115 protein-coding genes and 1 tRNA gene (2 of these 116 cut by a window edge) are annotated in these 112,401 nt (G+C 74.2%); 59 read left to right on the top strand and 57 right to left on the bottom strand.

The window, feature by feature from the left end:
* Positions 1–586, bottom strand: the 5' portion of a protein-coding gene (locus ASG36_RS12385) for a sugar ABC transporter substrate-binding protein (RefSeq protein ID WP_055764146.1). Its footprint begins 380 nt before the window's first position; 586 of the gene's 966 nt are visible here — the first part of the coding sequence; the start codon lies at positions 584–586; the stop codon falls past the left edge of the window.
* A gap of 194 nt (positions 587–780) precedes the next feature.
* Here ASG36_RS12385 and ASG36_RS12380 point away from each other — a divergent pair, with 194 nt between their 5' ends.
* Positions 781–1,842: a Glu/Leu/Phe/Val dehydrogenase gene (locus tag ASG36_RS12380; protein ID WP_055764144.1), complete on the top strand. Its 1,062-nt coding sequence runs from the start codon at positions 781–783 to the stop codon at positions 1,840–1,842.
* 195 nt (positions 1,843–2,037) lie between these two features.
* Complete coding sequence (locus ASG36_RS12375) at positions 2,038–2,256, top strand: DUF3073 domain-containing protein (protein ID WP_055764142.1); 219 nt, start codon at positions 2,038–2,040, stop codon at positions 2,254–2,256.
* A gap of 124 nt (positions 2,257–2,380) precedes the next feature.
* Here ASG36_RS12375 and purM read toward each other — a convergent pair whose 3' ends face one another.
* The 4 genes from purM to ASG36_RS12355 form a co-directional block, all read right to left on the bottom strand.
* Positions 2,381–3,442, bottom strand: coding sequence for a phosphoribosylformylglycinamidine cyclo-ligase (gene purM, locus ASG36_RS12370; RefSeq protein ID WP_055764140.1), 1,062 nt, complete (start codon positions 3,440–3,442; stop codon positions 2,381–2,383).
* Complete coding sequence (gene purF / locus ASG36_RS12365) at positions 3,439–5,019, bottom strand: amidophosphoribosyltransferase (protein ID WP_055764138.1); 1,581 nt, start codon at positions 5,017–5,019, stop codon at positions 3,439–3,441. The genes purM and purF overlap by 4 nt, the downstream gene beginning before the upstream one ends.
* Positions 5,020–5,098: 79 nt before the next feature.
* Positions 5,099–5,707 carry an MBL fold metallo-hydrolase gene (locus tag ASG36_RS12360; protein WP_055764136.1) on the bottom strand — a complete coding sequence of 203 codons (609 nt, stop codon included), beginning with the start codon at positions 5,705–5,707 and terminating at the stop codon, positions 5,099–5,101.
* Positions 5,707–6,792, bottom strand: a complete 1,086-nt coding sequence (locus ASG36_RS12355) for an S-(hydroxymethyl)mycothiol dehydrogenase (RefSeq protein ID WP_055764134.1) — start codon at positions 6,790–6,792, stop codon at positions 5,707–5,709. Before ASG36_RS12355 ends, ASG36_RS12360 begins: the two co-directional genes overlap by 1 nt.
* A gap of 210 nt (positions 6,793–7,002) precedes the next feature.
* On the opposite strand from ASG36_RS12355, the gene ASG36_RS12350 reads away from it, so the two are divergent.
* Together ASG36_RS12350 and ASG36_RS22330 are read left to right on the top strand one after the other, a co-directional pair.
* Positions 7,003–8,409 (top strand): OFA family MFS transporter, encoded by a 1,407-nt coding sequence (locus ASG36_RS12350; protein ID WP_055764131.1) that lies wholly within the window; start codon positions 7,003–7,005, stop codon positions 8,407–8,409.
* Entirely contained in the window at positions 8,406–8,543 is a 138-nt protein-coding gene (locus ASG36_RS22330; protein WP_200944454.1) for a hypothetical protein, read from the top strand. The genes ASG36_RS12350 and ASG36_RS22330 overlap by 4 nt, the downstream gene beginning before the upstream one ends.
* 146 nt (positions 8,544–8,689) lie before the next feature.
* Here the strand turns inward: ASG36_RS22330 and ASG36_RS12345 are convergent, their stop codons facing one another.
* From ASG36_RS12345 to purS, 4 genes are read right to left on the bottom strand one after another with little or no spacing between them, the layout of a single operon-like run.
* Positions 8,690–9,088 carry a sterol carrier family protein gene (locus ASG36_RS12345; RefSeq protein WP_055764129.1) on the bottom strand — a complete coding sequence of 133 codons (399 nt, stop codon included), beginning with the start codon at positions 9,086–9,088 and terminating at the stop codon, positions 8,690–8,692.
* The gene (purL, locus tag ASG36_RS12340) at positions 9,088–11,358 is read right to left on the bottom strand and encodes a phosphoribosylformylglycinamidine synthase subunit PurL (protein WP_055764127.1); all 2,271 of its coding nucleotides are present in this window, start codon (positions 11,356–11,358) and stop codon (positions 9,088–9,090) included. Before purL ends, ASG36_RS12345 begins: the two co-directional genes overlap by 1 nt.
* A complete protein-coding gene (purQ, locus tag ASG36_RS12335) occupies positions 11,355–12,026 on the bottom strand; it encodes a phosphoribosylformylglycinamidine synthase subunit PurQ (RefSeq protein ID WP_200944453.1) in 672 nt (223 codons plus the stop codon). The genes purL and purQ overlap by 4 nt, the downstream gene beginning before the upstream one ends.
* Positions 12,027–12,028: 2 nt before the next feature.
* Entirely contained in the window at positions 12,029–12,277 is a 249-nt protein-coding gene (gene purS / locus ASG36_RS12330) for a phosphoribosylformylglycinamidine synthase subunit PurS (protein ID WP_055764123.1), read from the bottom strand.
* Positions 12,278–12,442: 165 nt separating this feature from the next.
* Between purS and ASG36_RS12325 the strand changes: the two genes are divergently transcribed.
* The 5 genes from ASG36_RS12325 (at position 12,443) to ASG36_RS12305 (ending at position 15,370) form a co-directional block, all read left to right on the top strand.
* Entirely contained in the window at positions 12,443–12,910 is a 468-nt protein-coding gene (locus ASG36_RS12325; RefSeq protein WP_055764121.1) for a hypothetical protein, read from the top strand.
* Positions 12,910–13,431 carry a hypothetical protein gene (locus ASG36_RS12320; RefSeq protein ID WP_055764119.1) on the top strand — a complete coding sequence of 174 codons (522 nt, stop codon included), beginning with the start codon at positions 12,910–12,912 and terminating at the stop codon, positions 13,429–13,431. The genes ASG36_RS12325 and ASG36_RS12320 overlap by 1 nt, the downstream gene beginning before the upstream one ends.
* A gap of 4 nt (positions 13,432–13,435) precedes the next feature.
* The gene (locus ASG36_RS22210; RefSeq protein WP_055764117.1) at positions 13,436–13,870 is read left to right on the top strand and encodes a hypothetical protein; all 435 of its coding nucleotides are present in this window, start codon (positions 13,436–13,438) and stop codon (positions 13,868–13,870) included.
* Between the two features lie 98 nt (positions 13,871–13,968).
* Entirely contained in the window at positions 13,969–14,640 is a 672-nt protein-coding gene (locus tag ASG36_RS22205) for a PilZ domain-containing protein (protein WP_055764115.1), read from the top strand.
* 91 nt (positions 14,641–14,731) lie between these two features.
* Entirely contained in the window at positions 14,732–15,370 is a 639-nt protein-coding gene (locus ASG36_RS12305) for a PilZ domain-containing protein (protein ID WP_055764113.1), read from the top strand.
* On the opposite strand, the gene ASG36_RS12300 is transcribed toward ASG36_RS12305, so the two are convergent.
* Together ASG36_RS12300 and purB are read right to left on the bottom strand one after the other, a co-directional pair.
* On the bottom strand, positions 15,363–16,217 hold the full coding sequence (locus tag ASG36_RS12300; RefSeq protein ID WP_055764110.1) for a phosphoribosylaminoimidazolesuccinocarboxamide synthase: 855 nt from the start codon (positions 16,215–16,217) through the stop codon (positions 15,363–15,365). The genes ASG36_RS12305 and ASG36_RS12300 overlap by 8 nt on opposite strands.
* The gene (purB, locus tag ASG36_RS12295; protein WP_055764108.1) at positions 16,214–17,521 is read right to left on the bottom strand and encodes an adenylosuccinate lyase; all 1,308 of its coding nucleotides are present in this window, start codon (positions 17,519–17,521) and stop codon (positions 16,214–16,216) included. The genes ASG36_RS12300 and purB overlap by 4 nt, the downstream gene beginning before the upstream one ends.
* Before the next feature lie 172 nt (positions 17,522–17,693).
* On the opposite strand from purB, the gene ASG36_RS12290 reads away from it, so the two are divergent.
* Positions 17,694–19,157: an AI-2E family transporter gene (locus tag ASG36_RS12290; RefSeq protein WP_055764106.1), complete on the top strand. Its 1,464-nt coding sequence runs from the start codon at positions 17,694–17,696 to the stop codon at positions 19,155–19,157.
* Position 19,158: 1 nt separating this feature from the next.
* On the opposite strand, the gene purD is transcribed toward ASG36_RS12290, so the two are convergent.
* A complete protein-coding gene (gene purD, locus ASG36_RS12285; protein ID WP_055765051.1) occupies positions 19,159–20,430 on the bottom strand; it encodes a phosphoribosylamine--glycine ligase in 1,272 nt (423 codons plus the stop codon).
* A gap of 150 nt (positions 20,431–20,580) precedes the next feature.
* Between purD and ASG36_RS12280 the strand changes: the two genes are divergently transcribed.
* Positions 20,581–21,615, top strand: coding sequence for a glycerophosphodiester phosphodiesterase family protein (locus ASG36_RS12280; protein ID WP_055764104.1), 1,035 nt, complete (start codon positions 20,581–20,583; stop codon positions 21,613–21,615).
* A 111-nt stretch (positions 21,616–21,726) separates the two neighbouring features.
* On the opposite strand, the gene ASG36_RS12275 is transcribed toward ASG36_RS12280, so the two are convergent.
* Positions 21,727–23,016, bottom strand: a complete 1,290-nt coding sequence (locus ASG36_RS12275) for an adenylosuccinate synthase (RefSeq protein ID WP_055764102.1) — start codon at positions 23,014–23,016, stop codon at positions 21,727–21,729.
* A 65-nt stretch (positions 23,017–23,081) separates the two neighbouring features.
* Here ASG36_RS12275 and ASG36_RS12270 point away from each other — a divergent pair, with 65 nt between their 5' ends.
* Positions 23,082–23,714, top strand: coding sequence for a hypothetical protein (locus tag ASG36_RS12270; protein ID WP_055764100.1), 633 nt, complete (start codon positions 23,082–23,084; stop codon positions 23,712–23,714).
* On the opposite strand, the gene ASG36_RS12265 is transcribed toward ASG36_RS12270, so the two are convergent.
* Positions 23,711–24,946, bottom strand: coding sequence for an MFS transporter (locus tag ASG36_RS12265; RefSeq protein WP_055764098.1), 1,236 nt, complete (start codon positions 24,944–24,946; stop codon positions 23,711–23,713). The genes ASG36_RS12270 and ASG36_RS12265 overlap by 4 nt on opposite strands.
* Positions 24,947–25,057: 111 nt before the next feature.
* Here ASG36_RS12265 and ASG36_RS12260 point away from each other — a divergent pair, with 111 nt between their 5' ends.
* Together ASG36_RS12260 and ASG36_RS12255 are read left to right on the top strand one after the other, a co-directional pair.
* Positions 25,058–26,119 (top strand): ABC transporter permease, encoded by a 1,062-nt coding sequence (locus tag ASG36_RS12260; protein ID WP_200944452.1) that lies wholly within the window; start codon positions 25,058–25,060, stop codon positions 26,117–26,119.
* The gene (locus tag ASG36_RS12255; RefSeq protein ID WP_082523043.1) at positions 26,116–27,000 is read left to right on the top strand and encodes an ATP-binding cassette domain-containing protein; all 885 of its coding nucleotides are present in this window, start codon (positions 26,116–26,118) and stop codon (positions 26,998–27,000) included. The genes ASG36_RS12260 and ASG36_RS12255 overlap by 4 nt, the downstream gene beginning before the upstream one ends.
* A 74-nt stretch (positions 27,001–27,074) precedes the next feature.
* Here the strand turns inward: ASG36_RS12255 and ASG36_RS12250 are convergent, their stop codons facing one another.
* From ASG36_RS12250 to fbaA, 3 genes are all read right to left on the bottom strand, one after another.
* Positions 27,075–28,073, bottom strand: coding sequence for a type IV toxin-antitoxin system AbiEi family antitoxin domain-containing protein (locus tag ASG36_RS12250; RefSeq protein ID WP_055764097.1), 999 nt, complete (start codon positions 28,071–28,073; stop codon positions 27,075–27,077).
* A 149-nt stretch (positions 28,074–28,222) separates the two neighbouring features.
* Positions 28,223–28,630, bottom strand: coding sequence for a DUF3151 domain-containing protein (locus ASG36_RS12245; RefSeq protein ID WP_055764095.1), 408 nt, complete (start codon positions 28,628–28,630; stop codon positions 28,223–28,225).
* Entirely contained in the window at positions 28,627–29,658 is a 1,032-nt protein-coding gene (fbaA, locus tag ASG36_RS12240; RefSeq protein WP_055764093.1) for a class II fructose-bisphosphate aldolase, read from the bottom strand. The genes ASG36_RS12245 and fbaA overlap by 4 nt, the downstream gene beginning before the upstream one ends.
* A 105-nt stretch (positions 29,659–29,763) precedes the next feature.
* On the opposite strand from fbaA, the gene ASG36_RS12235 reads away from it, so the two are divergent.
* Positions 29,764–30,354: a hypothetical protein gene (locus ASG36_RS12235; RefSeq protein ID WP_055764091.1), complete on the top strand. Its 591-nt coding sequence runs from the start codon at positions 29,764–29,766 to the stop codon at positions 30,352–30,354.
* On the opposite strand, the gene ASG36_RS12230 is transcribed toward ASG36_RS12235, so the two are convergent.
* Together ASG36_RS12230 and ASG36_RS12225 are read right to left on the bottom strand one after the other, a co-directional pair.
* Positions 30,344–31,711, bottom strand: a complete 1,368-nt coding sequence (locus ASG36_RS12230; RefSeq protein ID WP_055764089.1) for an FAD-dependent oxidoreductase — start codon at positions 31,709–31,711, stop codon at positions 30,344–30,346. The two genes, ASG36_RS12235 and ASG36_RS12230, sit on opposite strands and share 11 nt — an antisense overlap.
* Before the next feature lie 28 nt (positions 31,712–31,739).
* Positions 31,740–33,197, bottom strand: a complete 1,458-nt coding sequence (locus ASG36_RS12225) for an FAD-binding oxidoreductase (RefSeq protein ID WP_235494916.1) — start codon at positions 33,195–33,197, stop codon at positions 31,740–31,742.
* A 68-nt stretch (positions 33,198–33,265) separates the two neighbouring features.
* On the opposite strand from ASG36_RS12225, the gene ASG36_RS12220 reads away from it, so the two are divergent.
* Positions 33,266–33,868, top strand: coding sequence for a DedA family protein (locus tag ASG36_RS12220; RefSeq protein WP_055764087.1), 603 nt, complete (start codon positions 33,266–33,268; stop codon positions 33,866–33,868).
* Here the strand turns inward: ASG36_RS12220 and pyrE are convergent.
* The gene (pyrE, locus tag ASG36_RS12215) at positions 33,865–34,419 is read right to left on the bottom strand and encodes an orotate phosphoribosyltransferase (RefSeq protein WP_055764086.1); all 555 of its coding nucleotides are present in this window, start codon (positions 34,417–34,419) and stop codon (positions 33,865–33,867) included. The genes ASG36_RS12220 and pyrE overlap by 4 nt on opposite strands.
* Before the next feature lie 33 nt (positions 34,420–34,452).
* Here pyrE and ASG36_RS12210 point away from each other — a divergent pair, with 33 nt between their 5' ends.
* Entirely contained in the window at positions 34,453–34,917 is a 465-nt protein-coding gene (locus ASG36_RS12210; protein WP_055764084.1) for a TspO/MBR family protein, read from the top strand.
* A 69-nt stretch (positions 34,918–34,986) separates the two neighbouring features.
* On the opposite strand, the gene ASG36_RS12205 is transcribed toward ASG36_RS12210, so the two are convergent.
* Entirely contained in the window at positions 34,987–35,670 is a 684-nt protein-coding gene (locus ASG36_RS12205) for a fasciclin domain-containing protein (protein ID WP_055764081.1), read from the bottom strand.
* A 150-nt stretch (positions 35,671–35,820) separates the two neighbouring features.
* Complete coding sequence (locus ASG36_RS12200; RefSeq protein WP_200944451.1) at positions 35,821–37,527, bottom strand: molybdopterin-dependent oxidoreductase; 1,707 nt, start codon at positions 37,525–37,527, stop codon at positions 35,821–35,823.
* Between the two features lie 103 nt (positions 37,528–37,630).
* Here ASG36_RS12200 and ASG36_RS12195 point away from each other — a divergent pair, with 103 nt between their 5' ends.
* Positions 37,631–38,122 carry a hypothetical protein gene (locus ASG36_RS12195; RefSeq protein WP_157498782.1) on the top strand — a complete coding sequence of 164 codons (492 nt, stop codon included), beginning with the start codon at positions 37,631–37,633 and terminating at the stop codon, positions 38,120–38,122.
* 7 nt (positions 38,123–38,129) lie between these two features.
* On the opposite strand, the gene ASG36_RS21960 is transcribed toward ASG36_RS12195, so the two are convergent.
* The 3 genes from ASG36_RS21960 to clpB all read right to left on the bottom strand — a co-directional run bounded on the left by ASG36_RS21960 (position 38,130) and on the right by clpB (position 42,105).
* On the bottom strand, positions 38,130–38,906 hold the full coding sequence (locus ASG36_RS21960) for a hypothetical protein (RefSeq protein WP_055764077.1): 777 nt from the start codon (positions 38,904–38,906) through the stop codon (positions 38,130–38,132).
* A gap of 37 nt (positions 38,907–38,943) precedes the next feature.
* The gene (locus ASG36_RS12185; RefSeq protein ID WP_157498781.1) at positions 38,944–39,381 is read right to left on the bottom strand and encodes a hypothetical protein; all 438 of its coding nucleotides are present in this window, start codon (positions 39,379–39,381) and stop codon (positions 38,944–38,946) included.
* A gap of 120 nt (positions 39,382–39,501) precedes the next feature.
* On the bottom strand, positions 39,502–42,105 hold the full coding sequence (gene clpB, locus ASG36_RS12180; RefSeq protein WP_055764073.1) for an ATP-dependent chaperone ClpB: 2,604 nt from the start codon (positions 42,103–42,105) through the stop codon (positions 39,502–39,504).
* Between the two features lie 177 nt (positions 42,106–42,282).
* Here clpB and ASG36_RS12175 point away from each other — a divergent pair, with 177 nt between their 5' ends.
* The 3 genes from ASG36_RS12175 (at position 42,283) to ASG36_RS12165 (ending at position 43,658) form a co-directional block, all read left to right on the top strand.
* Positions 42,283–42,744 carry a MarR family winged helix-turn-helix transcriptional regulator gene (locus ASG36_RS12175; protein WP_055764070.1) on the top strand — a complete coding sequence of 154 codons (462 nt, stop codon included), beginning with the start codon at positions 42,283–42,285 and terminating at the stop codon, positions 42,742–42,744.
* A 62-nt stretch (positions 42,745–42,806) separates the two neighbouring features.
* Positions 42,807–43,250 (top strand): OsmC family protein, encoded by a 444-nt coding sequence (locus tag ASG36_RS12170; RefSeq protein ID WP_055764068.1) that lies wholly within the window; start codon positions 42,807–42,809, stop codon positions 43,248–43,250.
* 117 nt (positions 43,251–43,367) lie between these two features.
* Positions 43,368–43,658: a hypothetical protein gene (locus ASG36_RS12165; RefSeq protein WP_055764066.1), complete on the top strand. Its 291-nt coding sequence runs from the start codon at positions 43,368–43,370 to the stop codon at positions 43,656–43,658.
* A gap of 4 nt (positions 43,659–43,662) precedes the next feature.
* Here ASG36_RS12165 and ASG36_RS12160 read toward each other — a convergent pair whose 3' ends face one another.
* Entirely contained in the window at positions 43,663–44,343 is a 681-nt protein-coding gene (locus tag ASG36_RS12160; RefSeq protein ID WP_082523041.1) for a response regulator, read from the bottom strand.
* Positions 44,340–45,962 (bottom strand): ATP-binding protein, encoded by a 1,623-nt coding sequence (locus ASG36_RS12155; protein ID WP_055764064.1) that lies wholly within the window; start codon positions 45,960–45,962, stop codon positions 44,340–44,342. The genes ASG36_RS12160 and ASG36_RS12155 overlap by 4 nt, the downstream gene beginning before the upstream one ends.
* 44 nt (positions 45,963–46,006) lie before the next feature.
* On the opposite strand from ASG36_RS12155, the gene ASG36_RS12150 reads away from it, so the two are divergent.
* Positions 46,007–46,951 (top strand): tripartite tricarboxylate transporter substrate binding protein, encoded by a 945-nt coding sequence (locus ASG36_RS12150; RefSeq protein WP_055764062.1) that lies wholly within the window; start codon positions 46,007–46,009, stop codon positions 46,949–46,951.
* Here ASG36_RS12150 and ASG36_RS12145 read toward each other — a convergent pair.
* The 10 genes from ASG36_RS12145 to ASG36_RS12100 all read right to left on the bottom strand — a co-directional run bounded on the left by ASG36_RS12145 (position 46,948) and on the right by ASG36_RS12100 (position 58,521).
* Positions 46,948–48,123 (bottom strand): glycerate kinase, encoded by a 1,176-nt coding sequence (locus tag ASG36_RS12145; protein ID WP_082523040.1) that lies wholly within the window; start codon positions 48,121–48,123, stop codon positions 46,948–46,950. The genes ASG36_RS12150 and ASG36_RS12145 overlap by 4 nt on opposite strands.
* Before the next feature lie 32 nt (positions 48,124–48,155).
* Entirely contained in the window at positions 48,156–49,688 is a 1,533-nt protein-coding gene (locus ASG36_RS12140; protein ID WP_200944450.1) for an SLC13 family permease, read from the bottom strand.
* Positions 49,689–49,810: 122 nt separating this feature from the next.
* On the bottom strand, positions 49,811–51,568 hold the full coding sequence (locus tag ASG36_RS12135; protein WP_082523039.1) for an MFS transporter: 1,758 nt from the start codon (positions 51,566–51,568) through the stop codon (positions 49,811–49,813).
* Positions 51,569–51,633: 65 nt separating this feature from the next.
* Complete coding sequence (locus ASG36_RS12130) at positions 51,634–52,110, bottom strand: MarR family winged helix-turn-helix transcriptional regulator (protein WP_055764060.1); 477 nt, start codon at positions 52,108–52,110, stop codon at positions 51,634–51,636.
* A gap of 106 nt (positions 52,111–52,216) precedes the next feature.
* The gene (locus ASG36_RS12125) at positions 52,217–52,756 is read right to left on the bottom strand and encodes a MarR family winged helix-turn-helix transcriptional regulator (protein ID WP_082523136.1); all 540 of its coding nucleotides are present in this window, start codon (positions 52,754–52,756) and stop codon (positions 52,217–52,219) included.
* Positions 52,757–52,812: 56 nt separating this feature from the next.
* A complete protein-coding gene (locus tag ASG36_RS12120; protein WP_157498814.1) occupies positions 52,813–53,172 on the bottom strand; it encodes a heat shock protein transcriptional repressor HspR in 360 nt (119 codons plus the stop codon).
* Between the two features lie 85 nt (positions 53,173–53,257).
* Positions 53,258–54,490 carry a molecular chaperone DnaJ gene (gene dnaJ / locus ASG36_RS12115; RefSeq protein WP_055764058.1) on the bottom strand — a complete coding sequence of 411 codons (1,233 nt, stop codon included), beginning with the start codon at positions 54,488–54,490 and terminating at the stop codon, positions 53,258–53,260.
* Between the two features lie 118 nt (positions 54,491–54,608).
* On the bottom strand, positions 54,609–55,316 hold the full coding sequence (grpE, locus tag ASG36_RS12110) for a nucleotide exchange factor GrpE (protein ID WP_235494914.1): 708 nt from the start codon (positions 55,314–55,316) through the stop codon (positions 54,609–54,611).
* Positions 55,313–57,187 (bottom strand): molecular chaperone DnaK, encoded by a 1,875-nt coding sequence (dnaK, locus tag ASG36_RS12105; RefSeq protein ID WP_055764057.1) that lies wholly within the window; start codon positions 57,185–57,187, stop codon positions 55,313–55,315. Before dnaK ends, grpE begins: the two co-directional genes overlap by 4 nt.
* A 158-nt stretch (positions 57,188–57,345) precedes the next feature.
* Positions 57,346–58,521, bottom strand: coding sequence for a diguanylate cyclase (locus tag ASG36_RS12100; RefSeq protein ID WP_055764055.1), 1,176 nt, complete (start codon positions 58,519–58,521; stop codon positions 57,346–57,348).
* A 144-nt stretch (positions 58,522–58,665) separates the two neighbouring features.
* Between ASG36_RS12100 and ASG36_RS12095 the strand changes: the two genes are divergently transcribed.
* The 10 genes from ASG36_RS12095 (at position 58,666) to ASG36_RS12050 (ending at position 71,388) form a co-directional block, all read left to right on the top strand.
* A complete protein-coding gene (locus tag ASG36_RS12095; RefSeq protein ID WP_055764053.1) occupies positions 58,666–61,020 on the top strand; it encodes a (Fe-S)-binding protein in 2,355 nt (784 codons plus the stop codon).
* 72 nt (positions 61,021–61,092) lie between these two features.
* On the top strand, positions 61,093–61,653 hold the full coding sequence (locus tag ASG36_RS12090) for a hypothetical protein (protein WP_055764051.1): 561 nt from the start codon (positions 61,093–61,095) through the stop codon (positions 61,651–61,653).
* Positions 61,654–61,679: 26 nt separating this feature from the next.
* Complete coding sequence (locus tag ASG36_RS12085) at positions 61,680–62,636, top strand: DUF389 domain-containing protein (RefSeq protein ID WP_055764049.1); 957 nt, start codon at positions 61,680–61,682, stop codon at positions 62,634–62,636.
* 50 nt (positions 62,637–62,686) lie between these two features.
* On the top strand, positions 62,687–63,862 hold the full coding sequence (locus tag ASG36_RS12080; RefSeq protein WP_200944449.1) for an ROK family protein: 1,176 nt from the start codon (positions 62,687–62,689) through the stop codon (positions 63,860–63,862).
* A 131-nt stretch (positions 63,863–63,993) separates the two neighbouring features.
* On the top strand, positions 63,994–65,559 hold the full coding sequence (locus tag ASG36_RS12075) for a sugar ABC transporter ATP-binding protein (protein ID WP_055764045.1): 1,566 nt from the start codon (positions 63,994–63,996) through the stop codon (positions 65,557–65,559).
* On the top strand, positions 65,556–66,671 hold the full coding sequence (locus tag ASG36_RS12070) for an ABC transporter permease (protein WP_082523038.1): 1,116 nt from the start codon (positions 65,556–65,558) through the stop codon (positions 66,669–66,671). Before ASG36_RS12075 ends, ASG36_RS12070 begins: the two co-directional genes overlap by 4 nt.
* A 53-nt stretch (positions 66,672–66,724) precedes the next feature.
* Positions 66,725–67,768 carry a substrate-binding domain-containing protein gene (locus ASG36_RS12065; RefSeq protein WP_055764043.1) on the top strand — a complete coding sequence of 348 codons (1,044 nt, stop codon included), beginning with the start codon at positions 66,725–66,727 and terminating at the stop codon, positions 67,766–67,768.
* 64 nt (positions 67,769–67,832) lie between these two features.
* A complete protein-coding gene (locus ASG36_RS12060) occupies positions 67,833–69,017 on the top strand; it encodes a Gfo/Idh/MocA family protein (RefSeq protein WP_055764041.1) in 1,185 nt (394 codons plus the stop codon).
* Positions 69,017–70,021, top strand: coding sequence for a sugar phosphate isomerase/epimerase (locus ASG36_RS12055; RefSeq protein ID WP_055764039.1), 1,005 nt, complete (start codon positions 69,017–69,019; stop codon positions 70,019–70,021). The genes ASG36_RS12060 and ASG36_RS12055 overlap by 1 nt, the downstream gene beginning before the upstream one ends.
* Positions 70,022–70,125: 104 nt before the next feature.
* Complete coding sequence (locus tag ASG36_RS12050; RefSeq protein ID WP_235494912.1) at positions 70,126–71,388, top strand: MFS transporter; 1,263 nt, start codon at positions 70,126–70,128, stop codon at positions 71,386–71,388.
* Here ASG36_RS12050 and dcd read toward each other — a convergent pair.
* Positions 71,363–71,950, bottom strand: coding sequence for a dCTP deaminase (gene dcd, locus ASG36_RS12045; protein ID WP_055764035.1), 588 nt, complete (start codon positions 71,948–71,950; stop codon positions 71,363–71,365). The two genes, ASG36_RS12050 and dcd, sit on opposite strands and share 26 nt — an antisense overlap.
* A gap of 88 nt (positions 71,951–72,038) precedes the next feature.
* Between dcd and ASG36_RS12040 the strand changes: the two genes are divergently transcribed.
* Together ASG36_RS12040 and ASG36_RS12035 are read left to right on the top strand one after the other, a co-directional pair.
* Positions 72,039–73,232, top strand: coding sequence for a phosphotransferase (locus ASG36_RS12040; RefSeq protein WP_055764033.1), 1,194 nt, complete (start codon positions 72,039–72,041; stop codon positions 73,230–73,232).
* Positions 73,233–73,323: 91 nt separating this feature from the next.
* On the top strand, positions 73,324–73,632 hold the full coding sequence (locus tag ASG36_RS12035) for a hypothetical protein (protein WP_055764031.1): 309 nt from the start codon (positions 73,324–73,326) through the stop codon (positions 73,630–73,632).
* Between the two features lie 89 nt (positions 73,633–73,721).
* Here ASG36_RS12035 and ASG36_RS12030 read toward each other — a convergent pair whose 3' ends face one another.
* The 3 genes from ASG36_RS12030 to ASG36_RS22325 are packed head-to-tail and all read right to left on the bottom strand — an operon-like array spanning position 73,722 to position 76,211.
* Complete coding sequence (locus tag ASG36_RS12030; RefSeq protein WP_055764029.1) at positions 73,722–74,384, bottom strand: response regulator transcription factor; 663 nt, start codon at positions 74,382–74,384, stop codon at positions 73,722–73,724.
* On the bottom strand, positions 74,381–75,898 hold the full coding sequence (locus ASG36_RS12025) for a cell wall metabolism sensor histidine kinase WalK (protein ID WP_055764027.1): 1,518 nt from the start codon (positions 75,896–75,898) through the stop codon (positions 74,381–74,383). The genes ASG36_RS12030 and ASG36_RS12025 overlap by 4 nt, the downstream gene beginning before the upstream one ends.
* The gene (locus ASG36_RS22325; RefSeq protein WP_055764025.1) at positions 75,888–76,211 is read right to left on the bottom strand and encodes a hypothetical protein; all 324 of its coding nucleotides are present in this window, start codon (positions 76,209–76,211) and stop codon (positions 75,888–75,890) included. Before ASG36_RS22325 ends, ASG36_RS12025 begins: the two co-directional genes overlap by 11 nt.
* Positions 76,212–76,269: 58 nt before the next feature.
* Between ASG36_RS22325 and ASG36_RS12015 the strand changes: the two genes are divergently transcribed.
* Positions 76,270–77,007 carry a dienelactone hydrolase family protein gene (locus tag ASG36_RS12015; RefSeq protein WP_055764024.1) on the top strand — a complete coding sequence of 246 codons (738 nt, stop codon included), beginning with the start codon at positions 76,270–76,272 and terminating at the stop codon, positions 77,005–77,007.
* Here the strand turns inward: ASG36_RS12015 and ASG36_RS12010 are convergent.
* Positions 76,997–77,623, bottom strand: a complete 627-nt coding sequence (locus tag ASG36_RS12010) for a class I SAM-dependent methyltransferase (RefSeq protein ID WP_055764021.1) — start codon at positions 77,621–77,623, stop codon at positions 76,997–76,999. The two genes, ASG36_RS12015 and ASG36_RS12010, sit on opposite strands and share 11 nt — an antisense overlap.
* Positions 77,624–77,659: 36 nt before the next feature.
* Here ASG36_RS12010 and ASG36_RS12005 point away from each other — a divergent pair.
* The 4 genes from ASG36_RS12005 to ASG36_RS11990 all read left to right on the top strand — a co-directional run bounded on the left by ASG36_RS12005 (position 77,660) and on the right by ASG36_RS11990 (position 79,532).
* A tRNA-Gly gene (locus ASG36_RS12005) sits at positions 77,660–77,730 on the top strand.
* Between the two features lie 101 nt (positions 77,731–77,831).
* The gene (locus ASG36_RS12000; RefSeq protein ID WP_055764020.1) at positions 77,832–78,401 is read left to right on the top strand and encodes an NADPH-dependent FMN reductase; all 570 of its coding nucleotides are present in this window, start codon (positions 77,832–77,834) and stop codon (positions 78,399–78,401) included.
* Positions 78,402–78,415: 14 nt separating this feature from the next.
* Positions 78,416–78,973, top strand: a complete 558-nt coding sequence (locus ASG36_RS11995; RefSeq protein WP_055764017.1) for a GNAT family N-acetyltransferase — start codon at positions 78,416–78,418, stop codon at positions 78,971–78,973.
* A 127-nt stretch (positions 78,974–79,100) separates the two neighbouring features.
* The gene (locus ASG36_RS11990; RefSeq protein ID WP_082523036.1) at positions 79,101–79,532 is read left to right on the top strand and encodes a universal stress protein; all 432 of its coding nucleotides are present in this window, start codon (positions 79,101–79,103) and stop codon (positions 79,530–79,532) included.
* 70 nt (positions 79,533–79,602) lie between these two features.
* Here ASG36_RS11990 and ASG36_RS11985 read toward each other — a convergent pair whose 3' ends face one another.
* On the bottom strand, positions 79,603–80,631 hold the full coding sequence (locus tag ASG36_RS11985) for a type III polyketide synthase (RefSeq protein ID WP_055764014.1): 1,029 nt from the start codon (positions 80,629–80,631) through the stop codon (positions 79,603–79,605).
* Positions 80,632–80,653: 22 nt separating this feature from the next.
* Complete coding sequence (locus tag ASG36_RS11980; RefSeq protein ID WP_055764011.1) at positions 80,654–81,391, bottom strand: methyltransferase domain-containing protein; 738 nt, start codon at positions 81,389–81,391, stop codon at positions 80,654–80,656.
* 191 nt (positions 81,392–81,582) lie between these two features.
* Here ASG36_RS11980 and ASG36_RS11975 point away from each other — a divergent pair, with 191 nt between their 5' ends.
* The 4 genes from ASG36_RS11975 to ASG36_RS21950 are packed head-to-tail and all read left to right on the top strand — an operon-like array spanning position 81,583 to position 84,640.
* Entirely contained in the window at positions 81,583–82,839 is a 1,257-nt protein-coding gene (locus ASG36_RS11975) for a SpaA isopeptide-forming pilin-related protein (RefSeq protein ID WP_055764009.1), read from the top strand.
* A 10-nt stretch (positions 82,840–82,849) separates the two neighbouring features.
* A complete protein-coding gene (locus ASG36_RS11970; protein WP_157498779.1) occupies positions 82,850–83,494 on the top strand; it encodes a GNAT family N-acetyltransferase in 645 nt (214 codons plus the stop codon).
* 21 nt (positions 83,495–83,515) lie between these two features.
* Positions 83,516–84,430: a ribokinase gene (locus ASG36_RS11965; RefSeq protein WP_055764005.1), complete on the top strand. Its 915-nt coding sequence runs from the start codon at positions 83,516–83,518 to the stop codon at positions 84,428–84,430.
* A gap of 36 nt (positions 84,431–84,466) precedes the next feature.
* The gene (locus tag ASG36_RS21950; RefSeq protein WP_157498778.1) at positions 84,467–84,640 is read left to right on the top strand and encodes a hypothetical protein; all 174 of its coding nucleotides are present in this window, start codon (positions 84,467–84,469) and stop codon (positions 84,638–84,640) included.
* Here the strand turns inward: ASG36_RS21950 and ASG36_RS11960 are convergent.
* Positions 84,627–85,493: a TIGR03084 family metal-binding protein gene (locus ASG36_RS11960; RefSeq protein ID WP_055764003.1), complete on the bottom strand. Its 867-nt coding sequence runs from the start codon at positions 85,491–85,493 to the stop codon at positions 84,627–84,629. The genes ASG36_RS21950 and ASG36_RS11960 overlap by 14 nt on opposite strands.
* Before the next feature lie 66 nt (positions 85,494–85,559).
* Between ASG36_RS11960 and ASG36_RS11955 the strand changes: the two genes are divergently transcribed.
* From ASG36_RS11955 to ASG36_RS21940, 8 genes are all read left to right on the top strand, one after another.
* Positions 85,560–86,579: a TIGR03617 family F420-dependent LLM class oxidoreductase gene (locus ASG36_RS11955; RefSeq protein ID WP_055764001.1), complete on the top strand. Its 1,020-nt coding sequence runs from the start codon at positions 85,560–85,562 to the stop codon at positions 86,577–86,579.
* Positions 86,580–86,632: 53 nt separating this feature from the next.
* On the top strand, positions 86,633–87,613 hold the full coding sequence (locus ASG36_RS11950; RefSeq protein ID WP_082523035.1) for a metal ABC transporter solute-binding protein, Zn/Mn family: 981 nt from the start codon (positions 86,633–86,635) through the stop codon (positions 87,611–87,613).
* On the top strand, positions 87,610–88,410 hold the full coding sequence (locus ASG36_RS11945) for a metal ABC transporter ATP-binding protein (protein ID WP_055763997.1): 801 nt from the start codon (positions 87,610–87,612) through the stop codon (positions 88,408–88,410). Before ASG36_RS11950 ends, ASG36_RS11945 begins: the two co-directional genes overlap by 4 nt.
* A 9-nt stretch (positions 88,411–88,419) precedes the next feature.
* Positions 88,420–89,301, top strand: coding sequence for a metal ABC transporter permease (locus ASG36_RS11940; RefSeq protein ID WP_055763995.1), 882 nt, complete (start codon positions 88,420–88,422; stop codon positions 89,299–89,301).
* Between the two features lie 65 nt (positions 89,302–89,366).
* Complete coding sequence (locus ASG36_RS21945; RefSeq protein ID WP_157498777.1) at positions 89,367–89,507, top strand: hypothetical protein; 141 nt, start codon at positions 89,367–89,369, stop codon at positions 89,505–89,507.
* Between the two features lie 175 nt (positions 89,508–89,682).
* Positions 89,683–90,354, top strand: a complete 672-nt coding sequence (locus tag ASG36_RS11935) for a TetR/AcrR family transcriptional regulator (RefSeq protein WP_235494910.1) — start codon at positions 89,683–89,685, stop codon at positions 90,352–90,354.
* 26 nt (positions 90,355–90,380) lie between these two features.
* Entirely contained in the window at positions 90,381–90,650 is a 270-nt protein-coding gene (locus ASG36_RS11930; protein ID WP_235494908.1) for a lipopolysaccharide assembly protein LapA domain-containing protein, read from the top strand.
* A 37-nt stretch (positions 90,651–90,687) separates the two neighbouring features.
* The gene (locus ASG36_RS21940) at positions 90,688–90,855 is read left to right on the top strand and encodes a hypothetical protein (RefSeq protein WP_157498776.1); all 168 of its coding nucleotides are present in this window, start codon (positions 90,688–90,690) and stop codon (positions 90,853–90,855) included.
* Positions 90,856–90,859: 4 nt separating this feature from the next.
* Here ASG36_RS21940 and ASG36_RS11925 read toward each other — a convergent pair whose 3' ends face one another.
* The 5 genes from ASG36_RS11925 to ASG36_RS11905 form a co-directional block, all read right to left on the bottom strand.
* A complete protein-coding gene (locus ASG36_RS11925; RefSeq protein WP_055763990.1) occupies positions 90,860–91,468 on the bottom strand; it encodes a response regulator transcription factor in 609 nt (202 codons plus the stop codon).
* Complete coding sequence (locus ASG36_RS11920; protein WP_157498775.1) at positions 91,465–92,658, bottom strand: sensor histidine kinase; 1,194 nt, start codon at positions 92,656–92,658, stop codon at positions 91,465–91,467. Before ASG36_RS11920 ends, ASG36_RS11925 begins: the two co-directional genes overlap by 4 nt.
* 41 nt (positions 92,659–92,699) lie before the next feature.
* Positions 92,700–93,515: an ABC transporter permease gene (locus ASG36_RS11915; RefSeq protein ID WP_055763986.1), complete on the bottom strand. Its 816-nt coding sequence runs from the start codon at positions 93,513–93,515 to the stop codon at positions 92,700–92,702.
* Positions 93,512–94,492, bottom strand: a complete 981-nt coding sequence (locus ASG36_RS11910; RefSeq protein ID WP_055763984.1) for an ABC transporter ATP-binding protein — start codon at positions 94,490–94,492, stop codon at positions 93,512–93,514. The genes ASG36_RS11915 and ASG36_RS11910 overlap by 4 nt, the downstream gene beginning before the upstream one ends.
* Positions 94,493–94,729: 237 nt before the next feature.
* Complete coding sequence (locus ASG36_RS11905) at positions 94,730–96,076, bottom strand: MFS transporter (protein WP_235494906.1); 1,347 nt, start codon at positions 96,074–96,076, stop codon at positions 94,730–94,732.
* Positions 96,077–96,200: 124 nt separating this feature from the next.
* On the opposite strand from ASG36_RS11905, the gene ASG36_RS11900 reads away from it, so the two are divergent.
* Positions 96,201–97,025 (top strand): tyrosine-protein phosphatase, encoded by an 825-nt coding sequence (locus tag ASG36_RS11900; RefSeq protein ID WP_055763982.1) that lies wholly within the window; start codon positions 96,201–96,203, stop codon positions 97,023–97,025.
* A gap of 108 nt (positions 97,026–97,133) precedes the next feature.
* On the opposite strand, the gene ASG36_RS21935 is transcribed toward ASG36_RS11900, so the two are convergent.
* Both ASG36_RS21935 and ASG36_RS11895 read right to left on the bottom strand, forming a co-directional pair.
* Positions 97,134–97,286: a hypothetical protein gene (locus ASG36_RS21935; RefSeq protein ID WP_157498774.1), complete on the bottom strand. Its 153-nt coding sequence runs from the start codon at positions 97,284–97,286 to the stop codon at positions 97,134–97,136.
* Between the two features lie 226 nt (positions 97,287–97,512).
* Complete coding sequence (locus ASG36_RS11895; protein ID WP_055763980.1) at positions 97,513–99,234, bottom strand: phosphoenolpyruvate--protein phosphotransferase; 1,722 nt, start codon at positions 99,232–99,234, stop codon at positions 97,513–97,515.
* 211 nt (positions 99,235–99,445) lie between these two features.
* Here ASG36_RS11895 and ASG36_RS11890 point away from each other — a divergent pair, with 211 nt between their 5' ends.
* The 4 genes from ASG36_RS11890 to ASG36_RS11875 are packed head-to-tail and all read left to right on the top strand — an operon-like array spanning position 99,446 to position 103,682.
* A complete protein-coding gene (locus ASG36_RS11890; RefSeq protein ID WP_055763977.1) occupies positions 99,446–100,213 on the top strand; it encodes a DeoR/GlpR family DNA-binding transcription regulator in 768 nt (255 codons plus the stop codon).
* Positions 100,210–101,235 (top strand): 1-phosphofructokinase family hexose kinase, encoded by a 1,026-nt coding sequence (locus tag ASG36_RS11885; protein ID WP_055763975.1) that lies wholly within the window; start codon positions 100,210–100,212, stop codon positions 101,233–101,235. Before ASG36_RS11890 ends, ASG36_RS11885 begins: the two co-directional genes overlap by 4 nt.
* A gap of 16 nt (positions 101,236–101,251) precedes the next feature.
* Positions 101,252–103,381 carry a fructose-specific PTS transporter subunit EIIC gene (locus ASG36_RS11880; RefSeq protein WP_200944448.1) on the top strand — a complete coding sequence of 710 codons (2,130 nt, stop codon included), beginning with the start codon at positions 101,252–101,254 and terminating at the stop codon, positions 103,379–103,381.
* Positions 103,382–103,421: 40 nt separating this feature from the next.
* Positions 103,422–103,682 (top strand): HPr family phosphocarrier protein, encoded by a 261-nt coding sequence (locus ASG36_RS11875; RefSeq protein WP_055763972.1) that lies wholly within the window; start codon positions 103,422–103,424, stop codon positions 103,680–103,682.
* 103 nt (positions 103,683–103,785) lie between these two features.
* On the opposite strand, the gene ASG36_RS11870 is transcribed toward ASG36_RS11875, so the two are convergent.
* The 4 genes from ASG36_RS11870 to pdhA are packed head-to-tail and all read right to left on the bottom strand — an operon-like array spanning position 103,786 to position 108,592.
* Positions 103,786–104,961, bottom strand: a complete 1,176-nt coding sequence (locus tag ASG36_RS11870; RefSeq protein ID WP_055763970.1) for an AGE family epimerase/isomerase — start codon at positions 104,959–104,961, stop codon at positions 103,786–103,788.
* A 10-nt stretch (positions 104,962–104,971) separates the two neighbouring features.
* On the bottom strand, positions 104,972–106,489 hold the full coding sequence (locus ASG36_RS11865; RefSeq protein ID WP_055763968.1) for a dihydrolipoamide acetyltransferase family protein: 1,518 nt from the start codon (positions 106,487–106,489) through the stop codon (positions 104,972–104,974).
* A gap of 1 nt (position 106,490) precedes the next feature.
* The gene (locus ASG36_RS11860) at positions 106,491–107,465 is read right to left on the bottom strand and encodes an alpha-ketoacid dehydrogenase subunit beta (RefSeq protein WP_200944447.1); all 975 of its coding nucleotides are present in this window, start codon (positions 107,463–107,465) and stop codon (positions 106,491–106,493) included.
* Positions 107,462–108,592 carry a pyruvate dehydrogenase (acetyl-transferring) E1 component subunit alpha gene (gene pdhA, locus ASG36_RS11855; protein WP_235494905.1) on the bottom strand — a complete coding sequence of 377 codons (1,131 nt, stop codon included), beginning with the start codon at positions 108,590–108,592 and terminating at the stop codon, positions 107,462–107,464. Before pdhA ends, ASG36_RS11860 begins: the two co-directional genes overlap by 4 nt.
* A 181-nt stretch (positions 108,593–108,773) precedes the next feature.
* Here pdhA and ASG36_RS11850 point away from each other — a divergent pair, with 181 nt between their 5' ends.
* Genes ASG36_RS11850 through ASG36_RS11840 form a run of 3 tightly spaced genes read left to right on the top strand, consistent with a single transcriptional unit; the run spans position 108,774 to position 111,322 of the window.
* Positions 108,774–109,250 carry an Lrp/AsnC family transcriptional regulator gene (locus ASG36_RS11850; RefSeq protein WP_200944446.1) on the top strand — a complete coding sequence of 159 codons (477 nt, stop codon included), beginning with the start codon at positions 108,774–108,776 and terminating at the stop codon, positions 109,248–109,250.
* A gap of 21 nt (positions 109,251–109,271) precedes the next feature.
* The gene (locus ASG36_RS11845; protein WP_055763964.1) at positions 109,272–110,765 is read left to right on the top strand and encodes an alpha/beta fold hydrolase; all 1,494 of its coding nucleotides are present in this window, start codon (positions 109,272–109,274) and stop codon (positions 110,763–110,765) included.
* 38 nt (positions 110,766–110,803) lie between these two features.
* Entirely contained in the window at positions 110,804–111,322 is a 519-nt protein-coding gene (locus ASG36_RS11840) for a hypothetical protein (protein WP_082523033.1), read from the top strand.
* Here the strand turns inward: ASG36_RS11840 and ASG36_RS11835 are convergent.
* On the bottom strand, positions 111,274–112,401 hold the 3' portion of the coding sequence (locus tag ASG36_RS11835; RefSeq protein ID WP_082523032.1) for a serine hydrolase. The gene runs 315 nt beyond the window's last position; only the last 1,128 of its 1,443 coding nucleotides appear in the window; its start codon lies beyond the right edge, outside the window; it ends in the stop codon at positions 111,274–111,276. The genes ASG36_RS11840 and ASG36_RS11835 overlap by 49 nt on opposite strands.

Below are 112,401 nucleotides of genomic sequence, written 5' to 3'. Positions count from 1 at the left end.
CCACCTGCAGCGTGGTGACGTCGGTGCCCAGGCCCTGCGAGGCACCGTCGCAGCGCTGCTCGAGACCGATGTTGCCGGCCTCGTGCACCACGCACAGCACGTTCGTCCGGCCGTCGGCGGCCAGTCGCTGGCCGGCGCCGAGCCCGGCGATGGTCTCGTCCTGCCCGACGTGCCCGATCGCACCGAACTCCACGGACTCGGCCGCACCGGAGTTGATCGTCACGACCGGGATCCCGGCGGCCACGGCGTCCTCGACGGCGCTCTGCAGCGCGTCCGGGTTGGCCATGGAGACCACGATGCCGTCGACGTCCTGGTTGACGGCGGCCTCGATGAGCTGGGACTGACGCTGCGGGTCGCCGTCGGACTGGTAGTCCACGTCGATGCCGAGGTCCTCCCCGGCCTGCACGGCGCCGTTCTGCACGACGTCCCAGAAGGCGTCCCCGGCCGAGCCGTGGGTGACGACGGCGAAGCTCAGGCTGTCGCCGTCCGCGCCGGTGGCCGCGGCGTCGTCGTCGCCGCCGGAGCAGGCGGAGAGCAGCAGGGGTGCTGCCAGGGCGAGGGCGAGCAGCCGCTGGGGTCGAGCCATGGGAGTCCTCCGGGTGCGTGTGCGTGCCGCGGTCGCACCATCGCTCCCGCGGGGGTCCTGCGTCCCGGTCTCGTCCTGGTCGGACGGACGTCGGTGGACGGGGCCCCGCACGGAGTGTGCGGCACGCGGGGCCCGAGCGGGACGCCCGACCCCCCGGGCGGGTGCCCGTTCCCTACGCTCGGCCCGTGGACGTCATGGGCTCCGGGCACGAACAGGTCGTCTTCTGCTCCGACGAGGAGTCCGGACTGAGAGCGGTGATCGCGGTCTACTCGACCGCCCTGGGTCCGGCCCTGGGTGGCACCCGCTTCTTCCCGTACGCCTCCGAGGAGGCCGCGGTGACCGACGCGCTGGCCCTGTCGAAGGCGATGGCCTACAAGAACAGCCTGGCCGGCCTCGACCTCGGCGGCGGCAAGGGCGTGATCATCGGCGACCCGAGGACGCAGAAGACCGAGGCGCTGCTGCGGGCCTACGGCCGGTTCGTCGAGGCCCTCGGTGGCCGCTACCTCACCGCGTGCGACGTCGGCACCCACAACGCCGACCTCGACGTCGTCGCCCGGGAGACCCGCTTCGCCCACGGGCGCTCCCTGGCGTACGGCGGGTGCGGTGACTCCTCGGTGCTCACCGCGTTCGGCGTGTTCCAGGGCATGCGGGCGGCCGCCCAGCACCGGTGGGGCTCCCCCACCCTCGCCGGGAAGACCGTCGCGGTCGCCGGCGTCGGCAAGGTGGGCTCCTGGCTCGTCGACTCCCTGGTCGAGGACGGCGCGTCGGTGGTCGTCACCGACGTCGACGCCGCAGCCGTGGACCGGCTGCAGGCCAGGCACCCCGGCGTCCGGGCCGTCGGCGACACCGCCGAGCTCGTCCGCACCCAGCACGACGTCTACGCACCGTGCGCCCTGGGCGGGGCCCTGGACGACGAGACCGTGGCCGTGCTGCCCGCCGAGGTGGTCTGCGGCGGGGCGAACAACCAGCTCGCCCACGACGGCACGGCCGCCCTGCTCGCCGACCGCGGGGTCCTCTACGCCCCCGACTACCTCGTCAACGCCGGCGGGGTGATCCAGGTCGAGGACGAGCGGCACGGGTTCTCCTTCGCCCGCGCCGAGGCCAAGGCCACCACCATCTTCGACGTCGCCCTGCGGGTGTTCGCCGCCGCCGACGCCGACGGGGTCTCCCCGGCCGTCGCCGCCGACCGGCTCGCCGAGGAGCGGATCGCCTCGGTGGGCCGGCTCAGCAGCATCCGTTTGCCCCACCACGGCTGAGACACGCACCACCATCGCGCCCGTGACACCCCGCCCGACCTGCCCGTCCGGGTGGCGGAGGACGGGGACGCGTGCCGACGCCCGATCCGTGTCGTAAGCTCGGCCCAGGACACAGTCAACTCAGTCGGGGTCTCCACACGGGCCGTCCAAGCCCGGAGCTGGACGCCCGCACTCCGGTTACGAGGGGGTCGAGCCATGGGGCGCGGCCGAGCGAAGGCCAAGCAGACACGCGTGGCCCGTGAGCTCAAGTACAGCTCACCGTCCACCGATCTCACTGCTCTGCAGCGAGAGCTCGGTGGCCAGCCGTCGACCTACGTCACTCCGGTGGCCGCGGACGACGACGACGGCGACGAGCTCGCCGGCCGGTGGGCCACCGACGACGACACGGACGACGACTGGGTAGCCAGTCGCTGATCCGCTGCGCCGTCACGGCCAGCAGGACCGGACCACAGCACTCTCACGACACCGTCGCCCCTCGGGACGACGGTGTCGTCGTGTTGTCCACCGTCCGATCCCGGGGACCGCGGTCCCCGGGAGATCAGCGGTAGGAACCGACCAGCCGGGCGGCGGGGGCCGCGTCGTCGGCCCGGGTGCCGATCGTCCCGGCCACCCACGTGGGCACCCCACGGGCGGCGAGCAGCTCCAGGGCGCGGTCGGCGACGTCGGGCGCGACCGCGGCGACCATGCCGACGCCGCAGTTGAACGCCCGCTCGGACTCCGTGCGCGGCACGCCGTGGGACTCCATGAGGTGCACCGGCGCCGGGAGCGCCCACGTGGAGCGGTCCAGCACGGCCTCCAGGCCGGCGGGGACGACGCGGGCGGCGTTGCCGGCCAGGCCACCACCGGTGATGTGGGCGAAGGCGTGCACCGCGTCCACCCCGAGCTCGGCGACCAGCGCCAGGCAGTCCAGCGCGTAGACGCGGGTGGGCTCCAGCAGGGTGGCGCCCAGCTCCCGGTCCAGTCCGGCGGGGGTGCTCAGCAGGTCCAGTCCGGCCGAGGCCACCACCCGACGCACCAGCGAGTAGCCGTTGGAGTGGAACCCCGAGGACGCCATCGCGAGGACGACGTCGCCGTCCCGGACCCGCTCCGGGCCGAGCACCGCGTCGGCCTCGACGACGCCGACGGCGGTGGCGGCCAGGTCGTAGTCGTCGGCGCCCATCAGGTCCCCGTGCTCGGCGGTCTCCCCGCCGACCAGCGAGGCCCCGGCGAGGGTGCACCCGGTGGCGATGCCGGTGACGATCGCGGCGATCCGCTCGGGCACGACCTTCCCGCAAGCCACGTAGTCCTGCAGGAACAGCGGCTCGGCGCCGCAGGCCACCAGGTCGTCGACGCACATGGCGACCAGGTCGATGCCCACGGTGTCGTGCCGGTCCAGCTGCCGCGCCAGGGCGATCTTGGTGCCCACGCCGTCGGTGGAGGAGGCCAGCAGCGGCTTGCGGTACTTCTGGGTGTCCAGGGCGAACAACCCCGCGAACCCGCCGAGGCCACCCACGACCTCGGGCCGGTTGGTGGCGTGCACGGCGCTCTTCATCAGCGTGACGGCGCGCTCGCCGGCGTCGATGTCGACGCCGGACCCGGCGTAGGTGAAGCCCCCGGTCACGGGCGGGACAACGCGTCGTCGGCGCCGCCGGCGGTGCTCGGGCTGCCGGCCTGCTGGCCGGTCCACCCGCTCACCGCCCGTGCAGCCGCACGGTCGACGTCGTCGAGCACCGGCAGCGTGCGCCGGGAGATGCCCTCCAGCACGTGCTTGCCGAGCACCTCGGGCTCCCCCAGCGGGATCGGGTACTCCCCGGTGAAGCAGGCCGAGCAGAGCCGATTGGCCGGCTGCTCGGTCGCAGCGATCATGCCGGCCTCGCTGACGTAGCCCAGCGAGTCGGCGTTGATCGAGGCACGCACGCCGTCGACGTCCAGCCCGTTGGCGACCAGCTCGGCCCGGCTGGCGAAGTCGATGCCGTAGAAGCAGGGCCACTTCACCGGCGGCGAGGCGATCCGGACGTGCACCTCGACCGCGCCGGCCTCGCGCAGCATGCGGATGAGCGCGCGCTGGGTGTTGCCGCGCACGATGGAGTCGTCGACGACGACCAGGCGCTTGCCGCGGATGACGTCACGCAGCGGGTTGAGCTTGAGCCGGATCCCGAGCTGGCGGATGGTCTGGCTGGGCTGGATGAACGTGCGCCCCACGTAGGAGTTCTTGACCAGGCCCAGCCCGTACGGGATGCCCGAGGCCTCCGCGTAGCCGACGGCGGCGGGGGTGCCCGACTCGGGCACCGGGATGACCAGGTCGGCCTCGACCGGGTGCTCCTTGGCCAGCCGCCGACCGATCTCGACCCGGGCGGCGTGCACGCCGCGGCCGGAGATCGTGGTGTCGGGGCGGGCGAGGTACACGTACTCGAAGACGCAGCCCTTGGGCTCGGCGACCGCGAAGTGCTGGGAGCGCAGGCCGTCCTCGTCGATGGCGATCAGCTCGCCGGGCTCCACCTCACGCACGTAGGAGGCGCCGACGATGTCCAGCGCCGCGGTCTCGCTGGCCACGACCCAGCCCCGGTCGAGCCGGCCGAGCACCAGCGGCCGCACGCCCTGGGCGTCGCGGGCGGCGTACAGCGTGGTCTCGTCCATGAAGGTGAAGCTGAACGCCCCGCGCAGCAGCGGGAGCACCTGCATCGCCGCGGCCTCGACCGACAGGTCCTGCTTGGCCGCGATCAGCGCGGTGACGATGTCGGAGTCGGTGGTGGAGGAGAACGCACCGGAGACGCCCTCGTCGGCGGCCCGGCTGGCCAGCTCGGCGGTGTTGACCAGGTTGCCGTTGTGGCACAACGCGATGCCCGTGCCCGAGCCCGAGGTGCGGAACGTCGGCTGGGCGTTCTCCCAGGTCGATGCCCCGGTCGTGGAGTACCGGGTGTGCCCGACGGCGAGGAACCCGCGCAGGCTGGACAACGTCGACTCGTCGAAGACCTGGCTCACCAGCCCGAGGTCCTTGTAGACCACCACCGAGGCGCCGTCGGAGACCGCGATCCCGGCGGCCTCCTGGCCTCGGTGCTGCAGGGCGTAGAGACCGAAGTAGGTGAGCTTCGCGACCTCTTCACCGGGCGCCCAGACACCGAAGACGCCGCAGGCGTCCTGGGGTCCGGCGTCCTGGGGATCGAGGTCGTGCGTCAGCCGTCCATCACCGCGAGGCACGACGACGAGGGTACCGGCGCCCGGCGACCTGACCAGCCCCGGTCGGGTGGCTCGCGCCACTGCCGACCGGGACCGCCGGTCAGTGGATGTTGTCGGTCTCCGCCGACACCGTGGTGTCGTCCCCGTGCCCGGTGCGGACGACGGTGTCGCCCGGCAGCGTCAGCAACCGCTCGCGGATGCTCGCCACGATGGTCGGGTGGTCGCTGAAGGACCGCCCGGTCGCGCCCGGGCCGCCGCAGAACAGGGTGTCGCCGGTGAAGACGGTGCCCAGCTCGGCGGCGTGCAGGCAGGTGCTGCCCGGGGAGTGCCCGGGGGTGTGCAGCGCGGTCAGCGTCGTCCCGGCGACGGTGAACGAGGTGCCCTCGACCAGGTCGTGGTCCGGGGTGTCCTCGGCGTGCACGACGTCCCACAGCATCCGGTCCTGGGGGTTGAACCAGATGTCGGCCCCGGTGGCCTCGCGCAGGGCCACCGCGGCGGTGATGTGGTCGTTGTGCCCGTGGGTGAGCACGATCGCGGTGACCGTGCGGCCGCCGATCGCCTCGAGGATCGGCACCGCGTCGTGCGGGGCGTCGACGACCAGCACCTCGCTGTCGTCACCGACCAGCCAGACGTTGTTCTCGACGTCGAAGTCCTGCCCGTCGAGGCTGAACACGCCGGGGACGACGGCCTTGTCGATCCGCGCCGGCATCAGAACACCACGACCGAACGCAGCACGTCGCCGTGGTGCATCTTCTCGAACGCGGCCTCGACGTCGCCGATCGCGATCGTCTCGGACACGAACGCGTCGAGGTCGAAGCGGCCCTGCAGGTACAGGTCGATGAGCATCGGGAAGTCGCGGCTGGGCAGGCAGTCGCCGTACCAGGAGGACTTCAGCGCACCGCCGCGGCCGAAGAGCTCGATCAGCGGGAAGGTGATCTCCATCGTCGGGTTGGGCACACCGACCAGGACGACGGTGCCGGCGAGGTCGCGGGCATCGAAGGCCTGCTGGTAGACCGCCGGGTGCCCGACCGCGTCGATGGCGACGTCGACGCCGAACCCGCCGGTGAGCTCCTTGATGGCGGCGACCGGGTCGGTCTCCTTCGAGTTGACCGTGTGGGTGGCGCCCATGCCCGTGGCCCACTCCAGCTTGCGGTCGTCGAGGTCGACGGCGATGACCTTCGCTGCGCCGGCGAGCCGGGCGCCGGCGATCGCGGCGTCACCGACACCGCCGCAACCGAACACGGCCACGGTGTCGCCGCGGCCCACGCCGCCGGTGTTGATGGCGGCACCGACACCGGCCATCACGCCGCAGCCGAGCAGGCCGGCCGCGGTCGGGGAGGCGGCCGGGTCGACCTTGGTGCACTGCCCGGAGTGGACGAGGGTCTTCTCGGCGAACGCGCCGATGCCCAGCGCCGGGGACAGCGGGGTGCCGTCGGCCAGCGTCATCTTCTGCGTGGCGTTGTGGGTGTCGAAGCAGTACCAGGGCTTGCCCTTGGCACACGCCCGGCACTTCCCGCAGACCGCCCGCCAGTTCAGGATCACGAAGTCGCCCACGGCGACGTTCTCCACGCCCTCACCGACCGCGGAGACCACGCCGGCGGCCTCGTGGCCGAGCAGGAACGGGAACTCGTCGTTGATCCCGCCCTCGCGGTAGTGCAGGTCGGTGTGGCAGACCCCGCACGCCTGCACGTCCACGATCGCCTCACCCGGACCCGGGTCGGGGATCAGGATCGTCTCCAGCGAGACGGGGGCACCCTTGCTGAGGGCGACGACGCCCTGGACCTCGTACGGCATGCACCGGAGCCTATGGGTGGGGTACGACAGGCGCTCCAGGGACGCCCCAGGTCACGATCCGGCGTCGACTTCGGCCCACACCCCTCCAGAGGGGCCTCCGGGCGCGCGATCGGTTGCACACCGCACTACCGTCAGCGACCGCATGGCCCGCGTCACACAGCGGGCCCCCAGCAGACCCAGGGGCACCGCCCCGGCACAGGAGGACCCTCGGTGGCTGTTCCCAGCTTCCTGGCGCGCGAGAAGACCGTCGCCAAGCCCGGTTTCAACCGGTGGCTCATCCCACCGGCAGCTCTCGCCGTGCACCTGTGCATCGGCCAGGCGTACGCGACGAGCGTCTACAAGACCGCCCTGGTCGAGCACTTCGACGCGAGCCTGACCTCGATCGGCGTCGTCTTCTCGATCGCCATCGTGATGCTCGGCCTCTCCGCGGCCGTCTTCGGCACGTGGGTGGACCGCAACGGCCCCCGCGCCGCCATGTTCACCGCGGCCTGCTTCTGGTCCGTCGGCTTCCTGGTCGGCGCCGCCGGCATCGCCACGAACCAGCTCTGGCTGCTCTACCTGGGCTACGGCGTCCTGGGCGGCATCGGCCTGGGCATCGGGTACATCTCCCCGGTCTCCACGCTGATCAAGTGGTTCCCCGACCGCCCGGGCCTGGCCACCGGCATGGCGATCATGGGCTTCGGTGGAGGTGCGCTCATCGCCACCCCGCTCTCCCGCCAGCTGATGAGCCTGTACGACCCCGCCTACGACGGCACCGCGGCCACCGTGCCCAGTGGTGGCGCCGTGGCCGGGCTGTTCGTCACCCTCGGCCTGGTCTACCTCGTCTACATGATGGCCGGGGCGTTCATCGTGCGGGTGCCGGCCGAGGGCTGGAAGCCCGACGGCTTCGACCCCTCCACGGTCAAGCAGAAGTCGCTGGTCACCACCGACAGCGTGTCCGCGGCCAACGCCATCAAGACACGGCAGTTCTGGCTCCTGTGGGTGGTGCTCTTCTGCAACGTCACCGCGGGCATCGGCATCCTCGAGCAGGCCAGCCCGATGATCCAGGACTTCTTCCGCGAGGGAGACGCCTCCACGGTCGCCGCGGCTGCCGGCGCCGGCTTCGTCGGCCTGCTGTCGCTGTTCAACATGGCCGGCCGGTTCGTCTGGTCCTCGACCTCGGACAAGATCGGTCGCAAGCCGATCTACATGGTCTACCTCGGTGTTGGGCTGCTGCTCTACGTCGCCCTGGCCACCGTCGGCAGCTCGGCCACCTGGCTCTTCGTCGTCCTGGCCGCCGTCATCATCAGCTTCTACGGCGGTGGGTTCGCCACGATCCCGGCCTACCTGCGTGACCTGTTCGGCACCTACCAGGTCGGCGCCATCCACGGCCGACTGCTCACCGCCTGGGCTGCGGCCGGCGTTGCCGGGCCGCTGATCGTCAACGGCGTGCTCGACACCCAGGGCACCCCCGGTGAGCTGGTCGCGGCCGACTACCGGATCGCCCTGTTCATCATGGTCGGCCTGCTCGCCGTCGGGTTCGTGGCCAACCTGCTCGTGACCCCGGTCGCCAGCAAGTGGCACGAGCCGAAGTCCGACACCACCCCCGCCACCCCGGAGAGGAGCGCCGCCCGATGAGCACCCCCCAGCGCACGCAGTCGTCCACCCCGACCCTGCTGATCGTCATCGCCTGGCTGCTGGTCAGCATCCCGCTGGCCTACGGCCTGGTCCGCACGATCATCACCGCGGCCCCGCTGTTCACCGGCGGCTGACCCGCCCCGCAGCGCGACCCGACGCCCCGTCCACCCCTGAGGTGGGCGGGGCGTCGTCGTCCCCACCCCCCCCGCCCCCGTGGCAAAGGAACCTCTACACCCCCTGCTGAGCCGTTCAGGGGGTGTAGAGGTTCCTCTGCCGATCGTCAGGCGGGCAGGCCGCTGCGGAAGGGGCGCAGCGGGAGGACGGCGGCCAGGTCGGCACGGTTGCCGCTGGCCGCCACCTTGCCGGCCGCCACCGCCTCGCCCCAGCTCTGCAGGCCGCTCACCAGGCGCAGCCACGTCGCCGCGTCGGTCTCGACGACGTTGGGCGGGGTGCCACGGGTGTGCCGCGGGCCCTCGATGCACTGGACGGCGACGTGCGGGGGCACCCGCACCTCCACCGAGCGGCCGGGCACCTGCTGGGCCAGCCAGCGAGCGGTCGTCTTCACCGCGGCACCCAGCACCGCACGCGCCGGCTGCTCGGCCTCGCCCCGCAGCCAGGGCAGGCAGGGGGCGAGGGCGTCGCGGAGCGCCTCGGCGGGGATCGGCGGCGTGCCGGCCATCAGCTGGTGGGGACCGCCCCGGTGGGGACGGCGCCGACGGTCGCCTCGGGGGTGTCGAAGAGTGCGGGCAGCGTGGTCGACCAGGCGGTGCGCAGCTCGGCGAGCGGCAGCTCCAGCAGACCGTCGACGACGAGCGCCTCCCCGCCGGTGGTGCCCAGCTCGACCGCCGGGACGCCGCGGCCGCGGGCGGCGGCCAGGACGGTCGCCGGGTCCGAGGTGCTGACGACGGCGCGGGCCACCGACTCCCCGAACAGCGCAGCCGTCGGGTCGCCCTGGACCGACACCGTGGCGCCGACGCCGTACCGCAGCGCCGACTCGGTCAGCGCCTGCGCCAGGCCGCCGTCAGAGAGGTCGTGCGCGGAGCTGACCAGGTCGTCGGCGGCGAGGTCGGCGAGCAACTCGCCCAGCGCACGCTCGGCGTCCAGGTCCAGCCGCGGCGGGAGCCCCCCGAGGTGGCCGTGCACGACCGAGGCCCAGGCCGAGCCGCCGAACTCCGCGGCCGAGGTGCCGAGCAGCACCAGGGTCTCCTCCGCGGCCCTCCAGCCACCGGACACCCGGGTGCGGACGTCGTCGTGCACGCCCAGCACGCCGATCACCGGCGTCGGGTTGATCGGCACGTCGCCGGTCTGGTTGTAGAGGCTCACGTTGCCGCCGGTCACCGGCAGACCCAGGGCGCGGCAGCCGTCGGCCAGGCCTCGGACGGCCTCGGCGAACTGCCACATGACCTCGGGCTCCTCGGGGGAGCCGAAGTTCAGGCAGTTGGTGACGGCCAGCGGGACGGCGCCGGAGACGGCGACGTTGCGGTAGGCCTCGGCCAGGTTGAGCTGCGCGCCGGTGTAGGGGTCCAGGCGGGCGAACCGGGCGTTGCCGTCCAGCGCGAGGGCGATGCCCCGGTGGGTGGTCTCGTCGATCCGGACGACGCCGGCGTCCTCGGGCTGGGCCAGCACGGTGTTGCCCTGCACGTACCGGTCGTACTGCTCGGTGACCCAGGACTTGTCCGCGCCGTCCGGGCTGGACACGACCGCGAGCCAGTCGGCCCGCAGGTCGGTCGACGTCGTCGGTGGCAGGTCGGCCTGCAGCGCGTCGAGGTCGGCCGGGCGGGCCATGGGGCGCTCGTAGACCGGGCCGTCGAGGGCCACGGTGCGCGGGGGGACGTCGACGATCTGCTCGCCGTGCCAGCCGACGGTGAGCCGGTCGCCGTCGGTGACCTCACCGATGACGGTGGCCAGCACGTCCCACTTGGCGCAGACGGCGAGGAACTGCTCGACCTTGGCGGGCTCCACGATCGCGCACATGCGCTCCTGGGACTCGCTCATCAGGATCTCGGCGGCGGTCAGCGTGGAGTCGCGCAGCGGGACGGTCTCCAGGTCGACGTGCATGCCCCCGGAGCCGGCCGCGGCGAGCTCGCTGGTGGCGCAGGACAGCCCGGCGCCGCCGAGGTCCTGGATCCCGGTGACGAGGTCGGCGGCGAAGATCTCCAGGCACGCCTCGATGAGCAGCTTCTCGGTGAACGGGTCGCCCACCTGGACGGCCGGGCGCTTGGCCGGGCCGTCGGCGTCGAAGGTCTCGCTGGCCAGCACCGAGACCCCGCCGATGCCGTCGCCACCGGTGCGGGCACCGAAGAGCACGACCTTGTTGCCCACGCCCTCGGCCTTGGCCAGCCGGACGTCCTCGTGCCGCATGACGCCGACACACAGTGCGTTGACGAGCGGGTTGCCGGCGTAGCAGTCGTCGAAGAGCAGCTCGCCACCGATGTTGGGCAGGCCCAGGCAGTTGCCGTAACCGCCCACGCCGGCGACGACGCCGGGCAGCACCCGGGCGGTGTCGGGGGCGTCGGCGCGGCCGAAGCGCAGGGAGTCCATCACCGCGACGGGGCGGGCACCCATGGTGAGGATGTCCCGGACGATGCCGCCGACCCCGGTGGCCGCGCCCTGGTAGGGCTCGACGTAACTGGGGTGGTTGTGCGACTCGACCTTGAAGGTCACCGCGTACCCGTCGCCGACGTCGACCACGCCGGCGTTCTCCCCCATGCCGACCAGCAGCGCCTCGGACCGCGGCAGGTCCCCGAAGGTGCGCAGGTGGACCTTGGAGGACTTGTAGGAGCAGTGCTCGCTCCACATGACCGAGTACATCGCCAGCTCGGCGGTGGTGGGGCGGCGCCCGAGGATCTCCCGGATCCGGGCGTACTCCTCCTCGCGCAGGCCCAGCTCGCGCCAGGGCTGCTCCTCGTCGGGGGTCTCCCCGGCGCGGGTGACGGTGTCGACGGTCATGCGGCGAGTGCTCCCTGGAGGACCGAGGTGAAGAAGCCCAGGCCGTCGGTCGAGGGTCCGGTGAGGTCCTCGACGGCGTGCTCGGGGTGGGGCATGAGGCCGACGACGCGACCGTCGGCGCTGGTCACGCCGGCGATGTCGCGGGAGCTGCCGTTGGGGTTGCCGCCGGTGTACCGGACGACGACCCGACCCTCGCCCTCGAGCCGGTCGAGGTCGGCGTCGGCGCCGACGTAGCGGCCCTCACCGTTCTTGACCGGGACGACGATGGTCTGGCCCTGCTCGTAGGACGAGGTCCACGCGGTGTCCGCGCGCTCGACGAGCAGGCCCTGGTCGCGGTTGCGGAAGTGCAGGTGGCTGTTGCGGGTGAGCGCGCCGGGCAGCAGGCCGGCCTCGCACAGCACCTGGAAGCCGTTGCAGATGCCGAGCACGGGCAGACCCTGGCGGGCACGGTCGACGACGGTCCGCATCATCGGGGCCCGGGCGGCGATGGCGCCGGCGCGCAGGTAGTCCCCGTAGGAGAAGCCCCCGGGCAGGACGACGGCGTCGACCCCGGCCAGGTCGTCGTCGGCGTGCCAGAGGGCGACGGCCTCGCCGCCGGCCAGGCGGACCGCGCGGGCGGCGTCGACGTCGTCCAGCGAGCCCGGGAAGGTGATGACACCGATCCGCATGCTCAGGACCCCGGCTGGGTCTCGAGGTGGAGCTCGACGTCCTCGATGACGGGGTTGGCGAGCAGGGTCTCGGCGATCTGACGGAGCTCGGCCTCGTCGGGGGTGCCCTCGACGTCGAGGACGAAGTGCTTGCCCTGCCGGACGCCGGTCACCCCGCTGTGGCCCAGTCGGCCCAGGGCGCCGAGGACGGCCTGCCCCTGGGGGTCGGAGATCTCTGGCTTCAGGACGACGTCGACCACCACGCGAGGCACGGCGCCGAGGGTACCGGGGCCCGGAGTGCCCCTCGGACGCTCGCTGTCCTCACCCCGACGGGTCAGGTCCCCCGATCAGGTAGTTCCGGAACAGAGACTGCCGATAGTTCACTCAGTGGAGCCGGACGGACACGTTCCGGTACCTCCTCGTGAAGTGGATCGTCCGTGAACAAGCGCAAGCGCTCCGGCCTGCTGGCCCTGCTCCTCGTCGGCATGCTCGGTGGGGGCATCGCCTTCGCGGCGTGGTTGACCAACGGGACCGGCTCCCTGGGTGGCCGCGCGGGAGACGCCCAGCAGTTCCTCGTCATCGCGACCACCCCCGCCACCGACCTGCTGTACCCGGGCGGCACGGGCATCCTCACGGGCACCATCACGAACCCCAACGACTACCCGGTCCAGGTGCAGTCGGTCACCCTCGGGGCCATCACCACCAGCAACCCCGACTGTGACGCCTCGAACGTCTCCTTCCCCACCGTCACCCTCACGGGCCTGACCGTGGTGGCGCCGGCGGACTCCGCAGGCACCGTGCTCGCGCTGCCGAACGCGATCGCCATGGACGCCGATGCCGCGGACGAGTGCAAGAACGTGACCTTCACCGTCGCCGTCACCGCCACCGGGACCTCGGTCCCCTGATGACCACGATGACCCTGCGACGGTCCCGGCACACCGCCCGCCGACGGCTCCTCGTCGTGGTGGCGGCCGCGGCGGTGCTCCTGGGCGGCGGCGTGGCGTGGGCCGCGTGGACCGCGACCGGCACCGGCACCGCCGCCGCACAGGCGGTCACCGCCACCGTCGCGGCAGTCACCCCGGGCACCCCGACCGCCTCGCTCTACCCGAGACCCACGGCCGGGTACCCCACGACCGGACCGGGTTCGATCGTGTTCACCGTCAACAACCCGAACCCGTACTCGGTCACCTACAACGCCATCGCCCTGGGCGCCGTCACGTCCGGGAACGAGGGCGCGTGTCCCGCGACCAACGTCGTGCCGGCCACGCCGACGCCCACGGTGTCGATCACGGTGGCGCCGAACGCGACGTCGACGTTGCAGACCGTGCCGGCCGCCCTGTCCATGCTGCAGTCGGCGCCCAACGGGTGCCAGGGGGTGACCTTCACCGTCGCGGTGACGCTGACCGGCACCTCCGTGCCCGCCTGAGCCCGTGGAGGTCACCCGCGTCGTCCGGCGAGGCCTGACCTCCCTCGCCGTCGCCGTCGTGGTCCTCGGAGGGCTGACGACCACCCCACCTGCCCGAGCGGCGTGGTCGGCTGCCACCACTCCGGGACCGGCAGCCAGCGCCTCCGTCACCCTCACCGCCCCGACCGGCCTGACCGTCGCCCGGAACAACGGGGTCCTGAGTTCGACGGTGACGGTGTCCTGGAACGCCGTCCTGGTGGCCGGCACACCGGTGCCCGGCTACCGGGTCGTCCTGGGCGGGAGCGGGGTCACGCTGCCGACGACCCGCGGGTGCACGACCACGGTGACCACGACCAGCTGCACCGACGTCTTCGCCCTCAACCTCCTCGCCCAGTACACGTACGAGGTGCGCGCGGTCGTCAACAACTGGACCGGGCCACCCAGCACGGGCTCCGCGTGACCGCAGGTGCCGTTCGAGGCGATTCCGTGACCCCTCCGGCCGATACCGGCAGCAGACCCGTGCCGTTCGGCGCACGGCGGCCGACGACAGGAGCAGCCGTGAGCGACCCCAGCGCGCCCGGCGCGACCCGTCCGGCCACCGGCACCAGCGTCGAGGTCGTCGGCGAGGACGGTGGCACCCAGGCGCACAGCACGGTCGACAGCAGCCTGGAGCAGGAGCTGGTCCTCGAGGTGGGCAGCGACCGCGAGGGCCGCCGGGTGCGACTGGGCCTGGGCGCCCGGGTGTCGGTGTGGTGGAGCCCGGCGGACACCCCGGTCCGCTGCCGGCCGTACGAGCTGGTCGACGTCCGTGGTGGCGTCGTCCCCACCTGGCGGTTGCGGCCCACCGGGCCCGCGGTCGATGGCGACCGCCGGGTGCACCCGCGCGCGCCGGTGCACGTCCCGGTCGGGCTGGCGATGCCCTCGGGGATGCTGCTCGGCGAGACCGCCGACCTCAGCGAGGGCGGGTTGCGGGTGGTGTTCGTGGCCGAGCCGACGGCGGGCTTCGGCGACGTCGTGCACCCCCTCCCCGACCCGGGTGACCGCGCCACGATGGCCATCGTCCTGGAGGGCGTCCGCACCGAGCTGCGCTGCCGCGTCGTGCACCGCCAGCGCCTGCCCGACGGCCGCAGGACGCTCCGGGTCGCCTTCGAGGACCTGCCCGACGACGTGCGCGTGCGGCTGCGCTCCACCACCGCCCTCGAGCTCGCCCACCGTGCCACCCGCGTCTGACTTCCGGGCGACTCGGTTCCGCGAGGCTGGAAGCGGGACCGTCCGGTCTCCGGTCCGGCTAGCGTCCTCCCGATCCTGGAGGGAGGCCGACGTGACCCTGGCCAGCACGGTCGGCCGTGACCGGCCGGACTCGGGCGCCCGTGTGACGGTGCTCGCCGACGACGTCCTGCACGCCACCGAGGTGCGCCTGTCCACCGAGGTCGAGCTGACCGCTGCCGTGGCCCGCACCAGGGACGGCCGCCGCGTCCGACTCGCCCTGGGCACCGAGCTGCTGCTCAGCTGGTCCGCCGACGGTGGCGTGCGCGCCCGCCGCTACCGGGTGGCCGACGTCCTGGGCGGTGGTGACCCGCGGTGGTCGCTGCGACCGCTCGCCCCCGCCGAGACCGGCAACCGCCGACTCGCCCCGCGGGCCGACATCGCCGTCCCGATGGCCGTCCAGGGGCCCGACGGGCTCGTCGTCGGCACCACCGTGGACCTGTCGGTCTCCGGCGCGCGGATCGCGTTCCCCGAACCGACCCTGCGCCGCCGGCTGCCGTCGGCCGGCGACCCGGCCCGGCTGGTGCTGGTGGTCGACGACGTCCGGCTCGAGCTGGACGCCGACGTCGTCGACCTCGCCGCCCGGCCCGGGGGCCTCCGCGAGCTGCGGGTGGCCTACCTGGGCCTGGACCAGCCCACCGTCGAGGCGCTGCGGACGACGGTGGAACGGCTGCTGGGCGAGCGGGTCAGCTGAACGGCGTCCCGGTCAGCTGCTCGTAGGCGCTCACGTACCGCTCGCGGGTGGCCGCGACGACGTCCTCGGGCAGCTCCGGCGGCGCCGACTGCCGGTCCCAACCCGACGACGTCAGCCAGTCGCGCACGTATTGCTTGTCGTAGGAGGGCTGCGTGGCGCCCGGGGACCAGGTGACGGCCGGCCAGAAGCGCGAGGAGTCCGGGGTCAGCACCTCGTCGGCCAGCACCAGCGTGCCGCCCGCGACGCCGAACTCGAACTTGGTGTCGGCCAGCACGATGCCGGCGGCCGCGGCGATCTCCGAGCCCCGCCGGTACAGCGCCAGCGTCAGCTCCCGCAGCGCCGCAGCCTGCTCGGCGCCGACGAGCTCGACGGTGCGGGCGTAGGTGATCGCCTCGTCGTGCTCGCCCACCTCGGCCTTGGTCGAGGGCGTGTAGACCGGCTCGGGCAGCCGGGAGCCCTCGACCAGCCCGGCGGGCAGGACGACGTCCTGGATCGCGCCTGCGCGCCGGTACTCCACCGTGCCCGAGCCCGAGAGGTACCCCCGGGCCACGCACTCGACCGGGGCCATCTCCAGCCGGCGGACCAGCATCGCCCGCCCGGCGACCTCGGTGGGGACGTCGTCCGCACTGAGCAGGTGGTGCTGGGCACCGTGCGCGGCGAGCACGTCGGCGAGCTGGTCGAACCACCACACCGACAGCTGCGTGAGCACCCGGCCCTTGTCCGGGATCGGGGTGGGCAGCACGTGGTCGTAGGCCGAGATGCGGTCCGAGGCGACCAGCAGGAGGCGGTCGTCCCCTGCGTCGTACACCTCGCGGACCTTGCCCCGGGCGAGGAGCGGGAGGTTCACGACAGGGCGGCCAGGCGCTCGAACAGCGGGTCGAGGTTCTGCACGTACCGCTCCGGTCGGCAGATCTCGTCCAGCCGCGCCTCGTCGAGGGCCACGCCGTCGGTCTCTGCCTTGGCGCGCAGCGTCTCCCGGAACGGGGTGCCGGTCTTCCACGTCTCCATGGCAGCGGTCTGCACCAGGGCGTAGGACTGCTCGCGGCCCATCCCCGCCTCGACCAGCTCCAGCAGCACCGAGGAGGTGTAGATCAGCCCGCCGGTGGAGTCCAGGTTGGCCCGCATCCGCTCGGCGTCCACGACCAGGTTCTCGACCAGACCCGAGGTCAGGTCGAGCAGGTAGTCGGTGGTGATCGCGGCGTCGGGGAGGAAGACGCGCTCGGTCGAGGAGTGCGAGATGTCGCGCTCGTGCCAGAGCGGGATGCCCTCCATGACCGGCACGATCGCGGCCCGGACGACGCGGGCGAGCCCGGCGATCCGCTCGGAGCGGATCGGGTTCTTCTTGTGCGGCATCGCGCTCGAGCCCTTCTGGCCCGACCCGAAGGCCTCGGACAGCTCGCGCACCTCGGTGCGCTGGCCGTGCCGGACCTCCAGCGCGATCGCCTCGCAGACGGTGGCGATGATCGCCAGGGCGGAGACCCACTCGCTGATCCCGTCCCGCAGCACCACCTGGGTGGAGGCGTCGGCGGCGCGCAGGTCCAGCGCCTGCGCGACGGTGACCTCGACCGAGGGGTCGATGAGGGAGTAGGTGCCCACCGCACCGGAGATGGCGACGACGCCGACCGCCGTGCGCGCGGTGCGCAGCCGGTCGCGGGAGCGGGCGGCGGCGAAGGCCAGGTCGGCGACCCGGTGGCCCCACACGTCGGGCTCGGCGTGCACGCCGTGCGTGCGGCCGACCTTGAGGGTGTCCCGGTGAGCCAGCCCGTGGTCGCGCAGCGCGGCGACCAGCCGGTCGGCCTTGGCCAGCAGCACGTCGGTGGCGTCGGTGAGCTGCACGGCCAGGGCGGTGTCCAGCAGGTCCGAGCTGGTCATGCCGTGGTGCACGTAGGCCGCGGCCGAGCGGGGCTCGGTGTTGTCGGCCCACGCGCTGAGGAAGGCGATGACGTCGTGCTGGGTGGTCGCCTCGATCTCGGCGACCGCCTCGGGGGTGGGCGCCGGGGCGTTGCGCACCGGCTCCACGACCTCGGCCGGCACCCGACCGGCGGCGGCGTGCGCCTCGAGCACCAGGGTCTCCACGCGGCACCACAGCTCGTACTTGTGCTGTTCGCTCCAGACCACTCCCATCTCGGGGAGGGTGTAACGCTCGATCATGCGGGTACCAGGGCGGATCGGTCAGCTCGTCGCAGCACGGGGACATCCTCGCGCACGGCCGGCGTGATCGTGAACGGCCCTGCCCCAGCCGCTGCACGTGCACCACCCACCGCGACACCCACCAGCCCCGTCGGACTCCGGTCCACCCGGCCCGGCACACCCGAGGTCCCCCATGCTGCAGCGAGCGAACCACCTGCTGGACCGGGCGCGCGAGCGCATCCGGGCCGCCGCCGAGCACGACCCGCACGCCTGGCCCGACGGCACCGTCCTGGTCATGGAGGACGGCAGCCGGGTGACCGTCGACCACGTCGAGGACCCCGTCGAGGACGACCTCCGGGACGACGTCGGCGACGACGACCTGATCGAGGACGACGCCCGGGAGCACCCGCTCGGCAGCCCGCACCCCGACGCCCCCGACCTGGACTCCCCCGGAGGGGTGAGCGGTCCCCCGGCGCAGGGCCGCGCCGACCAGCGGGTGGCCCAGCGGCGCACCGCCCAGCGCCGGCGCAGCCTGCTCGCCTCGCGCGAGCCCCAGCACGCCGACGCCAACGTGCCCAACGCGCTGAAGACCGCCGCGGCCTGGGCCTGGCGGATCATCCTGGTGATCGCCGGGATCTACGCCGTCCTGTACGCCGCGGCGTACATGGCCGTGGTCGTGGTCCCGGTGATCGTCGCGCTGCTGCTGGCCGCGCTGCTGCAGCCCGGGGCGTCGTTCCTGCGCCGGCACGGCTGGCCCTCCTCGCTGGCCGCCCTGGCGATGCTGATCGTCGGCGTCGGGGTCGTCGCCGGGATCATCACGCTGGTCGTCGAGCGGTTCGCCGCCGGCTTCTCCGACCTGGTCGCCCAGCTCGACGAGGGCATCGGCCAGATCCGGGACTTCGTCGTCACCACCCTGCCGGTCACCGAGCGCCAGATCGACAACGCGATCACCAGCGCCCAGTCCGCCCTGGCCGACAACCAGTCGACCCTCACCCAGGGCGCGCTGACCACGGCGGTCACCGTCGGGGAGGTGCTCACCGGCCTGGTGCTGGCGTTGTTCACGCTCTTCTTCTTCCTCAAGGACGGGCGCAGCATCTGGCTGTGGATGGTGGGGCTGCTGCCCGCCGACAGCCGCGCCTACGTCGACGAGGCCGCCCGACGCTCCTGGCGCACGCTGATCTCCTACGTCCGCGCCACCGCCGTGGTGGCCCTGGTCGACGCGGTCGGCATCGGCATCGCGCTGGCCGTGCTCCAGGTGCCGCTGGTGGTGCCGCTGGCCGCGCTGGTGTTCCTCGGGGCGTTCATCCCGATCATCGGGTCGTTCCTGGCCGGGTCGATGGCCGTCCTGGTCGCCCTGGTGTCCAACGGGCCGATCACCGCGCTGCTCGTGCTCGGCGCCACCGTGCTGATCATGCAGCTGGAGGGCCACGTGCTGCAGCCCCTGCTGCTGGGCCGGGCCGTCCGGGTGCACCCGCTGGCCGTGGTGCTCGCGATCGCCGCCGGCCTGCTCATCGCCGGCATCTTCGGCGCGCTGATCGCCGTCCCGACCATCGCCTGCGTGAACGTGGCCGGCACCTACCTGACCCGCCGGCACGAGGGACCGCGGCCGCCGGAGCCACAGCCGCGCCGGGACAAGGTGCCCGTCGCCACCGAGTGACTCAGACGGTGATCCGGCCCTCCAGGGCGGCCAGGCCGATGTCGGTGCGCCAGTGCGCGCCGTCCAGCCGGACGGCGGCCACCCGCTCGTAGGCGGTCTGCCGGGCGTCGGCCAGGTCGGTGCCGACGGCGGTCACCGCCAGCACCCGCCCCCCGGCCGAGTGCACGCTGCCGTCCAGTGCCACCCGGGTGCCGGCGTGCAGCACGCCCTCGCCGTCGGCACCGGTGACGACGTCGCCGGTGCGCGGGGACTCCGGGTACCCGTGCGCGGCCACGACGACGGTCACCGCGGCACCCTCGGCCCACTCCAGCGGCGGGTGGGCGGCGAGGGTGCCGGTGGCCGCGGCCAGCAGCAGCCCGGCCAGCGGGGTGCGCAGCAGCGGCAGGACGACCTGGGTCTCCGGGTCGCCGAAGCGGGCGTTGAACTCCACCACGCGCACGCCCCGGCCGGTGAGCGCGAGGCCGGCGTAGAGCAGACCGCTGAACGGCTCGCCGCGCCGGGCCATCTCGTCGACGGTCGGCTGCAGCACGGTGGTCAGCACCTCCTCGACCAGCCCGGCGGGGGCCCAGGGCAGCGGGGCGTAGGCGCCCATGCCGCCGGTGTTCGGCCCGCCGTCGCCGTCGTCGCGGCGCTTGTGGTCCTGGGCGGGCAGCAGCGGCAGCACCGTCGTCCCGTCGGTGACGGCGAACAGGCTCACCTCGGGGCCGTCGAGGAACTCCTCGACCAGCACCGAGTGCCCGCCCTCCAGCACCGCGTGGCCGTGCACGAGGGCGGCGTCCCGGTCGGTGGTGACCAGCACGCCTTTCCCGGCGGCCAGCCCGTCGTCCTTGACCACGTACGGCGCCCCCGGGGCGTTGACCGCGGCGACCTCGTCGAGCGCGGTGTGCAGCTCGGCCTCCCCGCCCACGGCCCAGGACCGCGCCGTGGGCACGCCGGCGGCCTCCATGACGTGCTTGGCGAAGGCCTTGGAGCCCTCGATCTGCGCGGCCTGCGCCGACGGGCCGAAGCAGGCGATGCCGGCGTCCCGGACGGCGTCGGCCACCCCGGCGACCAGCGGCACCTCGGGCCCGACGACGACGAGGTCGGCGGCCCACGCCACGGCCAGCGCGGTCACCGCCTCGGGATCGGCGGCCGCGACCGGGTGCGCCTCGGCGAGCGCGACCGTGCCGGCGTTGCCCGGCGCACAGGCCAGCGCCGTCACCGCGGGGTCGTGGTCGAGGGCGACACAGAGGGCGTGCTCACGAGCACCGGAACCGATCACGAGCACGCGCATGGCGGGGAACCTACCGGGGCGCCCCGCGATCGCGAGGTCGGTCACACCCGGGCTGCTGCGCCGCAGGTGAGCCGGTCGTCCGCGCGATGGTCAGGCGACTGCCAGGCTCCGTTCGCCGACTGGACACCCGCCCGGAGTCTCCTGGGAGCCATGGACGAGACCGACCTGAGGGTCGCTCCTGCCGCCGCCCCCTCCTCGCGGGTCACCCGCCGTCGACCCGTGGTGGTCGGGCACCGGGGCGCCCCCGCGCACCGGCCCGAGCACACCTGGTCGGGGTACTCCCTGGCCCTGGACCTGGGCGCCGACCTCATCGAGCCCGACGTGGTGGCCACCCGCGACGGGGCCCTCGTCGTCCGGCACGAGAACGAGCTGTCACTGACCACCGACATCGCCGCGCACCCCGAGTTCGCCGACCGCCGGCGCACCCAGGAGGTCGCCGGGGAGATCTACACCGGCTGGTTCGCCGAGGACCTGACCCTGGCCGAGGTCCGCACCCTGCGGGCCACCGAGCGCTGGCCGCAGCTGCGCCCGGGCAACACCCGGTTCGCCGGGCTCGAGCCGGTGCTCACCCTGGCCGAGGTGGTCGCGCTGGCCACGTCCCGCGGCGCCCGGGTGCAGGCCGAGCTGAAGAACCCCACCTGGTCGGCCTCGATCGGGCTGCCGCTGGCCGAGCTGGTGGCCGCCGAGGTCACCGCCGCGGGTGCCCTGGGCGACGTCGTCCTCCAGAGCTTCGACGCCGCCGGGATGCGCGAGCTGCGCGGCCGGCTCGGCGCCGCCGCCACGCTGGTGCAGCTGGTCGGGAGCGAGGCCGTGTACGACGGCATGGTCACCCCCGCCGGGCTGCGCGAGATCAGCACCTACGCCGGGGGCATCGGCCCCAGCACCAAGCGGATCCTGCTGCGCGACGCCGACCAGACGATGGTGGGCGTCTCCGACCTGGTCGCCCAGGCGCACCGGGCCGGGCTCACCGTCGTCCCCTACACCGTGCGGGCGGAGAACACCTTCCTGCCGCTGCACCTGCGCCGCGGCACCGACCCCGCCGCCCGCGGCGACGTGCACGCCGAGGCCCGCCTGCTGCTGGCCCTGGGCGTGGACGGCGTGATCACCGACAGCCCCGAGGTCGCCGTCCGCGAGCGCGCCGAGCTCGAGGCCCCCGCCCTCGCCCCGGTGCGCCCCCGGCACTGACGCCCCCGGAGCTTTGATCAGGGTCCTGCGCGGATGTACGTCCTCCCCCGCGATCGTTCGCGGGGGAGGACGCACGTCGATCAGGGACCCTGATCAACGCTCCTGAGGGCGTCAGTCCAGGAGGTCGTGGATCAGCACGTTCTCGTCGCGGCCGGGGCCGACGCCGATGACGCTGATCCGGGCACCCGAGAGCTCCTCGAGGCGCTTGACGTAGGCCTGCGCGGTCGCGGGCAGCTCGTCGAAGGTGCGGCAGTGCGTGATGTCCTCGGACCAGCCCGGCATCTCCTCGTACACCGGGGTGGCGTGGTGGAAGTCGGTCTGGGTCATCGGCATCTCGTCGTGCCGGACGCCGTCGACGTCGTAGGCCACGCAGATCGGCACCGTCTCCAGCCCGCTGAGCACGTCGAGCTTGGTGAGGAAGAAGTCGGTGATGCCGTTGACCCGCGAGGCGTACCGGGCGATGACGGCGTCGAACCAGCCGCAGCGCCGGTCGCGGCCGGTGGTCACGCCGACCTCGCCGCCCTGCTTGCGCAGGTACTCCCCGAAGCCGTCGAACAGCTCCGTCGGGAAGGGGCCCGAGCCGACGCGGGTCGTGTAGGCCTTCAGGATCCCGACGACCCGCGTGATGCGGGTGGGCCCGATGCCCGAGCCGGCCGAGGCGCCGCCGGCGGTCGGGGACGACGAGGTGACGAACGGGTAGGTGCCGTGGTCGACGTCCAGGAGCGTGCCCTGCGAGCCCTCCAGCAGCACCCACTCCCCGGCGTCGATCGCGTTGCCCAGCAGCAGGCGGGTGTCGGCGATCCGGTGCTTGAGCACCTCGGCGTACCCGGCGTACTCCTCGACGACCTCGTCGACGTCGATGGCCTTGCGGTTGTAGACCTTGACCAGGATCTGGTTCTTCTCCCGGAGCACGGCCTCGAGCTTGTCGCGCAGGATGCCGAGGTCGAGGAGGTCCTGCGCGCGGATGCCGACGCGGGCGACCTTGTCGCCGTACGCCGGGCCGATCCCGCGGCCGGTGGTGCCGATCTTGGCCTTGCCCAGGAAGCGCTCGGTGACCCGGTCCAGGGCGCGGTGGTGCGGCATGATCAGGTGCGCGTCGCTGGAGATCACCAGCCGCGACGTGTCCACCCCGCGCTCCTCCAGGCCGGCGAGCTCGCCGATCAGCACCTCGGGGTCGACGACGACGCCGTTGCCGATCACCGGCGTGCAACCCGGGGTCAGGATCCCTGAGGGGATGAGGTGGAGGGCGTACTTCTCGCCGTCCGGGGTGATCACGGTGTGTCCGGCGTTGTTCCCGCCCTGGTAGCGGACGACGTAGGGGACGCGGCCGCCGAGGATGTCGGTGGCCTTCCCCTTGCCCTCGTCGCCCCACTGGGCACCGATCAGCACGACAGCCGGCATCGGGTGGATCTCCTCAGGTTCTCGGGCCCCGGCGACGACCGGCTGGCAGGTGGGAGGGTATCGCTGTGCCCGTCGTCCCGTTCGACCTGCGCGGTCTCGCCCCCGGTCAGGGGCCCTCGCGCCGACACGTCGCGTCCGTGGTCGACGCGGCGTCCGGCCAGGACACGACGATCGCCGTCGCCGGCCGGGTGCCGGCCCTGGCCGCCGTCCTCGCCCGGCTGTGGAAGACCGACCGGCTGCCCGGGGTGGCCGTGGCATGGGAACCGGTGGACGGCGACCGCGACTGCTCCGGCCTGGCCCGTGACCTGGGCCTGGGCACCGGGGAGCCGCGCGAGCTGTCCCTCGTGCGCGACGACCACGGAGGGGTGCTGCTGCACCACGGCCGCGTCGAGGCCGCCGGCGAGCCGCGCCGGGCGCTGGCCCGCCGCTTCGGCGCGCAGGCCCACCACGACAGCACCAAGATCGCCGACGGCCAGATCACCCGCATCGAGGTGCGGCCGCGCTGGGACGTCGCCGACGAGCTGAGCGTCGGCGTGGTGACCGTGCCACTGCGGCCGCTCCGGCGCAGCACCGGGCGGGCCGTGCAGATCGCCTGCGACCCGGCCCGGGTGGTGCGCGACGGGGTGCCGCTGGACCGCGACGTCGTCCGCTGGACCTGGTACGCCGACGACCGGGTGCGCTGGCGGCTGCAGCCCTAGCGACCGGGCGCCACCACCGGGACGACGGTCGTGGCGTGGGTCGCGCCCGCGGCCCGCAGCGCCGCCCGCCCCGGACCGGCGGTGACCGCCATCAGCACCAGCCCGACCCCGGCGAGCACCAGGATCGGGACCCCGCCCCGGAGCGCGTCCCCGCTGGCCAGCGCCAGCACGGTGGGGACGACGAAGCCCGCGTACACCGGCAGGTAGAACGCGCTCAGCAACGCACCGCGCCGGTCCGCGGGCGCCACCCGGTCGCAGACCGCCACGCCCGAGGTCATCCCCAGCCCCTCCCCCAGTCCGATCAGCAGGCAGGCCGGCAGCACCCACGGCCACCCGCCGGGCTGGACGGCCAGGTACCCCAACGCGCAGCCCACCGCCGCGAGCAGCGCCGCCAGCGGACCGGCCACCACCGGGCCCAGCCGGGTCGCCAGCGGGGTGACCAGCGCGGCGCTGCCCTGCACGAGCAGCGCGGACAGCCCGACGAGGGCGAACACCGCCCCGAACCCGGCTCCGGCGACCAGCAGCGGGAACACCGTCAGCGACAGCACCGCGTACGTGTAGACGGTCAGCCCCACCGGCACCAGGTAGGCCCAGAACGCCCGGCGGGCGACCCGGGGGACGCCGAGGGCCAACCGACCGGGACGGCGTTCCAGCACCGTCTCGGGCACCCCGCGCAGCGCGAGCACCGCCACCAGCAGCAGCACCGCCGAGGGCACCAGCGCGACCAGCTGGGGTGCCGGCCCCCACTGCACCAGCAGACCGGCGACCAGCGGGCCCGCGGCGAACCCGGTGGCCATCGCCGCACTGGCCACGGCCGCGGCCCGGCGCACCCGACCCGGTCCCTCGTCGTCCTCGGAGGCCGACAGCTCGCGCAGCCACACGGTGCCGACGGTGAACACCGCCCCGCTGGCCAGGCCCTGGGCCACCCGGCCGACCACCAGCAGCGGCACCCCGCCGACGTCGGCGGCGATCAGCACCAGCGTGCAGACCAGCGCGGCGACCACCCCGCCGACCACCACCCGGCGTCGACCGTCCCGGTCCGAGAGCGGGCCCGCCAGCAGCAGCGAGGGCACCAGACCGACGGCGTAGGCGGCGAAGAACAGGGTCAGCGTCAGGGCGCCCAGGTCGAGCACGTCGGCGTACCGCAGCAGCAGCGGGGACGGCGACTGGGTGCTCACCGCCGTCGCGAACAGGGCGAGGAGCAACCGGCGACGCTGCCGGGAGGGGGCCATCTGCGCACCGTAGGGGGTGCGGGGCCCGGGACGCCCCCCGTCGTGGACACTGGGGCACACCGCCTGCGCCGAGGAGGACCCGCTGCCGTCCACCCGACCGCAGGCGCGCGCGTGAGCACCGCCCAGCTGCCGTTCACCGCCCGGCCGGCGCCCCCGCCGCGGTCCCCCGGGCGACGTCTGATCGACCGCGCCCTGGCCCGACCCAGCCTGGCGGCCCTGGTCGCCACGATCGCCGTCGTCGTCTTCTTCGCCCTGCAGGCGCCCCAGCTGCTGACCACCGGCGGCATCGCCACCGTGCTCGACGTGGCAGCCCTGCTCGGCATCGGCGGGGTCGCCGTGGCGATGCTGCTCATCGCCGGTCAGTTCGACCTCTCCGTCGGGGTCGTCGCCACCGGCAGCAGCCTGGTCACCGCGCTCCTGGTCAGCCAGGCGGGCTGGGGGCTGTGGCCGGCGCTGGGGGTCTCGCTGGCCGCCGCGCTGCTCACCGGGCTGGTCAACGGCCTGCTCGTGGTCAGCACCGGGCTGCCCAGCTTCCTGGTCACCCTGGCCACGTTCCTGGTGCTGCAGGGCACCTCGATCGCCGTCACCGAGGCCGTCGCCGGCTCCGGGCAGATCAGCGGGCTGTCGGCCGCCCCCGGCTGGGAGTCGGTGCGGGCGGTCTTCGGCCTGACCGTGCAGCTGGGCGACGGCCGCTTCCGGGTCTCGCTGCTGTGGTGGCTGGGCGTGACGCTGCTGGCCAGCTGGGTGCTCTGGCGCACCCGGTTCGGCAACGCGGTGCTCGGGTCCGGCGGCGCCCCCCGACCGGCCCGGGAGCTCGGCGTCCCGGTCACCCGGACCACGGTCACCCTCTTCCTGGGCACCGCCGCCGCCGGCTGGCTGATCGGCACCCTGGGCCTCGTCCGCCTGAGCGGGGTGCAGGTCGACCCGGTGCTGGGGGCGGAGATCGAGTACGTCGTCGTCGCCGTCATCGGCGGGTGCCTGCTCACCGGGGGCTACGGGTCGGCGGTCGGCGCCTCGATCGGGGCACTGCTCTACGCCGTGGCCCGCGAGGGGATCGTGCTGGCCGGCTGGGACCCGCGCTGGTTCCAGGCCTTCCTGGGCGTCCTGCTGCTGCTCGCGCTGCTGGCCAACGGCGTCGTCCGGCGTCGGCTGCTGGCGGTGCCACGGTCGTGACCGGCACCCAGCCGCCGCTCCCCTTCGAGGAGACCTTCCCCGGCGACCCGTCGGGTGACGCCGTCGCCGGTGACCCCACCGCTCCCCCCGCGGGCACCCCGGTGCTGGAGCTCAAGGGGCTCAGCGTCCGGTACGGCAACGTGCCCGCGCTGGCCCGGGTCTCGGCCCGACTGCGCGCCGGTGAGGTCACCTGCGTGCTGGGCGAGAACGGCGCCGGGAAGTCGACGCTGGTGCAGGTGCTGTCCGGGGTGCGCCGGCACGACGAGGGCGAACTGCTCCTCGACGGCACCGCGGTCCGCTTCCGGTCCCCCAAGCAGGCCCGCGCGCGCGGCATCGCCACCGTCTGGCAGGACCTCGCCGTCGCCCCGCTGATGAGCGTGTGGCGCAACTTCTTCCTCGGCTGCGAGCCCACCCGCGGGGTCTGGCCGCTGCGCCGACTGGACCGCGAGGGCGCCCGGGAGACCACGGTGCGGGCGATGGCCCGGGTCGGGGTCACCGACATCGACCCCGACCGCCCGGCCAGCGCGCTGCAGGCCGGCGAGCGGCACAGCCTGGCCATCGCCCGCGCCCTGCACTTCGGCGCCCGCGTGCTGGTGGTCGACGAGTCCTCCGCGCCCCTGACGGTCAGCCAGCACGCGCTGGTGCTCCAGTCGGTCAGCGCCGCCCGCGACCAGGGCCTGGCCGTCGTCCTGGTCACCCACAACACGCAGTACGCGCACATCGTCGGCGACCGCTTCCTGCTGCTCGCCGGCGGCGCCGTGGCCGGCAACCTCACCCGCGACGACGTCGACGTCGACGACCTCACCCGCCTGGTCGCCGGCGGTGACGACCTCACGGCGCTGGTCACCGTCCTCCGCGCCGCCCACCCCGACCTCCGCTGACCCGCCCCTGTCCGGTCATCTGGCAGGGATCCGGTCACCGGACACGCTGACCGGATCCCTGCAGGGTGACCGGATCACCCTGCGCGCGGACGACGACGGCGCCCGTCCAGCACCCGGAAGAGCGGTGGCCCGGGCGGGACCTGGGCCAGGAGACGCACCAGCCGGTCGAGAGCTCGCGGCCACCCCTGGTCGTCCAGGTCGGCGTCCACGACCGTCCAGAACCTCAGGCCGGCCGCGATGAGCGCCTCCCGCTGCCGCTTCTCCGCCCAGTGCGCCTGCTCGGTGGTCCGGCCACCCCACGGATCCCGGTACTTCACCCGCCCGTCGCAGGCCATCAGCACACGCTGCCGCCGCCAGAGCCCGTCGGCCTCCCACGTGACGGGCCCAGCGACGACGACCACCTGCAGCTGTGGGATCTCGATCGACGCCTCCACCAGCCGGAGCCTGGTCCGGGTCTCCAACGGGGAGTCCGCTCCGTCGCAGCTGAGGTCTGCCACCCGGCGGGCGGCGGCCACGCCCCGCTGGCCGGCGGCCTCGACCAGGGCCTCCGCCAGCTCCGCCTCGCTCAACCGCCCACCCCAGCGTGCGGCGTCGGTGAGGATCAGCGCCTCCTCCAGCGTCCACTCCCGGGCGCAGTCGACGACGGTGCGGGCGAGCGTGGTGACGGGCAGTCCCAGCCGGGTGGTGGTGGAGCCGGGTGGCAGCGGCGCGTGGGTGACCTCGTAGCCCCGGCCGCGCCGGTGCTGCGTCGGGTCGGTCAGAGTGACCGTCCCGCGCAGCCGGCGCGAAGTGGGCAGGCCCCACACCCGCGCGGCGGACAGCCCGCTCAGCACCGCTGACGGGCGGGCCAGGGTCAGCACCACGGCGGAGGCCTCCAGCACCGGGCGCCGGCCTTCGGCATCGGCCGCGGCCAGGACGTCGGTAGCGACGAACGCACCTCGCCGTAGCCGCACCCATGCGCCGGCGTCGACCAGGCGGCGCACCTCCTGGGGCCCGATGCCCGCGCGGACGAGGTCCCGGGTGCAGACGACGCCGTGCTGTCGCTCGGCCGCCAGCCGCAGGAAGGAGTGCACCCGTCCACCGTGCCGACCCGGAGGCTCCCGCGGGCGACGTTGGCAAGATCTGTGGACAACGAACAGCCGATCACCGTGCAGGGATCCGGTCGGCGTGTGCGGTGACCGGATCCCTGCCAGGTGACCGGCTGGGGTGGAGCGGGAGCGGGTCAGGCGGCGAGGCTGGGGTCGCAGTCGCGCAGGAGCTCGGTGAGGCGCTGCGTCTCTGCGGTCTCCCCGATCGCCTCGCTGGCCTTGGCCAGCTCGGTCACGCAGCGCAGGAAGCCCTGGTTGGGCTCGTGGCTCCACGGGACCGGGCCGAAGCCCTTCCAGCCGTTGCGGCGCAGCGCGTCCAGGCCGCGGTGGTAGCCGGTGCGGGCGTAGGCGTAGGCCTCGATGGTGCGGCCTCCCTGCAGCGCGTTCTCGGCCAGTGCGGCCCAGGCGGCGCTGACGGTCGGGTGTGCAGAGGCGACGACGGCCGGGTCGGTGCCGTCGGCCAGCGCGTCGTCGGCCTCGGGCTCCGCGGGCAGGCGGGTGGCCGGGGGCTCGCCGAGCAGGTTGTGGTGGGAGTGGGTCACGACTGGGCCCTGCCCGCCGACAGCAGGTCCTCACACGCGGTCTGCACGCGCTCGGCCATGCCGATCTCGGCGGCCTTCATGTAGGTGCGCGGGTCGTAGACCTTCTTGTTGCCGACCTCGCCGTCGATCTTCAGCACGCCGTCGTAGTTGCTGAGCATGTGCCCGGCGATGGGGCGGGTGAAGGCGTACTGGGTGTCGGTGTCGACGTTCATCTTCACGACGCCGTAGGACAGCGCCTCGCGGATCTCCTCCTGCGAGGAGCCCGACCCGCCGTGGAAGACCAGGTTGAACGGCTTGCTGCCGGCCTCGAGGCCGAGCTCGGCGACGACGACCTCCTGGCCCTCCTTGAGGACCTCGGGGCGCAGCTTCACGTTGCCCGGCTTGTAGACCCCGTGCACGTTGCCGAAGGTCGCGGCGAGCAGGTAGACGCCCTTCTCGCCGAGGCCGAGGGTCTTCGCGGTCTGGATGAAGTCGCCGGGGGCGGTGTAGAGCTTGTCGTTGATGTCGTGGCTGACGCCGTCCTCCTCGCCGCCGACGACGCCGATCTCGAGCTCCAGCACGATCTTCGCCGCGGAGGTCTTGGCGATCAGCTCCTCGGCGATGGACAGGTTCTCGTCCAGGTCGATGGCCGAGCCGTCCCACATGTGCGACTGGAACAGCGGGTTCTCGCCCCGGTCCACCCGCTCCTGGGACAGCGCGATGAGCGGCCGGACGTAGGAGTCCAGCTTCTCCTTCTGGCAGTGGTCGGTGTGCAGCGCCACCTGGACCGGGTACTGCTTCGCCACGACGTGGGCGTACTCGGCCAGCGCGCTGGCGCCGACCACCATGTCCTTGACCCGGGTGCCGGAGATGAACTCCGCACCACCGGTGGAGAACTGGATGATCCCGTCGCTGCCGGCGTCGGCGAACCCGCGCAGCGCGGCGTTGACCGTCTCCGAGGACGTGCAGTTGATGGCCGGGTAGGCGAAACCGCCCTCCTTCGCCCGGCTGATCATGTCGGCGTAGACCTCGGGGGTCGCGATGGGCACGGTGACGCTCCGATCAGATGAGGGGGTCCTGCTCACGGTCAGTATCCCGCTCCACCGGGGGGACGACGACAGCGGGCGAGCGCGGGACCGGGCAGGATCGTCCGCGTGGAGCCCGTGCATGCCGGTGGCGCCCGGGGGCTGCCGCGTGCCCTGGGCGCGGTCTTGGTGCTCGCCGGGGTCCTGGTGAGTTCGCTGACCACCGGCCGCGGGTCGCCGTGGGCGACCGTCCCCGCCGAGCTGGTCGCCAACGACCTGACCGCACTGGACCCCGCCTGGTGGGCGACGGTCGTGGTCGCCGTGGCCGGGACGTGGCTGGGTGCGTGGGTCGCGCTGGCCGCCCTGCCCCGCGGGGTCGCCGGCCGGGTGCTGGTCACGGTGGTCTACGTGCTGCCCCCGGCGCCGCTGGCGCTCGACGCCCTGCAGGTGGGTGGGCAGGACGCCGTGGTGGCCGTGGTCCTGCTGCTGGTGCTGTGGCCGGTCCCGTTGCTGCTGCTGTGGACCGGCCGGCACGCCCGGGCGGCCGCCACGGCGAGCGGCCTGGCGCTCGCTGGCCTGCTCGGGCAAGCGGTCGTTGTCGGCCGGCTGCTCGTGGACGGGGCCGGGCCGACCGGGGAGCTCTGGCTGGCGACCGGCGGGGTGCTCGCCGTGGCGGTCGGCGCCGGGGTGCTCCTGCGGGGGGAGCGGGTCAGCCCCTGACGACCGCGCTGGCCTTGCGGGCGGCGACGGCGACGACGTCGTAGGTCGGGGAGAACGGCGGGGCGTAGGACAGGTCCGACGCCGCCAGGTCCGCGGCGGTCATCCCGGCCCAGATCGCGGTGGCCAGGACGTCGACCCGCTTGCCCGCGCCCGGGCCGCCCACGACCTGACCGCCCAGGATCCGGCCCGAGCCGACCTCGGTGACCAGCTTGACCGTCAGCCCCTCGGCGCCGGGGTAGTAGCCGGCCCGGGTGGTGCCCTCGACGACGTCGCTGGTGAACGCGTAGCCGGCCTGCTCGGCCTGGGTGGTGCACAGGCCGGTGCGGCCGATCTCGGTGTCGCCCACCTTGGTCAGCGCCGTCCCCAGCACGCCGCCGAAACGGGCCGGCCGGCCGGCGATGACCGAGCCGGCCACCCGGCCCTGCTTGTTGGCGTGGGTGCCCAGCGCGACGTGCTGGGGCTCACCGGTGAGCTGGTGGTACGTCTGGACGCAGTCCCCGGCGGCGAACACGTCGGGGTGGCTGCGGCTGCGCATCGTGGCGTCGACGTCGATCCCGCCCGTCACCCCGATCGCGATGCCCGCGGCCTCGGCCAGCGATGCCTCCGGGCCCATGCCCAGCCCGAGGACGACGATCTCGGCGTCGTAGGAGCCCTCGTCGGTGCGCACCCCGCAGGCCCGTCCGTCGGCGTCCAGCAGCACCTCCTCGACCGCCTGGTCGGTGTGCACGGTCATCCCCAGCTCGCGCATCGCGGCCAGCACCAGGTCGCCCATGTCGGCGTCCAGCAGGCCCATCGGCAGCGGGTCGGCCAGCACGACGGTGACGTCCAGGCCGCGGGTCTGCAGCACCTCGGCCATCTCCAGGCCGATGTAGCCCCCGCCCATGACGACCGCGCGCCGGGGACCGTCGGCGGGCAGCTCGTCAATCGCGGCCCGGATGGCCTCGCCGTCGTCGAGCCGGTGCACGCCGAACACCCCCGGGGCGTCCAGGCCGGGGATCGGCGGGCGGGTGGGCTTGCCGCCGGTGGCGATCAGCAGGGTGTCGTAGTCGAACGAGCGACCGTCGGCGGTGGCCACCGTCCTGGCCTCGGTGTCGATCGCGGTGGCCCGGGTGCCGGTGTGCACGGTGAGCCCCTTGGACCGGTGCTCTTCGGGGGTGCGGGCGACCAGGGCGTCGCGGCCCTCGACCAGGTCACCGATCCAGTAGGGGATGCCGCAGGCGGAGAACGAGGTGTCCCCGCCCTGCTCGAGGACGACGATCTCCAGTTCGTCCTCGTCCCGGATCCGTCGCGCCTGGGCGGCGGCGGACATGCCCGCCGCGTCGCCCCCGATCACCAGCAGTCGTGCCCGCCCCGTCATGGACCGAGCGTCCCAGGAACCACCGGGTTCAGCGCAGCGAGGCCGCCCCGGCCAGGTCGGACACCGTCGCCGAGCGGAACATCTTGCCCGGGTTCAGCAGCCCCTGCGGGTCCAGCGCGGCCTTGACCGCCTGGTGCACCGACAGCGAGACCGGGCCGATCTCGCGCTCGAGCCAGTCGGTCTTGAGGTTGCCCACGCCGTGCTCGCCGGTGATCGTGCCGCCCAGCGACAGCCCGAGCTCGAGCACGTCGTCGAAGGCGCTGAACGCACGGGTGCGCTGGTCGTCGTCGGTGGGGTCGAACACGACGGTGGGGTGCATGTTGCCGTCCCCGGCGTGCCCGACGACGCCGATGACCAGACCACACCGCTCGGCGATGGCGTCGCAGCCGTCCAGGAACGCCGCGATCCGTGAGCGGGGGACGGCGACGTCGTCGATGAGCGTGGTGCCCAGCCGCTCCAGGGCGGGCAGCGCCATCCGGCGGGCGGTGAGCAGCAGGTCGCCCTCGGCCGGGTCGTCGGTGACGTGCACCAGGTCGGCGCCGGCGTCGCGGCACAGCTGGGCCAGCGCCTCCATCTCGTCGACCGCGGCCTGCCCGCCGGCGTCGGACTGGGCGACCAGCAGGGCGTGGGCGTCCCGGTCGAGGTCTGCCTTGAGCATGTCGTCCACGGCCCGGATGCAGGTCCGGTCCATCACCTCGAGCAGGCTCGGCACCAGGCCCGAGGTCACGACGGCCTCCACGACCTGCCCGGTCTGCGCGGTGGTGGTGAAGCTGGCGACCAGGGTGACCGGGGTCTTCGGGGCAGGGCGCAGCGACAGGGTCGCCTCGGTGATCACCCCGAGGGTGCCCTCGGACCCGACGAAGAGCCGGGCCAGGTCGTAGCCGGCCACGCCCTTCACCGTCCGGCGCCCGGTGCGCAGCACCCGGCCGTCGGCGAGCACGACCTCCAGGCCGAGCACGTAGTCGGTGGTCACGCCGTACTTGACACAGCACAGGCCGCCGGAGTTGTTGGCCAGGTTGCCGCCGATCGTGCACCAGTCGTAGGAGGACGGGTCCGGCGGGTAGAACAGCCCGTCGGTGGCCACCGCGTCGCGCAGCGCCTTGTTGACCACCCCGGGCTGGACGACGGCGAGCCGGTCGGCCGTGGACACCTCGAGGACCGCGTCCATCCGGGTGAGCACCAGGGTGATCGCCCCGTCGATGGCGTTGGCCGCCCCGGCCAGCCCCGACCCGGCACCGCGCGGGACGACGGGGACGCCGTGCGCCGAGGCGATCCGCATCACCGCGGAGACCTCGTCGGTGGTCCGGGGCAGCACGACCGCGGCCGGGGTGCCGGACTCGGCCAGCATCGCCTGGTCCCGGGCGTAGGCGGCGGTCACGTCGGGGTCGGTGAGCACGCTGCCGGCACCCAGGGCGTCGACGAGCTCGTCGAGCCAGGCGGGCACGGGTGCGGTGTGCGACGTCGTCGTCGCGGTGATGGCGGTCACGCGTCCACCGTACGACGGGCCACCGACATCCAGCTCCTGCACAGCCGACGCCCGTACGGTCCCGCCCCGTGACCGGCTTCCTCGACCCGACGAACCTGATCGACACCTTCGGGCTGATCGGCATCGCCGTGGTGCTGTTCGCCGAGTGCGGGCTGCTGGTCGGGTTCTTCCTGCCCGGGGACTCGCTGCTCTTCACCGCCGGGCTGCTGGCCGCCGCCGGCCGCATCGCCCCGCTGTGGGTGCTGCTGCTGGTGCTCCCGGTCGCGGCGATCGCCGGCAACCTGGTGGGCTGGTGGATCGGCCGGAAGGCCGGGCCGGCGGTGTTCCGTCGTCCGGACAGCCGCCTGTTCAAGGCCGACCACGTCGACCGGTCCCAGGCCTTCTTCGACCGGCACGGCCCACGCACCGTCCTGCTCGCCCGCTTCGTGCCGGTGGTGCGCACCTTCGCCACGGTGATGGCCGGCGCCTCCCGGATGGACCTGCGCCGCTTCGCCCTCTGGTCGGCCCTGGGCGGGGTGCTCTGGGCCGGTGGGCTGACCCTGCTCGGCTTCTGGCTGGGTCAGGTCGCCCTCGTCCGGGAGCACGTGGAGCTGTTCGTGCTCGGCGTCGTGGCGCTGTCCCTGCTGCCGGTGGTGGTCGAGGTGCTCCGCACCCGCCGGACGACGGCCTAGGCCAGACCCAGGTCGCGGAGGTCGAACGCGGCGAGGTAGGTGTACCCGGCGGCCTCGACGGCCGCGCGCGCCCCGCGGTCGACGATCACGGCGATGCCGACGACCTCGGCCCCGGCCTCGGTGAGCGCCTCGGCGGCGGTCAGCGGGCTGGTGCCGGTGGTGGAGACGTCCTCCACGACGAGCACCGTGCGGCCGGCGACGTCGGGGCCCTCGATCCGGCGCTGCAGGCCGTGCGCCTTGCCCTGCTTGCGGACGACGCAGGCGTCCAGGAAGCCCTGACCGTCGCTGGCCGCGTGCAGCATCGCCGTGGCCACCGGGTCGGCGCCCAGGGTCAGCCCGCCGACGACGTCGTAGGACAGGTCGACGGTGAGCTGGCGCATCACCCGGCCCACCAGCGGGGCCCCCTCGTGGTGCAGCGTCAGCCGGCGGAGGTCGATGTACCAGTCGGCCTCGGCGCCGGAGGACAGCGTCACCTTCCCGTGCACCACGGCGAGGTCGGTGATCAGCTCCAGGAGCCGGTCACGGTCGGGGTGGTGGGAGGGCGCGGTCATGCGTCCGACCGTACTGGGGACGACGATCCGGGCATGACCTCATCCTCGGACCGGGTGGCCGCGGCCGCCCTCGCCGTCGGTTCCGCCGTCGTCGGTGGCCTGGCCACCGACCCGGACAGTCGCTGGTTCCGCCGCCTGGACAAGCCGGCGTTCTACCCGCCGCCGCAGGCCTTCGGCATCGTCTGGAGCGCGCTCTACACCGGCATCGCCTGGGCCGGTGGCGAGGTCCTGAGCCGGGCCGACGGGCAGCAGCGCCACGACTTCGGCCGGGCCTACGCGGCGAACCTGGCGCTGAACACCGCCTGGACGCCGCTGTTCTTCCGGGCCCACCGGCCGTGGCTGGCCACCGCGGAGTCCGCTCTGCTCACCGCCTCCACGGTCGACCTGGTGCGGCGGGCCGACCGGGTGAGCCGTCCCGCGGCCGCGGCGCTGGTGCCCTACGCGGCCTGGACGGCGTTCGCGACGGTGCTGTCCGGGGCCATCGCCCGGCGGAACTGACCCACCACGCGCGGCAGGGCCGCCGTCCGGGGTGCGGACGGCGGCCCTGACGGGTCGTGCGGGGTTCGATCAGGCAGCGGCGGGCGCGAGGACCTGGTCGATGATGTAGACGGTCGCGTTCTCGGTCTGCACGTTGCCGCAGATGACGTTGGCGTCAGCGGAGGCCAGCAGGGTCTGGTCGGCCGAGATGGTGAACGACTCGCCGGAGCCCTCGATGGTGACGGTGTCGCCGAGCAGGGTGGTCTGCTCGCCGGCCAGCGCGTCGGGGGCCAGGCGGCCACCGATGACGTGGTGCTGCAGGACCGAGGTCAGCTGCGGCACGTCGGCCAGCAGGGCGTTGAGGTTCTCCGACGGGACGGCCTCGAACGCCGGGTTGGCCGGGGCCAGCACGGTGATGTCCTCGGCGGAGTTCAGGGTGTCGACCAGGTTGGCGGCCGTGACGGCCTGGACCAGGGTCGAGAGCACCGGGTTGCCGGAGGCGGCGGTGGCGACCGGCTGGGCGCTCATCGTGTCGAAGGAGCCCTCACCGTCGGTGGGGACCAGCGAGCAGGCCTCGCCGAAGGGCTCGGTGGAGGCGGCCTCGGTGGTCTCCGAGGAGGTGGCGCTCTCGGCGGCCGAGGAGGCAGCGGAGGTGGCCGAACCGACGGCGTCGCCGGCCTCGTCCGCGGCGTCGGAGCCACAGGCGGTCATGGTGAGCGCGAAGGCGGAGGTGGCGGCGATCAGGGCGCCACGGGTGAGACGGGTGCTCTTCATGGGGTGGTGCTCCTCGTACTCGTGCGACGGCGTGTCGCGGTGGGGGGTTGTCCCGGTCGGGCCGGGGCGCCTCCGGCCGGATGGCCGTCGACGAGCTCTGTGGGTGTGCTCAGCTGCTGGACAGCGGAAACACGGTTGGGTGGTTCGTGATCACGTCGTGACCACCCGGATCGAGTGCAGTCCGGTGGCGCCGTTCGGGAACGGGGCGACCCGCTCCTCGGTCTGCGTCTCACCGGTCGTGTCGGTGGCCCGGACGGTGAACTGGTGCTGGCCGGCGGCGAGGTCCACGGGCAGGACCCACTGGCGCCAGAGGTCGGCGTTCACCTCGGGGGACAGCTGCGCCTCCACCCAGTCGGCGTCGTCGACCTTGACCTCGACCTTGGCGATCCCCCGACCCTGGGCCCAGGCGACGCCCGCGACCGGGGTCGTGCCGGCGGGGATGTTGCGGAGGGCAGCCGGGGTGTCGATCCGGGAGAAGACCTTGATCGGGGCGTCGGTGGCCCAGTCCCGCTCGGTCCAGTAGGCGTCGACGGCGTCGTAGGTGGTCGCCTGGATCTCGGTGAGCCACTTGCAGGCCGACACGTAGCCGTAGAGACCGGGGATGAGCATCCGGACCGGGAAGCCGTGGTCCACCAGGAGCGGCTCGCCGTTCATGCCGATCGCCAGCATCGCGTCCTCGACGTCCAGTGCGGACTCAGTCGGGGTGCCGATGGTCATGCCGTCGGAGGACCGGCAGACCAGCTGGTTGGAGGAGGTCTGGACGCCGTTCTCGCGGAGGAAGTCCCCGAGCGGGACGCCGATCCAGCGGGCGGTGCTGGCCAGCTTGCCGCCGACCTCGTTGGAGACGCAGGTCAGCGTGATGTCCCGCTCGATCAGGTCGTCGCGGTCGAAGAGCTCCTGGAGCGTGAAGCTGCGGGGGCTGTCGAACATCCCGCTCAGCGTCAGCGAGTACTCCGAGGGGCTGATCTGGGGCACGGTGATGGCCGTGTCGACCCGGTAGAAGTCGGAGTTGGCGGTGAACAGCGGGGTCAGGTCGGGGGTGCTGGTCGCCAGGTCGGCACCGGCCGGCAGGGCCGGGGCGGCCGAGGACGGGCTGGGCAGGCTCAGGTCGGACCGGGCGCCGGCGACGTCGAAGCGACGCTGCAGCAGCCGGCCACCTCCGCCGGTGACGACGGCGGCACCCACCGCGACACCGGAGGTGAGGAAGAAGCGGCGGCGGTCGAGTGCGAAGCCCTTCCGGTCACCGGAGCCGAGCACCTCGCGCAGCCGGTCGACGATCGCCTCGTCGGCGTGCTGCCGGGAGGCTGTCGAGCCCCCACCCTCGACCCGGGCGACCGGGGCGGGGGCCGAGCTGCGGGCGGAGGCCAGCAGCGGGGAGACCAGCGCGCCGAGGGCGACCACGCCCACCAGGGCGCCGACCAGGGAGGGCAGCCCGTCGAGCAGGCCACCGGCCGGGCGGGTCACCGCGGCGACGACGCCGATGACGCCGAAGAGCGCGATGCCCAGGAAGCCGACCAGTCGGCTGCGCAGCGAGACCAGGCCGACGGCGAGGGCGTAGAGCGCGATGACGACCAGCACGCCGCCGATGAGGACGATCTTGTCGTCCTCGCCGAACTGCTCGATGGCGAAGCTCTTGAGCGACTCTGGGGTGAGCGTGATGGCCGCGTTGCCGACGGCGACGACCGGGCTGGAGGCGGGGCCCACGAGACCGGCGACCAGCTCCCCGACGCCCAGCGCGACGGCGGCGGCCAGGAGGCCGGCGAGGGCGGCGAGCACCCGACGCAGTCGACGGGCACCCCGGGTGGGGGCGTCGTCGGCGCCGGCTGCGGGGGCCGGGGACTGCTCGGTCAGGGTCACGCCCTGGGTTCGGGCCGAGTGCGTCAACGGTTCATCACGAACCTGTAACGACTGTGGAACGGGGCTGAGCACCGGCTGTGGGTCTGCGTGCCAGGGTGGGCCGGTGCCCCCCACGAGCAGCCCGTCCCCGAGCCCGGCCCCGCCGTCGTTGCGGATCGCGGTCGGCCTGCTGCTGCTGCTCGCGGTGCTGCTCCTGGCCAGCGGGGCGTTGACCCTGGCCGGGCGCGAGACGGTGGTCGACCGGTTCCTGTCCGTCCAGCCCGACCTGGACCGGGAGACCGTGATGCGGTCCCTCGTGCTGGGCCAGGTCCGCTACCTGCTGGTCGGGGTCGCCGCGCTCGTGGCGGCCGTCTTCCTGCTGCGCCGCCGGGCGTGGTCCCGCTGGCTGGGCCTGCTGGCCGTGCTGTTCCTGGGCCTGCTGACGCTGCTGTCGATGGTGGACGCCGGCGGCGCCACCCTGTTCTCCCTGCTGGTCGTGGTGCTCTGCGTCGGTGCCGCCAGCAGCCTGCTGGCCGGGACCACCGCCTCCGCCGTCGGGCGCGGTCGGACGCCGGGGAGCACCCCGGGGACCGCCGCGCCCGACCGGCGCAGCTGACCGGGGGTCAGCCGGGGAGGCCGGCCTTCCGACGCTGGCCCTGGACCCGGTACCAGTCGTTGGACGGCTTGAGCGCGAGCAGGGCGACCGCCGCGGCGAGCAGCAGGAACTGCAGCACGCCGAGCAGGGTGATCACCAGCAGCGGGGCGCCGAACACCGAGAAGACCCCCAACAGGCCCAGCCCGCCGAACACCCAGAGCACGATGCGCGCCCAGTTCTGGCCCTTCCAGGCGAAGTACGCCATGGTCCCGTAGAGAGCGACGCCGAGAAGCGTGACGATCGCGCCCGCGGTCACCCCCGTGGTGCTGATCGAGTCGGTCAGCGACGAGCCGAACGTGGCCTCGTAGTCGGCCCGGCTGTAGCCGAGGTCCTCGAAGGCCTGGTCGACGTAGGCGTCCAGGTTGACGAACGTGATGATCGAGGTGATCAGCCCGATGACGGCCGCGGCCACGAAGGCGTAGATGCCGTACGTGACCGTGCTCGGCCGCGACATCGGCGGCGGGACCGGCCCACCGGGGCCCGGCTGGCCGTACCCCTGCTGGCCGTACCCGGGCTGGCCGTACGCCTGCTGCTGCCCGTACGGCGGCTGGCCGTACTGCGGCTGTCCCTGCTGCTGACCCCAGCCCGACGGCGGCTGCTGGCCGTAGCCGCCCTGGGGCTGCTGCCCCCAGCCACCCTGCGGCTGCTGGCCGTACCCGCCCTGCGGGGTGGGGCCTGCGCCCTGCCCGCCCTGTTCTCCCCAGCCGGGCTGCCCCTGCTGGCCGTACCCCTGCGGTCCGGACACTGACTGCTCCTCGCTGACGACTGCACTGGCGCGGGGATCATGTCCTGTCCGGTCCGCCGGTGGGCGCCGACGTGCCGACCGGCCACCCGATCGGGCGGGGTGCGTCCGGTCGCACCCACTCCCGGCTGTCCGGGTGCAGCAGCAGCCCGAGGACGACCACCCCGGCGAGCACTCCCCACGGGGAGAGGGACACCGTCGCCACCGCCAGCCCGGCGACCTCGACGACCACCAGCACCCACCAGGCCCACCGGTGCCGGCCGTGGAACGCCCTGAGCACCAGGCCCCACCCGACCAGCAGGCCGACCACACCGCCGAGCACCGGCCCGGCCACCCCGGCCGGCTCCGCGAGGGCGAACGTCGACAGCGCCAGGAGGGGCAGCCCGACCAGGACCATCTGCAGCACCCCCAGCCGCACGACCCACCGCGTCGCCTGCAGCCCGCGCACCCGGGACCGCACCCCGCCCACCACGCCCATGCCGCCCACCCCGTCCGTCCCGGCGACCGGACCACCCGGCCGCGCAGGAGGGACGGTGTCAGCCGGGACCGACCCCGCGCGGGCTCCGTCCACAGCCTGTGGACGGAGCCCGCACAGGGGTCAGGCGACCGGCTCGGCCCGCCGCACGGTCAGCCCGGCGTCGGTGGCCCCGCCGGTCGCGTCCCAGGCCACGTCGACCTCCACGCCGTCGCCGTCCCGGACCTCGCCGGACAGCAGCGCCCGGGCCAGCTGGTCCCCGATCGCCGACTGCACCAACCGGCGCAGCGGGCGGGCGCCGTAGACCGGGTCGAACCCGGTCATCGCCAGCCACTCCTTGGCCGCGTCGGAGACCCGCAGGGTCAACCGACGGGCGGCCAGCCGGCGGGCCAGCACCCCGACCTGGATGTCGACGATGCCGGTCAGCTCCTCGGTGCCCAGCGCCCGGAAGACGACCACGTCGTCGAGCCGGTTGAGGAACTCGGGCTTGAAGTGCGCCCGGACCACCTCGTCGACGGCCCGCCGCTTGGCGTCCGCGGCGATGGACTGGTCGGCGATCACCTGGGAGCCGAGGTTGGAGGTCAGCACCAGGATCGTGTTCCGGAAGTCCACGGTTCGGCCCTGGCCGTCGGTCAGCCGGCCGTCGTCGAGCACCTGCAGCAGCACGTCGAAGACGTCGGGGTGGGCCTTCTCCACCTCGTCGAGCAGCACGACCGTGTACGGACGACGACGCACCGCCTCGGTGAGCTGCCCGCCGGCCTCGTAGCCGACGTACCCGGGAGGCGCCCCCACGAGCCGGGACACCGAGTGCTTCTCGGCGTACTCGCTCATGTCGATGCGGACCATGGCCCGCTCGTCGTCGAAGAGGAACTCCGCGAGCGCCTTGGCCAGCTCGGTCTTGCCCACGCCGGTGGGGCCCAGGAAGAGGAAGGACCCGGTGGGGCGGTCGGGGTCGGCCACCCCGGACCGCGCCCGTCGGACGGCGTCGGCGACGACCCGCACGGCGTCGGGCTGGCCGACCACCCGCCCGGCGAGCACGTCCTCCATCCGCAGCAGCTTGGCGGTCTCGCCCTCCAGGAGCCGGCCGGCCGGGATGCCGGTCCAGGCCTGCACGACCTCGGCGATGTCGTCGGGGCCGACCTCCTCCTTGAGCATGGAGGCCTCGCCGGTGGCACCGGAGGCCTCGGCCAACGCCTTCTCCAGGGCCGGGAGCTGGCCGTAGCGCAGCTCGGCGGCCCGCGCCAGGTCGCCGTCCCGCTCGGCCCGCTCGGCGTCGGAACGGACCGCCTCCAGCCGCTCCTTGGTCTCCCGGATGCGGTCGATGGCGCCCTTGTCCTGCTGCCAGCGGGCGGTGAGCTCGTCGAGCAGCTCGCGCCGGTCGGCCAGGTCCTCGCGCAGTGCGACCAGCCGGGCCTGCGAGGACTCGTCGTCCTCCTTCGCCAGCGCCATCTCCTCGATCTCCAGCCGGCGGACGACGCGCTCGACCTCGTCGACCTCGACCGGGCGGCTGTCGATCTCCATCCGCAACCGGCTGGCCGCCTCGTCGACGAGGTCGATGGCCTTGTCGGGGAGGAAGCGGGCGGTCACGTACCGGTCGGACAGGGTCGCGGCGGAGACGATCGCGGCGTCGGTGATCCGCACACCGTGGTGCACCTCGTAGCGCTCCTTGAGCCCCCGCAGGATGCCGATCGTGTCCTCGACGGTGGGTTCACCGACGAAGACCTGCTGGAAGCGCCGCTCCAGCGCGGCGTCCTTCTCGATGTGCTCGCGGAACTCGTCCAGCGTCGTGGCGCCGACCATCCGCAGCTCGCCGCGGGCCAGCATCGGCTTGATCATGTTCCCGGCGTCCATCGCGGAGTCGCCGCTCGCGCCGGCCCCGACGATGGTGTGCAGCTCGTCGATGAAGGTGACGATCTCGCCGTCGGACTCGGTGATCTCGGTGAGCACGGCCTTGAGCCGCTCCTCGAACTCCCCGCGGAACTTGGCCCCGGCGACCATCGCGGACAGGTCCAGGCTCATCAGCCGCTTGCCCTTGAGGCTCTCCGGCACGTCGCCGGCGACCATCCGCTGGGCCAGGCCCTCGACGATGGCTGTCTTGCCCACGCCGGGCTCCCCGATGAGGACCGGGTTGTTCTTGGTCCGGCGGGAGAGCACCTGCACGACCCGGCGGATCTCGGCGTCCCGGCCGATGACCGGGTCCACCTTGCCCTCCCGGGCCCGCTCGGTGAGGTCGACGGCGTACTTCTCCAGCGCCTTGTAGGTGCCCTCGGGGTCGGCGGAGGTGACCTTGCGGGTGCCCCGCACGGTGCGGAAGGCCGCGAGGAGCGCGTCGTCGGTGGCCCCGGCACCGGTGAGCACGGCGCCGGCCTCGCCGCCGACGGTGGCCAGCTCGACCAGCAGGTGCTCGGTGGACACGAACTCGTCACCCAGGGCCGTGGCCTGCTCGCCGGCGGCGTTGACCACCCGCAGGAGGTCCCGGGACGGCGACGGCGCGGCGACCGTGGAGCCGGACACGCTGGGCAGCCGGCGCAGCGCGCTCTCGGCCTTGGCCCGCACCTCCCCCGGGATGGCGCCGGTGGCCTGCAGCAGCGGACCGGTGATGCCCTCGGGCTGGTCCAGCAGGGCGACCAGCAGGTGCAGCGGCTCCAGCGCCGCCTGCCCGCGGTCGACCGCCAGCCGCTGGGCCGCGGCGATGGCCTCCTGCGAACGGGTGGTGAGCTTGTCCATGGTCGGGGTGGGGTCCTCTCGGGTGGGGTGCGCGGGTGACTCGTCGGGACAACGGGCGGTGGGTTGAGTCTGTTCCGCTCAACTCTGCGCGTCCAGTCGGGCACGACCCGGTCGCGTGTCGGAACCGACAGGCCCGCGCACCGCCCAACCCGGTCGGGCACCACCTAGGCTGACCCGATGACGGACACCCCGTCGCCGAGCGTGGCTCTCGACGACCAGCTCTGCTTCGCCCTGTACGCCGCCTCGCGGGCGGTGACCGCGCGCTACCGCCCGATGCTGGACCGGATGGGCCTCACCTATCCCCAGTACCTGGTGATGATGCTGCTCTGGGAGACCGACGGGCAGACCGTGGGCCAGCTCGGCGCCCGGCTCTCCCTGGACTCCGGCACGCTGTCGCCCCTGCTCAAGCGGCTGACCGCCGCCGGGCTGGTCAGCCGGCACCGCCGGGTGGACGACGAGCGGTCGGTCTCGATCCTGCTCACCGACGCCGGTCGCGCCCTGCAGACCCAGGCGATGGACGTGTCGAGCGAGATGATCGGGGCACTGGGCCTGGAGATGGCCGAGTTCGACCACCTCAAGGACGAGCTGCGGGCCCTCACCGAACGCGTCGCGGAGGACGGGAACACTCTCCGCGGCTGATCGGTTGTGCACGACCGAACGGGGTCACCAGGCGGTGGCCCCTCGTCGACAGAGGAGTCAGCATGCCCACTCGCACCGCACGCACCGCCTGGAACGGCACCCTGGAAGAGGGCTCGGGCCAGGTCGAGCTCACCAGCTCGAAGGTCGGCACCTACGAGGTCTCCTTCCCCAAGCGGGCGGCGGACGAGGCCGGCGGCACCACCTCCCCCGAGGAGCTCATCGCCGCGGCCCACTCGTCCTGCTACGCCATGCAGCTCTCGGCCCTGATCGCCCAGGCCGGCGGCACCCCGCAGTCCCTGGACGTCTCCGCTGACGTCTCCCTGGGCCCGGACTCCGCCAACGGCGGCTTCAAGCTCACCGGCATCAAGCTGACCGTCCGCGGCGAGGTCGACGGCCTCGACGCCGCCGGCTTCGACAAGGCCGCCCAGGACGCCAAGGCCGGCTGCCCGGTCAGCAAGGCCCTCACCGGCGTCGAGATCACCCTGGACGCCGCGCTCGAGTCCTGATCGACCACGCCACGCCACGCCACGGCCCGCCCCCGCACCGGGGGCGGGCCGTCGTGCTGTCCGGACCCTGGGTGCGCGCACAGCGGGCGCACGGGGGACGGCGGCACCGTGGGGGGCATGACACCTCCCGCCGAGCACCTCCTGGAGACCCGTCGGCGCGGCACGCTGCGGCTGCGGCTGGCCACCGCCGGCGTCGCCACCGCCGCGCTGCTCGCCACCGGGGCGGCGACGGTCGCCCTCGCCGACACCGGGACGACGGCCACCGCCGAGTCGAGCAGCGCCGCGTCGAGCGGCACTGGGTCCACCACCGCCGGGTCGAGCAGCAGCACCGACGACGGCATCTCGTCGTCCGCCGGCGTGGGCCCGTCGTCCTCGAGCACCGCCGACGCCTCCTCCGGCGGCAGCTGAGCCCTCAGGTCCGCCAGGTGTAGCGCCGCTCGGGCCGCCCGGTCGTGCCGTACCGCAGGTGCACGACCGCCTGCCCGGTCGACAGGTGGTGCTCCAGGTAGCGCCGGGCGCTGACCCGGGAGGCCCCCAGCGCCTCGGCGCACTCCGAGGCCGACAGCCCCGGCTCCCCCGCCGCCCGCAGCACCTGCTCCACCCGCTGGGCGGTCTCCCGGGACAACCCCTTGGGCAGACCCCGGGCCAACTGCGCCTCGCGCGGCCCGGTGAATGCCCGGTCGACGTCGGACTGCTCCGCCGCCCCGACGGAGGACAGGTGCTCGCGCACCTCCCGGTAGTGCAGCAGCCGCACCCGCAGGTCCTCGGCGGTGAACGGCTTGAGCAGGTAGGACACCGCCCCGCCGCGGACGGCGGCCTGCACGGTGTCCACCTCGCGGGCCGCGGTGACCATGAGGACGTCGACGTCCGGGCTGGACTCCCGCAGCCGGCGCAGCACCTCGGTGCCGACCAGGTCGGGGAGGTGGACGTCGAGCAGCACCAGGTCCACCCCGCCCAGGTCCACCCGGTCCAGCGCGTCCTGACCGGTGGCGGCCACGCCGACCACGGTGAACCCGTCGACCCGGCCGACGAACCCGCGGTTCACCGCGGCCACCATCGGGTCGTCGTCGACCACGAGCACCCGCACGCTCACGCCGCACCCACCGTCGAGGACGCCAGCTCCGCGGCGCCCACCGGCAGCCGGGCGGTGAACACCGCTCCCCCGCCGGCCGGGGAGTCCACCCGCACGTCCCCGCCGCGGCGGCCGGCGACCAGCTGCACCAGGGCCAGGCCCTGACCGCGCCCCTCCCCGGGCTTGGTCGACACCCCGCGGCGGAACACCGAGTGCAGCACGGCGTCGTCCACACCCGGGCCGTCGTCGGCCACCCGGACCACGACCTCGTCGTCGGCCACCCGCACGTCGACCTGCACCCGGGCGCCGGGCCGGTCGGCGACGGCGTCCAGCGCGTTGTCCACCAGGTTGCCCAGCACGGTCACCAGGTCGGCGGCCAGGCCGGGGGCGACCCGGGGCAGCGCGCTGCCGTCGGTCACGACCACGGTCGCGCCGCGCTCCCGGGCCAGGCTGGACTTCGCCGCCACCAGGGCGCCGACCGCCGGGTCGGCCAGCCGCCGGGTCACCGCGTCGTCCAGCACCGCACCGTCCCGCCCGAGCGCCTCGATGAAGACGACCACCTCGTCGTGCAGCCCGAGCTGCACCAGGCCGGAGATGGTGTGCAGCCGGTTGGCGAACTCGTGGGTCTGGGCGCGCAGGGTGTCCCCGACGTCGCGGCTGGCGACCAGCTGCTGCTGCAGCGCGACCAGCTCGGTGTGGTCGCGCAGGGTCGTGACCGAGCCGAGCACCCGGCCGGCACGGTGCAGGTCGGTGCGGGTGAGCACGAGCAGCCGACCGCTGCGGACGACCATCCGGTCGGGGTCGGGGGTGCCGGTGGCCCCGGTCAGCAGGCCGAGCAGCGGCTGCTCGGTGACGTGGTCGGCCAACGGGGCCCCCACGCAGTCCTCGGGCAGGTCCAGCAGCTCGACCGCGGCCTCGTTGACCAGCGTCACGCGCCCGTCGGCGTCCAGGCCGAGCACGCCCTCGCGGATGCCGTGCAGCATCGCCTCGCGGTGCTCGGTGAGCGCGGCGATCTCGGTCGGCTCCAGGCCGAGGGTCTGCCGCTTGACCCGGCGGGCCAGCAGCACCGAGCCGGCCACCCCGAGGACGCCGGCGACCAGCAGGTAGGTGAGCAGGTCGGGCAGCGCGGTGACCAGCAGCGCGGCGGTGCTGGGGTCGTCCTGGGCGACGACGACGGTGCCCAGCAGCGTGCCGTCGTCGGCCAGCACCGGGGCGCGGGCGGCCCGGACGTCCCGGTCGCCCAGCGTCGTCCCCCCGCTCCACCCGGCGCCCAGGGACACCGCGCCGTCGTCGGCGCCGGGGGTGAGCACGGTGCGCAGCAGCCGCGGGTCGTCGGGGGCGGCGAGCACGGTGCCGTCGGCGTCGGTGACGACGATCGAGTCGACCGCGTTGGTGGTGCGCAGGTCCTCCACCACCGGGGCGAGCTGGACGCCGTCGGCCACCCGGGCCAGCTCGTAGCGCAGCACCGGCAGGCTCGCCGCGTACTCGGCGACCGCCCGCACCCGCCGGTCGGCACCGGTCTCGCTGGTGAACCGGCTCTGCGCGACCGACACCGCGGCGACGCCGAGCACCACGACGGCGACCAACCCGAGCTGGAAGGCCAGCAGCCGGCCGGCCAGCGAGGTGGGACGTCGGTTCACGGGCCCATGATGGCCCGCCCCGTGGCGTGCCCCACCATGGGCGGATGCGCAGCCGGGCCGGACTCGTCGCGGTCGCACTGCTGCTCGCCGGCTGCGGCGGGGGGCCGGCACCGGTCGAGGACCTGCGGGTCATGGTGCCCAACACGGTGGGCGGTGGCTACGACGTCACCGGCCGGACGGCGGCCCGGGTGCTCGAGGAGACCGGCCTGGCGCCCGGGGTGGAGGTCTTCCAGCTGCCCGGCGCCGGCGGCGCGGTGGGGTTGGCCCGGCTGGCCGGGGAGGCCGGCAACGGGGACCTGCTGATGAGCATGGGGCTGGGCCTGCTGGCGGCGTCCCGGGCCAGCGACGTCACCACCACGGTCGCCGACGTCACCCCGGTGGCCCGGCTCATCGAGGAGCCCGCCGCCGTCCTGGTCACCGCCGACGCCCCGTACGACACGGTCGCCGAGCTGACCGACGCCTGGGCGGCCGACCCGGCGGCGTTCCCGGTCGGCGGCGGGTCGGCACCGGCCGGGCCGGACAGCCTGCTCGCCCTCCAGCTGGCCGCCGCGGTCGGGGTCCCGCAGGACGGGGTGGACTACGTGGCCTTCGACGGCGGCGGCGACCTGGTGCCCGCGCTGCTGTCCGGTCAGGTCGAGGTCGCCTTGTCCAGCACGGCGGAGTTCGCCGACCTGCTGGCCTCGGGCGAGGTGCGGGCACTGGCGACGACCGGGGCGCAGCGGGTGCCCACCGTCGACGCACCCACCCTCACCGAGCTCGGCGTCGACGTCGTCTTCACCAACTGGCGCGGGCTGGTCGCCCCGCCGGGGCTGAGCACCGAGCAGGTGGACCGGCTGACCGGGCTGGTGGTGGCGATGCACGACTCCCCGCAGTGGCGGGCCGCGCTGGCGACCAACTCCTGGACCGACGCCCTGCTCACCGGCCCCGCGGCCGCGGAGTTCTTCACCGAGCAGCAGCAGGTGGTCGACGACGCACTGGACCGCGGCTAGGCGGCCTCGCGGACCGCCATCCCGACCAGCACGGTGCGCACCAGCGACTCCGCGGCGTCGGCGACCAGCGCGGCCGCCTCGTCCATGGCCCGCTGCAGCGACATCGGCCCGGGCACGATGCTGCTCACCGCGGCCAGCCCCATCGCGTAGACGGCCTCCCAGCCCTCCCCCAGCGTGCCGGCCAGCGCCACGACCGGGGTCTGCGCGGCGCGGCAGCGGCGGGCCACCTCGGCCGGGACCTTGCCGTGCGGGGTCTGGGCGTCCAGCTGCCCCTCGGCGGTGATCACCAGGTCGGCGGCCGCGATCAGCTCGTCGAGGCCCTGCCCGGTCAGCGCCCGGTCGAGGAAGACGTCGAACCGGCAGGCCAGGGTGGCACCGACGGCCATCAGCCCGGCACCCAGACCACCGGAGGCACCGCCGCCGGGGACGACGGCGAGCTCCCGACCGCACGCCCGGGAGAGCGCCGCCGCCCACCGGTCGAGTCCGGCGGCGAGCAGCTCGACCTGCGCCGGGGTGGCGCCCTTCTGCGGTCCGAACACCCGGGCCACCCCGTGCGGGCCGGTCAGCACGTTGCTGGTGTTGCCGGCCACGACCAGCTCGACCTCGGACAGTCGCGGGTCGAGTCCGGACAGGTCGACCTCGGCGACGTCGGCCAGCGCGGCCGCACCCCGGCCCAGCTCGCGACCGTGCGCGTCGAGCACCCGGGCGCCCAGGGCCTGCAGCGCGCCGGCCCCGCCGTCGCTGGTGCCCGAGTCCCCGCAGCCGACCACGACCCGCCGGCACCCGGTGTCCAGTGCCGCCCGCAGCAGCTCGCCCACCCCGGCGGTGGTCGTGCGGGTGGGGTCCCGCCGGTCGACCGGGACCAGGGACAGCCCCGCGGCCGAGGCCATGTCGATGACCGCCGTGCCGGTGGCGGCCCCGCCCAGGACGGCGACGTGCGCCCGCACGGGGTCACCGACCGGACCGGTCACCTCGACCGGCACGACCGAGCCGCCGGTGGTCGCGGCCAGCGCCGCGGCCGACCCCTCGCCGCCGTCGACCAGCGGCATCCGGTCGATCACGGCGTCCGGCAGCACCCGGCAGACGCCGACGGCGATGGCGGCGGCCACCTCGCCGGTGTCCAGGCTCTCCTTGAAGCCGCTGGGGGCGATCAGCACGCGGGTGAGGGTCATGAGGGGTCCTTCTCTCGGTCGAGGGGTGGGGGTCAGGAGCTGTGGGGCAGACCGAGGAGCGGCCAGACGACGAGGGCGAAGACGAGGACCAGGACGGCGGTGAGCGGGCCGAGCACCGCGGACAGCCGGCGCAGCTCGCGCGGTCCGTACGTGGGGGCGCCCTCGATGCCGGCGAAGACCGCGACCGGCTTGGCCGAGGCGGGCAGCGTGTGGCAGAAGCCGGCGGCGGCGGTCGAGGCCAGCGCGGCGGCGACCGGGTCGACGCCGGCCACCGGGGCCAGCGCCACGACCAGCGGGACCAGCACGGCCGAGCGGGCGGTGCGGGAGGCGATGACGAGGTGCGCGGCGGTGCTGACCGCCACGACGACGGCGAGGAAGGCGACCGGGGAGCCGGTGACCGGCCCGCCGAGGGCCAGCCCGGCCAGCGCGGCCGCCGCGCCGGAGTCGACCAGCGCCGAGCCGAGCGCCAGGGTGGCGGCGAGGAACAGCAGCAGGGACCAGGGCACCCGCGCGAGCGCCTCGGACAGCGTCGTCCCGGTGACCCCGGGCGCGGTCACCACGAGGGCGGCACCGAGCGCGACCAGGGCCGGGCTCAGCCCGTGCAGGGCCTCGGTGCACCAGAGGGTGACGACGACGCCCAGCAGCACCAGCACCCGTCGCTCCTCGGGTCGGAGCCTGCGCGGGGTGCCGACCTCGGCGGCCAGCCGCTCGGCCGGCACGTGCAGCGGGGTGCGCCGCTCGGCGCGGTCCACGGTCTGCCGCAGCACCAGCTCGGCCGCGGTGTGCGAGCTGACCAGCGCCAGCGGCAGGCCGAGCAGCGCCCAGCGCAGGAACGACACGCCCTCCCCGGTGGCCTCGGTGAGCACCGCGCTGGTGACCAGGTGTGCACCGGCGCCGAGCAGCGACCCGACCGCCGACAGCAGCACGACGGTCGGCACGAGCAGGGCCAGTCCGCGGACCAGCTGCGGCCGGTCGGCCAGCACCCGGGCCAGCGCCAGGAACACCGGCAGCGCCAGGGCGGCGCGGCCCGACGTCGAGGGCACCATGAAGGTGGTGGCCACCAGGGCGAGGGTGGTGAGCTGGAACAGCGTGCGCGGCGTGCGGGCCCGGGCCAGCAGCCAGCCGGCGGCCCGGTCGGCCAGCCCGGAGCCGGCGGCGGCCACCCCGACCACGAAGGCCGCGACCAGCAGCCAGACCACGTCGGAACCCAGGGTGCCGAAGAGATCCTCGACCGGGAGCACGCCGGTCACCGCGAGCACCAGGGCCGCGGCCAGCGCGACGGCGGTGTCGTCGAGGTCGGTGGCCACCCAGGCCCAGGTGGCGACGGCGAAGACCGCCAGCGTCAGTCCCCCGGCCGGGTTCAGCCCCCCGACCAGGACGGCGCAGAGCACGGCGAGCAGCACCCCGGCCAGCAGGGCCAGTCCGGCCAGCCGGCCACGGCTCGCGCCGGCCACCGCGTCCCGCACCCGCTCACGTGCGGCCACCCGGAGCCGGTCGCGCCGGCCGGGCGCGGTGGGCAGCGGCCGGGTGACGTCGTCGCGCTGGAGCGTCGGGGAGGTGGGCACGGGATGAACCGTGGTCGTCGTCCCGGTGACCGGCGTGAGACGACGGTGGCAGACCTCTCATGACGCACGCGAGGCCCGCCCCCGGGTGGGGACGGGCCTCGTGCGGTGTCTGCGCGGTGGGGTCAGCGGCGGGCGTCGACCGGTTCGTGCCGCCCGCCCTGATCCAGCTCGGTGCCGGTGAAGACGGTGACCCGCACCGGCTCCTCGGGGGCGTCCGGACCGGCCACGGCGTGCCGGCCGGCCAGCTGGTCGTCCACCGCGGCCGTGCTGTCGGCCGGGGTCGCCCCGGCCTGCTCGCCGGCCACCCGCTCGTCGCCGCTCTCGGTGCGCAGGGCCACCTCGTGGATGAAGACCACGGCCACCACGGTGATCACCGACAGGAGCGCGGCGATCAGGAAGATCCGGCCGGTGGCGTCGCCGTAGGAGACCCGGATGAGGTCCTGGATCTCGGGCGGGGCGGTGGTCAGGGTCGCGAGGCCGATGTCGCCGGACCCCGCCTGGCCGGCCGCGCCGGCCGGGAGGCCGTCGGTGATCAGGCTGGTGACCCGGGCGCTGAGCACCGCACCCAGCACCGAGACGCCGATCGTGCCGCCGAGGCTGCGGAAGAACGCGACCGCGGAGCTGGCCGCCCCGAGGTCGGTGGCCGCCACGGTGTTCTGCACGGCCAGCACCAGGTTCTGCATCGTCATGCCGATGCCCAGGCCGAGGACGGCGAGGAAGACGCCGAGCACGACCATGTTCGTGGTGTGGTCGATGGTGGCGAGCAGGCCGAAGCCGGTGGCCACCAGGACCGAGCCGCTGACCAGGTAGGCCTTCCACTTCCCGTAGCGGGAGATCAGGATCCCGGACGCGGTGGAGGAGACCAGCAGGCCGCCGACCATCGGGATGGTGAGCAGGCCGGCCGCCGTGGGCGAGTAGCCGCGGGAGATCTGCAGGTACTGGCCGAGGAAGACCGTCGAGCCGAAGAGCGCGACACCGACGGCGACGCTGGCGATGATGGCCAGGGTGGTCGTGCGGTCCCTGAACAGCCGCAACGGGACGATGGGCTCCTTGGCCCGCATCTCGGTGACGATGAACGCGGCCACGGCGAGCAGGCCGCCACCGACCATCAGCAGCGTCTCGACCGACATCCAGGCGAACGTGTCGCCGGCCAGGGTGACCCAGATGAGCAGCGAGGAGACACCCGCGGTGAGGAAGGCCGCACCCAGGTAGTCGATCGACACGTCGCGCTTGATCGTGGGCAGGTGCAGCGTGCGCTGCAGCAGCACCAGGGCGACGACGGCGAAGGGGACGCCGACGAAGAAGCACCAGCGCCAGCCCAACCAGCTCGTGTCGACCAGCAGGCCACCGATGAGCGGGCCGCCGACGGTCGCCACGGCCATCACGCCACCCAGCAGGCCGGAGTACCGACCGCGCTCACGGGGGCTGATCATGGCCGCCATCGCGATCTGCACCAGCGCCTGCAGGCCACCCAGGCCCAGGCCCTGCAGCACCCGCCAGCCGATCAGCGTGGGCACCGACTGGGCGAGCCCGGCCAGCATCGAGCCGACCACGAAGACCACGATCGCGATCTGGATGAGCAGCTTCTTGCTCATCAGGTCGGCGAGCTTGCCCCAGATCGGGGTGGACGCGGTGCTGGCCAGCAGGGTGGCGGTGACCACCCAGGTGTACTGGCTCTGGCTGCCGCGCAGGTCGGTGATGATCGTGGGCAGGGCGTTCGAGACCACGGTCGAGGACAGGAACGCCACGAAGAGCGCGAGCAGCAGCCCGGACAGCGCCTCGAGGATCTGCCGGTGGGTCATCCGGCCCTGCTGTTCGACCGGGGCGGTGGCGGCCGGTGCTGACCGGGCGTCGGACCGCTCGGTGGTGGTGCTGGCCATGCTGGTTCTCCTGGTGCGCTTCGGTGTCGCGGTGGGGCGGGCTGGGGGCCGGGTGGGGGGCCCGGTCAGCCGGGGACGGGGTGCAGGGCGCGGTCGACGCCGGCGGCGGCCAGGTCGGCGCTGAGCCGTTCGATGAGCCGGCCCAGCAGCTCGGCCTCGTCGTCGGTCCAGTCGGCCAGGGCGGCCACGGCCCACTCGCTGCGGACCTGGCGGGTGTGGGCGAGCACGGCGCGGCCGGCCTCGGACAGCCCGAGCAGGCTGGCGCGGCCGTCCTGCGGGTCGGGACGGCGGGTGATCAGGCCCGAGCGCTCGAGGACGGCGACCTGACGGCTGGCCACCGAGCCGTCGACCCCGAGCTGGAGGGCCAGGGCACTCAGACGCTGCTCGCCACCGGACTCCAGCGGCACGAGCACGGCCCAGCCGTAGGAGGGCAGGTCGCCGTAGAGCTCGTGCGCGGCGCGGTGGGAGAGCTGACGGCCGACCCGGAGCAGCTGACCGATGCCGACGGTGAGCCGGTCGGTGGTGTCACGGGTGATCCGCACGGTCGCCTCCTGTTGTAGACCTCAACCATCCTCGGTCAGATGGTTGCTGTCTGCAACAGGAGTGGGCTGTGAACCCGCCCACCAGGGCGGAGGTGGACCCGGGAGGTCAGTCCTGGGCGGCGCGGACCTGGGCCTCGCGGGCCTCGCCCAGCCGGTTCAGCCGGCCCAGCAGCTCGGCCAGGGTGGAGACGTCGCGGGTCGGCCACTCCTGCAGGTCGGCCTCCCAGCGGGCGCGCCGGGCGTCCCGGATCTCGGACAGCCGGCGGTGCCCCTCGACCGACGTGCTCAGCACCTGGGCGCGCCCGTCGTCGGGGTCGGCGGCCCGGTCGACCAGGCCGGCGTCGACCAGGGAGGCGACCTGCCGGCTGACCGTGCTCTTGTCCAGGCCGAGGCGGGCGACGACGTCACTGGCCCGCAGCGGGCCGGCGTCGTCGAGCAGCACGAGCAGCCCGTAGGCCGCGCCGTCGAGCCCGCTGGCGAGCTCCCCGGCCAGGCGGCCCTGGATCGCCCGGGCCCGGCGCAGCAGCAGGGCCACCTCGCGTTCGAGCTTCACGTGGGCCCCGTGCGCGTCCAGGTCGTCCCCGGGACGGGCGTCGAGGGCCCCGTCCTGGGTGGCCGGGGACGAGAGCTGCTCGGTCACGGTCATGTCGTCCTCCACGTACACGCCCTCCGATCCGTTCCCGGCCGGCCGCTCGGGCCCGGTCACCGGCTGCCCCGCGGGCCGCGCGGCCGCCAGACCACGAGCGCCGTCCCGGGGTCGGGGTGACCCAGGTCGGGCCGGAAACCGGAGCGGACCGCGGACTCCGCCGCCATCGCCCGGCGCTGGGCGCCGTCGAGCTCGGCGAGCAGCTCGTGCACCCGGAGCTGCAGGGCCTCCACCTGGGACTCCAGCTCGATGATCCGCTTGATGCCGGCCAGGTTGACGCCGTCCTCCTGGCTCAACCGCTGGACCTCGCGCAGCAGGGCGACGTCGCGCGGGCTGTACCGGCGGCCGCCCCCGGGGGTGCGGCCGGGCCGGACCAGCCCGAGGCGGTCGTACTGGCGCAGGGTCTGGGCGTGCATGCCGGCGAGCTCCGCCGCGACGGAGATCACGAAGACCGGGGCGTCCTCGGCGACCGGGCGCGGGTCGCTCACCGGACCCACCCGCTCACGACCCGCTCCCACCCCGGACCGCCGCGGTCACGTGCGGGCGGGGGTCCTCGTGGAGCTCGGTGGCCAGGGCCTCGACGGCCTCCCGGGCCGCCGGGCTGAGCGTGTCGGGCACGGTGACGACGACGGTGACCAGCAGGTCACCGGCCACGCCCTTGGTCTGCACGCCGCGACCGCGCACCCGGAAGGTGCGGCCGCTCGCGGTGCCCGGGGGGACCCGCAACGACACGTTGGTGTCCAGGGTCGGCACGGTGAGGGTGGTGCCGAGCGTCGCCTCGGCGAAGGTGACCGGCACCTCGAGGGTGAGGTCGTTGCCCTTGCGCCCGAAGAGGTCGCTGCCGCTGACGTGCACGACGACGAACAGGTCGCCGGCCGGGCCGCCACGACGGCCGGGGGCGCCCTTGCCGGCCAGCCGGATGCGCTGTCCGTCCTTCACCCCGGCGGGGATCCGGACGGTGATGGTGCGGGTCTGGTCGGTGATCCCGCTGCCCTTGCAGGTGCTGCACGGGTCGTCGACGACCGAGCCGCTGCCCCGGCACTGCCGGCAGGGCTCGGAGAAGGCGAACGCGCCCTGGCTGCGACTGGTGACACCGGCCCCGTGGCACACCGGGCAGGCGTGCGGGCTGGTGCCGGGCTTGGCGCCGGAACCGTGACAGGTCGGACAGGAGCCCGGGCTCTGCATCCGCAGCGGGACGGTCACCCCGAGCACGGCCTCGTCGAAGGCCAGCGTCGCCTCGGTCTCCACGTCCTGCCCGCGCGCGGGTCCGGACGCGGCCTGCTGCCGGCTGCGGGTGCCACCGGGGGCCCCGCCACCGCCGAACAGCCCGCCGAAGATGTCGCCGAGCCCGCCGGCCCCGCCGGCGTTCCCACGGGAGCCGCCGGCCTGACCGAACAGGTCACCGAGGTCGAAGGCCTGACCGCCCTGGCCGGCCCCGGGGAACCCGGAGCCGGAGAAGCCGCCGCCGGATCCGCCCCCGGCGCGGAAGCCGCCGGAGCCGAACAACCGGCGCGCCTCGTCGTACTCGCTGCGGCGGGTGGGGTCCGAGAGCACGTCGTAGGCCTCGGAGACCTCCTTGAACCGGGCCTCGGCGGCGTCGTTGCCCGGGTTCTTGTCCGGGTGGAGGTCGCGGGCCAGCGCCCGGTAGGCCTTCTTGATCGCGGCCGGATCGGCGTCCTTGGCGACGCCCAGCGCGGCGTAGTAGTCCTTCTCGATGAAGTCCCGGGTGCTCATCGGGCGCCCCCCTCCTGCTCGGTCTGCCCGCGCGCGGCGGGCGGTGTCTGGTGCCGGTGCGTCTGCACCGGTGGGTGTCCGGGACGGCGCGAGGCCGTCCCGGACACCGGGGGCGGGCTCAGCCGGTGGGCTGCTCGCCCTGCTCCGGCTCGGCCGTCGGGGCCGCTGCGGCGGGGCTATCGGGGTCGGAGACCCCGACCATCGCCGTGCGCAGCACCCGCTCACCGCGCCGGAAGCCCGGGCGCAGCACCGTGGTCGCGGTGGGGACCGCGACGTCGGGGGAGGTGTCGTGCAGGACCGCCTCGTGCAGGGCCGGGTCGAACGGGTCGCCCGGGGTGCCGAAGGTGGTCACCCCGAGCCCATCGAGGAGGCCGAGGACCCGGTCAGCCACGACCTTGAAGGCGCCGGTGAGGTCGCCGTGCTCGCGGGCCCGCTCGATGTCGTCGACGACCGGGATCAGCTGGCCGGCGAACCGCTCGGCGGCCTGGTCGACGACCACGACCCGGTCGCGGTCGACCCGCCGCCGGTAGTTCGCGTACTCCGCGCTGACGCGCTGCAGGTCCTCGGTCCGCTCGGCCAGCTGCCGGGCGGTCTCGTCCTGCGGCTCCTCGGTGGACGGGAGATCGGTGACCTCGCCGCTCACCGCCTCGCCGGTGGTGGCATCGGGCTGGTCGACCTCGGGGGTCGATCCGGTCTGCTCGCTCATCTGCTCCCCTGGGGTGGCCGGTGGTGCCTGCCCTGCTGGTGACCCGGCGACGGGTCCGGGGGTGCCGGCCGACGCGTCCTGCTCGGACGCGTCGACCGGCACCCCGGCCTGGTCGGTCACTTCTTGTCGGTGTCCTCGTCCACGATCTCGGCGTCGACGACGTCGTCGTCGGCCGGGGTCGAGTCCGAGCCGCCGGTCGCGCCGGCCGCACCGGCAGCGCCGGGCTGGCCCTCGGCGGCGGCGTTCTCCGCCTGCTGGGCGTAGAGCGCGCCACCGACCTCCTGGGAGATGCGGGCGACGTTCTCCTGGGCGGACTTGATCGCCTGGTGGTCGGAGCCACCGAGGGCGGAGCGCAGGTCGGTCAGTGCCGCACCGAGCTCCTCCTTCTTGTCCTCGGGGATCTTGTCGCCGTTCTCCGCCAGGAACTTCTCGGTCTGGTACTGGAGGGACTCGGCCAGGTTGCGGGTCTCGGCCTCGTCGCGGCGCTTCTTGTCCTCCTCGGCGTGGGCCTCGGCGTCGGCCATCATCCGGGCGATGTCGTCCTTGGGCAGGGCCGAGCCACCGGTGATGGTCATCGACTGCTCCTTGCCGGTGCCCAGGTCCTTGGCGTGGACGTGGACGATGCCGTTGGCGTCGATGTCGAAGGCGACCTCGACCTGCGGGACACCGCGGGGCGCCGGGGGAAGACCGGTCAGCTCGAACATGCCGAGCTTCTTGTTGTAGGCGGCCATCTCGCGCTCGCCCTGGAAGACCTGGATCTGCACCGAGGGCTGGTTGTCGTCGGCGGTCGTGAAGATCTCCGAGCGCTTGGTCGGGATCGTGGTGTTGCGCTCGATGAGCTTGGTCATGATCCCGCCCTTGGTCTCGATGCCCAGGGACAGCGGGGTGACGTCGAGGAGCAGCACGTCCTTGACCTCGCCGCGGAGCACACCGGCCTGCAGTGCGGCACCGACGGCGACGACCTCGTCGGGGTTGACGCCCTTGTTGGGCTCCTTGCCCCCGGTGAGCTCGCGGACCAGGTCCGAGACGGCCGGCATCCGGGTGGAGCCACCCACGAGGACGACGTGGTCGATCGCGCTGACCGGGATCCCGGCGTCACGCACGGCCTGGTTGAACGGGGCCTTGGCCCGGTCCAACAGGTCCTGGGTCAGCCGCTGGAACTCCGCGCGGGTGAGCGTGACGTCCAGGTGGAGCGGGCCGTCGGCGCCGGCGGTGATGTAGGGCAGGTTGACGTTGGTCGACTGCGCGCCCGACAGCTCGATCTTGGCCTTCTCGGCGGCCTCGCGCAGGCGCTGCATGGCCAGCTTGTCCTTGGACAGGTCGATGCCGTTGGCGGCGTTGAAGGTCTTGACCAGGTGGTCCATGACCTTCTGGTCCCAGTCGTCGCCACCGAGGCGGTTGTCGCCGGCGGTGGCCTTGACCTCGATGACGCCGTCGCCGATCTCCAGCAGGCTGACGTCGAACGTGCCACCACCGAGGTCGAACACCAGGATGGTCTGCTCGGTCTCGCCCTTGTCCAGGCCGTAGGCCAGCGCGGCCGCGGTGGGCTCGTTGACGATGCGCAGGACGTTGAGGCCGGCGATCTCACCGGCCTCCTTGGTGGCCTGGCGCTGGGCGTCCTCGAAGTAGGCCGGGACGGTGATGACCGCGTCGGTCACCGGCTCGCCCAGGTAGGTCTCGGCGTCGCGCTTGAGCTTCTGCAGCACCCGGGCGCTGATCTCCTGCGGGGTGTACTGCTTGCCGTCGATCGCGTCGGTCTTCCAGGTCGTGCCCATCTCGCGCTTGACGCTGCGGATGGTGCGGTCGACGTTGGTGACCGCCTGGTTCTTCGCCGACTGCCCGGTGAGGACCTCGCCGTTCTTGGCGAAGGCCACGACCGAGGGGGTCGTGCGGGAGCCCTCGGAGTTGGCGATGACCGTCGGCTCGCCACCCTCGAGGACGGCGACGACGGAGTTGGTGGTGCCGAGGTCGATGCCGACTGCTCGTGCCATGGGTGTCTTGGCCCTTCTCGTGCGGTGTCAGGTGTGGTGCGGGTCCGGTGGGTGTCACGTGCCCGGGCCGGCGGTGTCGTACACACGCCTTGCGCCGAGGCCGCTCAACTTTCCTGCCCACCCTAACGGCAGACCCCCGTGCGGTGTTCCCGGGGAGGTCAGCGGGCCGGTGAGGGGTCGGACAGGTCGTCCGCGCCGGCCCGGGGCACCGGGAGGCGGCTCACCACGGCGTCCCGCCCGTTCTCCTTGGCCACGTAGAGCAGCCGGTCGGCGCGCAGCACGACCGCCTCGACCGAGTCGGCGTCGGTGACCACGCTGACCCCGAAGCTGGCCGTCATCGACAGCCCGCCCGGGAAGGCGTGGGCGGCGATGTCCGCGCGCAGCCGCTCGGCGATCGCCGACCCCGCGGCGAGGTCGGCCCGCGGGACCAGGACCAGGAACTCCTCCCCGCCCCACCGACCGACGACGGCGTCGGGCCGCAGCGCGGCGGCGGCGACCACGGCGACCTCCTGGAGCACCAGGTCCCCGACGTCGTGGCCGTACCGGTCGTTGACCGCCTTGAACCTGTCGAGGTCGAACAGCACCACCACGGTCGGTCCGTCGTCGCGGCGGCCGTGCACCGCCAGCTGCAGCCGGTCGACCAGGCTGCGTCGGTTGGGCAGGCCGGTGAGCACGTCGGTGTCGGCGAGCTCGCGCAGTCGGGCCGCCTCGGCCCGGGTGACGGCGAGGGCCTCCTTGCTGCGGGCCATGAGGAAGGCCAGCATCGACAGCACCACCACGTAGCCCAGCGCGCCGACGAACTCCGCGGCGAGGTCGCGCGAGCTCTGCGACGGGAGGAACCGGACCAGTCCGATCACCAGGGCCGCGACCGGTCCGATCAGCGAGGCCGGCAGCGCCCAGCGGGTGTCGAACCACAGGTAGGCCAGCAGGATGAGCAGGCACAGGTTGGCGAAGACCCCCGGGTAGAGGGAGGCGTAGGCCGCGTCGTCGTCGGCGATCGTGCCCAGCTGGACGGCCATCGTGGTCAGCCAGACCACCGCGACGGTCAGGTAGCCGCCCAGCTCGACGTAGCGGATGCGCGCGGGGCGGAAGAGCAGGACCGCCACGGCGGAGAGCAGGAAGACCGCCAGCAGCGGGAAGCTGAACCGGGTCTCGACGGTCGTGCCCGCCCCGGTGCCCACCTGCCAGGCGCACCCGACCAGACCCACGACCGCGATGGCCAGGTAGACCCGGCGACGCACCTCTCCCTGCACGGTCACCCACCCCTGGCCGGCCGCGGTCGCTGGGGCCAGCGACTCCGACGGCGGCGACAGGCTGACACGCGGGTCCGACACCCGGCAACGTCCCCGACCCCCGGGCGGGGGTGCCGGGCGGTCAACGCCGGTGTGGACTACTGGCCAGTACGGACCGTCGGTGCCCTCGGCTATCGTGCGACGGGAGTCACCGTGGTCGCTCGACGCACGGGGAGAGGGATTCTCGTGGGCCCGTTGCAGATCGTCCTGGGCACGTTGTGCGTGCTGCTCCTCGTCGTCGCGGTGGTGCTCGCGACGCAGGCCGTGCGGAAGATGCTGGCGGTCATCAAGACCGGTCAGCCCGACGGCACCCGGTTCGGCCCCGTGGGCCCCCGGTTGAAGAACCTCGCCGTGGAGTCCCTGGGCCACACCCGGATGCTCAAGTGGTCCACGATCGGTGCGGCGCACTGGTTCGTGATGGTCGGCTTCTACGGGCTGTTCCTCACCCTGGTCGAGGCCTTCGGCGAGGTCTTCTCCCCCACGTTCCACCTCCCGCTCATCGGGAACTGGGGCGTGTGGAACCTGTTCGTCGACGTGATCGGCCTGGGCACCGTGCTCGGCATCCTGGTGCTGATCGTGATCCGGCAGAAGGACCACCCGCGCCGCACCGGCCGCAACGGCCGCTTCACCGGGTCCAACGAGGGCCGGGGCTACTTCGTCGAGGCCGTCGTCCTGGTCATCGGCATCTGCATCCTGTCGATCCGCGCCGCCAAGATCGCCTCGGGCATCGACGACGCCCCCGGCTGGTCGCACCCGGTCAGCTCCGCACTGTCGAACCTCTTCCCGGACAACGCCGACCTGGTCAGCGTCATCGCCTTCGTCAAGATCGTGGTCAGCCTCGTCTGGCTGATCGTGATCGCCCGCAACCTGACGATGGGCGTGGCCTGGCACCGGTTCAGCGCGTTCTTCAACATCTACTTCAAGCGCGAGGACGACGGCGCGGTCGCCCTGGGCGCCCTGCAGCCGATGACCTCCGGCGGGGTGCCGATCGACTTCGAGGACCCCGACGAGGACGCCACCTTCGGCCGCGGCAAGATCGAGGACTTCACCTGGAAGGGGATGCTGGACTTCACCACCTGCACCGAGTGCGGGCGGTGCCAGAGCCAGTGCCCGGCCTGGAACACCGGCAAGCCGCTGTCGCCGAAGATGCTGGTGATGGACCTGCGGGACCACCTCTACGCCAAGGCCCCCTACCTGGTCGGCGCGCGCACGGTCGGCGACGGCAAGGGCGAGTCCGACGGCGGCGAGTCCACGATGACGCCCGAGGCCCCGTCGGCCGAGCAGACCTGGTACTCCGGCTTCGCCCGGATCGAGGGCACCAACGACGCCCAGGCCGAGCGGCCGCTGGTGGGCACGCTGGAGGAAGGCGGGGTCATCGACCCCGACGTCCTCTGGAGCTGCACCAGCTGCGGTGCCTGCGTCGAGCAGTGCCCGGTCGACATCGAGCACGTCGACCACATCATGGACATGCGGCGCTACCAGACCCTGATCGAGTCCAGCTTCCCCTCCGAGGCCGGCGTGATGCTGCGCAACCTGGAGAACCGCGGCAACCCGTGGGGCGTCAGCCCGTCCACCCGGGACGAGTGGATGAAGGACGTGGACTTCGAGGTCCGTCAGGTCGACGGGGCGATCGACGACGACGTCGAGTACCTGTTCTGGGTCGGCTGCGCCGGGGCCATCGACGACCGGGCCAAGAAGGTCACCAAGGCCGTCGCCGAGCTGCTGCACACCGCGGGCGTGGAGTTCGCCGTGCTGGGCTCGGGCGAGACCTGCACCGGTGACCCGGCCCGCCGGATGGGCAACGAGTTCGTCTTCCAGCAGCTGGCCGCGGAGAACGTCGAGACGCTGAACACCGTCTTCGAGGGCCGCAGCGAGGGCCGGCGCAAGATCGTGGCGACCTGCCCGCACTGCTTCAACTCGATCAACAAGGAGTACCCGCAGCTCGGCGGCGACTACGACGTCGTGCACCACACCCAGCTGCTGGGCCAGCTCGTCGAGGAGGGCCGGCTCGTGCCGGTCACCCCGATCGACCGCAAGGTGACCTACCACGACCCCTGCTTCCTGGGCCGGCACAACAAGGTCTACACCCCGCCGCGGGAGATCCTGGACAGCGTGCAGGGCCTGCGCACCCAGGAGATGCACCGTTGCAAGGACCGCGGCTTCTGCTGCGGGGCCGGCGGTGCCCGCATGTGGATGGAGGAGAAGATCGGCTCGCGGATCAACATGAACCGCACCGAGGAGGCCCTCGAGCTCGAGCCCGACGTCATCTCCACCGCCTGCCCGTTCTGCATCACGATGCTCAGCGACGCGGTGAACAGCAAGAAGGAGAAGGGCGAGGCGGCCGAGCACGTCGAGGTCCTCGACGTCAGCCAGATCCTGCTGCGCGCGATGGCCCCGGTCGGCGCGGCCGCCGCGGGTGCGGAGTCCGGGCCCACCCCGGGGTCCGAGGGCCCCGGCGACCGGGGCACCGCCCCGCAGGGCACCGAGCACGGCGAGACCCAGCAGGGCCAGTCCGGCCCGGGCTCGGCCCCGGCCGAGTAGCAGTCGCAGCACGACGGGGCCCCGGGAGCACACGCTCCCGGGGTCCTCGTGCGTCCGGGGGACACTGGGGCCGTGAGCTTCATCTTCGGCGGGGTGCGCGGGCGCGAGGACCCCGAGCTGGCCGCCGGCAACCGGCGGTCGGCGATGCACTACGCCCGCGACGTCAACGACGAGCGGGTGCTCGCCGACGACCGGCCGACGATCCGGCGGGGCAACCACTGGGCCTGGCTGGCCGTGGCCGTCGTGGTGCTGGCGGTGCTCGGGTTCGCCGGCGCCCGCGGCGAGGACGAGGTGCCGCTGACCGCGTCCTGCGACGCCCCGGCCATCGGGGTGTCCTCCAGCGAGCTCACCGCGGGGCAGACCTTCTACTACCGGCTCACCGGCGCCGACGACACCGCCTACGTGGTCACCGTCGACGGCGAGCCGGTGCGCGGGGACGCAGGGTCCACGGTCTCCTACACCGAGACCGACGCCGGCCCGTCCCTGGAGCTGGCGCAGTGCCTGTCCCCCAGCCTGGCGCTGGCCGCACCGGCCGGCGACGGCCCGCACGACCTCGCGCTCCTCGAGCTGGCGGCCGACGGGACGACGACGACCGTCGCCCGGGTCACCGTCCAGGTGTCGGGGACCCGCTGAGGAACTGACGGGGTACAACACTCCCCGTGCTCCTCCACCTGCGCCTCACCGTGCCCGCCGAGCGGTGCGGTGCGGTCCTCGCCGTCCTCGGCGCCCACGTGGGGGTGACCCACCTGGTGCACCTGCCCGGCGTCGTCCGCCGTCCTGACGGCGACCTGGTGATGTGCGACGTGGCCCGGGAGTCGGTGGACGAGCTGGTCGACGAGCTGCAGCGACACGGCGTGGAGCGCGACGGCGGCATCGCGATCGAGTCGATCGACACCTCGCTGTCCGAGACCACCGACCGGTCGGTCCGGGACGCCCCCGGCGACGGTGCCGACGCCGTGGTCTGGGACCAGGTCGTGCAGACCGCCGACGAGGAGTCCCGCCTCACCCTGACCTTCTGCGCCTTCCTGACCATCGCCACGCTGCTGGCCGCGCTGGCGATCGTCACCGACTCGGCGGTGCTGCTGATCGGCGGCATGGTGATGGGCCCGGAGTTCAGCCCGCTGGCCGGCATCGCGCTGGGCCTGGTGCACCGGCACCGGGCGGTCATCCGGCACTCGGTCCGCTCGCTGACCGTGGGCTTCGCGATCGCCACCGTGCTCACCATCGGGTTCTGCCTGGCGCTGCGCGGGCTGGGCTGGGCCGACGTCGGCGACCTGCTCGCCGAGCGCCCGGCCACCGGGTTCATCACCCGACCCGACCGCTGGTCGTTCCCCGTCGCGTTCATCGCCGGGGTGGCCGGGATGCTGGCCCTGACCAGCTCGAAGTCCGCCAGCCTGGTCGGGGTGTTCATCTCGGTCACCACCGTGCCGGCGGTGGCGGCCTTCAGCCTCGGCGTGGCGTTCGGCGACTGGGCCGACGCCGGCCGCTCGGTGCTGCAGCTGGGCATCAACGTGGTCGGCATCCTGCTGGCCGCGGTCCTCACCCTGCTGGTGCTCAAGGCGGTGTGGCGCCGGGTGCCGCGCGCGGTGCCGCGGCTGGTGCGCGACCCCCTCTGACGGGGGCCGCCGACACGGGCTCACGGCCTGGACGTGCCACGATGGCCCGCGTGGCGCACTCGTCAGCCTCGCCCGGGGCGTTGTTGCACCACGTGCGCACCGGCCGGGCCCGCAGCCGCGCCGAGCTGGTGGCGCTGACCGGGGCCGCCCGCAACACCGTCAGCGGCCGGGTGGACCAGCTGATCGCGGCGAACCTGCTCGCCGAGGTCGGCCGCGGCTGGAGCACCGGGGGCCGGCCCCCCACGATCCTGGAGTTCAACAGCGGGGCCGGCTGCGTGCTGGCCGTCGACCTCGGGGTGACCAGCGTCGACGTCGCGGTCACCGACCTGTCCGCCCGGGTGCGCGCCACCCTGGGGCACCCGATCGACATCTCCGACGGACCGGGCCCGGTGCTCGCCGAGGTCGACCGCCTGTGCCGGGCCGCGCTGGCCGAGGCCGGGCTGGGTCCGGACGACGTCCGCGCGGTGGGGGTGGGCGTGCCCGGTCCGGTGGAGTTCTCCACCGGGCGGCCCTCGCACCCGCCGATCATGCCGGGCTGGCACGACCACCCGATCCCCGACGCGTTCGCCGCCTACGACTGCCCGGTGTTCGTGGACAACGACGTGAACGTGATGGCGCTGGGCGAGATGGGCGTCGGCGGCTCCGACCAGGACGTCCTCGTGGTCAAGGTGGGCACCGGCATCGGGTGCGGGGTCGTGGTCGAGGGCCGGGTGTACCGGGGGGCGCAGGGCAGCGCCGGGGACATCGGGCACATCCACGTCCCGGTCGCCGACGGTCGCACGGTGCTGTGCCGCTGCGGGAACGTGAACTGCCTGGAGGCCCTGGCCGGCGGCGCCTCGCTGCTGCGGGACGCGCTGGCTGCGGGGATGGCCGTCTCCACCACCCGGGACGTCGTCGAGCTCGCCCGGCACGGGGACGGTCCCGCGCTGGAACTGGTGCGCGGCACCGGCCGGACGATCGGCACGGTGCTGGCCGCCCTGGTCAACTTCTTCAACCCGCACCGGATCGTGGTCACCGGCGGCGTGGCCCAGGCCGGGCTCCCGCTGCTGGCCGGCATCCGGGAGGCCGTCTACGGCCGGTCGATGCCGCTGGCCGCGCGCACGCTGGACATCAGCGTCAGCCAGGCACCGGAGATGTCCGGGCGGGTCGGGGCCGCGCTGATGGCCATCGAGGGCTGGCTGGACGAGGACTCGGTCCGCGACGTGCTGGACGCCGCCACCTCCTGAAACCCAGGAGTCGGTGTCGTTTCGGTAACGACGCCCGAGCTGCTTGACCGTGCTCTGCGCCACCCCATAGGTTCACGCCTGCACACACTTGTGCTCATTGGTGAGCACAAGTGGAGTCGAGAGGTGGCACCGTGGCCCAGGTCGACCCCGCGTCCCGCGGGTCCGCTCCCCTGCTGCAGGTCGAGGGGATCGTCAAGACGTTCCCCGGTGTCCGTGCGCTCGGTGGCGTGGACCTCGACGTCCGGGCCGGTGAGGTGCACTGCCTGCTCGGCCAGAACGGCGCCGGCAAGTCCACCCTGATCAAGGTCCTCGCCGGGGCGCACCAGCCCGACGAGGGCGTCATCCGGTGGCGTGGCGAGGAGACCCGGCTCGCCGACCCGCAGGCCGCGTTGAGCCTGGGCATCGCCACGATCTACCAGGAGCTCGACCTCGTCGCGGGGCTGTCGGTCGCCGACAACGTCTTCCTCGGTCGCGAGCGCTCCCGGTTCGGCCTCAGCCGCCCGGCCGCCCAGCGGGCCGCCACGACCGAGCTGCTCACCCGGCTCGGCCACCCGGAGATCCGTCCCGGCACCGAGGTCGGCCAGCTGTCCGCGGCCTCCCAGCAGATGGTGAGCATCGCCCGGGCACTGAGCCAGGACGCGCGGCTGATCGTGATGGACGAGCCCTCGGCGGTGCTCGACGGCGAGGAGGTGGACCGGCTCTTCGACGTCGTCCGGGACCTCACCGCCGACGGCGTCGCGGTCGTCTACATCTCCCACCGCCTGGAGGAGATCCGCCAGATCGGCGACCGGATCACCGTGATCAAGGACGGCCGGACCGTGGCCACCGGCCTCCCGGCCCGGGACACCTCGACCCGCGACGTGATCACGCTGATGACCGGCCGGGACATCGAGTACGTCTTCCCCGAGCGCCGCGACGTCGCCCCCGGCGGGGAGCCGCTGCTGGAGGTCACCGACCTGTCGGTGCCCGGCCGCTTCGAGGGCGTCTCCTTCACCGTCGCCCCCGGCGAGGTCCTCGGCCTGGCCGGGCTCGTCGGGTCCGGGCGATCGGAGATCCTCGAGGCCGTCTACGGCGCCCGCCGGCCCAGCAGCGGCGAGGTCCGGGTGGGCGGCAAGCGGCTGCGCGCCGGGGACGTCGCCGCGGCCGTCGGCGCCGGGGTCGGGCTGGCCCCCGAGGAGCGCAAGAGCCAGGCCCTGCTGCTCGGTGAGCCGATCTACCGCAACATCACCCTCTCCAGCCTGGCCCGGTTCTCCCGCGGCGGGTTCCTCTCCGCGGGCGCCGAGCGCACCGCGGCGCGCGAGCAGACCGAGGCACTGGACCTGCGGCCGGTGGACGTCGACCGCGAGGTGCGCACCCTGTCCGGCGGCAACCAGCAGAAGGTCGTGCTGGCCCGCTGGCTGCTGCGCGAGTGCCGGGTGCTGCTGCTCGACGAGCCCACCCGCGGCGTCGACGTCGGCGCCCGGGCCGAGATCTACGGCCTGATCCGGGCCCTGGCCGACCGCGGCGTCGCCGTGGTCGTCGTGTCCAGCGAGATCCCCGAGGTGCTCGGTCTCGCCGACCGCGTGCTGGTGCTCGCCGACGGCCACGTGCTGGCCGACGAACCCGCCACCGCCCTGGACGAGCACCGGGTCCTCGACCTGGTCATGCAGGGCACCACCCACCCGAACACCACCCTGACCGAGGGACACGTGGCATGACCGAGGACACCCGCACACCCGTCGCCGCCCCGGAGACCCCGACCGGCGCCAGCCCACGGACGACGTCCTCGTCGGCCGGCCTGCTGGCCGGTCCGGTGGGCCGCAACCTGGGGCTGGTGGTCGCCTTCGCCCTGCTCTGCATCGTCGGCATCATCACCGCCGGCGACCGCTTCGCCAGCACCGACAACGTGCTGACGATCCTGCGGCTGGCCGCGGTCGTCGGCGTCGTCAGCATCGGCATGACGTTCGTGATCATCGGCGGCGGCATCGACCTCTCCGTCGGCGCGCTGGTCGCGCTGGCCTCGATCTGGGCCACCACACTGTCCACCCAGGCGATGGCCGCCGACACGCACTGGATCCTGATGGTCGGGGCCGCCGTGCTCGTCGGCGCGATCGCCGGGCTGGTCAACGGGGTGGTCATCGCCTACGGCAAGCTCGTGGCCTTCATCGCCACGCTGGCCATGCTGGCCGCCGCCCGCGGCCTCGCCGAGATCATCGCCAACCGGCGCACCCAGATCGTCCAGGACCAGGACTTCCTCCGGTTCTTCTCCGGCAGCCCGCTGGGCGTCCCGACCCTGGTCTGGATGTTCGCGCTGGTCGCCGTCGCCGGGTGGGTGCTGCTCAACCGCACCACCTTCGGCCGCCGCACCTTCGCCGTCGGCGGCAACGCCGAGGCGGCCCGGCTGGCCGGCATCCGGGTGCAGCGGCACACGGTCGCCCTCTACGTGCTCTCCGGGGTCACCTGCGGCCTGGCCGCGGTCATGCTCATGGCCCGCACGACGACCGGCAGCTCGACCCACGGCACGCTGCTGGAGCTGGACGCGATCGCCGCCGTCGTCATCGGCGGCACGCTCCTCATCGGAGGCCGCGGCACCATCGTCGGCACCGTCCTGGGCGTGCTGATCTTCACCACGCTCAGCAACGTCTTCACGCTGAACAACCTCTCCAGCTCCGCCCAGGCCGTCGCCAAGGGCGTGATCATCGTCGCCGCCGTGCTGCTCCAGCAGCGGGTCGCGGCCGGCCGCCGGCAGCGGCGCTCGTCGAAGGCGCTCCCGCCCACCGCCGCCGAGGGCGCCCCCGCGGGGGCCAGCCCCGGCGTCCCCGCCCCCTGACCTCCCCTCCCCAGCCCCACCCCGGCACCACCCACCCCTCCCGAGGAGAACCCATGTCCGCACGGCACCGTCGCCTGCTGACCAGCACCGTCGCCCTGCTCGGCGCCGGCGTCATGGTCACCGGCTGCACCGGCAACACCCCCGAGGCCACCGGCTCCGGCGGGGGCGGCAACAACGCCGCCAGCTCCAACGACGACACCGGTGACACCGTCACCATCGGCTTCTCCGCCCCCGCGGCCGACCACGGCTGGATGGCCCAGATCACCGCGGCCGCCCGCGCCGAGGCCGACGGCTACGAGGACGTCGACCTCGTCGTCGCCGAGGGCACCAACGACGTGTCCGCGCAGATCGCCCAGGTCGAGACGTTCATCAACGACGGCGTCGACGCGATCGTGCTGCTGCCCTTCGACGGCGCCGCGCTCACCCCGATCGCGCTGGAGGCCATGCAGGCCGGCATCCCGGTGATCAACGTCGACCGTGAGTTCGACGACCCGGACGCCGCCCGCGTGACGATCCTGGGCGACAACTACGGCATGGGCGTCTCCGCCGGTGCCTACGTGTGCTCGCAGCTGGGCGACCAGCCCGACGCCGTCGTCGCCGAGGTGGCCGGGATCGACTCCCTCCCGCTGACCCAGGAGCGCAGCCAGGGCTTCTCCGACGCCCTCGCCGACTGCGGCCTGGACGTCGACAACCGGGTCGCCGCGGAGTTCACCGTGGAGTCCGGCGAGGAGGTCACGGCGAACCTGCTGCAGGCCGCCCCGCAGATCGACGCCCTCTGGAACCACGACGACGACCAGGGCATCGGCGTGCTGGCCGCGATCACCAACGCCGGCCGCGACGAGTTCTTCATGGTCGGCGGCGCCGGCTCGGCCAACGCCATGCGCTCCATCGAGGCCGGCGACTCGGTCCTGCAGGCCACCGTCATCTACCCGGCCAGCCAGGCCGCGGACGGCGTCCGGCTGGCCCGGCTCATCGCCCAGGGCAAGGCGCTCTCGGACCTCATCGACGTCGAGGTGCCCCGGCAGATCACCCTGTCGGCCCCGGTCGTGACCGCCGACAACGTCGACCAGTACATCGACAGCGCGTTCGAGTCCTGACCCACCGGTGGGGTGCGCGGGTCACGCCCGCGCACCCCACCTCCCCCCTCCGAGAGGACTCGAGATGAGCACCCCCCTGCGCGTCGCGATGATCGGGCACGCCTTCATGGGCGCCGCCCACTCGCAGGCCTGGCGCACCGCCCCCCACTTCTTCGACCTGCCGCTGCACCCCGAGACGGCCCTGCTGGTCGGCCGGGACGCCGCCCGCACCGCGGCCGCCGCGGACCGCCTGGGCTGGGCGGCCACCAGCACCGACTGGCAGGACGCCGTGCAGCGCCCGGACGTCGACCTGGTCGACGTCTGCACCCCCGGCGACACCCACGCCGAGATCGCCATCGCCGCCCTCGAGGCCGGCAAGCACGTGCTGTGCGAGAAGCCGCTGGCCAACTCCGTCGCCGAGGCCGAGGCCATGGTGGCCGCCGCCGACCGGGCCGCCGAGCGCGGCGTCCGGGCCATGGTCGGGTTCACCTACCGCCGCGTCCCGGCGATCGCCCTGGCCCGCCGGCTCGTCGCCGAGGGCCGGATCGGGGAGGTGCGGCACGTCCGCGCGGCCTACCTGCAGGACTGGATCGCCGACCCCGCCGCCCCGATGTCCTGGCGGCTGGAGGCCGACAAGGCCGGCTCCGGTGCGCTGGGCGACATCGGCGCGCACGTGGTCGACCTGACCCAGCACATCACCGGCGAGCAGGTCACCGGGGTGAGCGCGGCGCTGGAGACCTTCGTCAAGGAGCGTCCGCTGCCCGCCGCGGCCGGGTCGCTGTCCGGCACGGCCGGGGAGGGCACCGGCTCGGTCACCGTCGACGACGCCGCGGTGTTCCTGGCCCGCTTCTCCGGCGGCGGACTCGCCACCTTCGAGGCCACCCGCTTCGCCCTGGGTCGCAAGAACGCGATCCGGATCGAGGTCAACGGGTCACTCGGCAGCCTGGCCTTCGACTTCGAGGACATGAACGTCCTGGAGTTCTTCGACGGCGCCGACCCCGACGAGACCGCCGGCTTCCGCCGCATCGTCGTCACCGAGCCCGGGCACCCCTACGTCGGCGCGTGGTGGCCGGCCGGGCACGGGCTGGGCTACGAGCACGCGTTCACCCACCAGGTCGTCGACCTGGTCGGCGCCCTGGCGGCCGGCGAGCAGCCCACGCCGTCCTTCGCCGACGGGCTGGCCGTGCAGCGGGTGCTGGACGCCGTCCAGCGCAGTGCCGCCGACCGCTCCGTCTGGACCCCCGTCCCCTGCTCACCGAGGAGCTCCTGATGCCCCGCCCCGTCACCCTGTTCACCGGCCAGTGGGCCGACCTGCCCTTCACCGAGGTCTGCCGGCTGGCGTCGGGCTGGGGCTACGACGGACTGGAGATCGCCTGCTGGGGCGACCACCTCGACGTCGTGCGGGCCACCGAGGACGACGCCTACCTGCGCGGGAAGAAGGACCTGCTCGAGCAGCACGGCCTGTCGGTGTTCGCCATCAGCAACCACCTCAACGGCCAGGCGGTCTGCGACGACCCGATCGACGAGCGGCACGCGAACATGGTCGACCCGCGGGTGTGGGGCGACGGCGACCCCGAGGGCGTCCGCCGCCGGGCCGCCGAGGAGATGAAGGCCACCGCACACGCCGCGGCCGCGCTCGGCGTCCGGACCGTCGTGGGGTTCACCGGGTCCTCCATCTGGAAGACCGTGGCGATGTTCCCCCCGGTGCCCGAGTCCATGATCGACGCCGGGTACCAGGACTTCGCCGACCGCTGGAACCCGGTGCTCGACGAGTTCGACGCCGCCGGCGTCCGGTTCGCCCACGAGGTGCACCCCTCGGAGATCGCCTACGACTACTGGACGACGGTCCGGACGCTGGAGGCCATCGGCCACCGGGAGGCCTTCGGGCTGAACTGGGACCCCAGCCACTTCGTGTGGCAGGACCTGGACCCGGTCGGCTTCCTCTGGGACTTCAAGGACCGGATCTACCACGTGGACTGCAAGGACGCGAAGAAGCAGGTCGGCAACGGCCGCAACGGCCGGATGGGGTCGCACCTGCCCTGGGCCGACCCCCGCCGCGGCTGGGACTTCGTCTCCACCGGGCACGGCGACGTCCCGTGGGAGGCGTGCTTCCGGATGCTGAACACGATCGGCTACGCCGGCCCGATCTCGGTCGAGTGGGAGGACGCCGGGATGGACCGCCTGGTCGGTGCCCCCGAGGCGCTGGAGTTCGTCCGGAAGCTGGCGTTCGACCCGCCCACGGCGTCCTTCGACGCCGCCTTCTCCCGCAGCTGACCCCGCCACCCGGCGCCGCGGCCCCGGGTGGAACATGGCCTCTCGTGAGCAGCACAGCACCAGCCCCCGCCGGAACCTCCCGACGGGGGCTGGTGCTCGTCGCGGTGGCCATCGTGCTGACCGGGTTCAACCTGCGGACGGCGGTCAACGGCGTCGGCCCGGTGCTGCAGGAGATCGAGGCCGGGCTGGGCATCTCCTCCGGTGCCGCCGGGCTGATCACCACCATGCCGCTGCTGTGCTTCGCGGTGATCGGGTTCGCCGGCCCGCCGCTGGCCGCCCGGTTCCGCGACGGGCACGTGCTGGCCGCGGCCCTGCTGGTGATGGCCCTGGGCGTGCTCGGCCGGGCCGCGGCGCCGTCGTTCTGGCTGTTCCTGCTCGGCACCGTGGCCACGATGGTCGGCGGGGCGCTGGGCAACGTGCTGCTGCCGGGCATCGTCAAGCACTGGTTCCCGCACCGCACCGGGCTGCTGGTCGGCGCCTACAGCACCACGATGGCGATCGGCGGCGCCGTGGCCAGCGTCTCGACCGCGCCGATCGCCGAGTCCGTGGGCGCCGACGGGTGGCGCTGGGCGCTCGGGGTCTGGGCGGTGTTCGCCGTCCTCGCCGTCGTCCCGTGGCTGCTGGTGCCGCGGCGGACCGCGGCGGCCGGCACGCCCCGCGGCGCCGTCCGCCTGCGGGTGCTGGTGCGCTCGTCGCTGGCCTGGCAGCTCGCGGTGTTCTTCGGGCTGCAGGCCATGCAGGCCTACGTGATCGTGGGCTGGACGGCGCAGTACCTGCGCGACGAGGGCATGTCGGCCGCCGCGGCGGGGGTGCTGGTGGGCGTGAACGCGCTGATCGTCATCCCGCTGAACGCGCTGGTGCCCTCGGGGGCGGTCCGGCAGTCCTGGCAGCGCCCCATGCTGGTGGGCTTCATGGCCTGCTACCTGGTCGGCTGGACCGGGCTGCTGCTCTCCCCGCTCACCCTGACCTGGCTGTGGATGTCGATGCTCGGCATCGGGATGGGCACGTTCGCGATGGTGCTGTCGCTGCTCGGGTTGCGGGCCCGGACGCCGGAGACGGTGAACGCACTGTCGACCGTGGTGCAGGGCTGGGGCTACGCGATCGCCGCTGTCGGCCCGCTGCTGGTGGGCCTGCTGCGCGGGCTCACCGGCGGGTACACCGGCATGTTCGTGCTGGTCTACCTCGGGGTCGCCGGGCTGTTCGTCACCGGTTGGCTGGTCTGCGCCGACCGGCAGGTGGACGACGAGGTGCCCGAGCTGCGCGCCGATCCCGACGCCCGCGAGGACGTCGAGGTCGAGGCGGCCGGCGTGGAGTCCCCGGTCGTGGTGGAGCCCCCGCTGATCAGTCGCGGACGCTCGTGTCCGTGATGGAGAAGTTGCGGTACGAGCGGGACGGCGTCGGCCCCCGCTGGTCCTGGTAGCGCGAGCCGTAGACCGAGCTGCCGTAGGGGTGCTCGGACGGGCTGGACAGGGTGAACAGGCACAGCTGGCCGATCTTCATCCCCGGCCACAGCGTGATCGGCAGGTTCGCCACGTTGGACAGCTCCAGGGTGATCGAGCCGGAGAACCCCGGGTCGACGAAGCCCGCGGTGGAGTGGGTGAGCAGCCCCAGCCGGCCCAGCGAGGACTTGCCCTCCAGCCGCGCGGCCAGGTCGTCGGGCAGCGTCACGACCTCCAGCGTCGACCCGAGGACGAACTCCCCCGGGTGCAGCACGAACGGCTCCCCGGCCGCGGGCTCCACCAGGGTGGTCAGGTCGTCCTGCTGCTGGGCGGGGTCGATGTGGGTGTACCGGGCGTTGTTGAAGACCCGGAAGAACCGGTCCAGCCGGACGTCGATGCTGGAGGGCTGCACCAGTCCCGCGTCGTAGGGCTCGATGCCCAGGCGGCCGTCGGCCAGGGCCGCGGTGATGTCGCGGTCGGACAGCAGCATGGCGCGAACCGTAACCGACGCCGTGCGCATGAGAACTCGCTCATCCACCGCTCACCGGCCCGTCACCGGGCTCGCCCAGGGTCGATGGGTGACCACTCCGCTCCTCGTGCCCGCCGCCGGCCCGGTGCTCACCGACCGCTGGCCCCGCTCGCTGCAGCTGCTGCTCGGGGACGCCGCGGTCGACCTGTGGTCGGCGGCGCTGGCCCCCACCGGCGCCACGCTGCGCTTGCTGCGGGCCACCTCGGTGTCGCTGCGCGCCGACGGGGCCGCCACCGTGCAGTACGCCGCTGCCCTCGTGGACGCCGCAGGCACCCCCACCCGGGACACCCTGGCCGCGGTCACCGGCAGCCGGATCCCCGAAGGCGCCGCGGTCCTGGCCGGGGAGGTCGACGGGGGCACGGTGCACGTCGGGCTCTGGCGCTGGCCGCTGGACCCCGCCCTCACGGCGCTGGCCTGGGCCACCTCGGCGGCTGCCGTCCGCCGGCGGCTCCCCGCCCTGGGCGTCCCGGCCGAGGAGGCCGTGCTGCGGCTGCGGGCCTACCGGCCCGGCCGCCGCGCCGTGGTCGAGGTGGTCGCCCCGGGCGGATGCTGGTTCCTCAAGGTGGTGCCCCCCGCGGCGGTCGCCGGGCTCGCCGGCCGGCACGACCTCCTGGTCGGCGCCGTCCCCGCCCCGCCGGTGCTGGCCCGCACCGACGACGGCGTGCTGGTGCTGCCCGCGCTCCCCGGCACCCCGCTCAGGGGCCTCCTGGACGACCTCCCCGCCCTCGTCCCGGCCCTGGACGGCGTGCTCGACGCGTTGCCCGCGTCGCTGGCGACGCTCCCCCGGGTGCGCACCCCGCTGGACCGTGCCGCGGGGCACGGCGCCGTCCTCGGCCTGGTCACCCCGCACCTGCGGCCCCGGCTCGACCGGCTGACCGCGGCGCTGGCCGTCGTCGACCCCGGGGACCACCCGCTCGTCCCGGTGCACGGGGACTTCTACGAGGCCCAGCTGCTGCTCACCGACGGCGCGGTCTCCGGTGTGCTCGACGTGGACGGCGCCGGTGCCGGACACCGGATCGACGACTGGGCCACCCTGCTCGGGCACCTCGTCGTCCTCGGTCGGGACGACGTCCGCCGTGCCGTGGCCGCCGCCCTGCCCTGGCCCGCCGGGCAGCTGGCCGCCCGGGTGTCGGCGGTGGTGCTGGGCCTGGCCACCGGGCCGTTCCGGGTGCAGCTGGCGGGCTGGTCGCGGCGCACGGAGGCCCGGCTCGCGCTGGCCGAGCAGGTGCTCGCCGGGGGATGAGAGAGCGCTCATCGCGCTCTCCCGGAGGCCTCACCCGGCGCACCGAGAGTGGTCCCTGACAGCGAAGGACCCCCCACCCGAGGAGCTCACCGTGAACCGTCCCGCCACCTGGAAGACCGTCACCTTAGGCGTCGCCCTCACCGGTCTCGGCATCGCCGGCGCCGGCGTCGCGGTCGCCGACGACGACACGACGCCCGTCCCCACCAGCTCCGTCACCGCCGTGGACACCGACGGCGACGGCACCCCCGACACCACCCCGGACGACGCCACCCCCGACACCGCGACGCCGGACGACGCCACCCCGGACGACGCGACCCCCGACACCGTGACGCCGGACGACGCGACCCCGGACGCCACCCCGGACGACGTCGACACCCCGGACAGCACCCCCGACGCCTGACCGCCCACCCCAGGCAGGGGAAGCCCTGCACCCCCTCGCGAGCCCCGGAGGTGGGTGCAGGGCTTCCCCTGCTCGGGGGTCGGGGCGGATCACGCCGCCAGGCGGTAGCCCATCCCCCGGACGGTCTCGATGCGGGCGGCGCCGAGCTTCTTGCGCAGGTAGCGCACGTAGACGTCGACGACGTTGGAGCCGGGGTCGAAGTCGTAGCCCCAGACGTGCGAGAGCAGCTGCTCGCGGGCCAGCACCTGGCCGGGGTGGCGCAGGAACGTCTCGGTGAGCGCGAACTCCCGGGCGGAGAGGTCCACGGTCCGGCCGGCGACGTGGGCCCGTCGGGTGCGCAGGTCCAGCGACAGGTCCCCGACGGTGAGCACGGTCAGCTCAGCGTCCTGCCCGCGCGGGGCCAGCCGCAGCCGCACCCGGGCCAGCAGCTCCTCGAACCGGAACGGCTTGGGCATGTAGTCGTCGGCCCCGCCCTCCAGGCCCGCGACGGTGTCGGTGACGGAGTCCCGCGCGGTGAGCACGATGACCGGGATGGTGCAGCGCTCGGCCCGCAGCGCCCGGAGGACGGCGAACCCGTCGAGCACCGGCAGCCCGATGTCGAGCACCATCAGGTCGTGCTCGCCGCTGCGGGCGGCGTCCCGGGCCGCGAGCCCGTCCCCGACCACGGTCACGGTGAACCCGTTGGCCTTGAGGCCCTTCTCCACGAACGACGCGATGCGCGGTTCGTCCTCGGCGATCAGCACACGGCTCACGGGTGGTCTCCAACGGGTTCGGGGACGTCGGCGGTCGCCGTCGACTCGTCGACGGTGGTGTCGGGGGACGGCGGGGCCAGCTGCGCGGGCAGCACGAGGGTGAAGGTGGCGCCGTGGCCGGGGACGGAGTCCAGGGCGACCCGGCCGCCGTGCGCGACCGCGATCGCGCTGACGATCGACAGCCCCAGCCCTGCGCCGTCGGTGCGCCGGGCACCGGCCTGCCCGCGGCCGAAGCGCTCGAACACCCGCTCCCGGTCCTCGGCGGCGACGCCGGGGCCGCTGTCGGCGACCCAGAAGCGCAGTTCGTCGCCGGTTAGCCGGCTGCCGAGGCCGATCCGGTCGCCGGGTGACGTCACGTGCACCGCGTTGTCGGCCAGCGCCACGACGGCCTGGGTGACCCGTTGCGGGTCGAGCACCGCGTCGAGGTCGGCGACGTGCTCGAGCACCCACTGCCGGTCGCCCAGCCCGCCGACCTTGGACACCACCTCGGTGGTGAGCGCGGCGACGTCGACCGGACGCGGCTGCACGAAGGCCGGCTGCTCGGCCTTGGCCAGCAGCAGCAGGTCCGAGACGATCCGGTTCATCCGGTCCAGCTCGTCGTCGACCAGCGCCACGGTCTCGCGCACGTCGGCCGGGTCGGTGGGGTCGAGCACCTCGAGGTGGCCGCGCACGATGGTGATCGGCGTCCGCAGCTCGTGCCCGGCGTCGTCGACGAACCGGCGCTGGGCGGCGACCCCGGTCTCGACCCGGTCGAGCATCGCGTTCACCGAGCGGGACAGGTCGGCGAGCTCGTCCCCGGACCCGTCGGGCACGTCGATCCGGCCGGACAGGTCGGTCTCGGTGATCCCCTGCGCGGTGGCGGCGACGTCGGCGACCGGCCGCAGGATCCGGCCCGCCACCACCCAGGCGCCGCCCGCGGCGGCCAGGGAGGTCAGCAGGCCGACCAGCAGCATCAGGCGGGCGGTCTCGTCGGCGGGCTGGCGTTCCGCGTCGGCGAAGAACGCCGCGACGACGACGCCGGTCTCCGCGCTGCCGGTCAGCGCCACCGGGACGGCGACGTACAGCACCTCGCCGGCCCCGGAGGCGTAGCTGCCCGAACGGACGTCGGTGACCGAGCCGACCAGCCCGGTGAACGCGGCGTCCTGGGACAGCAGCACCGGCGCCTCGATGCGGCTCTGGAAGCGGTACACGCCCTCGACGTAGCCGAGGAACTTCTCGTTCGGCCGGGCCTGGTTGTAGCTGATCACCGTCTGCAGCACGTCGGCCACAGAGGCGAAGGGCTGCCCGGTGCGCGGGTCGAGACCGGTGTCGACCAGGGCACGGAACTCGGTCACCTCGGCCCGCAGCGACGCCGCCATCCGCTCGTCGGTCTCCCGCACCAGGATCCGCCAGGTCAGCAGGGTGACCGTGGCCAGGGAGAGCAGCACCAGCAGCAGGACCCAGCCGATGATCCGGGTGCGGGCAGCGCGGGGCGCCCACCGTCGCCGGCCCCGGCTGCTGCGGTCAGTCCTCACCGTCGCCGTCAACGTCGTCGGCGTCGTCGGTGTCCCCGTCGTCGTCATCGTCGCCGCCGTCGTCGTCGCCGTCGTCGTCCACCGGCGGGGGCGGGACCACGTCGGTGGGGGTCACCGCGGCGTCCGGCGGGGGCGGCTCGACCGTCGGCGTGGGCTCCGGCGTCGGGAGGACGGAGGGCAGCGGGACGGTGATCGGGGCCGGCTCGGGGCCGGGGTCACCGGCGGCCGGCCGCAGCGCCACCCAGCCCAGCCCGAGGACGGCGACGAGGACCAGGGCCCCCGCCACCAGCCACAGGACCGACCGGGTGCGCACGGTCCGACGGTGGAGCAGGGTGGTGACCTCCTGGTGAGAACCCGATGAGAGGACTCTCATGTCCGCAGCACCGCAGCAGGTCTCCGTCCCGCTGAGCGACGGGCGGTCCATGCGCGCGCTGGTGGTGCGCCCCGACGGGGAGGCCCCCTCGGGCGGCTGGCCGGGGGTGCTCGTCGTGCACGAGGCCTTCGGGCTGACTCCGGAGATCACCGAGGTCGGCCGCACCTTCGCCGACCGGGGCTGGGTCGCCGTCGTCCCCGACGTGTTCAGTGCCGGGAACAAGCTGGGCTGTCTGGTCCGGTCGATGCGGGAGATGGTCGGCGGCCGACCCGGCGCGGTGGTCGACGACCTCGTCGCCGTCCAGCAGTGGCTCGGGGCCCGCGACGACGTGGACGGCGACCGGACGACGGCGATCGGCTTCTGCATGGGCGGTGCCTTCGCCCTGCTCGTCGGCTCGCTGGCGCCCACCGGGCTGCGCGCGGTGAGCGCCAACTACGGCCAGCCGCCGGCCGAGGACCTCGACCTCACCCGCTGCCCGCCGGTGATCGCCAGCTACGGCGAGCGGGACAGGACGCTCTCGGGGGCGGGGCCGGCCCTGGAGGCGCGGTTGACCGCGGCCGGGGTCGAGCACGAGGTGAGCACCTACCCGGGCGCGGCGCACTCGTTCCTGACCGGGGACCACAGGCTGCTGGGGTTCGTGCCGCTCCCGGGGACGTCGTACGTGACCAGCGCCGCCGAGGAGGCCTGGCCGCGGATCTTCGACTTCCTGGAGCGGCACACCGCGGTCAGGACCTGACCGCGGTCACCGCCCACAGCGGGTCCCCGCGCCGTCCGGGCGGGGTGCGCAGCGCGACCGTGGCCTCGCCGAACCCGCCGGCCCGGCGGACGAGTTCGGCGACCAGCGGCCCGTGCTGCTCGTCGGGGGTGCCCAGCCAGCCGCGCACCGCCTTGGACGGGAAGCACCGGTTGGAGAAGGTGACCGCCAGCGTGCCGCCGGGCCGCAGCACCCGGGCGGCCTCGGCGAGCACCTCGATCGGCCGGGTCAGGTAGTCGACCGAGACGCAGCAGACGACGGCGTCGACGTCGGCGTCGGGCAGCGGGATGCGCGGGTCGACGTTGAGGTCGTGCACCACCCGCTCGGTGGCCACCGGGTTGGCCTCCAGCTCGGCGGCGTTCATGCCGAGCACCACCAGCTCGGCCGGCGGGTGCTCGAAGTGCGAGACCCAGGAGCTCATCAGGTCCAGCACCCGGCCGGTCAGCCCGAGCTCGGTGTACAGCGCGCCGACCGCGGCGATCGCCCGGTCGTCGATGTGGGTGACCAGCCTCGGCGGGGCGTAGAAGACGTCGTCCGGGCTGTCGTCGGCGCGGTCGAAGAAGCCGGGCGGGAAGCCGTCGTACGGGTCGGGGATCACCTGCCGAGTGTGCGTCCGGTACTGTCTGGAGCGCTCGCGGGTGTAGTTCAATGGTAGAACATCAGCTTCCCAAGCTGACAGTGCGAGTTCGATTCTCGTCACCCGCTCTCCCCCACCAGGCCCCGGTCCCACGGACCGGGGCCTGTGTCGTGTCCGGGCTCCCCGGGCGTACGTTGAGAGCTCAACCAGCACCTCGAGGAGCCCCGCCGTGTCCCGTCCCGTCCTGCAGGTCGTCGCCGCCAGCACCCGCCCCGGCCGCAAGGGCATCGCGGTCGCCCGCTGGGTCGCCGCCCGCGCCGAGGCCCACGGCGGCTTCGACGTCGAGCTGGTCGACCTGGCCGAGGCCGGGCTCCCGGTGCTCGACGAGCCCAACCACCCCCGCCTGGGCCAGTACACGAAGGACCACACGAAGGCCTGGTCGGAGACGATCAGCCGCGCCGACGCCTTCGTGTTCGTCTTCCCCGAGTACAACCACTCGATCCCCGGCGCGCTGAAGAACGCCCTGGACTTCCTCTTCCACGAGTGGGCCGACAAGGCCGCGGGGCTCGTCTCCTACGGCGGGGTCTCGGCCGGCACCCGGGCGGCCGCGGCCCTGAAGCCGGTGCTGGGCGCCCTGCGGATGGTCCCGGTCGTCGAGGCCGCGACCATCCCCTTCTTCACCCAGTTCATCGACGAGAACGAGGAGTTCGTCGGCAACGCCGAGCTCGAGGCCGGCGCGACCGCGATGCTCGACGAGATCGCCCGGCTCACGCGCGGCCTGCAGACCGTGCGTCGCTGACCGAGGCTGTCGGGGTGAGCAGCCCGTCGGACACCGGCCTCGTCGTCACCACCCTGCCCTCGGCGGACCTCGGCACCGCCGGACGCGCGGAGCTGCGCCGGTTCCTGGAGGCGGCCTTCACCGACGGGTTCCGGGACGACCACTGGAGCCACGCCCTGGGCGGCCTGCACGTGCTGGCCCGCCGGGACGGCGAGCTGGTCGGGCACGGGGCGGTCGTCGGCCGCCAGCTGCTGCTCGGCGACCGCGCGCTGCGCACCGGGTACGTCGAGGCGGTTGGGGTCGCCGCGTCCGCCCGCCGGCAGGGCGTGGCCGGCGCGGTGATGGCCGAGGTCGAGCGGCTGGTCACCGGCGGCAGCGAGCTCGGTGCGCTGGCCGCCAGCACCGACGGCGCCGGGCTCTACGAGTCCCGCGGCTGGACCCGCTGGGAGGGCCCGCTCTGCGCGATGACCCCGGACGGCATCACCGCCGGAGACGCCTCCCGGGTCTTCGTGCTGCCCACCCCGGACACACCGGTCGAGCTGGACCCCGTCCTGCGGCTGGTCTGCGACTGGCGGCGGGGCAGCGCTTGGTGATCATCCCGCTGCGTTGAGTCCCGGCGCGCCGTGGCGGTCCCGAACGGCACGACTGTGAGCGCTCACAGACGTCGACACCGGCGTGCCGGGTCTCGCATCCCGGTGACGGACCGGTCACCATCACCGCATGAGCGGTACTGATGCGTTCCCGTCGTCCGGGGTGACCGCCCCCGTCGGCGACGTCGGGCCCCGCGTGGCCCGGCGGGAACGCCCCACCCTGCTCGTCGTCACCGACGGGTCCCCCGCCGCACACGACGCCCTCGTCTGGTCGCTGCGCGAAGCCGCCCGGCGCGACGGGACCGTTCTCGCCGTGGGCGTGCTGGCGCCCGGGCTCGGCTCCGACCAGGTCACGGCCGTCGCCGCCGCAGCGCTGGTGCGGGCCGAGGACGAGACCGGGGTGCGCGGCCGGTCCCGCACCTCGGTCGTGGACGCCGCACTGCTGGGCGCCCTCACCGGAGCGGCCCGTGGCGCGGACCTGGTGCTGGTCGGCGCCCGCGGCAAGGCCCTGCTGCGCCGGCCGGCCGGCCGGCCGAGCCCCCGACTGGTGCACCGGGTCTGACCCGGCACCACCCCCGACCACCTGTCCGACCGGGCCCTGCCCCCGCCCGGTCACCACGGTCCCGTCCGGGTCAGACGGGCAGCAGCAGCGTCGCGTAGAGCGTCAGCCCCGGCCCGAAGGCCATCGCCACGACCGGGCCGTCGACGTCGCCCAGTTCCTCGAGCACCAGCAGGACGGTCGCCGAGGAGCAGTTGCCGTGCTCGGCGAGCACCCGACGGGACGGCGCGATCTGCTCCTCGGTGAGGCCCAGCTGGTCGCGGGCGACGTCCAGGATCCGCGGCCCGCCGGGGTGCACGGCCCAGCCGGCGACATCGGCGACCTGCAGTCCAGCGGTGTCCAGCAGCTCCTGGACGACGTCGCCCACGTGCCGGGCGAGGACGTCGGGCACGCGCGGGGAGAGGCCCATCTTGAAGCCCAGGTCGGTGACGTCCCAGGTCATGTGGTCGGCCGTGGCGTGGTCGGTGCGGGCGACGACCCCGGCGACCCGCATGCCGCGCCGGGCCCCGGGCTCGAGGACGACCGCGGTCGCCGCGTCGCTGAACAGCGCGTGCGCGACGACCTGGGAGAGGTCGTTGCGGGCCGGCTGCACGTGCAGGCTGGTGAGCTCGCAGCAGAGCAGGACGGCGGGGCGTGAGCGTGCGGCGACGTAGTCGCTGACCGCGGCCAGACCGGGCAGGGCTGCGTAGCAGCCCATGTGCCCGACCAGCAGGCGCTCCAGGCCGGCCGGCATGCCCAGGTCGCTGGCCAGCCGGATGTCGAGGCCGGGGGTGGCGTACCCGGTGCAGGTGGCGACGGCGAACAGCCCCACGTCGCCGGGCGCGAGCCCCGCGGAGTCCAGGGCGCCGGCCACGGCCTGCTTGCCCAGCGGCAGTGCCTCGGTGATGAAGCGCTCCATCCGGGCTCCGGTGCCCCACCGGGAGAGGTCCTCGTGCACCGGGTTGGCCACCGCGTGCCGGGTGGTGACCCCGGAGCCGGCGAAGACCCGGCGGGCCGAGCGCAGGTCGGCGTAGTGCTCGGCGAAGAAGCCGTCCCAGACGTCGTCCTGGGTGTAGGCGGCCGGCAGCGCGTGCCCGGCGCCGGTGAGCACCGCGTCGGTCATCGCGCGGGGACCAGGCGGGAGATCACCCGGTCGACGGTACGTGCGCAGCCGGGGCCGCGCCGGGTCGCTTGCGGCCGTAGCCGGCGAAGAGGATCCCGGTCCACCGCATCTGCCTCATCTCCACCACCGCCGCCCGGCCCCGCTTCCACGCGACCAGCCCACGCACCGAGGGCCGCAGCCCGACCAGCCGGAGCTCCAGGCCCAGCCGGTCGGCGGCGGCGAGCAGCCGTCGCCGGTCGACGAACAACGCCGGGTCGTGGATGCCGGGGGGCGGCCCGCCGGGGATGCGCTCACCGATGCCGACCGCGACCGGACCGGCCAGCCGGGAGTCGGCGATCGCGTCGATGACCAGCACCCCGCCCGGTCGCAGCAACCGGGCGCACTCACCCAGCACCGCGACGTCGTCGGCGACGTGCTCGAGCACCTCGCCGCACACCACGACGTCGGCGCACCCGTCGGCCAGCGGCACCTCGAGCACCGAGCCGCGGACGGCGGAGACCCCGTGCTCACGGGCCGTCGCGAGCCCGGCGGCGCCGATGTCCACGCCCACGTGCCGGTAGCCCAGCCGCCGCACGTGCGGGGCCATGAGCCCGCCGCCGCAGGCCAGGTCGACCAGGACGGCGTCGGGGTGCCCGGCCGGGGGCACGTGGTCGGCCCGCGAGGCGGCCAGCCAGTGCAGCATCGCGAACCCGCCGGCGGGCTGCCACCAGGTGTCGGCGAGCTCGTCGTACTGGGCGGGGTCGTTGCGGGCCAGCGGCACCTCCACGACGCTACGGCCCCGCGGGCAGTACGCCCTGTTGCGGGACGCAGTGCTCCGGAACCCCCAGGAGCCCCAACAGCCCCACGAACGGGTGTCGTTCGTCGTGGCGCACGTGAGATGTGGCCCACGTCGGTCATCGTGGGCGCGATCCGCCGAACCGATCGGCGCCGAGGCCCGCTGGAGGGTCCCCCGTGAACACGAACCGACGAGGTCTGCTGCTGTCGGGCCGCAGGTCCTGCCAGGCCGCGGCCCTCACCCTGGGCGCCCTTGCGCTGGGTGGCGTCTGCGCGCCCGCCGCACTGGCCATGCAGGGCACCACCGACGCCGCCGTGCCGGCCACCCCCGCCGACGCCTCCGCCCCGCGGATCCTGACCGGCTCCCCGGTGCTGGGCCTGGGCTCCCCCGACGACCGGGTGCAGTTCGGTAACGGCAAGCAGCAGGAGGCACAGCTGGCCATCGCGCCGGACGGGACGAACACCCCCCAGGGCGCCGACATCGACCTGTCCGGCGCCGTGCTGCGGTTCACGTACACCTCCGCCCTCGGCAACGACCTCCAGGGCGAGGCGGAGGACGGCGTGAGCTACCCGTCGGAGACGTGCACGACAGATGCGGCAGGTGACTGCGACTTCACCGAGGACGGGACGATCGAGATCCCCGTGCAGAACGGAGGAGTCGCGCTGTTCCCGCAGGCCACCTTCACCATCGAGCAGCTCTCGGCGCCCGCGTCGGGCCAGCTCCTGCTGCCCGAGGGAGACGACGCGATCGTCTACGGGGAGACCGGGGGCGACCTCAGCGCCATCCCCGTGCCCGACGACGACCCAGCACTCTCCGCCTACGAGGAGGGCGTCGACCAGGTGGAGGAGGCCACCGTCACGGACTCGCCGCTCAACGCGGCCCCCGTCGTGGATGACGGGGTCGACGACGAGACCAGCTCCGTCACCTTCCAGGACCCCGGCGCCTACCGGACCATCGCGGTGACCACGTCCACCCCGGCCGGCGCACCCGTCGCCGGCGCGACCTACACGCTGTGCACGGTCCCCGACGCCCCCTGCACCGACCCGGCGCAGCTCGTCTCGGCCACCACGGACGCCCAGGGCCGGCTGGTGTTCCCCGGTCTGTACCTGCCCGGGACGTACACGATCACGCAGACCACCACGGCGTCCGGCCTGCAGTTCTCCGGCACCCCGGTGTCCTTCACGGTCACCGCCGCCCAGTCCGTCGCCGACACCCAGGCCGCCCTGGTGCTGCCCGTGGTGAACGGCGCACCGGCCGCGCCGGCACCGACCGGACCGACCCTCACCCCGGTGGTCACCCCGGTCGCCACCGCCGGCCCCCAGCTGGCCCGGACCGGCACCGACACCGTCCCGATGGCACTGGCCGGTGCCGGCCTGCTCGCGGTCGGGGCCGGTGCGGTCGCGGCCGGCCGCCGTCGCAGCCGCGCGAACTGACCCACCGGCGATGACCCGTCCCGGTGGCGCGTTCTGGTACGCGCGCCACCGGGACGGCGACTCCCCCGGCCACACGCTCACCGGCATGGCCACCGACGAGTTCCCGGACGGGACCGTCGTGGACCTGCCCGGCCCGCCGCAGCGACCGGCCGGTTGGGCGCTCCAGGCCCGGGTGCCCGTCCCCGGGCGGGTGCCGTCGTCCGTCGTCGTCGCCCGCGCCGTCGCACCCGAGGCGCCGCACCTGTGGTGCGTGCTGGTGCCCGCGTCCCCCGACCGTCCGGGCCGCCTGGACCTCATCGGCTTCTCCACCGCACACCACCCCGACGGCGCCGTGATGGGCGCCGACACCTTCACCGCCCTGGACATCGCCTGGTCCAACCAGGTCTGCGCGCTGCGCTGGGACCCGCCCACGGGGGTCGTCGAGCAGGTCTACGTCGCCCCCGAGCACCGCCGCCTCGGCCTGGCCACCAAGCAGACGATGGTGGCCGCCGGCATCCGCACCGCCATGGGCTGGGCCTCGCTGCGCAGCGACGGCCGGCTCACCGACCTCGGTGACACCTGGCTGTCCGAGGCACCGGACTGGTGGCGGCACCGGGTGCCCACCCGCACGGCCCACCTCCCACCGATGACCCCCGGGGACGGCGGCCCCACCTAGGCTCCCCCGCGTGATCGCAGCGTGAGCGTGACCGTCGTCGGCAGCCTGAACGAGGACGTCGTGGTGACCGTCCGCCGGCTCCCCGGGCGCGGGGAGACCGTGATCGGCAGTGCGGTCGAGGTGCTGCCCGGCGGCAAGGGCGCGAACCAGGCCGCGGCGGCCGGGCGGCTGGGCCGCGGGGTGCACATGGTCGGCCGGGTCGGGTCCGACGACGCCGCCGACCGTCAGCTGGCAGCGCTCGCCGAGGCCGGGGTGAACGTGGGCCGGGTGCTGCGCACCCCGGGCGTCCCGACCGGCAGCGCCACGATCCCGGTCGAGGCCGAGGGCGGGGAGAACCTGATCGTCGTCGTCCCCGGTGCGAACGCCGAGCTGAGCGCGGCCGACGTGGACGTCGAGAGCGTGCACCGCGCCGACGTCCTGCTGCTGCAGCTGGAGACCCCGCTGGGCACCGTGCTCGCCGCCGCCCGGGCCACCACCGGCACCGTGGTGCTCAACCCGGCGCCGGCGCAGCCACTGCCGGCCGAGCTGCTCGCCGCCGTCGACGTGCTGGTGCCCAACGAGCACGAGCTGGTGGAGCTCGCCGACTCCGACGCCGCCGACCTCGCCGGGCTCGTGACCCTGGCCCGCGGGCTCGCCGCCCGGTCGGTGGTGGTGACCCTGGGCGGCAACGGCGCCCTCGTCGTCCCGGCCGACGGTCCGGCGCTGCACCAGCCGCCGCTGGCGGTGCAGCCGGTCGACACCACCGGCGCGGGCGACTGCTTCTGCGGCGCGCTCTGCCAGGCGCTCTCGGCCGGCGCCGACCTGCCCACCGCCGTCGCCTACGCAGCCACCGCGGCCGCGCTGTCGACCACCGGCGCCGGGGCCCGCGGCGGGCTGCCCGACGACGACGCGGTCCGCGCCGCCCTGCCCCGGCTCCCGGCGGCCCGCCCGGTCTGACGGTTGGCCCGCACACCCATCGGGCACGGTCGGGGCATGACCGAGACCACGCCCACCCACTCCGAGGACCCCGCCGAGGGCTCCGACACCACCACCCCGACCGAGAGCGCCGGCCGCACACCGCACACCGAGGACGCCGCCGAGGGCGACCGCGACACCGCCGACGCGGAGTCCGGCGTCGACCCGGCGAACCGGATCAGCGAGGCCTGACCCCGGGCTGCCGGCCCGCGCCGCCGGCGCGCGGCGGGGCGGTCGGCTTCCGGTACGACGTGGGGTCCCGCGGCGGGGAACGGTGCGCCGAGCCTGCGCCGGGGGGTCCGGCGTAGGCCTGGGCCACGTCCATCCACCGGGCTGCGGCGACCCCGGTGGTCTGCAGCTGCAGCCCACCGGGCGCTCGGCGCTGGGTCACCCGCAGGCAGAAGTCCAGCGCGGGGCCGGTGACCCGGTCGGCAGCTGTGGGCTCGCCCCAGGTCCACAGCGCTCCCGACGGGGCGGTCAGCTCGACACGGACGTCCCCGGTCGGGGCGGGCAGCCCGTGCTGGGTGTGCGCGAACCCCCGGGTGCGGACGCCGAGGTGCGCCACCGCCTCCAGCCGGTCCGTGGTCGAGGGCGGCAGCCCCAGGGCGTCGGTGACGTCGACGCCGTGCGCCCAGGTCTCCATGAGCCGGGCGGTGGCCATCGAGGCCGCGCTCATCGGCGGGCCGTACCAGGGCAGCGACGTGCCGGCGGGCACGGCCACCAGCGCGTCGGCCAGTGCCCGCCGACCGCTCCGCCAGCGGTCCAGCAGTTCGGACGGGGGCACCGCCGCACCCGCTGCAGCAGCGTCGTCGACCATCCCGTGGGTGTCGGGCAGCGCGCGGAAGGCGTCCGGGTCGGTGGCGGCGAGCAGGGCCACGTCGTCGGTCCAGGCCAGGTGGGCGACCTGGTGCGCGACGGTCCAGCCGGCGGCCGGGGTGGGGGTCGCCCAGCCGGCCGGGTCGAGGTCGGCGACGACGACGTCCAGCGCGGCACCCTCGGCGGCGAGGTCGGCCAGCAGACCGGTCAGCAGGGTGCTCGTGGTCATCGCCGCACGGTAGTGAGGACGGTCGGAGGCTGGCCACCCCGCTGTGGCCTGCGGCACCATCCGGGCATGCTGCTCGACGCGTCACTGCTCACCGCCGGGACCGACGACGTCGCCGGCACCGCCCGCCTGCTCGAGGACCGCGGCTACACCGGGGTCTGGGCCTCCGAGGTCGCCCACGACCCCTTCCTGCTGCTGCACGCCGCGGCGCTGGCCACCGAGCGGGTCCAGGTCGGCTCGGCCATCGCGGTGGCCTTCGCCCGCTCGCCCATGACGCTGGCGTACACCGCGTGGGACCTGCAGCGGACCAGCAGGGGCCGGTTCGTGCTGGGGCTGGGCACGCAGGTGAAGGCGCACGTCGAGCGCCGGTTCTCCATGCCGTGGTCGGCCCCGGCGGCCCGGATGCGGGAGTACGTCGGTGCGCTGCGGGCGATCTGGGCGACCTGGTCGGCCGACGACGTCCCGCTCCGGTTCCGCGGCGAGCACTACCGGCACACGTTGATGACGCCGACGTTCACCCCACCCCGGCACGAGTGGGGCGCACCCCCGGTCCACCTCGCCGCGGTCGGGCCGCTGATGACCCGGCTGGCCGGCGAGCTGTGCGACGGCCTGCTCGCGCACGGCTTCACCACCGAGCGCTACCTGCGCGAGCGCACCCTCCCCGCCCTGCAGGAGGGCCTGGAGCTCTCCGGGCGCACCCGGGAGCAGGTCCAGGTCAGCTTGCCGGGGTTCGTCGTCGCCGGCCGGGACGACGCCGAACGGGCCGCCGCCCGCACCGCGGTGCGCGCCCAGATCGCCTTCTACGGCAGCACCCCGGCCTACCGCCCGGTGCTCGAGCTGCACGGCTGGGAGGACCTGGGCAACGAGCTCAACGCGCTGTCCACCTCCCGGCGGGAGGACAAGTGGGAGGCGATGGCCGAGCTCGTGGACGACGAGGTGCTGGGCACGTTCGCCGTCGTCGCCGACCCCGAGGACGTGGCCCCGGAGGTGCTGCGCCGCTACGAGGGCGTGGTCGACCGGTTCAGCGTCTACAGCGGCGCCGGTCTCCCGCCGGAGGTGTGGGACCCGCTGGTGCGCGCCCTGGCCTGAGGGGGTTATGGTTCTGACAATCATTCCCACCAGTCGTTCCCTGGAGTGCCATCGTGTCCCCCCGCACCACCGTCCTCGCCGTCCTGGCCGCCGGCTCCCTGGGCCTGGCCGCCTGCTCCTCCGGTGCGGCCGGGGGCACCGACACGACCGAGGCGGACTCCGCGAACTGCCCGGGCGACGTCCTCGACGTCGTCGTGTCCGTGGACCAGTGGGGCGACGTCGTCCGCTCCCTGGCCGGGGACTGCGCGAACGTGACCACGGTGATCAACTCCACCGCGGTCGACCCGCACGACTACGAGCCCAGCACCGGGGACGTCGCGGGCTTCGAGGACGCCGACCTCGTGGTCGTCAACGGCGCGGACTACGACCACTGGGCCTCGGACGCGGTGGCCAACCTGGACCCCGCCCCCGTCGTGGTGGACGCTGCCGAGGTGGTCGGCATCGAGGAGGAGGGGCACGCCGAGGACGACGGCCACGCCGAGGGCGAGGAGGGCCACGGCTCGGTGAACCCGCACCTCTGGTACTCCCCGGACTACGTGCAGCAGACCGCCGAGGCCGTCACCGACGCCCTCAGCGACCTCTCCCCCGACGCCGCCGACTACTTCGCCGAGCAGGCCACCGCCTGGACGACCTCGATGCAGCCCTACACCGACGAGCTCGCCGGCCTCGAGCAGCTGGCCGCCGGGAAGAGCTACGCGGCCACCGAGACGGTCTTCGACTACACCGCCACGGCCGTCGGGCTCACCGACGCCACCCCCGAGGGCTACCGGGACGCCGCCAGCAACGAGAGCGACCCGGCTGCCGGCGACGTGGCCGCCTTCGAGGCCGCCCTGGCCGACGGCAGCATCGACGTGCTGGTCTTCAACAGCCAGACCGAGGGCGCCGTCCCCGACCAGCTGCGCGCCGCCGCCGAGTCGGCCGGCGTGCCGGTCGTCGAGGTCACGGAATCGGTCCCGGAGGATGCTGGTTCCTTCGAGGAGTGGCAGCTGGCCCAGCTGCAGCAGCTCGCAGACGCACTCGGTGGGGGTCGGTGACACAGAGCTCCACGTCGCAGACCCCGTCCAGCTCCCCGGCTCCGGCCCTGGTGCTGGACGGGGTCTCCGTCGTCCGCGGTGGCCGGCAGGTCTGGTCCGACGGCTCGCTGACCGTGCCGGCCGGCGCGGTCGTCGGCGTCATCGGGCCCAACGGGGCCGGGAAGACCACCCTCTTCCAGCTCGCGCTGGGTCTGCTGCCGGCCGCGACCGGCCGGATCGAGGTGCTGGGCCGCACGCCCCGCGCCGGGGACCGCCGGATCGGCTACGTGCCGCAGAACTACACCGCCGCGCTCGGTGAGGCCGTGCGGGCCCGTGACCTGGTCGCCCTCGGCGTCACCGGCACCCGCTTCGGCATCCGGCGCACCACCGCGGCCGAGCACGCCCGGGTGGACGACGCGCTGCGCCGGGTCGGGGCCGCCGGGTACGCCGACCGCCGGATGAGCGAGCTGTCCGGTGGCCAGCAGCAGCGGGTCGCGATCGCCCAGGCCATCGTCGACGACGCCGAGCTGCTCCTGCTGGACGAGCCGCTGGCCAACCTGGACCTGCGCAACTCCCACGAGATCGTCACCCTGCTCGGCGAGCTCCGCCGCGAGCGGGCCGTGACGATCATGGTCGTGGCGCACGACCTGAACCCCCTGCTGCCGGTCCTCACCGACGCGGTCTACCTGCTCGACGGCCACCCGCACCACGCCTCGATCGGCGAGGTCGTCACCGAGGACCTGCTGACCCACCTCTACGGCACCCGCGTGCGTGTCGTCCGGACCGCGCAGGGTGACCTCTTCACCCGCAGCGGCTGAAGGAGCCCCGTGCGTTTCCAGGAGAACTGGCTGCAGGTCCTGCAGACGACCTTCATGCAGCACGCCTTCATCGGCGGCACCATGGTCGCGCTCACCGCCGGGCTGATGGGCTACTTCGTCATCACCCGGCAGAACGCCTTCGCCGCGCACGCGCTGGCGCACATCGGCTTCCCCGGCGCCACCGGCGCGATCCTCGTCGGCGCCCCGGTCACCCTGGGTCTGGCGGTCTTCTGCGTCGGCGGCGGTCTGCTGATCGGGCTGTTCGGCAAGCGGGTGGCCGAACGTGAGATCGCCACCGGCACCATCCTGGCCGGGGCTACCGGGCTGGGCGTGCTGTTCGCCTCGCTGGCCACGGCCAACGCCAGCACCACCACGAACGTGCTCTTCGGCAACCTGCTGGCCATCAGCCGCGACCAGCTGTGGCTGTTCGGGCTGTTCACCGTGGTCGTGGTCGTCGCCCTGGCCGTCATCGCCCGCCCGCTGGTGTTCGCCTCGGTCGACCCCGCCGTCGCCGAGGCCCGCGGGGTACCGGTGCGCGCGCTGGGGGTGGCCTTCGTCGTCCTGCTGGCCCTGACCATCACGATGGCCGTCCAGGTGGTCGGCACGCTGCTGCTGTTCGCCCTGGTGGTCACCCCCGCCGCCGCGGCCCTGCGGCTGACCGCCCGCCCGGGCCGGGTGGCCGGTCTCGCGGTGGCGTTCGCGCTGGCCTCGGTCTGGGTCGGGCTGCTGCTGTCGGCGATGATCGACCTGCCGCCGAGCTTCTTCGTCGTCTCGATCGCGGTGCTGATCTGGGCCGTGGTGCTGGTGGCCACCCGTGACCGGCACACCTCCGTCCGGCCCGAGCCCAGCGCGCACGGCGCCGTCCCGCGGGTCCCCGAGCACACCGCCTGACCCGCCGGGGTGCCCCACCGGGCTTTCCCTGGCCGGGGCTTGCCCCCCGGGGGCATCCTGGGGGGATGACGCCAGACGAGCAGCAGCACCGGGCCGACGACGACGTCCCCGCCGCGCGGGGCACCCAGAGCGAGGAGCCGCCCCCGTCACCGGCTGCCCCCATCGCCCGGATGCTGGCCAACCCCCGCCGCACCCGCCGGGCCTGACCCTCGGCAGGCCCACTCGGCAGTGCCCGGCGCGGTGTGACGGACCGGGTCACACCGGCCCCACCGACCACCTCGAACCCGGCCACCACATGCGTGTTCGTGACCCTGGGTCGTGATGCCGACACATCGGCGTGCCGTGAACTGCTCCGTCACGCAGCCGTGCACCATCCCTGACGTGACCGCCGCCCTCGCCCTCGACCACGCGTCCTCCACGGCCGACGACCTCCACCGGGGCGTCGACTCACAGGGCAGCCCGCTGCCCGTGCGGCGCAGCCGCGAGGAGCGTCAGGCGATCGTCCTGGACACCGCCGACCGGCTCTTCGCCGGCCGCAGCTCGCGCAGCGTCGGCATGGACGAGCTGGTCCGGGAGACCGGGCTGGGCAAGATGACGGTCTACCGGCTCTTCAAGAGCAAGGACGACCTGGTGGGCGCCTACCTGGCGCGCAAGGCCGCCACCGTCCTGGGCTACCTCGACGCCGAGACCCACCGGTTCGCCGACGACCCGCGGGGCGCGCTGCTGGCCGTCGTCGACGTGGTCGAGAAGGACGTCACCCGCACCGGCTTCCGCGGCTGCCCGTTCACCAACGTCAGCAGCGAGTACGACGACCCGCAGCACCCGGCCCGTTCGGCGGCCGCGGACTACAAGTACGAGCTGCACCTGCGGCTGGTGAACCTGTCCGAGGAGCTGGTCCCCGGTCACGGCGACGACCTCGCCGCCCAGGTGCACCTGATCATCGACGGCATGTACCTCTCCGGTGGCCTGCTGGGCCCCGACGGGCCGGCCAGCCACGGCCGCCAGCTGGCCGAGCGGCTCGTCGACGCCGCCGTCGCGGCCGCCGCGCGCTGAGCCCCCGGCTCCCCTACCGTTCTCCCGTGACCAGCGCACCCCTCTCCGGCGACCCCGCGACCACCCCCGCACCGAAGAAGCGGGGCAGCAGCGCCGGGCGGACCGTCAGCGCCGTGCTGCTGGTCGCGCTGACCGTGGTCCTGGTGCTGTTCGTCGTCTTCAACACCCAGTCGGTGCGGGTCAGCCTGGTCTTCGGCGTGGTCGACCTGCCGCTGGTGATCGCCCTCGTCGCCGCCGCGGTGCTCGGCGGTCTGATCGTCGCGCTGCTGAGCCTGCGCGCCCGCCGGCACCGCTGACGTGTCGGGGGCCGGCCCCGCGGGCAGGGCACCGGACATGACCGACCCCACGACCAACCCGGCCGACTCCCCCAGCAACCCCGACAACCTGGTCGACGGCCGCCCCGGCGACGACGCCCCCGACCAGGGCGCGCAGGACACCACGCTGACCACCGACGACGCCGCGCAGGACGACGACGCGGTGGCCGAGCCCGACAACAGCTGAGCAGCTAGATCCAGCCGTGCCGGCGCGCGGCGTCCACCGCCGCGTGCCGGTTCGGCGCCCCCAGCTTCGTCGCCGCGGCCGACAGGTGGTTGCGCACCGTGCCCGGGGAGAGGTGTGCCCGCGCGGCGATCTCCTCGACCGGCGCGCCACCGGCGGCCAGCTCGAGCACGTCGGCCTCCCGCGGGGTCAGCGGTGAGTCCCCGGCGCTGATCGCCTCCGCGGCCAGCTCGGGGTCGACGTAGCGGCCCCCGCCGTGCACGGTGCGGACGACGTCGGCCAGCACCGCCGCGTTGACCGTCTTGGGCAGGAACCCGCGCACCCCGGCCTCCAGCGCCCGCTTGAGGTGCCCGGGCCTGCCGTGCCCGGTGACGATGACGACCCGGCAGGCCGGGAGGACCGTCCGCAGCTCCGCGGCCACCGAGATGCCGTCCTGACCGGGCATCTGCAGGTCCAGCACGCACACGTCGGGGCCGTGCGCCCGGGCCATCGCCAGCGCCTCCGGGCCCGAGGCGGCCTGGGCGACCACCTCGACGTCGTCCTCCAGGCCCAGCAGGGCGGCCAGCGCGGAGCGGATGAGGTTCTCGTCGTCGGCCAGCAACACCCGGACGGTCACGCCGGCACCTCCGCCCGGACGACGAAGCCGCCGTCCGCGAGCCCGGCCTGCAGGCGGCCACCCCCGGCGGTGAGCCGCTCGGAGAGCCCGGTGAGCCCGTTGCCCCAGGTCGCGGGGGCACCGGCCCCGTCGTCGCGCACCGTCAACGTCGTCCCCTCGTCGTCGGTGGTCAGGCCGATGTCGCAGCGTCCGGCCGAGGAGTGCCGGAGCACGTTGGTGACCGACTCGCGGACCACCCAGCCGAGCAGCTCCTGGACCGGGGCCGGCACGGCGGCGACGTCGTCCTCACCGGTGACGGTGGTGGCGACCCCGGCCGAGCGCAGCACCGACCGGGCCCCGGCGAGCTCGGAGGCGAGGTCGGTGGCCCGGTAGCCGCGGACGACCTCGCGCACCTCGCGCAGCGAGGACTCGGCCAACGAGCCCACGCCGTCCATCTCGTCGGCGGCGCCGTCCCGGCCACGGCGGGCGAGCTCGGCGGCCAGCTGGCTCTTCACCGCGATGGCCGACAGGTTGCGGCCCATCACGTCGTGCAGGTCGCGGGCGAAGCGCAGCCGCTCCTCGGCGACGGCGAGCTGCAGCGCGACCCCGCGGGTGCGCTCCATCTCCTGGACGACGTCGAGGATCCACACGGTGAAGCGGAAGGCCGCGGCGACCGCCCACAGCGCGATCCCGATGGCCACCCCCGCGACCACCCCGGAGACCAGCGGGTTGCCCTCGGCCACCGAGACCGCCCCGGCGACCGCCCCGGTCACCGCCGAGGCCCAGGTGAGCCGGCGCATCGCCCAGCTGACCGACAGCACGAGCACCACCGCGCCGCCGAGCATGCCCACCGCGCCCGGGGCCGACGGGGAGGGCGGCCCGCCGTCGACGGCGGCGACCGCGACGGCCGCGGTCAGCGCGGCCGGGACGAGCAGGAGGGCCAGCTGCGCGCGGTCCGGGCCCGGGGAGCCGGGCTGGTGCCGGGCGTCCAGCAGGGCGCGGACCACCCAGAGGCAGGCCGCCGCGGTGCCCACCGTGCCGACGAGCAGCAGCACCGGCAGCACGGTCCCGGCCGCGGACCAGCCCGGGGCCACGGCGAACAGCAGCAGCGGGGGCAGCCCGAGCAGCGCCGAGTAGTAGGACCACCGGGTGTACAGCTCGATCCGCTGCGGGTCGGTGCGGCTGCGCCACCAGCGCGAGACGGTCGGCACGGCAGCCATGCTGCCGTACCGACCGTGCCGCGGCGGCGCCGTCAGCGGCGGGGTGCCCACCGGAAGCCCTTCGCCGCGACCACGGCGCCCACGACGATCCAGGCGGCGAGGACGGCCAGGGGCTGCAGGGCCGAGCTCCACAGCTCACCGCCGGAGACGACCTCGCCGTCCCAGGTGGTGCCGGCCAGGCCCAGCTGCAGCAGCTCGATGACCGGGGTGACCGGCAGGGAGCGGGCCACGGTGGCCAGCGCCTCGGGGAAGATGCTCAGCGGGTAGAGGATGCCCGACAGCGCGGTGTTGACCAGCACGATCGGCAGCGTGGTGATCTGCGCGGCCTCCGGGGTGCGGGTGAACGACGTGCTGGCCGCGGCCAGCAGCACCATCAGCACGACCCCGCCGAGGACGGCGACCAGCGGCAGCACGACGTCGGCCGGCGCGGTCCACTCGCCCAGGACCAGCACGCCCGCGGCGACGACCAGGATCTGCCCGATGCTGACCAGCAGCGTGGGCGCGGCGGTCGCGGCGAGCACCTCGGTGCCGGTCAGCTCACCGGTGCGCATGCGCTGCAGCACCAGGTCCTCGCGGCGGGCCACGTAGGTGGTGACCAGGTTGTAGTAGGTCAGGTAGATCAGCGTGATGCCGACCGAGGCCTGCATGAGCAGCGGGCCCAGCGGGGTGTCGCCGTCGCCCAGACCCAGGACCGGGACGACCGCGACGAGCAGCAGCGGCAGGACGACGGAGTTGACCAGCGCCGTGCGGTTGCGCAGCAGCAGCCGGGTCTCGGCGGTGGCGAGGGACCGGACCCGGGCGATCCGGGACGGGCCGGTGGTCGGGCGCTCGAGCGTGGCGGTGCTCATCGGGTCTCCTCCTGCTGGGTACGGACTGCGGGGTGGGTGCCGTCGGCGACGGCGAGGAAGGCCTGCTCCAGCGAACCGGCGCGGGCGTGGAGGGTGCGCAGGACGACGCCGTGCTCGGCGGCCCAGGCCAGCAGCCCGGCGAGCACCGGCTGCAACGCCCCGGTGTGCCACTCGACGCGACGGCCGGCGCGGGTCACCTCGACGCCGGAGGGCACCGGCGGCTCGGGGGCGTCGTCGTCCAGGGCGAAGCGGATGGTGGCGAGCTGGGTCTCGGCGATCTCGGCCTGGGTGCCCGCGAGCACGATCCGGCCCTCCCGCATCACGGCGACCCGGTCGGCGAGCTCCTCGGCCTCCTCCAGGTGGTGGGTGGTGAGCAGCACCGCGGCGCCCTCGGCGACCAGGCCCTGCACCAGCTCCCACACCCGGCGGCGGGACTCGGGGTCCAGCCCGGTGGTCGGCTCGTCGAGGACGACGACGCTGGGCCGGCCGAGCAGGGCGAGCGCGAGGTCCAGCCGACGCCGCTCACCGCCGGACAGCGACCGCACCTTGACGTCGGCGCGGCCGGTGAGCCCGACCTGCTCGAGGGCCTCGGCGACCGGGCGGGGCGCGGTGAGGGTGCCGGCCCAGGTCGTCAGCGTCTCCCCGGCGGTCAGGTCGCCGGGCAGGCCGCTGGTCTGCAGCAGCACCCCGAGGTGCGGGCGCACCTCCGCCCGGTCGCGGACCGGGTCGGCGCCGAGCACCCGGACGGTGCCCCCGGACGCGGGGCTCAGGCCCTCCAGCACCTCCAGCGCGGAGGTCTTGCCGGCGCCGTTGACCCCGAGCAGGGCGAGGACCTCGCCGCGGTGCACCTCGAAGGAGATGCCGCGGACGGCCTCGAAGTCGCCGTAGGAGCGGCGCAGGTCGGCGACCTCGATGACCGGGGCGGTGCCTGTCGGGGTGCCGGTGGCCGTGGTCGGTGGTGCGGTGGCGGGCTGCATCGTCGTCCTCCTGCTGGTGACTCGTTCTCGGTCACCCACGACGTTCCTGCCTCACCGCGCCTGGCACAGGTGCCGTCCCTCACGACCTGCGCCGCCGTCCGCACGGGTCACCCGTGACGTTCGTCAGGGGTCGACCGCTCATCGGCGTCGATCAGCTCCGACGACGGACGTGCGTCCTCCTCCACCGACGTCGGTGGAGGAGGACGCACGGTGGTCGTCCCAGCTGATCGAAGGGCGTCAGCGCGGGAGGCGGTCGGTGTCCGCGGCGCGCAGCCGTCCACGCAGCGCGAGCACGGTGAGGCCGGCGATCAGCATCATCACGCCGACCACCCAGAGCCCGGCCCGGCTGTTGCCGGTGGCGTCGAGCAGGAAGCCGGTGATGTACGGCGCCCCGAAGCCCGAGCTGTTGCCCAGGGTGTTGACCAGCGCGATCCCGGCCGCGGCGCCGGCGCCGGCCAGGAAGGTCGAGGGCAGGTACCAGAACACCGGCAGGGCGCAGAAGACGCCGATCGCGGTCACCGTGATCACGGCCATCGTGGCCAGCGGGGACTCCATGTAGAGCGCCACCGGGATGCTCACCGCGCCGAGCAGGGCGGGCAGCGCGACGTGCCAGACCCGCTCACCGGTGCGGTCGGAGTGCCGGGACCAGAACACCATCGCCACCGCGCCGATCGCGAAGGGGACGGCGACGATCAGCCCGTTCTCCAAGATGGAGAAGGTGGTGTCGAAGGACTCGGCGAACCCGGCGACGATGGTCGGCAGGAAGAAGCTCAGCGCGTAGAGGCCGTAGGTGACGCCGAAGTACACCAGGCCCAGCGCCCACACCCGGGGGTCCTTGAGGGAGTCGCGGACCCGGTGCTTCCCACCGGCCTGGGTGGCCTGCTGCTCGGCGGCCATCGTGTCGTCGAGCCACTGCCGCTCGTCGGCGGCGAGCCAGTCGGCGTCCTTGGGCCGGTCGGTCAGGTAGAACCAGGCCGCGATGCCGAGGAGGACCGCCGGCAGGCCGAGCACCAGGAACATGACCCGCCAGCCGGCCAGGCCGAGGAAGCCGTCGGCGTACTGCAGGATCGCGCCGGCGATCGGGGCGCCCAGCGCACTGGAGGCCGGCAGGGCGATCATGAACAGCCCGGTGAGGCGCACCCGGACCGACCGGGGGAACCAGAACGTCAGGTACAGCATGATCCCGGGGAAGAACCCGGCCTCGGCGACGCCGAGCAGGATGCGCGCGACGTACAGCGTGGTCGCGTTGGGCACGAAGGCCATCGCGGCGGCGATGATGCCCCAGGTGACCAGGATGCGGGCGATCCACCGGCGGGCGCCGAACCGGTGCAGGGCGATGTTGCTGGGCACCTCGAAGAGCAGGTAGCCGATGAAGAACAGGCCGCTGGCCAGGCCGAACATCGTCTCGGTCAGACCGAGGTCGGCGCTCATCGTGAGCTTGGCGAACCCGATGTTGGTGCGGTCGACGTAGTTGAGGAAGTAGGCCAGCCCGAGGAACGGGATGAGCCGGATCGCGACCTTGCGGACCACCCGGGCCTGCATGCCCGACGGGTCGGCCTCGGTGCGCACGTCCTGGGTCGCCACGGCGGCCTCCTCGCTGGGTTGCCCCGGGCACGCCTGTGTGTCCGGTGAGCGGGACCACCCTAGGAGCCGGTGCGTTCCGAGGTGCTCCCGACCCGCAACCGACTCCCGCACTAGGTTCGACACCGTGCCCGACGACGACCGCTGGCTGCCCCTGCAGGGGACGACGAACACCCGCGACCTGGGCGGCCTGCCGCTGATCGACGGCGGCACCACGGTGCCCGGGCGGGTGCTGCGCAGCGACGACCTGCAGGAGCTCACCGACCACGACGTGGTGGTGCTCGTCGACGACCTGGGCGTGACCGACGTGGTGGACCTGCGCAGCAGCGCCGAGGTGCGCCTGGAGGGGCGCGGCCCGCTGCGCGACCAGCCCGAGATCGCCCACCGACACTTCACCCTGCTGCCCGAGGCAGGCACGTACACCGACGTCTACGCCGCCGAGGACGACGCCGACGTCGACCTGCCCGAGGGCTGGCTGGAGAGCCTGCTGCCCCGCAGCGTCGCTGCCGAGCACGAGACCGAGACCCCCGCCGTCCGCTCCTACCTGGGCTACCTGACCGACGGGGCGGACAACGTCGTCGGCGCGCTGCGCGCGATCACCGCGGCGTCCGGCACGGCCCTGGTGCACTGCGCCGCGGGCAAGGACCGCACCGGCGTCGTGTGCGCGCTGGCCTTGGAGGTCGCCGGGGTCGAGCGGGAGGCGGTCGTGGCCGACTACGCGTTGACCGCCGAGCGGATCGACGACGTGGTGGGCAAGCTCGCCGCGCGCCCCACCTACGCCCAGGACATGGCGCGCCGCGACGTGGCCAGCCACACCCCGCGGGCGGACTCGATGCGCCGCCTGCTGGACCTGCTGGACGCCGACCACGGCGGCGCCGCCGGCTGGCTCGCCGAGCGCGGCTTCGGCCCGGAGGAGCAGACCGCCCTCCGCCTGCGCCTCACCGAGGCCTGAGACAGCGAACGACCCCGCACTCCGTGACGGAGTCGGGGTCGATTGCTGTGCGGCCCCCTCGTAGGGGCCCGCGGCGCGCGGAGCGCGTCGTGGGGAGCGAGGGGGTCCTTACCGGACGACGGTGTTGAACTGGCTGTTGGCCAGGGTCAGCAGGTCGTCGCGCATCGCGGGGCTGCTGCTGCGGGCGAGAGCCTTGTCCAGGGCCCGACGGGTCCGCGACGCCTGACGACGCTGACGCCAGGTGCTGGTGACGCTGCTCATGGGGTGTTCCTTCTTCCGTGCTGCTGGGTGGTTGTTACGTCTGTATTAAAGCAAGCATGTGCCGGTTCATTCCAACGGAACGATGGTGATTTCGGCCCCTGTCCTACGGATGTTCACTCCAAAGCCGTAAAGATCTACGAATGGTGTCCGACACCACACCCCCGCAGACGCCGCAAGCCCCTGCCGACCGTGGTGGTCGACAGGGGCTCGCGAAGCGGTTCCCGGATCAGCCGGCAGCGGCGTCCAGCACCTCGCGGACGGCGGCGCGGGCGGCCTGCGGGTCGTCGGACTCCAGGGCCACCTCGGCGGCGCGCTGACAGGTCGCCAGGCTGACCGTGGCGAGCTTGGCGCCGACGCCGGCGACCGAAGACGCCGCGCAGGACAGCGAGGTGATCCCCAGCCCCACCAGCACGCAGGCCAGCAGCGGGTCGGCCGCGGCCTCACCGCACACCCCGACCGGCTTGCCGACCCGCTGGCCGGCCTCGGCGGTGAGCTGCACCATCCGCAGCAGCGCCGGCTGCCACGGGTCGGTCAGGTCGGCGAGGTCGCCGGAGAGCCGGTCGGCGGCCAGCGTGTACTGCGACAGGTCGTTGGTGCCGATGGACAGGAAGTCCAGGTGCTGCAGGAACCGGTCGGCCAGCAGCGCCACCGAGGGCACCTCGACCATCACGCCGGGCACCATCCCGCGCTCGCGCACCAGCGCCGCGAACTCGGCGGCCTCGCTGACCGTTGACACCATCGGCGCCATGACCCAGGGGGTCGAGTCGGTCTGCGCGGCGGCCTGGGCCACGGCGTCCAGCTGGCGGGTCAGGATGCCCGGGTCCAGCCGCGAGGTGCGCAGGCCGCGGACGCCGAGGGCCGGGTTGGCCTCGTCCGGCGGGGTGGCGAAGGCCAGCGGCTTGTCCGACCCGGCGTCCAGGGTGCGCAGCACGACCTTGCGGCCGGCGAAGGCCTCGAACACCGCCGCGTAGCCCTGGGCCTGCTCCTCGACGGTGGGCTCCTCGGCGTGGCCGAGGAAGGCGAGCTCGGTGCGCAGCAGGCCCACGCCCTCGGCGTGCGCGGCGGCCGCGGCCCGGGCCCCGGCCCCGTCCTGCACGTTCGCCAGCACCTGGACGGCGTGGCCGTCCGACGTCGTCGCCGGGCCCTCGTAGCCCGACAGCGCCTCGGCGGCGACGCGGGCGGCCTCGACCCGGGCGCGGGCCTCGTCCTGGTCGGGGTCGACGGTGACGGTGCCCTGCTCGCCGTCGACCAGGACGAGAGCACCCTCGGCGACGTCGTTGAGCCCACCGACGGCGACGACGCAGGGCAGCCCGAGCTGGCGGGCGATGATCGCGGTGTGGCTGGTCGAGCCACCGAGCCGGGTGGCCAGCGCGACGATCCGGGTCGGGTCCAGGCCCGCGGTGTCGGCAGGGGCCAGGTCGTCGGCCAGGAGCACCGACGGGGTGTCCGGGTTGGTCACGCCGGGCTCGGACTGCCCGGTCAGCTCGGCCACGATCCGGTCCCGGACGTCGTTGACGTCGGTGACCCGCTCGGCCATCAGCCCGCCCAGGCTGGCGAACAGCTCGGCGAACTGCTGCGCGGCCCCCACCGTGGCCACCGCGGCCGAGGCGCCGCCGTCGATCCGCTGCTCCACCGTGGACAGCAGCCCACGGTCCCGGGCGAGCCCGGCCGTCGTCCCCAGCACCGCGGCACTGACGCCGCTGGCGGCCGCGGCGCGCTCGGACAGTCGGCCGGCGACCACCTCGGCGGCGGCGGTGAAGCGCTCCTTCTCCCCGGCGCGGTCGGCCTCGGCCACCGGCTGGGCGTCCTCACCGGGCAGCTGCACCGCCCCGTGCGGCTTGACGACCGGGCCCAGGGCGACCCCGGGCACCACCGGTGTCCCGGTCAGCACCGTCGGGCCGGTGACGCTGGAGGAGGTGACCTCGGGGCCGGTGGAGGTGGTCGTCATCGCAGGAGGTGCCTCTCTGTCGGGCGGGTCGCGAGGGTGCGGGTGGGGCCTGACGAGGAGGCTGGCGCGCCCAGCGTCGTCCCCGGTGACAAGAGTCACGACTCGGTCTTGACTTGTCAACGTAACGGAAGTAAAACAACACCAACACAGCGACGAACCCACACAAACGGGCACCGCCGCGTGACGGGGACGACGCTACGAGGAGGTGCGGGTGTACGCCGAGGAACGCCAGCAGGCCATCGCCGGCCTCGTCGCCCAGCGCGGCCGGCTCGCCGTCACCGCGGTCGCCGAGCGGTTCGGTGTCACCACCGAGACCGTCCGCCGCGACCTCGCCCTGCTCGAGCGGGCCGGGATGCTGCGCCGGGTGCACGGCGGCGCCGTCCCCACCAACGCCCTCACCGTCGTCGAGCCCGGCCTCGGCGAGCGCCGGAGCACCCGCACCGACCAGAAGCGCCGGATCGCCACGGCAGCCCTCGCCCTGGTCCCCGACGTCGACGGGTCGCTGATCCTCGACGGCGGCAGCTCCACCGCCTCGCTGGCCGAGGTGCTGCCCGCCGACCGCCGGCTGCTGGTGGTCACCAACTCGGTGCCCATCTCCCACCGGCTCACCGTCGCCCCCGGCGTCAGCCTGCACGTGCTCGGCGGCCGCGTCCGCGGGATCACCCAGACCGCGGTCGGGGAGTCCACCGTCGCCGCGCTGGCCGACCTCCGGGTCGACGTGGCCTTCCTCGGCGCCAACGGGGTCAGCGCCGCGCACGGCTTCTCCACCCCCGACGAGACCGAGGCCGCCAGCAAGCGGGCCATGGTCCGGTCCGCCCAGCGGGTGGTGGTGCTGGCCGACAGCAGCAAGCTCGGCCGGGAACACCTGGTCCGCTTCGCCAGCGTCGACGACGTCGACGTCCTGGTCACCGACGACGAAGCCGACCCGGACGTCGTCACCGAGATCGAGTCGCACGGGATCGAGGTCCTCACCGCATGAGCATCGTGACCCTGACCGCCAACCCCAGCCTGGACCGCACGCTGGCCCTGCCGGGTGCCCTGGAGCGTGGGGCCGTGGCGCGGCTGGGAGCAAGCCACACCGAGCCCGGGGGCAAGGGCGTGAACGTCTCCCGCGCGGTCGCCGCCGCCGGTGCCGACGTCGTCTCGGTCCTCCCGGCCGCCGACGACGACCCGATCGTGCGCGCCCTGCAGGCCCTGGGCCTGCGGCTGGCCACGGTGCCGGTGACCGACGCGGTGCGCACCAACTACACCCTCACCGAGCCCGACGGGACGACGACCAAGCTCAACGAGCCCGGCGCCCGGCTGGACGACGACGTCCGCGCCGCGCTGCTGGCCGCGGTCGTCGAGCACAGCGTCTCCGCCCGCTGGGTCGCGCTGTGCGGCTCGCTGCCCCCGGGCACCCCGCTGGACTGGTACGCCGACCTCGTCCGGGCGGTGCGCAGCAGCGGCGCGAAGATCGCGGTGGACACCTCCGAGGCCCCGCTGCTGGCCCTGCTGGCCGCCGGTCCCGACGCCGCCCCCGACCTCCTCAAGCCCAACACCGACGAGCTCGCGCAGCTGGCCGGGGTGCCCGAGGAGGTCGTGGTCAGCGACCCCGAGGCCGCACTGGCCGCCGTCGCCACGCTGCACGCGCGTGGCGTCGACGCGGTGCTGCTGACCCTCGGTGCCGACGGCGCCCTGCTGTCCACCGCCGACGGCGGGCTCTTCTCCGCCCGGCCGCCGCGGATCACCGTCCGCAGCACGGTCGGCGCCGGCGACTGCAGCCTGGCCGGCTACCTGCTGGCCGACCTCGCCGGCGCCTCGCCGGCCGACCGGCTGCGCTCCGCGGTCGCCTACGGCTCGGCGTCCGCGTCGCTGCCCGGCTCCGCCGTCCCGACCCCCGACCAGGTGGACCTCACCGCCGTCCAGGTGACCCCCGGGTACCCCCGCTCCACCGCACCGCAGCAGGACCCCACCCCGCACGCCACCCCTGTCGCGGCCGCCGGCCGCGATGCCCGCTGAGACCAGGAGCCCCTCCGTGTCCGCACTCATCACCACCGAGTTGGTGGCCCTCGACGCCGGTCCGTCCGACGTCGGTGGCACCGACAAGACAGCCGTGATCCGCACGCTCGCGGGCCGCGTCGCCGCCGCCGGGCGGGCCACCTCCGCCGACGGGCTCTTCGACGACGCCATGGACCGTGAGTCCAAGGTCGCCACCGGCCTCCCCGGCGGCATCGCGATCCCGCACTGCCGCTCCGCCGCGGTCACCGAGGCCTCGCTGGCCTTCGCCCGGCTCACCCCGGCCGTCGACTTCGGCGCCCCGGACGGCCCGGCCGACCTGGTGTTCCTCATCGCCGCCCCGGCCGAGGGCGACGCCGACCACCTGACGCTGCTCACCGCGCTGGCCCGCGCGCTGGTCCGGCCCGAGTTCGTCGCCTCGCTGCGCGCGGCCTCCACCGAGGCCGAGGTCGTCACCCTCGTCCAGGACGTCGTCGCCCCCACGGAGACCCCGGCCACGGCCGGTGCGACCGCCGCCGCCCCGGCCGCTGCTGCCCCCGCCGCCGCAGCCCCCGCGGCCGACCGCCCGACGATCGTCGCCGTGAGCGCCTGCCCGACCGGCATCGCGCACACCTACATGGCCGCCGACAAGCTGGCCGCCGCCGCCCGCGAGATGGGCGTGGACCTGCACGTGGAGACCCAGGGCTCCTCGGGCGCCACCCCGATCGACCCCTCGGTGGTCAGCAAGGCCGCCGCGGTGATCTTCGCCGTCGACGTGGGCGTCCGGGACCGGGACCGGTTCGCCGGCAAGCCGGTGATCCAGTCGGGCACCAAGCGGGCCATCCAGGAGCCCGAGGTGATGATCCGCGAGGCGCTGGCCGCCGCGCAGGACCCGAACGCCCGGCGCGTGCCCGGCGGCTCCGGCTCCTCCGACACCCCCGCCACCAGCGGTGGCCGCCCCAGCACCGGCTCGGAGATCCGCCGCTGGCTGCTCACCGGCGTCAGCTACATGATCCCGTTCGTCGCCGCCGGCGGTCTGCTCATCGCGCTGGGCTTCCTGTTCGGCGGGTACCAGATCGTCAACGGCAACCCCGACGTCGAGGGCCAGAGCTACGGCCTGAGCTGGCTGCTCAACAACAACGTGTTCGACCTCCCCGTCGCACCGGGCATCGAGGGCCTCAACGACGGCCTGCTCGGCTACCTGGGCGCCCTCTTCGTCGTCCTCGGACAGGCCGCGTTCGGCTTCCTGGTCCCGGCACTGGCCGGCTACATCGCCTTCGCCATCGCCGACCGCCCGGGCATCGTCCCCGGCTTCGTCGTCGGTGCGGTCTCCCTGACCGTCGGCGCCGGCTTCCTCGGCGGCCTGGTCGGCGGCATCATCGCCGGCTTCGCGGCCAAGTGGATCGCCGGCTGGAAGCTCCCCGCCGGCGTGCGCGGTCTGCAGCCGGTCGTGATCATCCCGCTGCTGGCCACGGTGATCTCCAGCGGCATCATGGCCCTGGTCCTCGGCCGCCCGCTGGCCCTCGCACTGACCGGCCTGAGCGACTTCCTCACCGGCCTGTCCGGCTCCTCGGCCATCCTGCTGGGGGTCATCCTCGGCCTGATGATGTGCTTCGACCTCGGTGGCCCGGTCAACAAGGCCGCCTACGTCTTCGCCACCACGGGCATCGGCGTGGCCGACCCCAGCCCCGCGTCGCTGCGCATCATGGCGATCGTCATGGGTGCGGGCATGGTCCCGCCGCTGGCGATGGCGATCTCGACCTTCATCCGCAAGCAGCTCTACACCCAGGCCGAGCGCGAGAACGGCAAGGCCGGCGTGCTGCTCGGACTCTCCTTCATCTCCGAGGGCGCCATCCCGTTCGCCGCGGCCGACCCGCTGCGGGTCATCCCCTCGATGATGCTCGGCGGGGCCACCTCCGGCGCCCTCATCGCGGCCTTCGGCACCGAGCTGCGGGCTCCGCACGGCGGCGTGTTCGTCTTCTTCGCGATGACGAACTTCTTCCTCTTCCTGCTGGCGGTCCTCATCGGTGCCGTGGTCGGCGGCGTGGCCGTCACGCTCGCCAAGAGCGTCGGCCGCACCCCGGAGGCGGCCCCCCCGGCCGCCACCGAGGACGCGATGGTCGGCGCCTCCGCCGGGACCACCCGGAGTGACGCCGTCCGCGCCAGCTGACACGATCACCGACAGAACTCGACGCAGAGGAGCGCACCGCATGCCCAGCCAGACCGTGACCGTCGGATCCGCCGTAGGCCTGCACGCCCGTCCGGCCGCCCTGATCGCCGAGGCCGTCGGCAAGGCCGGGGTGCCCGTCACCCTGGCCACCGCGGGGGGCAACCCCGTGGACGCTGGCTCGCCCCTGATGATCATGACGCTCGGCGCGAAGAAGGGCGCCGAGGTCACCGTGACCAGCGACGACGAGGCCGTCCTGGCCGACATCGCCGCGATGGTCGAGCGCGACCTCGACGCCGAGTAAAGGACCTGACTGCCCCCCACGACTCGCGAGCTCGCCGCGGGGCCCTGCAGTCAGGCCGTACGACGCCCCGTCTCCCCTCGTGGGAGGCGGGGCGTTCGGCGTCCTAGGGGAGCAGGGCGTCCGCGAGGCTGCCGCGGACGGGGCGCTCGCGCAGCAGGAGCATCTGGGCCAGGTGGTAGGCGTCGGGCTGACCGGTCCAGGTGCCGGTGCCGACCTCGCCGGTCGGGGTCAGCTCGTGGTGCCAGGACCCGGTGGAGCGGTCCAGGAAGTGCGCGTCCCCGTGCGCCTCCCAGGCGTGCTGCAGCCCGGCGGCCCGCGGGTCACCGGTGACCTCGTGCCGGACGGCGGCCGCCGCCACCGCCTCGCACAGCACCCAGTGCATCCGGGCGCCGACGACGGGCCGGTCGGACCAGTCCAGCGTGTACGGGAACCCGGGGTGCCCGTCGGCGGCCCAGCCCCGCTCGGTGGCGGCGGTGAACAGCGCATCGGCGTCGGCGCGCAACCAGCCCGGGGCCCGGTCCCCGAGGACGGCGTCCAGGTGCAGGCACAGCCGGGACCACTCGAACTGGTGCCCGACGGTCACGCCGTAGGGCCGGAACGGGTCGGCGGGGGCATCGGCGTTGTACTCCGGCAGCGGGGTCCACTCAGCGGTGAAGTGCTCGGGCAGCCGCCAGTCGGCGTCCCGGGCGAAGCCGTGCACGACCCGTTCGGTGGCCCGCAGCGCGTGGGTGCGCAGCCGGGCGGTGGCCTCCGGGTGGGTGCGGGCCAGCGCGTCGCCCGCGGCGAGCACCGCCTCCACGCCGTGCATGTTCGCGTTGGCCCCGCGGTAGTCCTCGACCTCGGTCCAGTCGGCCGAGAACGACTCCCGGGCCAGGCCCGCGGCGTCGTCCCAGAACCGGTCCTCCCAGACTGCGAGCGCCTCGGTGAGCAGGGCGGCGGACCCCGGCACCTCCGCGGTCACCGCGCTGGAGGCGGCCAGCAACACGAAGGCGTGCACGTAGGCGGCCTTGCCCCGGTCGGCGGTGCTGTCGCCCCACCCGCCGTGCTCGGCGTCGCGCAGCGGGCCGGCCGTCAGCGCCCGCACCCCGTGCTCGGCCAGGTCGAGGGCCTCGGTCGACCCCAGCAGGGCGGCGAGGGAGAACACGTGGGTCATCCGGGCGCTGATCCACGTCTCGGTGGGGCGCTGCTCGACCTCACCGTCGGCCCTCAGGTACCCGAACCCGTCGGGCACCCGGGAGCGCGCGGCGAAGGTGAGCAGCGGCCCGAGCTCGGTCTCCATCGCACCGACCCTAGAAGGCCAGGGCGGTCCCCGGGTCGTGCAGCACGGCGCCGATGTCGGCCAGGAACCGCGAGCCGAGCTCGCCGTCGACGACCCGGTGGTCGAAGCTCAACGCCAGCTGGGTCACCTGCCGGATCCTGATCTTGCCCTTGTGCACCCAGGGCGTCTCCCGGACCGCACCGAAGGCCAGGATCGCCGACTCCCCCGGGTTCAGGATCGGGGTGCCGGTGTCCACGCCGAAGACGCCCACGTTCGTGATCGTGATGGTGCCGCCCGACATCGCGGTCGGGCTGGTCTTCCCCTCCCGCGCGGTGGCGGTCAGGTCGGCCAGCGCGCCGGCGAGCTCGGCCAGCGACAGCCGGCCCGCGTCCTTGACGTTGGGCACGATCAGCCCGCGCGGGGTGGCCGCGGCGATCCCCAGGTTCACGTAGTCCTTGACCACGATCTCCTGGGCCGTCTCGTCCCACGAGCTGTTGACCATCGGGTGCCGGTGCGCCGCGAGCAGCAGCGCCTTGGCCACGAACAGCAGCGGGCTGATCCGCAGCCCGGCGAGCTCGGGGCGGGCGGCGAGCCGGGTGCGCAGCTGCATCGTCCGGGTCACGTCGACGGTGAGGAACTCGGTGACGTGCGGGGCGGTGAAGGCGCTGGCGACCATGGCGGCCGCGGTGTGCTTGCGGACGCCCTTGACCGGGATGCGCTGCTCACGGCCCTCGGTGCCGGCGTCGGCGACCGGGAAGCGGACGACCGTGCCGGCCTCGGCGGCCAGCTCGGCCGGGGTGCGGGCACCCGACGGGGCGGCCCCGCTGCGGGCGGCGTCGACGTCGGCACGGGTGATGACCCCGCCGTCCCCGGTGCCGGTGACGGTGGTCAGGTCGACGCCGCAGTCCTTGGCGTACTTGCGCACCGGCGGCTTGGCCAGCGGGCGGGGCGCCCGGCGACCGGGGGCGACGGCCTGGCCCGAGGCGGCCTCGGAGTCGGTGGCGTGCTGCTCGGCGGCCCGGCCCATCTCCACGCCTCCGGGACGCACCGGCTTGCTGCGCACGTCCGGGGCGGTCGCCAGCAACGGCGGGCGCTCGCTGCCCGAGCCGTAGTCGGCCTCGGGGAGGACCTGGGGGACGGTGGCCCTCTCGGCCGCGGCGGCACCGGAGCGGCGCGGGCGACGGACGGCCTCGGTGTTCTTCGGGCCGTAGCCGACCAGCACCGAGGTGCGGCCACCGGGCGCGGGGCCGCCGATCAACCCCGCGGCGGGGGTGTCGTCGGCAGGTGCGTCGTCGGCCGCGGGGCCACCGATGTCGATGGTGATGATCGGGGCGCCGACGTCGACCGTCGTCCCCGGCTCGTGCAGCAGCTCGACCACGGTGCCGGCGTAGGGCGAGGGCAGCTCGACGGCGGCCTTCGCCGTCTCGACCTCGCACAGCGGCTGGTTGGTGGTGACGACGTCGCCCACCGCGACGAGCCACTGCAGGATCTCGCCCTCGGTCAGGCCCTCGCCGACGTCGGGCAGCTTGAACTGACGCAGGTCGGCCATCTCAGAACTCCATCGCTCGGTCGACCACGTCCAGCACCCGGTCCAGGTCGGGCAGGTACTCCTCCTCGAGCTTGGACGGCGGGTAGGTGACGTCGTAGCCACCGACCCGCAGCACCGGGGCCTCCAGGGAGTGGAAGCAGCTCTCGGTCACCCGGGTGGCGATCTCGGCGCCGAGCCCGAGGTTGGTCTGCGCCTCGTGGACGACGACGCAGCGCCCGGTGCGGCGCACCGACTCCTCGACCGGGCCCAGGTCCAGCGGGGAGAGCGTGCGCAGGTCGATCACCTCGATCGAGCGGCCCTCCTCCTCGGCGGCCTGCGCCGCCTGCAGGGCCGTCTTCACCATCGGGCCGTAGGCCAGCAGGGTCAGGTCGTCGCCGGCCCGGACCACGCGGGAGGTGAACAGCGGCGGTGGGGCGACGTCGAGGTCGACGTCGGCCTTGTCCCAGTACCGGCGCTTGGGCTCGAAGAACACCACCGGGTCGGGGCAGGCGATGGCCTGCTGCAGCATCCAGTAGGCGTCGGCCGGGTTCGACACCGCGACCACCTTCAGGCCGGTGGTGTGCGCGAAGTAGGCCTCGGGGCTCTCGCTGTGGTGCTCGACCGCGCCGATGCCCCCGCCGAACGGGATCCGGATGGTGATCGGCATGGGCAGCCGGCCGCGGGAACGGGCGTGGATCTTGGCGACCTGGGTGACGATCTGGTTGTAGGCGGGGAAGACGAACCCGTCGAACTGGATCTCGCAGACCGGCCGGTAGCCGCGCATCGCCAGGCCCACCGCGGTGCCGATGATGCCGGCCTCGGCGAGCGGGGTGTCCACCACGCGCGCCTCGCCGAAGTCCTTCTGCAGGCCGTCGGTGATCCGGAAGACCCCGCCCAGCTTGCCGATGTCCTCGCCCATGAGCACGACCTTCGGGTCGTCCTCCATGGCCTTGCGCAGGCCGGTGTTGAGGGCCTTGCCCAGCGTCAGGGTGGTCACTGCTCGAACCCCTCGTGGTAGCTGAGGAACTCCGCGCGCTGCGCGGCGATCTCCTCGGTCTGCTCGGCGTAGACGTGGTCGAACATGTCGGTGCCGGCCGGGTCGGGCATCTCCAGCGTGCCCTTCCGGATCCGGACCGCGAGCTCGTCGCCCTCGGCGTCGACGGCGGCGAAGAACTCCGGCCCGGCCTTGCCGGAGCGGGACAGGTGCGCCTTCAGGCGGGCGATCGGGTCACGCAGCTTCCACTCCTCCAGCTCTCCGGCCAGCCGGTAGCGGGTGGGGTCGTCGGAGGTGGTGTGCGCACCCATCCGGTAGGTGAACGCCTCGATGAACGTGGGCCCGGAGCCCTCCCGGGCGCGGGCCAGCGCGGCGCGGGTCACGGCGAGGACGGCGAGGACGTCGTTGCCGTCCACCCGGACGCCGGGGAAGCCGAACCCCGCGGCGCGCTGGAACAGCGGCACCCGCGACTGGCGCTCGATCGGCACGCTGATCGCGTACTGGTTGTTCTGGCAGAAGAACACCACCGGGGCGGAGAAGGTCGCGGCCCAGATGAAGGACTCGTTGACCTCGCCCTGGCTGGTCGCGCCGTCGCCCAGGAAGGCCAGCGCGGCGGCCTCGGCGTCGTCGCGCTGGATGCCCATCGCGTAGCCCGTGGCGTGCAGGCACTGCGCGCCGATGACGACGGTGTAGAGGTTGAACCGGCGGGCGACCGGGTCCCAGCCGCCGAGGTCGTTGCCGCGGAACAGGCTGATCACGTGCAGCGGGTCGACGTCGCGGGTCCAGGCCACGCCGTGCTCGCGGTAGGTCGGGAACGCCATGTCCCCGGTCCCCATGGCCCGGCCGGCGCCGACCTGGGCGGCCTCCTGGCCCAGCAGCGAGGCCCAGATGCCCAGTTCGCCCTGGCGCTGCAGCGCGGTGGCCTCGACGTCCCAGCGGCGCACCAGGGCCATGTCCCGGTACAGGGAGCACAGCTCCTCGTCGGTGACGTCCAGGGCGTAGTCGGGGTGCTCGACGCGCTCGCCCTCCGGCGTCAGGAGCTGCACGAGGTCGGGCTGGGCGGGCAGGTGGGGCTCGCCGGCCCCCGGGACGGGGTCGACGATCTCCTGCATCTCGGGTGCTGCGGTCACGACTTCTCCTCGCCGTCTCCCCGCCCCCGGGATCCCCGTGGGCACGGTCGGTGGACGTCTCACGGCACCGTGCAGCGCCGTGTGCAGCACATCACTGCCGGATCGGAGTGCGCAAGGGGGGTCGTTCGGATTGAGCAGGATGCTCGGTCGGACCCTGTTGTGGCGTGGCACACTGAGCACCGTGCCCGGCATCGACGCCACCGACGCCCGTCTCCTGCTCGCCCTCTCCGAGGACCCACGGGCGACGGTGATGGCGCTGTCCGCCGAGCTCGGGCTGGCCCGCAACACCGTGCAGGCCCGGCTGGCGCGCCTGGAGTCCGGCGGGGTGCTGGACCCCTTCGAGCGGCGCGTCCGCCCCGAGGCGCTGGGCTACCGGCTGGGCGCCTACGTGACCGTCACGGTCACCCAGACCTCGCTCGCCGAGGTCAGCGCGGGCCTGGCCGACATCCCCGAGGTGCTCGAGGTGACCGGGCTGTCCGGCGTGGCCGACCTGCTCGTCCAGGTGGTCGCCGTCGACGCCGACGACCTCTGGCGGATCAGCGAGCAGGTGCTGGCCATCCCGGGCGTGCAGCGCACCGACACCAACCTGGCGCTGCGCCGGTTCGTCGACCACCGGATGACCCCGCTGCTCCGTCGCGCCGCGGGCCTGGAGGCCTGACCTGCACCGTTAGGGTGCGCCGTGCGTCCGCTGCGTGTCCTGCTCCCCGCCCTGCTGCTGCTCACCGGGTGTGCCACCTGGTCGCAGCCCGAGGCCGCGGTGACCGTGGTGTCCGAGGAGCCCTGCGCGGACGCCGAGGGGTTCAGCTGCGTGACCCTCGCCGTCCCCACCGACCACGTCGTCGTCGGCAGCGCGACGTGGGACGTGACCTTCGCGGTCCACCGCGCCGAGCAGGAGTCGCGTGGGGTGTTCGTGACCGCGACGGGCGGGCCGGGCTCGAGCGGCATCGCCCTCGCCACGGACTACACCGACGCCATGCCCGCGGAGATCACCGACTCCTTCGACGTCGTCTTCTTCGACCAGCGCGGCATCGGGCTCTCCCAGCCCTTCCGGTGCGACGACACCGTCGCCGCGGACGAGAGCCCGGGCGTGGACAGCTCGTCCTCCCCCGAGGAGCGGGACGCGTTCGCCGAGGCCGCCACCGCGTTCGGGGAGGACTGCTTCGCCGAGGCCGGCGTGGACCCGGCCGACGCCGCCCGCTACGGCACCCGGCAGGCGGTCGAGGACCTGGAGCTGTTCCGCCGGTGGCTGGGCGCAGACACCCTGACGCTCTACGGGGAGAGCTACGGCACCCAGTTCGTGCAGACCTACGCCGCCGCGCACCCCGAGCACGTCGAGGGGCTGGTACTGGACGGCGTGGTGGACCTGAGCACCGAGGTCGAGGACTTCTACACCGAGGCGGCGCAGGCCTACAGCGACGCGTTGACCGCGACCCTGCTGGCCTGCGACGTGCAGCGCCGCTGCGCCGACGAGGCCCCCGGTGACTCGCTGGCCGGCTACGACCAGCTGGCCGAGCAGCTGGCCGCCGAGCCCGTCGACCTGGGGGACGGCGAGGAGTTCGGGCTGGACGGGCTGCAGGCCGCTGCCTTCTCCACCGTCAGCGACCCGTACTCCCGGACGGCGCTGCAGGAGGCGCTGAACGAGGGGCTGGACGGGGAGTTCGAGTCGCTGGCGACGCTGGCCGCGCCCGCCCCGGTCGACGACACGTTCTCGGACGCGTTGTTCCTGGCCGTCGAGTGCCAGGACTTCGACTTCGTCCCCCGCGACGGCAGCGGGCGGGCCGAGCTGGACGACTGGCTGGACGCCGCCGCCGAGGTCGGCGCGGACGGGATGCGGCTGGGCGCGGTGTTCTACAACGACCTGAGCTGCCTGTTCTGGCCCGGGGTCGCCGACACCGCGGACTTCGAGCGGCCGGCCCCGGTCACCGACCCCGCGTACCCGATGCTCGTGCTCACCGCCGACACCGACCCGAACACCCCGACCCAGAACGCGCTGCGGGTCTACAGCCGGGTGCTCGACGACGCCTCGCTGGTCACCCAGCAGGGCGGCCCACACGTGCTCTTCGGCCGCGGGGTCTCCTGCGTGGACGACCTGGTGGCCGACTTCGTCGCCGACGGCACCCCGCCGCCGACCGAGGTCACCGTCTGCGCCGGTGACGTGTCCGACCCGTACTGACCGTTTCCGACCCCGCGGACGGCGGGTAGCGCCCGCCCATGGCAAAGCAGACCCCTCTGGGTGCGATCGGCAAGGGCAAGCGCGGCATCTCCACCGGGGGCTGGCTGCTCCGCGGCGCGGCCGCCGGTGCGACCGGCACGACCGTGTTGAACACGGTGACCTACCTGGACATGACCGCCCGCGGCCGCGGCACGAGCTCCACCCCCGAGCAGACGGTGGAGAAGCTGGCCGAGAAGGCACACGTGGAGATCCCCGGCGAGGGCGACACCCGCGACAACCGGGTCTCCGGGCTCGGCCCGCTGACCGGGATCGTCGCCGGCGTCGGCGTGGGTGCCCTGGCCGGGCTGGCCCGGGCCCTGGGCTTCCGGCCGAACCCGCTGGTCGGCGGTCTCGTCGCCGGCGTCGGCGCGCTGGTCGCGGCCAACGGCCCGATGGCGGCCCTGGGCATCAGCGACCCGCGCACCTGGTCGGCCACCGACTGGGCGGCCGACGTCGTCCCGCACCTGGCCTACGGCTTCGCCACCCACTCCACCCTGGCGGCCCTCGACCGCGCCTGACCCCTGCTGCACGAAGCGCCCTCCTCGTCAGGTCTCCTGACGGGGAGGGCGTTCCTCGTCAGGGGGGGGGTCCAGCCGCGCTCGTCGACGCCGCCGGGGACGGGGGCGGCGGGGTCGTAGGGCTGCCGGGTGAAGGTGAAGGTCGCCAGGTCGAGGTGGTCGGCGGCGATCCGCAGGGTCTCCCCCGCGTAGTAGCCGTCCAGGCCGACCCACGAGCCGTCGGGACGACGGGCGAACCGGCTGGCCCGGCCTCCCCGCCCGGGCAGCGGCCCCAGGTGCAGCAGGCCACCGGCCTGGGCGCGCAGCACGTGCGGCGCCGGGCCCCAGAACCAGACGCCGAGATCGGCCAGCGGCACCGGCGGGGCCTCCGGGGACCAGGCCTCGACCACCCGGGGCTCGGCGGCCCGCAGGTCGGCCAGCAGCCCGGGCACCAGCGGGTCCAGCCCGCTCGTGGTGTTGGCCAGCATCACCGCACCGGTCTGCTCGGCGCGGTCCACGAACACCCCGGCGAGGAAGCCGGGCATCGAGCCGCCGTGCCCGACCAGCGTCGCGCCGTCGGCCCGCACGACCTGCAGACCCAGCCCGTAGGCCGACCACCCGGCCGACGAGGAGTCCACCCCGGCCGGCTCGCTCATCTCGGCCAGCGTCGCCGGGGAGAGCACGTCACCGGTGTCACCGAGCAGGAAGGCGGCGAACCGGCCCAGGTCGGTCAGCGTGGCCCAGAGCTGGCCGGCGGCGTCCATGACGCCGGCGTCGTGCTCGGGCTCGGGCAGGACGACGTCGGCCCACGGGTGCACCGCGCTCCCCCGGGCGGCGACGCCGGAGGGTCGCGGCGTCGTCCGGCTCATCCCCAGGGGGCCGAGCACCTCCCCGGTGACGGCCTCGGCCCAGGACGTCCCGCGGTGCCGGGCGACGAGCTCACCGAGCAGGCCGAAGCCGAGGTTGGAGTAGTGGAAGCGGCGGGCCGCACCGAGCACCACGTGCTCGGGGGCCAGCGCGAGGTCCTCCAACGACCCGCCGGGGACCCGCTCCCACCACCCGCCGGGGCTCTCGCTGGAGGCCCCGGCCAGGTGCGAGAG

It is taken from the genome of Geodermatophilus sp. Leaf369, assembly GCF_001424455.1.
GTDB lineage: Bacteria > Actinomycetota > Actinomycetes > Mycobacteriales > Geodermatophilaceae > Klenkia.
This window is presented reverse-complemented; position numbering and strand designations above follow the sequence as displayed.

Bases quoted from the DNA above. Each gene is read 5' to 3' on its own strand.
- ASG36_RS12380 (WP_055764144.1), top strand. From the start codon at position 781: ATGGGCTCCGGGCACGAACAGGTCGTCTTCTGCTCCGACGAGGAGTCC.
- ASG36_RS12375 (WP_055764142.1), top strand. From the start codon at position 2,038: ATGGGGCGCGGCCGAGCGAAGGCCAAGCAGACACGCGTGGCCCGTGAG.
- ASG36_RS12360 (WP_055764136.1), bottom strand. From the start codon at position 5,707: ATGCCGGCGCGGATCGACAAGGCCGTCGTCCCCGGCGTGTTCAGCCTC.
- ASG36_RS12355 (WP_055764134.1), bottom strand. From the start codon at position 6,792: ATGCCGTACGAGGTCCAGGGCGTCGTCGCCCTCAGCAAGGGTGCCCCC.
- ASG36_RS22330 (WP_200944454.1), top strand. From the start codon at position 8,406: ATGAGCACCCCCCAGCGCACGCAGTCGTCCACCCCGACCCTGCTGATC.
- ASG36_RS12345 (WP_055764129.1), bottom strand. From the start codon at position 9,088: ATGGCCGGCACGCCGCCGATCCCCGCCGAGGCGCTCCGCGACGCCCTC.
- purL (WP_055764127.1), bottom strand. From the start codon at position 11,358: ATGACCGTCGACACCGTCACCCGCGCCGGGGAGACCCCCGACGAGGAG.
- purQ (WP_200944453.1), bottom strand. From the start codon at position 12,026: ATGCGGATCGGTGTCATCACCTTCCCGGGCTCGCTGGACGACGTCGAC.
- ASG36_RS12320 (WP_055764119.1), top strand. From the start codon at position 12,910: ATGACCACGATGACCCTGCGACGGTCCCGGCACACCGCCCGCCGACGG.
- purB (WP_055764108.1), bottom strand. From the start codon at position 17,521: ATGATCGAGCGTTACACCCTCCCCGAGATGGGAGTGGTCTGGAGCGAA.
- ASG36_RS12290 (WP_055764106.1), top strand. From the start codon at position 17,694: ATGCTGCAGCGAGCGAACCACCTGCTGGACCGGGCGCGCGAGCGCATC.
- purD (WP_055765051.1), bottom strand. From the start codon at position 20,430: ATGCGCGTGCTCGTGATCGGTTCCGGTGCTCGTGAGCACGCCCTCTGT.
- ASG36_RS12280 (WP_055764104.1), top strand. From the start codon at position 20,581: ATGGACGAGACCGACCTGAGGGTCGCTCCTGCCGCCGCCCCCTCCTCG.
- ASG36_RS12275 (WP_055764102.1), bottom strand. From the start codon at position 23,016: ATGCCGGCTGTCGTGCTGATCGGTGCCCAGTGGGGCGACGAGGGCAAG.
- ASG36_RS12265 (WP_055764098.1), bottom strand. From the start codon at position 24,946: ATGGCCCCCTCCCGGCAGCGTCGCCGGTTGCTCCTCGCCCTGTTCGCG.
- ASG36_RS12230 (WP_055764089.1), bottom strand. From the start codon at position 31,711: ATGACGGGGCGGGCACGACTGCTGGTGATCGGGGGCGACGCGGCGGGC.
- pyrE (WP_055764086.1), bottom strand. From the start codon at position 34,419: ATGACCGCGCCCTCCCACCACCCCGACCGTGACCGGCTCCTGGAGCTG.
- ASG36_RS12210 (WP_055764084.1), top strand. From the start codon at position 34,453: ATGACCTCATCCTCGGACCGGGTGGCCGCGGCCGCCCTCGCCGTCGGT.
- ASG36_RS12205 (WP_055764081.1), bottom strand. From the start codon at position 35,670: ATGAAGAGCACCCGTCTCACCCGTGGCGCCCTGATCGCCGCCACCTCC.
- ASG36_RS12185 (WP_157498781.1), bottom strand. From the start codon at position 39,381: ATGGGCGTGGTGGGCGGGGTGCGGTCCCGGGTGCGCGGGCTGCAGGCG.
- clpB (WP_055764073.1), bottom strand. From the start codon at position 42,105: ATGGACAAGCTCACCACCCGTTCGCAGGAGGCCATCGCCGCGGCCCAG.
- ASG36_RS12175 (WP_055764070.1), top strand. From the start codon at position 42,283: ATGACGGACACCCCGTCGCCGAGCGTGGCTCTCGACGACCAGCTCTGC.
- ASG36_RS12170 (WP_055764068.1), top strand. From the start codon at position 42,807: ATGCCCACTCGCACCGCACGCACCGCCTGGAACGGCACCCTGGAAGAG.
- ASG36_RS12165 (WP_055764066.1), top strand. From the start codon at position 43,368: ATGACACCTCCCGCCGAGCACCTCCTGGAGACCCGTCGGCGCGGCACG.
- ASG36_RS12150 (WP_055764062.1), top strand. From the start codon at position 46,007: ATGCGCAGCCGGGCCGGACTCGTCGCGGTCGCACTGCTGCTCGCCGGC.
- ASG36_RS12145 (WP_082523040.1), bottom strand. From the start codon at position 48,123: ATGACCCTCACCCGCGTGCTGATCGCCCCCAGCGGCTTCAAGGAGAGC.
- ASG36_RS12135 (WP_082523039.1), bottom strand. From the start codon at position 51,568: ATGGCCAGCACCACCACCGAGCGGTCCGACGCCCGGTCAGCACCGGCC.
- ASG36_RS12125 (WP_082523136.1), bottom strand. From the start codon at position 52,756: ATGACCGTGACCGAGCAGCTCTCGTCCCCGGCCACCCAGGACGGGGCC.
- ASG36_RS12120 (WP_157498814.1), bottom strand. From the start codon at position 53,172: ATGCACGCCCAGACCCTGCGCCAGTACGACCGCCTCGGGCTGGTCCGG.
- dnaJ (WP_055764058.1), bottom strand. From the start codon at position 54,490: ATGAGCACCCGGGACTTCATCGAGAAGGACTACTACGCCGCGCTGGGC.
- dnaK (WP_055764057.1), bottom strand. From the start codon at position 57,187: ATGGCACGAGCAGTCGGCATCGACCTCGGCACCACCAACTCCGTCGTC.
- ASG36_RS12070 (WP_082523038.1), top strand. From the start codon at position 65,556: ATGACCGAGGACACCCGCACACCCGTCGCCGCCCCGGAGACCCCGACC.
- ASG36_RS12065 (WP_055764043.1), top strand. From the start codon at position 66,725: ATGTCCGCACGGCACCGTCGCCTGCTGACCAGCACCGTCGCCCTGCTC.
- ASG36_RS12060 (WP_055764041.1), top strand. From the start codon at position 67,833: ATGAGCACCCCCCTGCGCGTCGCGATGATCGGGCACGCCTTCATGGGC.
- ASG36_RS12055 (WP_055764039.1), top strand. From the start codon at position 69,017: ATGCCCCGCCCCGTCACCCTGTTCACCGGCCAGTGGGCCGACCTGCCC.
- dcd (WP_055764035.1), bottom strand. From the start codon at position 71,950: ATGCTGCTGTCCGACCGCGACATCACCGCGGCCCTGGCCGACGGCCGC.
- ASG36_RS12015 (WP_055764024.1), top strand. From the start codon at position 76,270: ATGTCCGCAGCACCGCAGCAGGTCTCCGTCCCGCTGAGCGACGGGCGG.
- ASG36_RS11990 (WP_082523036.1), top strand. From the start codon at position 79,101: ATGAGCGGTACTGATGCGTTCCCGTCGTCCGGGGTGACCGCCCCCGTC.
- ASG36_RS11985 (WP_055764014.1), bottom strand. From the start codon at position 80,631: ATGACCGACGCGGTGCTCACCGGCGCCGGGCACGCGCTGCCGGCCGCC.
- ASG36_RS11970 (WP_157498779.1), top strand. From the start codon at position 82,850: ATGACCCGTCCCGGTGGCGCGTTCTGGTACGCGCGCCACCGGGACGGC.
- ASG36_RS21950 (WP_157498778.1), top strand. From the start codon at position 84,467: ATGACCGAGACCACGCCCACCCACTCCGAGGACCCCGCCGAGGGCTCC.
- ASG36_RS11960 (WP_055764003.1), bottom strand. From the start codon at position 85,493: ATGACCACGAGCACCCTGCTGACCGGTCTGCTGGCCGACCTCGCCGCC.
- ASG36_RS11955 (WP_055764001.1), top strand. From the start codon at position 85,560: ATGCTGCTCGACGCGTCACTGCTCACCGCCGGGACCGACGACGTCGCC.
- ASG36_RS21945 (WP_157498777.1), top strand. From the start codon at position 89,367: ATGACGCCAGACGAGCAGCAGCACCGGGCCGACGACGACGTCCCCGCC.
- ASG36_RS21940 (WP_157498776.1), top strand. From the start codon at position 90,688: ATGACCGACCCCACGACCAACCCGGCCGACTCCCCCAGCAACCCCGAC.
- ASG36_RS11915 (WP_055763986.1), bottom strand. From the start codon at position 93,515: ATGAGCACCGCCACGCTCGAGCGCCCGACCACCGGCCCGTCCCGGATC.
- ASG36_RS11910 (WP_055763984.1), bottom strand. From the start codon at position 94,492: ATGCAGCCCGCCACCGCACCACCGACCACGGCCACCGGCACCCCGACA.
- ASG36_RS21935 (WP_157498774.1), bottom strand. From the start codon at position 97,286: ATGAGCAGCGTCACCAGCACCTGGCGTCAGCGTCGTCAGGCGTCGCGG.
- ASG36_RS11895 (WP_055763980.1), bottom strand. From the start codon at position 99,234: ATGACGACCACCTCCACCGGCCCCGAGGTCACCTCCTCCAGCGTCACC.
- ASG36_RS11885 (WP_055763975.1), top strand. From the start codon at position 100,210: ATGAGCATCGTGACCCTGACCGCCAACCCCAGCCTGGACCGCACGCTG.
- ASG36_RS11875 (WP_055763972.1), top strand. From the start codon at position 103,422: ATGCCCAGCCAGACCGTGACCGTCGGATCCGCCGTAGGCCTGCACGCC.
- ASG36_RS11870 (WP_055763970.1), bottom strand. From the start codon at position 104,961: ATGGAGACCGAGCTCGGGCCGCTGCTCACCTTCGCCGCGCGCTCCCGG.
- ASG36_RS11865 (WP_055763968.1), bottom strand. From the start codon at position 106,489: ATGGCCGACCTGCGTCAGTTCAAGCTGCCCGACGTCGGCGAGGGCCTG.
- ASG36_RS11840 (WP_082523033.1), top strand. From the start codon at position 110,804: ATGGCAAAGCAGACCCCTCTGGGTGCGATCGGCAAGGGCAAGCGCGGC.